The following is a 115,343-nucleotide window of genomic DNA, read 5'->3' as shown; positions in this document are numbered from 1 at the left end:
ATTCGTCACTTTCGCTTCAAACTCGCTACGGAAATGTTTGAGTGCGCCCATAAGCGGCTCCATCGCACCTGGTGCGTGGGCACAGAAAGTTTTACCGATCCATAATTTACGAGTAAGTTCTTGTAAATGATCAATATCTTCTTTCTTACCTTCACCTGTTTCAAGTGCTTTAAGCGCTTTAACAGCCCATGGCAAACCATCACGGCACGGTGTACAGAAACCGCATGATTCACGCGCAAAGAATTCTTCAAGATTACGGGTCAACGACACCATACATTGAGTCTCGTCTACCACCATCAATAAACATGTTCCTAAACGAGAACCTGCTTTCATAATGGTTTCAGCATCCATTGGTAAATCAATGGTATCTGCAGGTAAAAAGTCAGTTGACGCACCACCTGGTAACCATGCTTTAAGCTTTAAGCCTTCACGCATACCACCAGCATGATCTTCGATTACTTCACGTGCAGTCGTACCAAATGGTAGCTCCCAAAGACCAGGGAATTTAACTTTACCTGACGCACCATAAATCTTAGTGCCTGGGTCTTTTGATTTACCAGCTGATAAACCGATATACCACTCTGGACCACGAAGCATGATTGCTGGCAAGTTGTTATAAGTTTCAACGTTGTTCACAATCGTAGGACGACCCCATGCACCAGCAACTTGCGGGAATGGCGGTTTAGTACGTGGGTTAGCACGACGACCTTCAAGTGAGTTAATCAATGCAGTTTCTTCACCGCAGATATAACGACCTGCACCAGTATGCACGTGTAACTCGAAGTTCCAGCCAGAACCTAAAATGTTGTCACCTAAGTAACCTTTAGCGCGAATTTGCTCAAGCGCTTCATTTAGGTATTGAGCAGCTTCGATGTATTCGCCACGGATGAAGATATAGCCTTGAGTTGCTTCTAAGGTATAACCTGCAATTAACATACCTTCGATCAATTGGTGAGGAAGTTTTTCCATCAACAAACGGTCTTTAAAGGTACCTGGTTCCATCTCATCGGCGTTACAGATCAAGTAACGTGGGCCACCATCGTTTGGCGCCATAAGAGACCATTTGATCCCTGCTGGGAAGCCTGCACCACCACGACCTTTTACAGTTGCAGCTTTAATGACTTCAAGCACTTCAGCAGGTTTCATGCCTAATGCTTTTTTAAAGCCAGCATAACCTTCAAGTGCTTCATAGTCGTCAGCGCTATGTACAGCATCTTGTTTGCTTAAACGCCAAGTCAGTGGATGAGTTTCCGGATTACCGTCGCCATAAATTGGTTTTGGTTCAGTATTCATACATACTTCTCCAATAACTGTTTGACTGATGTCACTTCTACTAAACCGTGAGTATCTTCATCAATCATTAACGTTGGGCCTTTGTCACAGTTGCCTAGGCAGCAAATTGGGAGCAGTGTAAAACGACCATCTTGTGTCGTTTGACCAAACTGAATACCTAATTCACGCTGGAATGCTTCAGCTAATGTTTCAGCACCCATTAAGAAGCAAGCAATCGAGTCACAAAGCAAAATTACGTGACGACCTACAGGCTGGCGATAGATACGGTTGTAGAACGTTGCTACACCTTCTAAATCTGCCACACTAATCGTCAATAATTGTGCGATGGCGTTCATTTGAGCATCATCTACCCAACCGTTACGGCGCTGTACGCACTTTAATGCATCTAAAGAAGCTGCACGTGGGTATGGATAGTGACCAATGTGATGTTCAATTTCATGGATTTCTTCAGCAGTCAAAATCCCTTCAACATTCACACGTGGTTTTTTATCAGTCAGAATCATCATTTTGCGTTACCTCTTAGCGATCCACGTCAGCCATAACCACGTCAATGGTCGCCAGATAAATGATTAAGTCAGACACTAAACTGCCGTTAATCACTGAAGGAATTTGCTGTAAGTGAGTAAACGTCGGTGTACGGATACGAGTACGATAACTCATCGTTGCCTTATCCGAAGTCAAGTAATAAGTACTTGCACCTTTCACAACTTCAGTCATGAATGACGCTTCACCAGCAGGCATGACAGGACCCCATGACACGCTCAAGAAGTGCGTAATCAAAGTTTCAATATCTTGTAACGTCTTATCTTTTGGTGGTGGAACAGCCAATGGGTGATCCGCTTTATATGGACCAGAAGGCATGTTATCCAAACACTGTTTGATAATTTTGAGTGACTCAGTAATTTCACGGAAGTGAACAAGAACACGAGCGTAGGCATCGCCTTCATACTCAACTGGCACATCAAAATCAAAGTTTTCATAGCCACTGTATGGACGATATTTACGAACGTCGAAATCAATACCTGTTGCACGTAAACCAGTACCAGTTACACCCCATGCAAGCGCAGATTTTGCATCGTATTGAGCAACATTACGTGTACGACCAATAAACACAGAGTTTTTAAGCGCAGCTGTGTAGTATTCGTTGAGACGTTTTGGCATCCACTCTAGCAATTCTTTAACAAGTTTTTGCCAGTTATTTGGAAGGTCGTGTGCTGTACCACCAATACGGAACCATGCTGGGTGCATACGGTAACCCGTAATTGCTTCAACAATGTCGTATACTTTTTGACGGTCTGCGAACATATAGAATACTGGTGTCATACCACCGGCATCCTGAATTGCCGTACCACAGTAAAGTAAGTGGTTATTAATACGGAACAATTCATTCAACATGACACGAATCACTTGTGCACGCTCAGGAACTTTAATTCCTGCAAGCTGTTCAACAGCCATGACATATGGCATGTTTTGCGCACAACCACCCAAGTAGTCAACACGGTCAGTATAAGGAATGAAAGAGTGCCATGTTTGACGCTCAGCCATCTTTTCCACACCGCGGTGGTGATAACCGATATCAGGAACACAGTCTTTCACTTCTTCACCGTCTAACTGCAATACGATACGGAACGCACCATGTGCAGATGGATGGTTAGGACCCAAGTTCAAGAACATGAAGTCTTCATCAGCGTTACCACGCTTAAGACCCCAGTCTTCAGGTACAAAGCGTAAATGTTCCTGTTCGAAATCTTGCTTCGCTTTGTCTTGCATATACGGCGTATATTCTGTAGCACGTGCTGAATATTCTTTACGAAGCGGGTGACCTTCCCAATAAGTTGGCAACAAAATACGACGGAGCATTGGATGCCCTTCGAAATTGATACCGAACATATCGTAAGCTTCACGTTCATACCAGTTGGCATTTGGCCAGATATTTGTCGCTGTCGGGAGGCTAAGATCATTTTCGTTCAAGGCAACCTTGATACGAATGTCACTATTACGCTCAAGCGATAATAAATGATAGAACACAGTGAAGTCAGATGCTGGTAAACCATCACGATGTTGACGTAAACGCTCATCCATCGCTGATAAGTCAAACAGCATTACATAAGGACGTTCCACTTTACGCAGGAACATGAGGACTTCTTGCACGCGTGCGCGCTCAACCCAGACTGTTGGAAACTCTTCAAAAGTCGCCTGCACATAGAAGTTCTCACCAAACTTGGTTTTGAGCTCTTCTACGATTGCAAATGCTGGGCGTGAATCAACTGGTGTTGATTCTGGCATAGCAATGTCAGTTTCAGCCATTGGCTTGGCTTCCTATTTAATACAAATTCTGTCAATTTTCTCGATGAACATATCGGTCAGATATGTCAAAACACCGTCAAAAAATTATTTAATCTCATCCATAGAGCGTAAGTTTTTAACGGCAATACGCTGCGCATTCTTACGATCACGTTCTGGCATCATCTTTGGCTTATACACTGGCTGAAGATCATCACCAATCACGGCAGAAAGCGGGCGTCGCTCTAATTGAATCTGGTCTTGCAAAAGCATTAACGCTTGAATTAATGCTTCAGGACGAGGCGGACAACCTGGGACGTACACGTCAACAGGAATAATTTTGTCTACACCTTGTACTACTGAATAGATGTCGTACATACCTCCAGAGTTTGCACAAGCACCCATTGAAATAACCCATTTAGGTTCTAACATTTGTTCATACAAACGTTGAATAACCGGAGCCATTTTTACAAAGCAGGTACCTGCAACAATCATCAAGTCAGCCTGACGAGGTGAAGCACGAATAACCTCTGCACCGAAACGGGACAAGTCATGCACGCCTGTTAAAGTCGTTGCATATTCAACGTAACAACATGAGGTACCAAAGTTAAATGGCCACAAAGAGTTTTTACGTCCCCAGTTTACTGCTGTATGCAAGACATCCTCTAAACGAGTCATGAATACGTTTTTATTCACTTCCTCTTCAAGCGGATCAGTCACAATTTGGCGTTCTTGCAATGGGTATTGATCAGCATCCGGATTCGCGCGGGTCAGAGTATATTTCATCCCGACTTACTCCTTTTCAGATGACAATGCAGGTGTAGTTTTTGACTTAACACGACCTGATGATTGGGCTGGAATCTGGCCAGTAGGGTCAGTTACGAGCTCTTCAATAGAGTTAAAGCGTGTAATTTCAGCAATGTCCATTGTTGGTGAACCGACTTTAATCTTCTCACCAGCTAATTTACGGCGATCTGCCGGTGCCCAACTTAAAGCACCTACAGAGAAGGCATAAACAAGCGCAATTAATAGATCAACGACAAAGATTACAACAGTGGTATAGCCCAACCACCCTACTTCACGCACAGAAGTAGACCATGCATAGAGGTAAAGGGCCTCTAAGTCGAAAACCACGAAGAAAATTGCAACTAGATAGAACTTTGCAGACAGGCGAATGCGAGCGCCACCAGCACTCACGACACCTGATTCAAACTGCTCTTGCTTAGCACGTCCCCACGATTTTCCCCCGAGGAGTAAGGGAACTGTGAGCATAAAGACGCAAAGAAATGTAACGCCGATCACGAAGGCGATAATCGCCCAGTCGTATGGAGTAATGGCACTCATGCGGGGATAACTCCTGGCAGGCCTATTATTTAACAAAGAATGTATGTATTGGCCTTTGAATACACCAAACACAAAATTAATCCCGCCAATTGTACCTGATTTCTAATTTCGCATGCTAGTTGAAGCGTCTTAGTCTTTTGGATGATTTTCCAATCAAAAGTGTTGTTCTATGTCTTGTAGAGGGGGTTTCACCGCTTATAATCGGTTTATTTGATAGTTTTCTTAGTTGTAATGATTTTTTTCATTTTTTGATTTTTAATATTATTTGCACAATTGCTCAATCGGTCAAAATAAACACCTTACTTTTTTATAATATTAGACTGTTTTTTATTGTATTCATCTTCCCCTCTGAATTATGATGAATGTTTAATCATGCATTAATATTTTATTACTCTTGGATAAGAGTGTTTATCATTAAGGGCAGCTGATGCCATACTCACTTCGTGAATTTTCATTTTCTTCTTCCCTGAAGTTTTTTTTCCTATTTACTCTCATTATTTCAATATGCTGCTTTATTGGAATTGCATCTCGCCCCCTTAGTTTTCTTGCATTTTTCTGGCCTGCTAACTCCGTATTTTTAGGTCTACTCATTCGATTTCCGCAAACACGACAAGTCGGTAGTTTTGCAGGAGCTTTTATCGGTTACATGATTGCCGATTTAGTTAAGGGCACTCCTCTTTTTCTCACCCTTATTTTAACTGCCTCAAATTACCTATATGTCGTCATGACATTAGCACTTGCAATGTTATTTGGCCGTTATATAAAAGCTGCCTATCGAGGCTATTCTTACTTGGTTTTATTTGCTCTGTGCGGTATTGGTAGCATAACCGGTGCTTTTTTTGCAGCAACTTTTGTACCGATGTTTAATACCAAATTTATGATTGGCAGTTTTTGGGCTGAATTTGGTTATTGGGTCACATCAGAACTTCAAAATGCCTTACTGTTATTGCCAATCATTTTAAATTTCCCTCCTTATCTTAAAATAAAAAACTACATTAAAGGTAATCAAGTATATGTAAAGGCTGTTGATTTTCTGCCTTTATTGGCTGTCCTCATTTCAATAGCTGTCAGTTATTATGACTCAGGTCCAGGTTCCCTACTCTATCCAATTGCCGCATTAATCTGGTGCGCTATACGCTATAAACCCATCATTGTGGCTCTCATTACCTCTTTTACGAGTGCGTATATTATTTATCATGTCTCTGGTCATTATTTATTACTGTATCCACAAGATTATTTAAGCAATACTATTTCTATCCGTATAGGGCTAATCATGATGACCATTGCACCACTTACTGTTTCCAGTATTAGTGCACTTCATTCTGAATTAATTCAAAAATTACAACATGCTATTGCCCATGATGAACTCACATCGAGTTTAACTCGACGTCAGTTTTTACAATCGGTTCGTTTACTCCAAGAAAAAGTACAAAAAGAACATAAAACCTCTGCATTTTTTATGTTGGATGTCGACCATTTTAAAAAGGTGAATGACAGTTATGGTCACTTGATTGGTGATAGAGCCTTACAAACCTGTGTAACCACCATACAAAATATTCTGCACCCTCATGATTTACTGGGTCGTTTTGGAGGTGAGGAATTCGCAATTTTTATTCCTGACACGACTAAAGAAGCTGCTTTTGAACTTGCAGAAAGAATACGCATTAAAATTAGTCAGCAACCAATATATGTTTATGGCAAATTACCTATTTTTGTACAGGTCAGTATTGGCATTAGCTTATATTCTCCAAACTACCACCGATCTATTGAAAGCTTGTTTAAAGAAGCAGATGACGCACTCTATCAAGCAAAGCGCCAAGGACGTAACCGAGTTTTTATTTCTTTGTAATATTTTAAAGTCATCATCTAGTGTAATGAATTTTATACAATAACTTCTGTTTTGCCATGTATGCTAATAACAGATAATAAGGAGAAAAATGTATGAATCTAGAATATACGCATAAACCAGACTATTACTTGTTTGCACAATTACTCGTGCGACATATAGAAAGCTATATTCAAAAACACCCAGATGCAGATAATGCCATTTTTGACTTGCGAGATGTCTATGAAATTTTTAGACAAGATTTCGCGTCAACCACAACAAATCTAGAAGGCATTTTACATATTGCGGATTCATATAGAGTTGAAACTTTGAATGGAGACCAGCCTCTTATTCAAAAATATCAAATCGATGCTAAAAACAATTCGCTGTTAATTGACTTTAATACAGATGCGCTAAACAGTTTAAGAAGCGGGAAACCAATTTTAGAACCTGATGCCACTCAATTATAAATAAACCAATAAAAAAGCACCTTATGCAGGTGCTTTTTTATTTGCCTTTAATGGCGGCTGTTTAAAACGATGTGCTGGCCACGTCATGATAAAACGTGCGCCTCCCAAGCTTGGGCTTTCATCTACTTTAATTTCACCACCAAACCAATAAGCAATACGGCTTACAATCGAAAGTCCTAAACCATACCCACCAGATGCACGTGTACGGCTATCATCTAAACGTGCAAAGGCTTCAAATACACGTTTACGATCTTGTTCAGGAATACCGGGACCATCATCTTCAACACAGACAAAAGCCATGCCATCGCTGTGAATACCGCCAGTAATACGCACTTTGTTATCACAATAACGAACAGCATTACCTACTAGGTTTTGTACAACACGGTGAAGGTAACGACGCTCTGCATCTACTTTCACATATAAAGGTGGTGGAATGAGTTCAATTTCTTTCTGTGTTTTTAACGCTTCGGTTTCAACTGCAACCTGATCCAACACTTCAAAGAGTACAATTTCTGCAAAATCTAGTGAAGGTGTACCCTGCTCTAGTTTTGCGTAAGTCATGATTTCATCAATTAAGGTATTGAGTGCTTCAATATCTTTATCAATCATGTCGACCTGATGCATACGGTGATTGTAGTCATCTTCTTCGGCTAACATTTCTGTACCAAAGCGAATACGTGCCACAGGCGTTCTGAGTTCATGAGATACCGCTCTCATTAACTCACGTTGAGCTTCGATCAAACGCTGAATATGATCAGACATATTGTTATAACTTGAAGCCAAGTTAGCCATTTCGTCACTTCCTTCAATCGGAACACGCAATGACAAATCACCCGATTTCATACGGTTTAATGCATAACGCACTTGTCGAATTTTGCGCTCTAGCGGCAAAATCAAACCGTAAACACCCAAACTTAATAAGAATAAGCTAAATAAGGTAATACCCGCAGAAAGCTGTAAAGGCATCCAGTTAAACATTGGAACAGGACCCAACACTAACACTTGTGCAGGATGATTCGGGATTGGAGAGACAATCGAAATGGTCGTACCACGTACTGTTGCACTATCTTTATACAACATGACACTTTGGTCTTGGCGTAAACGCCCAATCTGTTCAGAGTCCAGATTTACATCTTGAATGTTTTGAATATTGATTGGATATGAAAAGTGTTTTTGAATCTTGGCAAGGTACTCTTGTTCCTGCCCCGGATAAAACATTAAGTAGTCGAGTACAAAAATAGGAAGAGCCTTCATTTGGCGTTCACTAATTTTGTCGACTTTTATAGATAAGTAATGTTGTGGGTCGTCACGCAAACCAATAATGACATACGCAATGCTATTACTGGCATCGTAACGAACAACAGATTTTTGTGCTTCAATCCGCTTTTTCTCGGTTCGAGACAATTCAACCTTACTTGCATCAGTATAGTAAATTGGAAGTTCGAGCAAATCAGATGCATCAGAAATCCAATCTATCTTTTGCTGCTTCCCAGGTTGTCGAGCGACCCCTTCACTAATGACATAAGAAATACCATCAGTTAAAGATTCTCGGTATTCTTGTGCGCGTTGGTAGTTGATAATTTGTACCAGTAAATACCCAAAAACAGCCACCAAAACAACAAGAATTACCAGCCCCGCATATATTCGCAGGAATATACTGTGTTTAAACACTCGACCAACCTTATAGGAAGTTTAATCAGATTTTACAATCCATTGGTTTCTTTAACAAACAAGTAACCTTTACTACGTACAGTTTTAATACGTTTTGGATTTTCAGGATCATCGCCAATTTTTGGACGAATACGTGAAATACGTACATCGATTGAACGGTCTTGACCATCGTATTCGATACCACGTAAACGCTCGAAGATATCTTCACGCGATAAAATACGACCAGCGTTTGATGCAAGCAACCATAACAAGTCATATTCAGCACTTGTAAAGTCAACAAGTTCACCGTTTAACGTTACAGAGCGGCCGCCATTATCGATGACTAGGTCGTCAAACTCGATACGTTGAGCAACTTCATCTTCAACAGTTTTATCTGTGCGACGTAATAGTGCACGAATACGCGCTAATAATACACGTGGTTGAACCGGTTTAGCGACATAATCGTCTGCACCCATTTCTAGACCAAGTACTTGGTCCATGTCTTCAGTACGTGCAGTCAACATCAAAATTGGTTGATGGTAGTGTGGACGAACTTCACGACAAACGGTTAAACCATCTGCACCCGGCAACATGACATCCAAGACCACAAGATCTGGTTGTTCACTAATAATACGACGAATTGCACGGTTACCGTCAGTTTCTACACCAACTTCCAAACCGTTGCGGATTAAATATTCTTGAGTTAATCGCGCTAAACGCTCGTCGTCTTCAACGATCAGAATCTTTGGTAACTTTTCTTCTTGGCTCATATCATTGCCCCTATAAATCTCATTACATGCATCTTAAAAATCTTGCAGATACATTCGTTTATCATTTGCAATATACACACGTTTACATTGTAAACAAGTAGGCGTTCACCAAACTGATACATGACAACCATGTTTTGTTGCATTTTATTAACCTTTGAATTTTCAAGTATTTTTGATATCTGTTTATTATTCTTATATGTCATAATCTATTCATATTTCCTATGTATGAATATTAAACAAATTATTTCTTAGATGAATTTAAATTCACTCAAGTGTTTGTTTTTTGAGTTATCCACAAAGTTATCTATAAGTGTTTTTTCATAGCTTTGGTATGCTATCTCCCGACAAATCATACAGATAAAAAATTACTAAAAAGTCAAGATTGATCTAGCTTAAAAAATCCCGTATCTTGTGTTGAAAATAAACTTTAACTACTAAGTCTTGTGTTTATTCCTCAAATATCGTGGCATGTTTTTTGCTCGGTTCAAACGGTCTATGAACATAACAAAAGTGACAATGGAGCTATGCTGGCATGAGCGTAATTACTTCGACTCCTGGTCAAATTCAGGTGATTAAGCGTACTGGAGATGTTGCTGCATTTGATGCAGAGAAAATTTCTGTTGCGATTGGTAAAGCTTTTCTTGCTGTGGAAGGTCAACAGAGTTCGGATTCAAGCCGTATTCATGACCGTATTACCCAGTTGACGGAAATGGTATTAAATACTTTTAAACGCCGTTTACCATCGGGCGGTACGATCCATATTGAAGAAATTCAAGATCAAGTAGAACTTGCTTTAATGCGTACTGGGGAACAAAAAGTTGCCCGCGCTTATGTAATTTACCGCGAACAACGTGCTAGCGCTCGTCAGCAAACAAATTCACACCACCACCCTACCTTGCAAGTTACTGATGCAAACGGTCAGCTTCAACCACTTGATTTAAGTGCACTGAAAGCAACTGTAAATAGAGCTGCTGAAGGCTTAGAAGGTATTGAGGTTGAAGCAATTATCGATGAAACCGTTAAAAACTTATATAACGGCGTAAAAGAAAGCGATATTGCAACAACCATGATGATGGCAACACGTACACGTATCGAACAAGAACCTAACTATACATACGTAACTGCGCGTTTGCTTCGTGATGAGTTGGTCAGCACTGGTTTAGCATTCTTAGGTTTACCGGCAGATACAGCTGAAAATAATGCACTTGAAGCATTCTTGAATAAAGGTGTAGAGCTTGATTTGCTTTCACCAGACTTGCTTAAGTTCGATTTAGAAAAACTAGCAGCAGCAATTCAGCCTGAACGTTCTAACCAGTTTACCTACTTAGGTTTACAGACTCTATTTGACCGTTACTTCATTCACTCAAACGGCGTTCGCTTCGAATTACCACAATTATTCTTCATGCGTGTGTCAATGGGTCTTGCACTGAATGAGCAAGATAAAGAAGAGCGTGCAATCGAGTTCTATAACTTGTTGTCTAGCTTTGACTACATGGCATCTACGCCTACCCTGTTTAACTCAGGTACATTACGTCCACAGCTTTCAAGTTGTTACTTAACAACGATTGGTGACGACCTTTATGACATTTATGGTGCAATGCGTGACAACGCGATGCTCTCTAAATGGGCAGGTGGTTTAGGTAACGACTGGACACCTGTACGTGCCTTGAACTCTTATATTAAAGGTACAAACGGTAAATCTCAGGGTGTTGTTCCGTTCCTTAAAGTTGCGAACGATACTGCTGTTGCGGTAAACCAAGGTGGTAAGCGTAAAGGTGCGGTATGTGCGTACTTAGAAACTTGGCACTTAGACATCGAAGAATTTTTAGAACTTCGTAAAAACACAGGTGATGACCGTCGTCGTACTCATGACATGAACACTGCAAACTGGGTTCCTGACCTATTTATGCAACGTGTGTTTGAAGATGACGAATGGACACTATTTACTCCATCTGAAACTCCAGACCTCCACGATTTAACTGGTGCTGAGTTTGCTGAACGCTATGCATACTATGAGTCTGTTGCGAAAGAACAGAACATGTTGCACAAGAAAGTACGTGCGAAAGACTTATGGCGCAAAATGCTTTCTATGTTGTTCGAAACTGGGCATCCTTGGATCACGTTTAAAGATGTATGTAACTTACGTTCACCACAACAACACGTTGGCGTAGTTCACTCATCTAACCTATGTACTGAAATTACGTTAAACACTAACCAAGACGAAATTGCAGTATGTAACTTAGGTTCGATCAACCTTGTGCAACACGTTAAAGGCGGCGTATTAGACCGTGAAAAGTTAGCGCGTACGGTTAAAACAGCAGTTCGTATGCTCGATAACGTTATCGACATTAACTACTACGCTGTACCACAAGCGAAGAACTCTAACTTGAAACACCGCCCTGTTGGTATGGGTATCATGGGCTTCCAAGATGCGCTTTACGAAATGGGTATGGCTTACGGTTCTGATGAAGCTGTGAACTTTGCTGACGAGTCAATGGAAGTGATTAGCTACTATGCAATCCAAACTTCAAGTGACTTGGCTGTTGAACGTGGCGCTTACTCAACATTCAAAGGTTCATTGTGGGATCAAGGTATCCTTCCAATCGACTCTTTAGAAATTGTTGCTAAATCTCGTCCAGAACGTATGTTCGAAGTTGACCGTACTCAACGTTTAGACTGGGACACTTTACGTGCCAAAGTTCAAAAAGACGGTATGCGTAACTCAAACGTAATGGCGATTGCTCCAACTGCAACCATTTCAAACATTTGTGGTGTTTCTCAGTCTATTGAGCCAACATTCCAAAACTTATATGTGAAATCTAACTTGTCTGGTGAGTTCACTGTTATTAACCCTTACCTTGTTCGTGCATTAAAAGACCGTGGTCTTTGGGACACAGTAATGGTTAACGACCTTAAACACTTTGAAGGTTCAGTACAAAAAATTGCTCGTATTCCTGAAGAATTAAAAGCAATCTTTGCTACTGCGTTTGAAGTTGAGCCACGCTGGATTGTTGATGCTGCATCACGCCGTCAAAAATGGATTGATCAAGCACAGTCTCTTAACCTTTACATCTCTGGTGCAAACGGTAAGAAACTTGACATCACTTATAAGATGGCATGGTTACGTGGTCTTAAGACGACTTATTACCTCCGAGCTTTAGGTGCAACTTCTGCTGAAAAATCTACAATTAACACAGGTGCGTTAAACGCGGTTAAACCTGCAACTGTAGAAGCGGCAGCACCTGCAGCAGCGCCAGTAGTAGAAGCGAAAAAGCCTGAAGCAGTTGAAGAAGACGGCTTTACTCAAGCAGCTCCGGTTCCTATGGCTTGTTCAATCGACAACCCAGATTGCGAAGCTTGCCAATAATATTCAATAAAGTTGCTCTTTAAACAAAAAGAGCAATTTTAAACGAGGTAAAGATTATGTTTTCTCATCTCAGCCATAACTATATGCTTGGTGTTGGAATCTTAATCTTTGCCTTTATTTTCTTTTATACGCCTATGGTTTACGCCTTTTTTAAAATCCGTAAACAACAGCGTAAGCAAAATAAGTTGTAGGGATGATGGACCAAAGGCCCAAAATTTGGTCATACATCGATAAAACTTAATTTTGTTTACACATTATAAGCGTATAGTAGTGACATCTTCGTTTAGAGATGTCGAACATAGATATATACAACGAAGAGAGAACAACAATGTCTATCCTTAGTTGGGACGATTTTGAAGATGATTCGCAAAAACCGGCTGCACCTGAACACAAGTCTGCGCCCATCCAACCGGAAAAAACGTCTGATTCGCAGAATGTATCTGCTGCGCAGCCATCATCGCAGAGCGTGGCAGCTCCACAATCCGCTGGAACCCATTCCGTGCGATCAACAAATCCAACCGATTCAATGGCTCGAGCATCTGAAGCCTTAGAACATTTGGATGTTGCTCCTGGCCTGGAAGAGTTAGAAATGGGCGCGCAACGCGTTCAAGTTGACGACAAAGCCATGATTAACTGTCGCGCTGACTTGAACCAGCTTGTGCCGTTTAAATATGAATGGGCTTGGCAGAAGTATCTTGACGGGTGTGCAAACCACTGGATGCCGCAAGAAGTGAACATGAACCATGACATCGCACTTTGGAAGTCTGAAAATGGCTTAACCGAAGATGAGCGTACTATTGTTATGCGTTCTTTAGGTTTCTTCTCGACTGCGGACTCTTTGGTTGCGAACAACTTGGTATTGGCGATTTACCGTCACATTACTAACCCTGAATGCCGTCAGTATATTTTGCGTCAAGCGTTTGAAGAAGCAATTCACACTCACGCTTACCAATACTGTATCGAATCTTTAGGTATGGATGAAGGCGAAGTCTTCAACATGTATCGCGAGATTCCATCAGTTGCACGTAAAGCAGCTTGGGGCTTGAAATATACTCAATCATTAAGTGACCCTACTTTCCACACAGGTACGCCTGAAAACGACCAACGTTTACTTCGTAACTTGATCGCGTTCTACTGTGTACTTGAAGGGATCTTCTTCTACTGTGGCTTTACTCAAATTTTGAGTATGGGTCGTCGTAACAAGATGAACGGTGTTGCTGAGCAGTTCCAATACATTTTGCGTGATGAGTCTATGCACTTGAACTTTGGTATCGACATGATTAACCAAATCAAGATTGAGAACCCTCACCTATGGACTGCCGAGTTCCAACAAGAAGTCATTCAAATGATTCTTGAAGGTACGATGCTTGAAATCGAATATGCTCGTGACACAATGCCACGTGGTGTATTGGGTATGAACGCAAGCATGATGGAAGAATATTTGAAATTCATCTGTAACCGTCGTTTATCTCAGTTAGGTTTACCAGAGCAATTTGCTGGTGTAACTAACCCATTTGCGTGGATGTCTGAGATGATGGACTTACGTAAAGAGAAGAACTTCTTTGAAACTCGCGTAACTGACTACCAAACTGGTGGTGCGTTAAGCTGGTAAGTTTAATTTAGCATTTGCAATAAAAAAGCCACTCCTCTTGAGTGGCTTTTTTATCGCGAGTATTTTTAAATTTGATTTTAAATAATATTAAATTATTCACTATATAAATATGTCATTTTCACTTAAATAGAACTTTCTTCACATTAGGAACAAATAAATAAAGGCTTCTTAATTTAAAAACAATAATACTAATACCAAAATATTTTATAGATAAAAACTAATAATATAAATATATAAAAAACTCTTGTTTTTAAAAAACTTTTACAATTAAAACTAGGCGTCGGCTGACCCGCTTTTGCTTTTAAACGAATATAAACTCAGCCGACGAGCTAGATATACCAAATTATTTCAATAAAAACCAACATCAATACTATTATTTTACAAATAAAAATAGAATATTAATTAAAAAATTCAGAAAACAAATATATATAATTTAAATATTTGTTTTATTTAAAGAATAACAAACCATTAAAAATTAAATTAAATAATTAAAATAGAAACAAAGAGCTATCAAATTAAAACCACCATAAAGAAGTAAAATTATTTTTATTTCAATAATATAGATTATGTTTTATTTTATAATTTAAATAAAAATATATTATTTAAAAATTATAAAACCTTATTAGGCTACCTCATATTTTGTGTTTAAAAATGTTATTAAAAATAACTCTATTTTTTATTTTATTGATTTTAAATATATTTAGATATGCTTCACATGACCAGTGACAGATTACACATCTTGACACCAAATAGTAAAAAATTAAATACTCTTTACCAATTATGTGCACAGAAGCACATAATCAACAAATAGTAATAAAAATATCTCAAACAAATCACATGGAAATAGATTATGTTAATTAAAAGTATTTTATCTTCGATTACTAAGATTATCCCACTTCCTGAAAATACTAACACAAGCAGTAGTTTAGGTAACGGCTCTGGTGACGGCCTACTGAACGGAATATCTTCGGGAAATGGTGAACACAACTATGGTATAGGAAATGGTATTGCTCATGACGCCAGTATTACTGTCCCAATTACCATACCTCTTAACCTCTCAGGCAATTCAATTACACTCATAGGTAATTCATCTTCAAGTTCAGTTAACACGTCACCAACGACCACTTCGAATACAGTTCATGACAACGATGTAATAAATAATGGTAATGGTTCCACTTTAGGTGCCGGTACAGGAAACGGTTCTGGCGATGGGCTTTTAAACGGTGCAGCTTCAGGAAATGGTGAACATAATTATGGTATTGGTAATGGCATTGCCAACGGTGCAAGTATTACTGCGCCACTCTCCATTCCTCTTAACCTAGCGGGTAATTCCATTACCTTAATCGGTAATTCATCCTCTAACTCAGTCAACAATTCTTCAACCAATACCTCAAATACTGTTAATAGTAACGACACCACATATAACGGTAATGGCTCGGGTGCAGGTAATGGTTCAGGCGATGGCTTGTTAAATGGAATTGGCTCTGGAAATGGTGAGCAAAATTACGGTATCGGAAATGGTATTGCCCAAGGTTCACATGTTACAGCCCCAATCACTCTTCCCCTGAACCTGTCTGGCAATTCAATTACATTAATTGGTAACTCATCTGCTAGTTCAGTTAACACATCACCAACAACTACTTCTAATACCGTTCACGACAATGACACAACCAATAATGGCAATGGCACGGGTACAAGTGGTGTAGGCACGCTTGGCAGTTCTGGCAATGGCTCAGGTGACGGCTTGTTAAATGGAATTGGTTCTGGAAATGGCGAGCAAAATTACGGTATCGGAAATGGTATTGGTAATGGCGCTAACATTACCTCCCCAATTACCGGAGTTTTAAACCTCTCTGGAAACTCTTTTACTTTAATTGGTAACTCTTCTTCTAGCTCAATCAATACTGCACCAACAACAACTTCAAATACTGTAAACGACAATGACGTGAAGAATAATGGAAATGGTGCAAGTGGTGTAAATGCACTTGGTGGCTCTGGCAATGGTTCAGGTGATGGCATCGGCAACGGCTTAGCTTCTGGCAATGGTGAACATAACTATGGTATTGGCAACGGGAATGGTAACGATGTAAATATTACTGCCCCACTGACAGGTGCGCTAAACTTTTCAGGTAATGCTTTTTCACTGATTGGCAACTCTTCTTCTAGTTCAATCAATACTGCACCAACAACAACTTCAAACACTGTAAACGACAATGACGTGAAGAATAATGGTAATACTGGAAGCACATTAGGTACTGTTGGAAGTTCTGGAAACGGAACTGGTGATGGCTTACTCAACGGTGCAGCATCGGGTAATGGTGAGCACAATTACGGCATTGGTAACGGAAACGGTAACGATACCAACTTTACGTTTCCCTTCACTGGCGTACTTAACTTTTCTGGAAATGCGCTTTCAGGTTTCGGTAGTTCAACAAGCCACTCGTTAAATATTGCTCCAACCACCACAACCAATACAGTCAATGATAATGACACCATTGTTAATAGTAACTCTGGTGGACTGGGTAGTTCTGGTAATGGCTCTGGCGATGGTCTATTAAATGGCGCTGCTTCGGGCAATGGCGAACACAACTACGGCATTGGTAACGGTAATGGCGAAGGTGCAAACTTCACACTTCCATTTACTGGTGGTTTAAATATTTTGGGTAATGCTTGGTCTGGTATAGGTGGGACTTCAGCTCAGTCTATAAATATCTCACCCACCAACGCTTCAAATACAGTCAATGATAACGACATCACCCATAACGGTAATGCATCAGGTGGTGTGATTGGCTCTGGTGGTTCAGGCAACGGCTCTGGTGATGGCCTATTAAATGGCATTTCATCTGGCAACGGTGAACACAATTATGGCATTGGTAACGGTAATGGCGATGGTGCTGATATTACTGCACCTATTACCACACCAATAAATATATTAGGAAATTCCTCTTCATTGGTTGGTGGTGAAGGTACAGGCGATATTTTAAGCCCTATTACCAATGTCATTGGAGGTATTGGCGGCATCGGTGGCGATCTGGGCGATAACCCGCTGACAGGAATTATTCAAAGCGGCATAGATGTTTTACAAGGTGCTGAAAGCCTAAAAACCAGCCTGATCAATGGCGGTATTGATACCATTGCAGGAACGATTATTGGCGCATTCCCTCAGGCAGAACACCCTGTCGGTGATTTTGCAGACCTAGGCAAACTGCTTTTTGAAACTTCTCGTGATAGCGTCAACGGTACACTTGAAGCGATTTCAGACCTTGCTGGAGCCGATCTAAATGGTGCGCATAACTCAATCAGTGGCGTACTTAATACCCTAATTGCCAACGGTTCTTCAGCTTCAAATATTATTCAGCATATTATAAGTGATGATCTTGTGGCTCAGCATGGCGATCTGTTCGGTCCGATTACCAATATTATCGGCGGTATTGATAATGGAAATGACGGTTTCCTAGGTGGCCTTAATGATTTAATTAATATTAGTTATGGTGGTGCAGACAATAGTCAGCAAGTTGATGTAAGCGGTATTTTAGGGAATATCCTCGGCTCGGTCGGTTCAAATCAAGGTATTGCGGTGGGTGAACCTGACCCAACGGGTGGTAGTTTGATTCATACGATTTCACTTACCACACTAAATCAGTTAACTGACCAACTTTTACATGCTTTACCGACTGTTTAATTTATTGGTAAAGATATAAAACCTATAAAGCACCTTTCAAACTTTATGTTTGGAAGGTGTTTTTCATTAAAGAGCTTTTGACAGATACGCTCATGCGTATAGGCCATTAATCCAGATCTAAATAACCAAATACGGCCTTTTCAACTCGCTGCTGTAAATGATTTAAATCACTTTCCCCTGCTATGCCTGCCGCGTTAATCATTCCTTTGCTTAAAGCAATCACATCTTGCGCGACTGTCTGCGCTTGTGAAATACCAGAACGCATAAACAGGTCAGAAATTATAGTTTCAAGTTCGTATTGAAGTTCACTTTCCTCAACATCTTTCCCGATAAGTTCAGAGGCAAATTCAAGGGTTCGTGCCAACTGCAGACGGCTCAATTGATGTTGCACAGCAGCCTGTATGATCAGTTTTAGCTTTTCTTTTAAGTCTGCGGCTTGATGTTGTTTTATGGCTTCAGCGATATGATTTGAAAGTTGGGCGCGTTCACGTCGAATTAACTCAACTATTAAGGACTCTTTAGATGGAAAGTATTGATATAGGCTACCAATGCTTACACCAGCAAGTTCAGCCACGGCATTTGTGTTAAATCCAGCAAAGCCTAACGACTCTAAAATGCGAGCAGCCGCCTCTAAAATAGCTTCAAAGGTGGCCACTGAGCGTGCTTGACGCGGGCGTTTGCGTGGGTCTGGAAGTATTTCTGACATGGCCCGAAATGCGAGTATTTAATGTGAGTAATCACTCATATACTGACTGAGTCATATTGATATGACAAGAAAATCCTGTCTTTTCAATTGAGCTACAACTCGGCCCCGTCATGGAGTGGTTATGTCTAGAACCTATACTTTTTTTATTCATTTAAGAGCTTTGCCTGCTTGGTTGGCTTTAGCTCGTGAAAAGCGGGCTGAGTTTAGTACACAGAAGCTTGAGCCTATTTTTGAGAAGTACCCAACTGTAAAAGTTCGGTGGTATGACGTTGAAGCGTTTAGCACTAAAGCCAGTGATATTGCTGTGTTTGAGACAACATCTCTGCAAGATTATTATTTTATGATTGATGCAATTCGAGACTCTGAGTTTTGTACAGTGCCCTACTTTGAGTTTGTAGAGATTATTCCTGCAATTGAAGATGGGTATGTGGAGTATGAAAGTTCTTTGTAAAATACACATAACTTTTTATCAAACAAATAAAGCATTAAGCCAGTAATTTTATGGCTATGCTTAGTAATAGCCATTGTAAAATCTAGTTTTATTTCATTTTTTATATTTATTTAATATAGCTATTCTTTTTAAAAACTTGTTGAAAACTTAAAGGAATATTTTGCGTATTAGGAATATGCCCAAAGAAATGCTCATCTTTCGTTTGAAAAAAGATATCAAAGCTTTGACTCATATATGGATCGACATCACTTTGTTTTTGATAAATTGGTGAAATTCTATTGATATAATAATTGATCCAATCAACTTGTGTTGAAAATAGAGAATAATCTCTGAGATCAGAATAGAGCCTCTTCAAATTATCTGCAATCAAATCTACATTTGGATGAAACAACCAAATAATAATCTCCATGGGAGAAACTTTTTTCAGTGTATGCTGAGATGTTTTATCAAATCTTTCAATTTTATATAATTGCGCACCTTTTTGATCATAACTAGAGCAAAGTAGTTTTCCATTTTGAACTTGATCAAGGTTTTGACCTAATTCTAAGATACGTATTCTCTTAGAAATATCTAGACATTCAGGTAAAGCCATTAGTTTAGATTTTGCTATATTTTTAAAAATATCAACTGTTTGCTGAACAACGTATGACTCTCCAGTACCCGTAATAATACCTTGTTCCCAAGCATATAATTTAGAATCATTCGTAGTAGAAAATTCTATATTTGAATGTTTATTTAAAGTTACTCTTTTATTGTCAGCTGCAACAATAATGCTATCGTTTAATTGAATAGCTATGATGAAAGTCATACTTTACGTAAAATAACGAGACATTTGATATACGTTTATTTTAGGCTATATCAATGCAAAATTCTGAATATTTTTATAAAAATTGAGGTTATTAATGGCTGGTGGTTCTCAAATCATTATTAATAAAGATGGTATTACCCTGATCACGCCAGGAAAATTTGAGCCGAAAGCTGGACAACACCTTTTTAAAGGCGGTGAAAAAGCTAATTATTCTTTACCCGAGATGCCTAACGTTCAATACCCTTTTAGTAATAAATTAGATGTTTATAATCTATTCCCAGATACATCAAATATTAAATATTCTGTTTTGCATTCAAATGGACAAGTAAAAACTGGCTTTCTTGATCAATATGGTAGGACTGGTCGCATCAAATCCAATGAAAAAGAAAAAGTTAAGGTTCTAATTGGTGGCGATGAATGGCACTACTATATTAGCCGTTTTGGTGGAACTATTGAGGATAATACTTATATTAAATTCCTAGATTTTGTAGGAGATCCTATACCAAACTTAGAATTTAACTTAAGCAATGATAATAATAAAATTCTTATGGAATGTAGAACAAATAATGATGGTGAAGCAGTATTTGTGTGTCCTAAAGATGATTTTCCAATACTATCCGTGAAAAGTTTAATTACTAATGAATTTAAGCCAATACTAAGAATAGAAAATAACTTAGTAAGAGAGATAATTTTAGTAAGCCCTAAAATTTTGAAAGAGATTGATTTATTACAAGAAACAGATGAGAAAGGCGATTATTTAAGAAGTAACTATCATAAATAATTGCATATTTAAAAAGTATTGTGAGTGATAAAGATGGCAAATGAACAGAAAGATTTACAACAGAAAGTAAACCAGAATGGTAGGCCTGTTTCAGTTTTTACTAGAGAACATCTCGAAACTGCTGGTAATGTAGCTGCTAAAACTTCAGATGTATTAGGGTATTTAAAAGATGGAACCTCCCTTGTAGATAATTACAATTTTAGATGGGGTCTTATACATTCAAAAAATACGCCTTTGTTTAGTAAAGAAAGGTTGGAAAAAGCTAAGGAATTTCGATTTTATAAAGAAAATTTTAAAGGTAATCAGTATACAAAAGTATTCGATACTAAAAAATTTGGTACCAAGATTGATAAATTGGGATCAAAAGCAGGTAACTTTGCAGACGGAGTAGAGTTAACGTTAGCTATCGTTGATAGAAATCCTGAGGCCCTTGCAACAAAATCTTCTACATTAGTGTTATCTAAAGCTGGAGAAAAGACAGGTGAAATCGCTGGGCTTGCTGCTGCTGGAAAATGCGCAAAAGTAGCAATAAAACGGTTAGATCCTAGAAAAGCCACAGTTGTTGGCCTCACTTGTGCTGGTGCAGCTATAAGTTTGAAATACTGGTTAAAAGACAAAGGAGATGAGTTAGGAAATACCGTTGGAAAAACAAAGACTGCTATAGAAACAGCTCAAGGCGTTCTCGATGCAGTAGATATCTTAGATCAAGTTGAAACAAAAGCAGCCGAGAAAGCAAAGCAAGAAGCCATCAAAAGAGAACCAATGTTAGAATGGCACATAATTGGAGCAGATTAATCTAAAAGAGATATATTATGAGTTTAAAGTATTTAATAATTTATAGCCTCCTAAGTTTTACTATTCTAGGTACTATAGGCTGCTCAAAACCACTTTCATCACAAAATACTAATCAAAGTGAAACAAACCAATTATATGAACAAGGTGGTAAATATTTCTTAGGCAAAGGTGTTCCTAAAGACTATCAAAAAGCCTTTTCTTACTTCCAAATGGCAGCCGAAAAAGGATCACCTATCGCTCAAAATGATTTAGCCGGGATGTACTTTAAAGGTATTGGAATTCAAAAGAATGAAGAAAAAGCTTACTATTGGTATGAGAAAGCTGCTAAAAACAACTTTCCAGAAGCTCAATATAATTTGGGTTTGATGTACGATAATGGCTATTATGTAAATAAAGATAGATCAAAAGCTTTAGAATTTTATAAATTATCTTCTGATCAAGGATATGCTAAAGCTCAATATAATTTAGCAAATGCTTATCTTTCAGGGAATGGAATAAAAAAAGATATTAATTTAGCACTAGAATTATATAAGAAAGCTGCAGATCAAAATCTTTCTGAAGCTCAATATAATTTAGCAAATATTTATTCTGATGGTACTCTTGTTAAACAAGATAATGAAAAAGCTTTAGAGCTATATATAAAAGTAGCAGAAAAAGGTGTACCTGAGGCCCAGAATAACCTCGCCTATATGTACGCTAATGTCTACTCAGATTATGAAAAAGCTAAATTTTGGTTCCAAAAAGCTGCCGACAATGGATATGAACCAGCAAAAGAAGCTTTACAACAATTTCATTAAATTACAATAAAATTACAAATTATATAAAAATAGGTTTATTAATCAGTACACTCTGAATATCAAACCTATTTTTATTAACAACACTTTTAATAATCAGAAAAAATTTATTTTGAATTACTTTTATTTTCTTAAATATAAACTTTTTTCAATTTTTCCAAATAGAATCCACTTAAAAAATCATCTTCTCAAAAATAAAATATAAAAAGTATAAATAAAAATTACCGCAAGTAAGGTTAATAGAATTCCTTGTATTTCTGAGAAGAAAATACTTAACCAAGATAATCTATAATTAAATTCTTCATTCGAAAGAAATAACTTAGATGTACTGGGGGAATTCTTATTTATAAATAATTTTATTGTCTGATCTTTTACAGCCTTATTAAAAAGCTGTTTATTCTTTTCTTTAAAATAATCACAACGTTCAAAAATATATGTTTTATATATTCTAAAAAAAACTTGGTTTTGTTGAAAATAGCTTTTATTTCCATAATTATATTGATATGAAACTGCTAGATTTGCCATTTTATCCCCGCCTCGTCCCCAAGGACTTGAGCACTTAATTTCATAATTTAAGATCTGAAATTTTTCTAGCCGCACCCAAGTTGGATGAGTTACATTAAAGATTTTTAACTTAGCAGCAGGAATACTTGTGCATAAAAAAATTAAAACAAGTAAAAACAACACAAGATAGAGACTACTATAGAAAAATTTATTCATAATTCAAAACTATAATAGATTAATTTTTAGCAAATGTTAGATAATTATATACTATTAACATACAAAATAGTCCTCTATTACTTTTTAGACGTGACAGTGAGATATATAATTAAACCAATTAAAACTAAAGTTATTAGTTGGATTTCCAACATAAGATTTATCATCCAAGAGTTTCTAAATGATAAACCCTTTTTGGTTATTAATATTTTTGATTTTTTTGTATCTGGTGAAATAAAAACTTTCAATTCATTATTTTTCTTTATCTCATTAAATATAGATAAATTTTGGCCTTTCATCTCATCACAGTTTTCAGAAATAAATAATCTATATACAACCAAAAAATCTTCTTTTTCTGATGTATAAGTGGCATTTCGATACGTATATTGATACTTTATATCTCCACGAGCATTCCTATCCATTCCTCGTCGCCAAGGTTTACTTGAGCAGTAAATCTTGTAATCTAAAATTTTATAATCTTTTAATTCAACCCAATCAGGATGAAGTAATTTAAAAATTTTCAATTGTAGATTAAAAGATGAAGTTACAACCAACAAAATAAGAAAAACAGCTAATAAGGATAAAATAATTTTTATAAATAATTTCATTATTAATATATCCCAACCAAAATAACAATTCTCAAATTAAAATATAAATATATTTCATATATCCTTAGCGGCTAAATATTAGCATAAAAATAAAATTTTATTGAATAACCTTAAGTATAGTCACCGTATACTATTTTATTATTTATCCCCCTCCCCCAAAACTTCTCCAACACCACATCTCTTTCATCCAAACTATTTGAGCTTAAAACCTGTAGCAGTAAACCATCGATCAGGTTTAAAACCATGTCTGCATCAAATTTGAAAGCACGGGTTTCACAACTAAAAATCAGGTCAAAAAGTTCCCGATGTAACCATTTTCGGTATTCAACTGCCATACGGTAGGCTTGCGGGTACAGCCGTTTTATTTCAAAAACTGCCTTAAGCAGCAAATGGTACAGACTGTTTAAATTGGTATGTAACACAATAATTTCTTTGAGTTTATCGTGCTGGGTGTAGTAACGACTTGAGTAAATAATGGAGAGTACTTCTTCTTTGAGTAGACTTTTTTGAAAGGCGATGCACATTTCAATTAGGCGTTCTTTTGAGCCAAAATATTTATAAAAGGTGGTTTTGGTTATTTGGGCCTTTTCAACAATGAGGTCTACCCCTGCATTATGGAACCCATACGTGGTAAAGAGTTGGATGGCAGTTTGAATAACCTGTAATTTTCTGGAAGATATTTCTAAAGTTGGCATAGTTTTACCGTTATAAATTCTTGTTGTTTCTAAATGAGATAAAAAGCCTGTGCCCTTTCTGGGAGAAAAAAAGGCACAGCAAAGCCGTAAGACGGTGCTTGGCACATCTCAAGTTTTATTGTTGATATGATTTTTTAGTCGTAACGAGCTAATGCTTTAAAACTTATATTTAATGAAAAAGTTCTAAAGATGAGCTAAACGATATAGGAATAAAAGGTTTGGCAGTGGTTGCCAACAAAATAGACATGTTGCGCATGAGCGAACTCCTTAGGTAAAAGAAGTCCTACCGCATTACTGTCAAATAATGGTGGTAGAACGAAAAGGGGTTGACAGACTGAACCTAAGAATCAGCACACCCGAAGGTGTCCCCCTTCCGTCCTACCGCAACAAAAAAGGGGGACGAACGAGTCTACATTAAAAAAACAAGTTTTTTCAATGTACTTAGGTTCTGGCCTGTCAAAGCCAGCTGGCAATGTGGCCAGCACGCAAAGCATAATCTGAGAGTTGAGATGTGTCAATGTAGCTTTAATGACAAGTGATTAAATTTCTTATTGTTTTTCATTAGATTAACTTAATTATTATTTATGATATTATATTTAATTGTATTTTTAAAATTAAACAGAAGCGATCCATGCTTATTGATTTCTTAATGAGTCTTTTATTATGGAACAACGAAACACTAAGTGGGATTAGACAGTCTCTGTCTGCCCCACTTGGTGATAAGCACGGTTAAAGTAAACCAAGCTTTGGTCATGTTGGCTTTGTTTAATCGCCACAATCGGACATATAAAAATCGTATGTGTGCCGACTTGTTGAATTTGTTCAATCTCGCAATCGAAACTGACCAAAGCATCCTCTAACACAGGTGAACCCGTTTCTAACTCAATCCATTCGCCATGTTTAAAGCGTTCTTCTGGTGTGAGTTTAGATGAAAATGCTTTTGAAATATGTTCGTGATGCGCACCTAAAACATTTACCGTTAAGATTTTGTTATCTAGGAAATGTGCATGTGAGCTCGCAGCTTGGTTCATACAGACCAATAATGTCGGCGGTGTGTCAGTCACACTACAAACAGCAGAGGCAGTAAATCCAAAACGGCCAGACATGCCTGCCGTGGTCACAACGCTAACCGCACTTGTGAGTAAAGACATTGCATTTCTAAAGTCTGTTGCTTGAACCATGACATTATTCCTAAATTGAACCGTACCTTGTCCTATGTGTTTGCTATACCGCCCAACTCCATCAGGAAGGTACTATCGACATGCGATCTGATTAGAGCGACATGTAGTAAGTAAAATGAGGGTTACTTGTTTGATTATCAACTGCCATCAAAAAAGTAACCCTTTATACCACTTATTGGTAAATATTAAGCAGTAAGATCATAACCAGTCAGTTCTCGGCGAACGATTTCTGCACCTGCACTTAAGGCATTTAGCTTGCCGCGTGCCACTTCACGAGAAAGAGGCGCCATACCGCAGTTTGTGCACGGGTAAAGCTTGTCTGAATCTACAAACTGAAGCGCTTTACGCAGTGTGTTAGCCACTTCTTCCGGTGTTTCAATCTGGTTAGATGCGACATCAATTGCCCCGACCATGACTTTTTTACCACGAATAAGTTCGAGTAAGTCGATTGGCACACGCGAGTTGTGACATTCTAACGAGATGATATCAATGTTAGAAGTTTGAAGTTTCGGGAAAGCTTCTTCGTACTGGCGCCATTCTGAACCGAGTGTCTTTTTCCAGTCAGTATTGGCTTTAATACCGTAACCATAGCAAATGTGCACCGCAGTTTCACATTTTAGACCTTCAATTGCACGCTCTAAAGTCGCAATACCCCAGTCATTTACTTCGTCAAAGAAGACGTTAAATGCAGGTTCGTCAAACTGAATAATATCTACGCCAGCAGCTTCTAACTCTTTCGCTTCTTGGTTTAAGATTTTGGCAAATTCCCAAGCAAGCTTTTCACGGCTCTTGTAGTGACCATCATAAAGTGTATCAATCATAGTCATTGGGCCAGGTAAAGCCCACTTAATAGGTTGATCAGTTTGCTGACGTAAAAACTTTGCATCTTCAACAAACACAGGCTTTTGACGAGACACCGCACCTACCACAGACGGTACACTTGCATCGTAACGGTCACGAATACGAACTGTTTCACGCTTCTCAAAATCTACGCCATTTAAGTGCTCAATAAATGTCGTCACAAAGTGTTGGCGGGTTTGTTCGCCATCGCTGACAATATCAATGCCAGCAAGTTTTTGCTCGTGCAACGCTAAACGTAGCGCGTCTTTTTTACCTTCAATTAAGCCTTCGTTTTCGAGTTTCCACGGAGACCAAAGCTTTTCAGGTTCTGCAAGCCAAGACGGTTTAGGTAAGCTGCCAGCAGTTGAAGTCGGTAATAATTTTTTCATGTTAAATGACCCGTATGTTGATTAATTAGGAGCGTAATTAGCAGACCACTGCTCAAGAATCGCTTGGTATGGTTTGATAAATTGCTCTTCAACAAACTTCCCCTGCTCTATAGCCAGACGGCTACGTTCTTCACGGTCATACACAATTCGAGTAAGTGAATAATCTTGGTGTTTCAAGCTTGGTTGATAAGACTTTCCAGCCACTGAATTTGCATTGTAAATTTCAGGACGATAAATCTTTTGGAATGTTTCCATCGTACTAATGGTACTAATCAACTCAAGGTTGGTGTAATCACTCAACAAATCACCAGTAAAATAGAACGCTAACGGCGCAACGCTATTTGGCGGCATGAAGTAGCGAACTTTTAAGCCCATTTTTTGGAAATATTCATCGGTTAATGAATAGTCTTCTTGCTTGTATTCAACACCCAAAACCGGATGTTCATTTTCAGTACGGTGATACACCTTACTTGTTGAAATGCTTAAGCAAATCACAGGTGCCTTTTTAAACTTGGCTCTGTAAGTTTCAGAGTTAATAAAACTCTTAAACAAGTTACCGTGCAATTCGCCAAACTTTTCTGGCGTGTTAAACGTAGACTTATTTTTGTTGTGATCTAACAACAGCACACTAAAGTCATAGTCACGTACATAAGACGAGAAGTTGTTACCTACAATGCCTTCGATGCGTTCATTGGTCTTTTTATCAACAATATTGGTTTTCAATATTTCAATGAGAGGAAGCCCGCTAGTACGGTTTTCGGCGTCAATATTCATTTCAACAGAAATGATTTCAAGTTCAACCCCATAGCGGTCGCCCTTAGGGTTGTCCCAATGAGCTAAGGCATTGAAACGATTGTCGATCATCCGTAAGGTATTGCGCAAATTTTCTTCGCGGCTCATCCCTCTCGCCAAGTTAGCAAAGTTGGTTGTAATACGCGTATTGTCTGCTGGACGATAGTTCTCATCGAAACAAATACTCTTAATCGTAAATGTAAATTCTTTACTCATTTTGATCAGTACCCTAATTTCTGAGATAAACCTAAAAAATCTTTTTGCTCTTTTTGAACTTTCCAGCCTTGTCAGTTTTGTGCCTTGTGGTCTTATCAAAAGTGAATGACTGGAGCGCTTCAGAGCATGGATAGATTTATACCGCAATCACAACATGAATAAAAATGATTTAGTCTCATTCAAAACTGAGTGAAATTCATGTTTAGGGTTTTATAAATAAGTAGGGAGTTAAATATTTTTCATCTTAGTTTTTTTTAGACAGCACAAACGAGACATAAGGGGCTCTCGTTTTAATACCTATAATTTTATAATTTATTATTATTTTCAATTAATTAAACAATTTATCTTTAAATAAAACTGCTCAACCTAAAGCAATTTATGTTGACTCTCATTCATCTCTGCTTTTAGCCATTCTAAAAATAGGGTTTTGCGTGGATCTTCCTCAAAAGCACTATGAGAAAGTAAAAAATAGGCTGAATTATCTTGTATAACAGGTGAATTTTTATGTGTATTAGGTATGATTCTGCTTTTTACCAAGTTTCAGTAGAGCTCGTTAATTTTTAAGAAACTTTTTTATATATTACTGTTAATATTAAAACGCATGATAGATTTCCCAATCCTTCATATCTCTATAAATCAAGGATGATGAGCGAATACATTTATTATGGAAATCAAGCAAATAAAGTATTTTTTGACGGTCGTTGAATCGGGCAGTATTGGAAAAGCTGCCCAAAAACTCGATGTCGGTGCTTCGGCGATTAGTCAGCAAATTAGTAAGCTCGAGCAAGAGTTAAGCATTCGCTTATTACAGCGTAATGCTTTTGGTGTGACCCCAACCCCAGCAGGTCTTGCCTTTTTAAAACACTCGCAACTGATTTTGCGTCAAGTGAACTTTGCCATAGACGCTGCCCATTCAGCACGGCTATCTGGTCATGTGAGCCTTGGTTTTCCACCGACCATTACCGCTTTGATTGGCATCCCTTTAATGAAACTAATGTCTGAACGTTATCCAGATATTCGTTTAGAGATTGTGGAAACCCTGTCGGGGAACCTGATTCAGTCGATTAATTCACGTCAGCTTGATATCGCCATTATTTTTACCAATGAAATTGATAAACAGTGGTCTATACAGCCTTTAGTACGCGAGCAAATGTATTTAATGGCACGCAAAGAAGTGCTCGAAAAATACGGCCTTAGCGAATGTATTAAAAGCGGAATTATTCAGTCGCAGCAAATTGGCGATATTCCTTTAGTGCTACCACGTCAGCGTCATAGCTTACGAAAACTGCTTGAGCACAAGATTGGACAGCTTAATGTCGTCTATGAAATTGATGGCTTGCATTTGCTTATGGACAGCCTGATTCATCTTGACCTTGCAAGTGTGAGGCCCGGAAGTGCCTGCCTGCAAGAGTATAAACACAAGCTGCAATTGCTTAAGGTTGTCGACCCTGAAGTTGAACGAATTAACTACTTAGTAAGTCTTGCCGAAGAAGAATTATCACCCGCTGCACTTGCTGCCAAGTCAGCCATTAAGGCCTGTGTGAAAGAGTTAATTCAAAATCAAATTTGGCCATGTTCTGAAATTATTGTTTAAAGGGTCATTAATTTTTCTAAATACCTAATTAATTTTCGCCTCTCACTCCTCCCTGCTTTTTAAGATTACATTTTTATACGAATGATAAGTGGTTTTCTGTTTATCGAAATATAGATGTGTAGTTTTAACTGGAAACAAGGCATCACATTTTCTACCAAGGACACCTTTAAATCTCATCTCTAACCCATTTCCTATTTAGGTTTATTGATTGAATCAATTTACGTCCAAACTTTGAAGATCGTGAATGTTTCCATTTTGTCAGGCCAAGGAGGTCTCCAATGGATGTCGTTAATAACCGTAGGGCTACTTTTAAAAAAATATTAAACGTAACGAGTGGCAACTTTTTAGAACAGTACGATTTTTTTCTTTTTGGTTTCTATGCCACCTATATCGCAGCAAAATTTTTCCACTCAGATAATGAATATGTCTCTTTAATGATGACATTTACCGTGTTTGCTGCAGGCTTTCTTATGCGTCCTCTTGGCGCTATTTTCTTGGGTGCCTATGTCGACAGAATTGGTCGTCGTAAAGGGTTGATTGTGACTTTAAGCCTGATGGCTATCGGTACGATTTTAATTACCTTTGTACCGGGTTATGACACCATCGGTATTATGGCCCCTATTTTAGTGGTTATTGGCCGTCTGTTACAGGGCTTCTCGGCAGGTGTTGAATCCGGCGGCGTGTCGATTTACCTTGCAGAAATTGCAACCGATAAAAACCGTGGTTTTATTACTAGCTGGCAGTCTGGTAGCCAACAAATTGCGGTCGTGTTTGCAGCGTTATTTGGTTATTGGCTCAACACCGTTTTAACTCATGCACAAGTGAGTGAATGGGGCTGGCGTATTCCATTCTTAATTGGTTGTTTGATCATTCCTTTAATCTTCTTATTCCGCCGTACCTTAGAGGAAACTGAAGCATTTAAAGCACAAAAAACTCATCCTTCAACCAAAGAAATTTTCAGCACATTGGCGAGCAACTGGCGCATTGTACTTGCCGGCATGATGATGAGTGCGATGACCACAACCACGTTCTATTTCATTACGGTTTACACAACAGTGTATGCAAAACGTACTTTAGAAATGTCGGTCACAGATAGCCTTTTAGCAACCGTGTTTGTAGGTTTATCGAATTTCTTCTGGTTACCAATGGGTGGCTTACTTTCAGACAAAATTGGTCGCCGTCCAGTGTTAGTGGGTATTACGACTCTTGCGATTTTTACCAGCTACCCAGTTTTAAGCTGGTTGGTAAGCGATATTAGTTTTTCAAACTTACTGATCACGCTTGCTTACTTCTCGTTCTTCTTTGGCATGTACAACGGGACTATGGTCGCAACACTTGCCGAAGTAATGCCAAAACGTGTTCGTACCGTTGGCTTCTCTTTAGCGTTTAGTCTTGCAGCCGCTATTTTTGGTGGTATGACTCCAATGGCATGTACTTTCCTTGTGGAAAACACTGGCAATGCAAGTACACCAGCGTTCTGGCTCATGCTTGCTGCGGTATGTAGTCTCATCTCAAGTTTATATCTATGTCGCGGTTCTAAGCAGAACAAATCTGACGCAATTGCTGAACCTGCAAAGGTTAGCGCTTAAAACAACTAACTACTTAACCTGAAATTTTAATGAAACAGTACGGCAGATTTTAAGTCTCCGTACTGTGCTCTCCTGTCATTAAAAGTGAGATACTATGAAAAAGTCCCCTATCTTCATGACCATTTGCCTAGCTGGTGCAGGCTTAGGTTCAACGCTTGCTAACGCAGATACCCTCGAAGTGATTAGCTCTGGCGGTTTCTATTCATCTATGGAAAAACTCATTCCAATATTTGAAAAGCAAACTGGTCACACAGTTCATCTTTCTTCTGGTTCATCTATGGGTGCATCGCCAACTGCAATTCCAAACCGTCTTGATCGTGGTGAACGCTTTGATGTGGTGGTATTGGCTGCTCCTGAATTGAACAAACTTGCAGAAAAAGGTTATGTCGACCCAAACTCACAAAGCGCTTTAGTCAATTCAAGCATTGGTATGGCTGTGCCTAAAGGTGCACCAAAACCAGACATTAGCTCTGCAGCAAAATTTGAAAAAGTTTTATTAAATGCCAAGCACATCGGCTATTCAGCAAGTGCGAGCGGTACACATCTTGAAAAAGATGTTTTCCCAAGCTTCCCACCTGTCGAGTACAAAGTGATTGCTGGTAAAGCAGAAAAAGTAGTCGGCGACCGTGTTGCAAAACGTATTGCCGAAGGTCAGTTTGATATTGGCTTCCAGCAAATTAGTGAAATCAAACCTTTCACTGGCCAATATGGGCAAGTTGAGTTAGTTGGTCCAATCCCTGCGCCTTACCAAAAAGTTACCGTGTTTGCTGCCGGTATTGGTAAAAATTCGGAACATGCAAAAGTCGCAAAAGAACTTATTCAATTTGTGAAATCGCCTCAAGCGACACGAATTATTGAAGAACAGGGTCTTGAGCAGGTTAAACAATAAAAGCTCTAAAAGGCAGCATTTTGAGAGGATGTTGCCTTTACTCTTTGAACGGTTTACGCAGCACAATAGAACAAAATATAGCGTAATAAACCAGTGTAGAATAATTAACAAAGGACAAAGTAGAATTTGCCGTGGAACTTAAACAATTAAAGTACTTTATTGCAGTGATCGAGTCTGGAAGCTTGGGTAAAGCTGCAAAAAATCTCGATATTGGAACGTCTGCATTAAGTCAGCAAATCTCAAAATTAGAAAGTGAGCTTTCTATTCGCCTTTTACAACGTACTGCTTTGGGTACGGTTCCCACCCCTGCGGGTTTAGCTTTTTTTCAACAGGTTCAACTGGCACTTAGACACCTAGACCATGCGGTAGACTCTGCGCACTCCTCACGTTTAAGTGGTCATGTCACCGTGGGTTTTTCACCGAGTGTCGCATCGGTTATTGGCACGCACTTTTTAAAACTCATGAGAAACCGTTATCCGGACATTAAAGTCCGTTTAATCGAAGGCTTATCAGGTGACTTAAAAGCTTTAGTTAATGCAAGGCAGCTCGATGTTGCAATCATCTTTAGTGACGATGTCGACCCACAGTGGGCCATACAGCCTTTAGTCAAAGAACAGATGTTTTTAATCTCGCCTAAAGAAGTGCTGAGTCAGTACCATCTTGAAAGCTGTATCGACACTCAAACCATTAATCATTCGCAGCTTAAAGAACTTCCTCTGATTTTGCCAAGCCAACGACATGGACTACGCTTGTTGCTCGAACAGAAAATTCATCAACTTAAAGTGGCCTATGAAATTGATGGGCTGCATTTGTTAATGGAAAGCATTAGCCAACTCGAAATGGCAACCATCCAGCCTGCGGGTGCATCGCTAAACTCGGGGCAAGACCTATGTTTGCTACGCGTTGTAGAACCTGCCATTGAGCGTATTAACTATTTAATTAGTCTCTCTGAAGAAGAACTCTCACCAGCTACTTTAGCCACCAAAGTGGTGATTCGCGCTTGTGTCACCAACCTCATTAATGAAAAGCGCTGGCCTGGTGCTGAACTTATAAACACTTAAGCCATTAGTGTTTATTTTTACTAAACACCCATTCAAGCTTAGCCTCTCACTTCACCTTCCCTTTTAAAGCTACATTAGCCTTAGCTGAGAAAGGGAGAAATCCATGCATGATGTAATTGTGATTGGTGGTGGGAATGCCGCACTGTGTGCCGCGCTCACGGCAAAAGAAAGCGGCGCTTCTGTGCTTGTAATAGAAGCAGCGCCTAAAGAATGGCGTGGTGGTAACTCACAACACACTCGTAACCTTCGCTGCATGCATGATGCTCCTCAAGATGTATTAGTCGATGCTTATCCCGAAGAAGAATATTGGCAAGATCTACTTAAAGTCACTGCCGGAAAAACCAATGAACACTTAGCTCGTCTGGTGATTCGTAGCACGGCAACCTGCCGCGACTGGATGCGTAAACATGGTGTGAATTTTCAGCCACCGCTATCGGGTGCTTTACATGTTGCACGTACCAATGCCTTTTTTATGGGGGGCGGTAAAGCTCTTATTAATGCGTACTACCGTAGTGCTGAAAAACTTGGTATTGAGATTTTATACAACACAAAAATTAAAGATCTAAAGTTAAACCAAGGACACTTTGAAGCTGCAATTGCTGAAGATGGCCGTGTATTTAAAGCGAAAAGCTGTGTATTGGCTGCAGGTGGTTTTGAGTCAAATTTAGAATGGTTAAGAGAAGCATGGGGACAAAATGAAAACGGCGAATGGCCTGCCGATAATTTTATTATTCGCGGAACCCGCTTTAATCAAGGCAACTTACTCAAATTTATGATAGATCAAGGCGCCGATATTATTGGTGACCCATCGCAATCGCACTGTGTCGCCGTAGATGCACGCGCACCGTTATATGACGGCGGCATCTGCACTCGTATTGACTGCGTTTCACTGGGTATTGTGGTCAATAACAAAGCCGAACGTTTTTACGATGAAGGCGAAGACTTCTGGCCAAAACGTTATGCGATTTGGGGCCGTCTTGTTGCCAAACAGCCACAGCAAATTGCCTATTCGATTATCGATTCAAAAGCCATTGGCCGCTTTATGCCACCTGTGTTTGCGGGTGTAAAAGCAAATAGCATTCAAGAGTTAGCCGAAAAAATCGGGCTAGATGCAAAAACCTTATGCCACACCGTAGAAGAATTTAATCAAGCCTGTGTGCAAGGCACCTTTAACCATACCGTTTTAGATGACTGCACCACCGAAAATATTGTTCCCAACAAAACCCATTGGGCGGTTCCTCTCAATCAGCCACCTTTCTATGCCTATGCCCTTAAACCCGGCATTACCTTTACCTATTTAGGTTTAAAAGTCGAAGACGATGCTGCTGTACGTTTTAACAATAAGCCAAGCCGCAACCTATTTGTCGCAGGTGAAATGATGGCAGGTAATGTACTCGGTCAGGGCTATACCGCAGGTGTCGGCATGTCAATCGGAACGACATTTGGGCGAATTGCCGGAAAAAATGCCGCCCACTATGCACTTTCACAAGGAGTTGAACATGAATGCTAGTACCAAAGCCCTAATTCCAGTTGTTCAGCTCTCTGACCATGAGCAGGAAGTTCAAAGAGTGCTACAGATTTGTAATGCTTGTCGTTACTGCGAGTCATTTTGTGCTGTATTTGCGGCGATGACCAAGCGCCTTGAGTTTAACCAAGCCGATATTCATTACCTCGCAAACCTATGCCATAACTGTGGTGCTTGTTTACATGCTTGCCAATATGCCCCGCCACATGAGTTTGGTGTAAATATTCCAAAAGCGATGGCGCAAGTACGTTTGGAAACTTACCAAGAGTTTGCGACCCCTCAGCCTTTAGGCCGACTTTATAAGTCTGTAGGAATTCCTTTTGTCTCAGCATTATCAGCTATTTTCTTTTTATGCATGTTAGCTGTGGTGTGGTACAAAGGCACTGATCTGTTTGCAGGCTATCAAGGTAATTTCTATGCGATTTTCCCTCATAACTTTTTAGCTCTACTTTTTGGAGCGACCTTTACAGTTGCGATTGTTTTGCTCGGTATCGGAATTAGTAAATTTTGGAGACAGACGTCTAAAGTTATTCACGGCAAAATTGAGAAACCCGACCTTATTCAAGCCTCTCAAAATGTTTTAACGCTTAAATATTTAGACGGTGGACATGGCAAAGGCTGTAATGAGCAAGATGACCGTTACACCCAAATCCGCCGTGTATTCCATCACCTCACCTTTTATGGCTTTATGCTCTGCTTTGCAGCCACAGGTGTAGCGACTTTATATCACTATTTCCTAAACCTACATGCCCCTTACCCAATCTTTAGCTTACCTGTGATTTTAGGTACTTTGGGTGGGCTTGGCTTAGTGATTGGACCATCTGGCTTACTGTATTTAAATCTTAAACGTCATCCATTACATGGTGACCGCGAGCAAAAACCTGTAGATCGAGGCTTTATTTTCCTTTTAATTTTAGTCAGTGCTTCAGGCTTAGCTCTTATGGCATTTCGCAATACACCTTATATGGCACTTTTACTGATTTTCCATTTAGCTACGGTCATGACCTTCTTTATAACCATGCCATTTGGAAAGTTCGCACACGGTTTTTACCGCAGCGCGTCTTTACTCAAATTTGCCATCGAAGAACGCATTTCTAAAAAGTCATAATTTCATTCAAAAGTATTCACTATCTTGGCGTAGTGAATACTTTCATTATTTTAAGATCAAAATACTTCATACCTTGCCTACTTTTTACTATTTAAAATTCCCAAGCCATACATCGGCCACTTGGTACTCGCTTTAATATTATTAATCAGCATTGCCACCAAAACTAAAGAAACTGCGCCGACCAAAACAGGGAAAATCAAAAAGCTCCACTGGTAATGTATGCTGCTCGCAGTAAGCAAAATAACCAAAGGATTGGCGCCAGCAGGTGGATGCACACACTTAAACACTTGCATGAGTGCAATTGCACAGCCCACTGAAAAAGCAATTGTAAAAATGGAAACACCAACAAATTTTAGAAAAAACAAACCTACAAAAGCCGAAATAAGATGCCCAAATATAATATTTCTCGGCTGTGCCAAAGGTGACTGCGACACGGTATAAAGCAATACACAGGTCGCACCAAACGGTGCCATGATAAAGATATTATGTGTGAGCTTACTCAACCAAAGAAGTATAAAAATACTAACTGTACCCCCAATAAGGCTTCGCAAAATGTCAATTTTATTGGGCGATGGAGCCAGTTTTTCTTTGCCATAAAAGATAGAGAACATGGTTTTTATTCCTGAAACAAAAGTTGCTTTTTAAAAAGCATATAGATAAAATCTCAAATAGTACAGATCTGTACTATTTTATTTTTTGGAAAAGTTTTATGTCAAAATCTGCCTTAAAAATATTAGATACAGCCGAGAAGTTATTTAATGAAAATAGTTTTGTCGGGGTGGGCGTTGACCTGATTCGCGATGAATCTGGCTGCTCTAAAACCACCATGTACACTTACTATAAAAATAAAAATCAACTGGTTAAGTCTGTGCTCGTTGCACGTGATGAGCGATTCAAGCAAAGCCTTTTGGGCTATGTTGGAGATACAACCGGGTTGGAAGCCATCAATAAAATTCTGGATTGGCACACCAACTGGTTTAGGCAAGATTTTTTTAAAGGATGTTTATTTGTAAGAGCAGTTGCTGAATCTAACCAAGATGACCAAGACATTATTTCTATTTCTAAAGCCCATAAACAATGGATTAAAGAGCTCATAGCCGCAAACTGTAATATGCCGAATGGTGAAGCTTTATCTGAGCTAATCTATACGGTGATTGAAGGCTTAATTAGCCGCTTTTTAGTCGATGGTTTCGATGAAACACTTGCGATAAATATGAAAAGTTCAATTAATCAATTATTTAATATTAACAAAAATTTATAATTGCAGCCCTAGAGCTGCAATTGAATAGATGAGATTTTGATTAAGCAATCTTCCCATCAATAATGCCCTTCTCTTTTAATGCAGCAAGCTCTTCTGCTGTTTTAAATCTCGATAAGATTTGAGCAGTATGTTCGCCTAGTTCTGGTGGTGCATGATGATATTCAACTGGAGTATCAGATAACTTGATTGGTGAACCAATGGTTTGGAAGTTTTCATTTAAACGATGAGGAATATTTACCACCAAGTTGCGATGTACGATTTGTGGTTCAGCCAAAGCATCTTCAATAGAATTGATAATACCTACGGGTACTTTAAGCGCATGAATCATGTCGACCCACTCTTTGGCAGTTTTCTGCAAAAAGTGCTCCGACAATAAAGGAATCAATTCATCTCGATATTTGACGCGGTCTTGGTTACGCACAAACTTTTCATTTTCGAGTAGTTCTGGATAACCAATTGCAATACATAAATCTTTAAACTGTTTGTCATTACCACAAGCAATAATAAATTCTTTATCTTTAGCCTTAAAAGTTTGATAAGGCACAATACTTGGGTGCTGATTACCCATGCGCTGTGGCGCTTTACCCGAAGCTAAATAATTCATGCCCTGATTTGCGAGTGCCGCGACCTGTACATCAAGGAGTGACATATCAATATATTGACCACGCCCTGTGTGCGAACGTGCAATCAGGGCAGCTTGAATCGCGATGGTTGAATACAATCCCGTTTGAATATCTACCACAGCCACACCAACCTTTTGCGCCCCGCCACCTGCTACATCATCAGGCTCACCGGTAATGCTCATTAAGCCTGACATACCCTGAATAATAAAATCATAACCGGGCTCTTCTGCACGTGGACCATCTTGTCCAAAACCGGTAATCGAGCAATACACAATATTTGAGTTCAACTCACTTAATGACGCGTAGTCCAAACCATATTTAGCCAAAGACCCTGTCTTATAATTTTCAATTACCACGTCAGCAGTCTTGGCAATTTCATAAATTAAGGCCTGACCTTCGGGTGTGGTTATATCTACCGCAACCGAATATTTATTACGGTTAGTACACTGAAAGTAGCCAGATTCACGAGTAATGTTTCCGTCTTGATCAGGCATCCATGGCGGTCCCCACATACGGGTATCATCACCGACTCGAGGACGTTCAATTTTAATCACTTCCGCGCCAAGGTCTGCCAAGATTTGCCCACACCACGGCCCTGCAAGCACACGACTTAAATCTAAAACTCGAATTCCTTGTAATGCACCCATAACGATACCCTTATCTTTTTAGAAGGCGCTAATGCACCTCCCTGTCATTGTTTATGATTGTCTTTGTGGATCGTACTGACGATCTTTAATAAATAAGCCTGGCAATACCCCTGCAACAAAATACGCAGCACCCATCACAATAAAGGCCATGGCAAAAGTTCCACCCGATGCCAAGAAACCAATGGTGGCTGGTGCAATCGCTGCCCCGACACGACCAATGTTATAAGCACCGCCAATGGCTGTACCGCGCACGTCGGTTGAAAAACTTTCAGCCATATAAGTCGCATTTACACCGTATGGAATGCCATATAAGAAGCCAAAGGTGATTAATAAATACAAAATATTGTCAGGGGTATTGAAGAAAATAATGATTGGCAAAAACACGGCGCTCGCAATTGTGCCAAACACAAAAACAGCACGGCGATTAAATTTATCAGCAAGATAACCCGCTAAAATTTTGCCTAGAATCATTGCTGTATATGAACCCACCATATAACTGGTTAAGTTTTTAAAGTTCATATGCACTTCTGTTTCTAAATAACTTGGCATCCAGTTGTTAATGCCGTAATAACCAAACTGTAAGAAGAATGCTGTGGTCATCCATAACAAAAACATTTTACGGTGCTTAAAATTATTAAAGATTTGTTTGTAGATACTGCTACTTTTTGGCTTTTCAGCCACGACTATTTCCTTAGGTTGCCTATTGCCTTGTAAGCTTTCAATTTTGGTGAGCTGCCAAGATTTTGGCTCTGGCACAAATCGTTGCAGGAAAATATTAATAAAAGCAGGTACTACGGTCAGGAAGAATAAAACGCGCCAGCCATGATCTGGAATAATTGCCCCTGCTAAAAGGGTTGCCGCAATATAACCTACAGTCTGACCCGTCTGTAACGTGCCCAATACCGTGGTACGGTACGTGGTTGGCACATATTCAGCCATTAAGGTATTACAGGCCATATAAAGTGCTCCAATACCCAAAGCACCAATAAAACGTAAAGCCATAAATTGCTCGAAGCTTTGCGTAAAGCCCAATAAGCAAGTTGCTACAGAAAAGAAGGTCACCGAGTTGGCAATGGTTCGTACACGACCAAACTTGTCACATGCCCAGCCACCCAAAATACCGCCGATACCCATACCCGCCAAAGAAGCACTGCCTAAGGCACCCGCCTGAAAGGTACTTAACCCAAACTCTGCCTTTAAACTGGTTAAGCTATAAGACAGCAGCATAATATCAATGCCATCGACCACCATCGCAAAATAGGCAAATAACAACGCCCATTTCCATGTATTCGGTCCGATCTTTTCATATGTTCCAAGGTTGCTTGGAAATGTAGTTCTTAATTCTTTCGATATTACTTGAACGTCATTGTTCATCTTTAGTTCCTCATTTTCCCAAATGAGTCATCGGTAGCTTACTTATGTTTTCTGTATGACTTAATCTTTTATATTTTCATCATCTTACATTTGGTTTTAAGTACACAGAGGCACATCTTCACATGAGTATCCTTACGATGAATCTTGTCATTTTCCATAAATTTTTGCGTAAAAATCCCTAAAGGTGCTCCCGAAAGAACACCTCTATTTTTAAAAATGAGTGTATTAGTTACTAAATGCGGCAATGCCTGTTTGTGCACGACCTAAAATCAAGGCATGAACGTCATGTGTGCCTTCATAAGTATTTACGACTTCAAGATTGACCAAATGACGTGCTACGCCAAACTCGTCACTAATGCCGTTTCCACCCATCATGTCACGTGCCATGCGGGCAATATCAAGCGCCTTTCCACAGTTATTACGCTTAATTAGGGACGTGCCTTCAACTGATGCAATGCCTTCATCTTTCATACGGCCGAAACGTAAAGCTGCCTGTAGACCCAAAGCAATTTCCGTTTGCATATCTGCCAGTTTCTTTTGAATCAGCTGATTTGCAGCCAACGGACGACCAAATTGTTTACGGTCCATGGTATATTGATGTGCGGTATGCCAGCAGAACTCGGCAGCACCCATTGCGCCCCATGCAATGCCATAACGGGCGCTATTTAGACAGGTAAATGGGCCTTTTAAACCTCGAATTTCAGGGAATGCATTTTCTTCAGGTACAAAAACGTTATCCATTACAATTTCACCTGTAATCGAGGCACGTAAACCGACCTTGCCATGAATGGCAGGCGCAGATAAACCTTCCCAGCCCTTTTCTAAAATAAAGCCTCGAATATCACCCACATTACCTTCAGCAGAAACCTCTTTTGCCCAAACAACAAATACATCGGCAATTGGACTGTTGGTAATCCACATTTTTGCGCCACTTAAACGGTAACCACCGTCAACTTTTTTAGCACGAGTAATCATACTGCCCGGGTCTGAACCATGGTCAGGTTCAGTTAAACCAAAACAGCCAATGTATTCACCAGTAGCAAGTTTAGGTAAGTACTTCTGCTTTTGCTCTTCGGTTCCAAACTCATGAATCGGAACCATGACCAATGAGCTTTGTACACTCGCCATAGAGCGATAGCCCGAGTCGACATATTCAATTTCACGTGCAACCAAACCATAACTCACATAGTTCAAACCCGCGCCGCCATATTGCTCAGGAATGGTTGGCCCCAGTAAGCCAAGCTCTCCCATTTCACGAAAAATAGATGGATCTGTTGTTTCATGACGAAATTGTTCAAGTACACGTGGTTGCAAACGTTCTTGACAATAGGCATGAGCCGCATCACGAATCATGCGCTCATCTGGGCTAAGCTGTTGCTCAATTAAAAATGGGTCTTGCCAGTTAAATTGAACTTTTGCTTTTTTTGTTGTCACCATGTGATTCATCGCATCCTCTGCTTGATTGGATCTTCTTTATTTAACTCGATGTTATGCGTGAAAAATGCAGTAATCAAACGATAAATGTTCATGCAGATATGCGCTTTACGCATATTTAAAATGAGTCACGTTAAATTTAACGATTTAATTCGTTGTATTTCATTAAAAATGGCTTATTTTTATACTAAACTCGGATATTTGCATGTAGGTCATATGCTGTTTTGAAATATGATGACAAATAAAAGGATTTATTTATGCGAAGAAGCATCCCGTCCATTCAGGGCCTGATTTGCTTTGAAAGTGCAGCAAAACATCTAAGTTATACCTATGCTGCGCAAGAGCTATGTATTACCCAAAGTGCAGTTTCGCGCCAAATTCAGCAGTTAGAAGACTTCTTGGGAGTCGAATTATTTATTCGTACTCGGCATGGTGTTGAACTCACCATTGCTGGTCAGCAGTATTTTAAAAGTATTAAGCCCTATTTATTGGGTTTAGAGAAATGTACAGCCGATGTGATTTCTCATAAAGGTTTAGGTGGAACATTAAAGTTAGGTGTGGTTCCTACCTTTGCAACGCGATGGTTATTACCCAAGCTCCATCTTTTAAATCAAAAACACCCTGAAATTACGGTTCATTTAGAGACTAGTACAAAGCCCTTTTTATTTAATGACAATATTTTTGATGCTGCGATTTTTGCAGGTACTCAGCAACAAATTGACCACTGGCCCGGTATACAAGCACATTATTTAATGGATGAAGAAATTGTACCTGTATGCTCACCAAGACTCATCGAAAAGTATTTTCCAGATGCTGTGATGATCAATGAAAATACCTATGATTTAAGCCCTGAAGATTTGCTGAAAATTCCTCTCCTACAACAAACCACTCGGCCTAGTATTTGGCAAGAATGGTTTCTAACTCATCACATGCAGCACCCGAAACCTTTTGATGGACAACGTCATGAATTATTTTCGATGCTTGCGGTTGCTGCGAGTCATGACATGGGAATAGCTTTAATTCCACAAATGTTGATTGAGGCTGAACTACAAAAAAAAGAACTAGTGATTGTTTCCAATAAAAAACTAAAAGGCAGCCGAAAGTACTACCTCATCCATTCGAGCCAAGACATCTCACCGACTATTCAAAAATTTGTTGAATGGATTTACCAAGAGCTAGAACAACTAAAGAGTAATACGCATTAGCTCAGCAGCTTTGATTTGTGCCACATATTGCGATCTATAAACATAAAAAAGACTGTGATTGATAAGATCACAACCTTTTTAGTTAAGCGTTAATGGCTTTGAAATTAATGTTTCATTAATTGAATATCTGAACCACTACGCTTCGGGTCAATCAAGATTTTGGCGTGCTGTTCAGGGTCACGTAATGCTTCAAATGCACTCGTAACACCTTCTAGGCCAACAACACCCGTAATGAGCGGTGAACAGTTCACTTTACCTTCTGCAATCATGTGTAGCGCATCTCGGAACTCAAGCGGCGTGTATCCCAATACAAACTGAATTTCTAACTCTTTATTAATCGCAAGTGCTGGTTCTATTTTGTCACTTTGCATGCACACGCCCACCCCAACAATTCGGGAAAATAAAGGTGCACCTTCAATAATTTGCTGTAAAACACCCGGTACACCCACACACTCAAAAATAACAGGACGTTTTGGTAGAGCACCCAATTTATCAATCATGCGCCATCCGTGCCACCACGGTAAGCGTGTCGCTTGTAACTTATCAAACAGCCCCATGCCCATGTTAATGGCATCCGATACATTGCCAAGTAAACCAAACTCTTTCCAGTTGGCAAATGGCGATGTCTCTTTAGGGTCTACCACAATATCCGCACCACATTGCTCGGCAAGCTTACGTCGGTTTGGAGAAAAGTCACTGGCAACTACAGTTTTCACCCCAGCTGCTTTAAGCATTAATATGACACCTAGCCCGACAGGACCACAACCGACCACAATCGCAGGTTCACTCGTTTTTACACGGCTACGGCGAACCGCATGCAGTGCAACTGCCATAGGTTCAGTCATGGCAGCACTATCTGCATCTAGACCATTCGGTACTTCAAACATCAAGCTTGATTGAGCCAATACTTGCTCGGCATAGCCACCCGAAGCATTTGGAGAAAGGCCTGTAGACAAATAACCATGCTGATCTACATTTAAAAGCGGCATTGCACAAACGAGTGTGTCGGCTTTAAATTTATGACGTGTTTTTGGACCGTAGTCTAAAACCTTGCCGCAAAACTCATGTCCTAGTACAAACGGGTCTGTGGACTTCGCTAAACCATTAAACCCTACACGTGCAGCCAAATCATGCATGTGGTCGCAGTGGTGCTGCATATGTAAATCTGAACCACAGATCCCGCATCGCACCACTTCCAATAAAACTTGCCCTTTTGCAGGTGTTAAGTTCGGTTGATCCACTACTTGTAATGTTGCTTGATGACAAAGTACCGACTTCATTTGAGTGCTTCCTATTTCTTCTTTTTCATTTACTTGCCAGAAATAGATTTCTACAGATAAATTAATCGCTTTATCGGTTTGGTCTTTAGCAAGCCTTTCTTCATCTTTACAAGTAAAAGCCAAAATACCAATGACCATTCTTCAGCCAATCTACTCTTGAAGAGTCAACAAAAACAGGCTCAGCGAAATTAAAAACAATAAAAATCTTGGTGCTTGTATCTTACACAGACTGCGTTATCTTCTTAGGCCAGAACAATGTCATCAAAATTAAAACTTATACAAATATAGTAAGTTCAAAAAACTCAACTCAACGCTTTTCACAAAAACATAGCAAAACCAAACTTTTATCAGTGGCTCTAAACAGGCATGATGAATTGATGCAAACAGATAAGAAGAAATCTATGATTACAAAAACGCTTCCCCTTACAGATATACACCGTCATCTTGATGGCAACATCCGCATTCAAACTATTTTAGAATTAGGCCAACAATACCATTTAGATTTGCCTGCTTACGACATTGAATCTTTGCGACCACACGTACAAGTGATGGATAACCAACCTGACTTATTAAGTTTTTTATCGAAGCTCGATTGGGGCGTAAAAGTATTAGCCAGTTTAGATGCCTGCAAACGTATTGCTTTTGAAAACATGCAAGATGCAGCACAGCAAGGCCTAGACTATGTAGAACTACGTTTTTCACCGGGTTATATGGGAATGACCCATCAACTTCCACTTGAAGGGGTTGTTGAAGCAGTTATTGCTGGCGTAAAAGAAGGCAGCCAAGCTTACGGGGTAAAAGCGAATTTAATTGGCATTATGAGCCGTACTTTTGGCCAAGAAGCCTGCGAAAAAGAATTAAATGCCCTACTTGCCCATAAAAAAGATATTAAAGCGCTGGATCTCGCTGGAGATGAGCTTGGTTTTCCGGGTAATTTATTTATTGAACACTTTAAAAAAGCGCGTGATGCAGGTTGGCACATTACCGTACATGCAGGTGAAGCTGCTGGCCCAGAGAGTATTTGGCAAGCCATTGAAGAATTAGGTGCCGAACGAATTGGGCATGGTGTTAAAGCGGTTCAAGATTTAAAACTTTTAGATTATTTGGCAAAACACCAGATTGGTATTGAATCTTGTCTCACCTCAAATATTCAAACCAACACAGTGCCTTCTTTAGCAGAACATCCATTAAAGACTTTTTTAGAACATGGTGTGCTTGCCACCATTAATACAGATGACCCTGCTGTTGAAGGTATTGAAATACAACATGAATATTTAACTGCTGCTCCACTGGCAGGTTTAAGTCCTGAGCAAATTTATATAGCTCAACAAAATGGACTTAAAATCGCATTTTTATCAGAACAAGAAAAAGATGAGTTAAGGCAGAAATATCAATAGCAGAGAACAGAACTTATTTAAACAAGTTCAAATATTGGAGTGTGTATGAATTAAAATTTAAATATATAAAAACAAAAAAATTCCTTCTGTCTGTAAGACTAGAAGAAATTATTTTCAATATTTGAGAAAGCTTGAACGCTTTTAAATATGGTCGGAGCAGTAGGATTCGAACCTACGACCCCCTGGTCCCAAACCAGGTGCACTACCAGGCTGTGCTATGCTCCGAAATTGGGGTGAATGACGGGATTCGAACCCGCGACAACTGGAATCACAATCCAGGGCTCTACCAACTGAGCTACATCCACCATCAAATAAGTTCTATGTACCAAGCTACCAAATGGCGCGCCTGACAGGATTCGAACCTGTGACCATCCGCTTAGAAGGCGGATGCTCTATCCAACTGAGCTACAGGCGCTTAACCGATGATGCTTATCATGCGATACTTCGCCGATCTTAAAATATTCTTTTAAGTGGTCGGAGCAGTAGGATTCGAACCTACGACCCCCTGGTCCCAAACCAGGTGCACTACCAGGCTGTGCTATGCTCCGATCTATCTCAGCTTTTGCTGTATCGCACATCGTGCGGTACGGTGTGCATTCTAGGCGCGACGCCCTCAGACGTCAACACCTATTGTCAAAAAAAGTTAAAAATCCTTATCAAATGTATATTTAACAAGCATTTTGAGGCTTTTTAACGTTTTAACGATGCACTAAAGGCTAACATTCGATCTAAAGGCATTTTGGCACGTTCAGCAAGCGCTGGATCAACGTGTATTTCTTGATCGCCTTTTTGTAAAACTTCTAAAATTCCGTCGAGTTCATTCATTGCCATCCACGGACAATGAGCACATGAACGACAAGTTGCTCCCTCACCCGCTGTTGGAGCTTCAACTAAAATCTTATCTGGTACTGCTTGCTGCATTTTGTAGAAAATACCACGGTCAGTTGCCACAATGAGTCTTTCATTTGGCAAAGTCTGTGCAGCTTTAATGAGTTGAGAAGTACTACCTACCGCATCGGCAATTTCTACTACTGACTCTGGCGACTCTGGATGTACCAATACAGCCGCATCTGGATACAGTGCTTTCATGTTGGCAATGCCACGTGCACGGAATTCTTCATGCACAATACATGCGCCATCCCAAAGCAACATATCTGCACCAGTTTTCTTTTGAATATAGCGACCTAAGTGCTGATCTGGTGCCCAAATAATTTTTTCGCCCAAACTGTCTAGGTGCTCAACAATTTCAACTGCACAGCTGGAAGTCACTACCCAATCCGCACGTGCTTTAACAGCAGCCGATGTATTGGCATAAACCACTACGGTGTGGTCAGGGTGTTGGTCACAAAATGCTGTGAACTCATCGACTGGACAACCTAAGTCAAGTGAACAAGTTGCTTCAAGTGTCGGCATCAGGATTGTTTTTTCTGGAGACAGAATTTTAGCTGTTTCTCCCATAAACTTAACACCAGCCACAACCAGTGTAGAGGCTGCATGATCTCGTCCAAAACGGGCCATTTCTAAAGAGTCAGAAACGCATCCACCTGTTTTTTCTGCAAGTTCTTGTACATCGGGATCGCAATAGTAGTGAGCAACAAGGACAGCATCACGTTTTTTGAGCTCTGCTTCGATCTGTGCAAACTTTTGTTGTTTTGCTTCTTCACTTAGGCGGTTGTCTTTTGGTTCACCTAAACGGTCTAAATGCGCTTGTACAATGTTTTTTGCATCGTTGGCAATTAAAGTCGCATCACTCATAAAACGTCTTCTCTATCCTTCATGCTGGCATACCTGCTCGCATATAACGTTACTGCTTAAATGATTTACTAGATTGAATCATTTAATATCAAAAGATGGGGCTAATAAAAAAGCCTCTTTGTCGAGGCTTGATTATAACTGAATATTTACGAACGGTAATCTGCATTAATCTTGACATAGTCGTAAGATAAATCGCATGTGTAGACTGTGTCCTTGGCTTGACCGCGACCTAAATCAACGCGAATGGTAATTTCAGTTTGTGCCATAACGCGCGCACCCGCTTCTTCGGTATAGTCCTCGGCTGCACCACCATCTTTACAGATTTGAACGTCATCTAACCACACCTGAATTTTAGACACGTCTAAGTCTTTAACTCCTGCATAGCCAATTGCCGCTAAAATACGTCCCCAGTTCGGGTCAGATGCAAACAGTGCAGTTTTAACGAGTGGAGAATGTGCAATGCTATAGGCAATGTCACAACACTCTTGAGTGTTACCACCACCCTCTACCGCAACAGTAATGAACTTGGTCGCACCTTCGCCATCACGTATAATTAACTGTGCTAAGCGGTTCATGACACGAGCAAGCACTTCTAATACTTTTGCGTAGCGCGCATCGCTATCTAATGTAATTTCAGTGCCACCAGCCTGACCAGTCGCCACAAAAATACAAGAGTCATTTGTTGAAGTATCACCATCAATAGTAATACGGTTAAATGAATGCTCAACCGTTGTCTTTAATAGCTTTTGGACTAAATCACGGCTAATAGGCGCATCTGTTGCCACAAAGCTCAACATGGTTGCCATGTTTGGACGGATCATGCCTGCACCTTTACTAATACCGGTCATGGTATAAGTAATGCCATCAAGTTCAAATTGTTCAGATGCACCTTTAGGGACTGTATCTGTCGTCATAATGCCAGTTGCTGCATCATTCCAAGCAGCATCTTGTACGCTATTTAATGCAGGTTGAAGACCAGCAAGTAAACGTTCCATTGGAAGCTGTTCACCGATCACCCCTGTAGAAAACGGAAGTACTTCAAAACTGTTCACACCAGCAAGCTCAGCTAACTTCGCGCAAGTAGCTTGAGCATTTTTTAAGCCTGTAGGTCCAGTACCTGCATTGGCATTACCTGTATTAATTACTAAATAACGAGGATTGCCTTGAGCAAGATGAGCTTTAGAGACATGAACAGGTGCTGCACAGAAGGCGTTTTGAGTAAATACACCCGCAACATTTGAACCTTCTGCAAACTCAAAAATGACTAAATCTCGTCGGTTTTGGTAACGTACATATGCTTCTGTTGAGCCAATTTTTACACCTTTTACCACATGCATTTGTGGCATTGTTACGTCGCCGACAGCCATTTTTAGAACATCCAGAGTTTGTTATGAAAAGATCAATATTTCAGAAAATAGCGAGGTCATAAAACCCGCTTTATATGAAATATCAGTATTGACAGCTTATTAGAAAAGCCTGAAAAAATCGAGCGCTAAAAATAGCTTATTTTTGCTCTAATTTTAATAAAATATCTTTCTTATCAAGACCACCAGCAAAACCTACTAAAGCGCCACCCGCGCCAATGACTCGGTGACAAGGTGTAATAATTGAAATCGGATTTTTACCATTTGCAGCACCTACTGCTCGCACTGCTTTTTCATTTCCAATTTGAACAGCAATATCTTTATAACTTCTTGTTTCACCATACGGAATGCTGAGTAATGCGGTCCACACCTGTTTTTGGAATGCTGTACCTTCAAAATCTAATGGCAATGTAAATTCACGGCGTTTGCCTTCAAAGTATTCTTTTAACTGTTGCTCAGTTTTTAATAAAACCGGATGCTCAGCTTGTTCGACCAGCTCTGCCAGTCGAACACGTTTTGGATTTTCATTGTCCCAAAGTACTGCCACCAAAGCATTTTCATTCGCAACTAGTTTTAATTGCCCAACAGGCGAATTGATATACTTATAAGATAGCAACATACTTTATCCTTTTAAGATGGAGACGAAATTTTCATTAGAACCAGTCCCGATACAATCAGTACAGCGGCAATCATTCTCATTGCACCAATAGGCTCATGAAGAAAAAATATACCCACTAAAAATGATCCAATTGCACCTATGCCTGTCCAAACCGTATAAGCAGTACCAAGAGGTAAAGTTTTCATTGATATTGAAAGTAGAACTACACTCAAAATCATAAAAACTACGGTAATAACACTAGGGGTTAAACGTGTAAAACCTTCAGACATTTTCATAGAATATGCCCAAATGATTTCAAATACACCTGCTAAAATTAAAATAGCCCAAGCCATAATATTCACTAATTTTTATAGTGTCAGGTCGTCCCGACATGATTACCCATTATGGGGGAGGTCGTTCCTCCTTATGTGAAGACTCAGTTTACTTTAAAATAAAAAATGAAGGCAAACCCGAACTCAAGCTTGCCTCTATCAGAAAATATTATTCATTTTTGAGTTGTAGAATTTTCCGAGCACCATTTAAAACAAACAAAACAATAATCAATCCAATAATTAAATCAGGATAACGAGAGCCAGTGATTGCAACTAATATTCCCGCAATAATGACACCTAAGTTTACGATGACATCATTGGCAGAGAATATATAACTCGCCTTCATATGTGCCCCACTCTCCTTATGATCTCTCATTAAATAAAGACAACTAACATTGGCTGCAAGCGCTAAACCACCAATTAAAATCATGAGAATTGAAACAGGTTCACTGCCGTATATAAAACGACGTAATACATCAACTAACACAATCATGGCTAAGCCAAACTGAAACCATCCAGAAATATGTGCAGCCTTTAATTGAGCATTGAGGTTTTTACCTACCACAAATAAAGCAATTCCATAAATTGCCGCATCGGCAAACATATCGAGTGAGTCAGCAATTAATCCTGTTGATGACGCAATGATGCCTGCCATAAATTCGATAAAAAACATCACTGCATTAATAAGTAACAACCATTGTAAAACCTGTTTTTGTGCTGCATTGGCTGAAGAGCTAACACGTACCTTTTTAGGCTTTTCAATGGGTTCATAGTGAGGTTGAGTTTGCTGTAACTCTGCCCCTAAACCTAGGCGTTGCAGACTTTGGGTAATTTTTTCAGCTTCTGTACTGTGATATACCGCTAAATGCCGAGTAGGCAAATCAAATTCAAGTTCTTGAATATGTCCAGCATAAGGTGCTAACGCCATTCGCACCATCTGCTCTTCTGCTGCACAATCCATGTGAGGAATATGGTAATAACTCACCCATTGGATTTTATTTGCCATAGGTTCACTCGGCATAGAATATTCCTGAGTTGCTACGCTTGAACACCCACAGCTTGAGCAGCTTTTATTTACATTTATTTGATTCTCTTGTTTTTCTAAAGCCATCTTTGCACCATAACTGACACAAAAAACAATGCCATCAGTATAAACCAATGGCATGTCATTAAGCTTACTTTTTGTTCGGCAATTAGAATTTTAGTGTTAACCCAGCTCCATAATACCAACCATGTTCTGAGTCGGTTCCAGTTTGCCAAGCGGTTTGTTTTAAACCTTTTTCATAACCATAGCCGACATCAACAAATGGCATGACCTTTTTATTGATTTCATAACGGGTTTGAAAACCTGCCTGTAAACTTGATAGCCCCGTTTTACTGGCATAGCGAGATTCATCTTGCAAAACAACGTTTGCTTTTAAATAGGGCTTACCAATCAACTTTTGGGTAAAAAGCAAATCTCTTTCAGACTCTAGGCTTAACTTCCATAACTGATCTTCACCTACATAAAGATAGGCATCGGTTTCAAAAAAGTAAGGCGCCATGCCATGTAAACCCACTACACCAGCCCAACGTTCTTGCTTTTCGTCTTCCCATTGTAAACGTTCATAGTTTACCCCAGCCTGTACATCCCAATAATCAGCTACATTGTGGCTATAAAGTACTGAACCGCCATAATTGGCATCTTCCGACTCGGCCTTTTCAACATGGGCTTTAATGAACAATTTATTTTCATCCGTTCCCACCCAGCTTTCCAATTCAGAAGAAAAACTGCCTTCACCCTCTTCATTTTGAGTCCAGCCAGTATCAATCTTAGTTGCTTGATAAACCTGTCCACCATGTTCGCGTAAATGATCGTGTGTTAAAGGTTCTTGAGCAAAAGCAAATAAAGATATACCCGAGAAAGCACCGCAACATATCATTTGAGAAAATAACTTAGTGATGCGCATGACTAGCTCCTTTCTCATTTTCAGATTGAACAGGTGGCTGTGATTGAGCTGGTTGTTGGCTGTCATTTACTTGAGCAACAATCAACTTATTCATCATTCCCGCACTCATGTGATAGAGCAAATGACAATGAATCGCCCATTCTCCCAAAGCATCGGCTGTCAATAACGCAGTAACGGTTTTTCCGGGTGGAACAATAACGGTATGTTTATTTGGTAAGTTTTCAGCTTGTTGACCATTTTCCAATTGCATAAACATGCCATGTAAATGCATTGGATGAGCCATCATGCTGTCATTTACAAACTTCAAGCGAATACGTTCGCCATATTTAACTTGTAATGGTTCAGCTTCGTTAAATTTCTTACCATTAATAGTCCAGATATAACGCTCCATGTTGCCCCCTAAACGAATGACTAATTCACGCTCGGGCGCACGAGTATCTGGCTGCGGTGTTAAAGACTGCAAATCACTATATTGCAGTGCTTTCATATCTGCTGGTGTTGAAGCATTTGCCCAGCCATAAACGGGTTCATCTTTTTTGGACTTATTCTCAGATTGCGCAGGCATCTCATGATTCATATTCTTCATAGCGTGATCATGTTCGCTAGATGACATAGTCTGCATATCCTGATTCATTTCAGGCATGGCCGATATGTCATGCTTCATGTGCATCATAGAATGGTCATGCCCGTCAGATGACATATCTTTCATGTCATGGTCCATTTTCATCATTGTGTGATCATGATTAGCCTGACTCGTCTCTTTTTTCATCTCAGGCATAGCCGACATGTCATGTTGCATGTTCATTTGATGGCCAGCATGTTGATCGCTTTTACCCCCATGACTCATGCCCATATCGTCCATGGTTAATAAAGCACGTGGGCGCGGCTGTGGCATTTGAATTGGCCCTACAGCTTGGGTATTTTCATTGTGCAAAGTGCCGATAGCAAAACCACTGCGGTCAATAGACTCTGCTTCAATCTGATAATTTGCTTGTTTAGGTTCTACAATGACATCGTAGGTTTCGGCTGTACCAATACGAAACTCATCAATTGCAACAGGTTTAACTGGCTGTCCGTCTGCACTCACGACAGTCATTTTTAAATTTGGAATTCTGACATCAAAAAAAGACATAGCTGAAGCATTAATAAATCGTAATCGAACCTTATCGCCAGTCTTAAAGTTACCTGTCCAGTTTTGCTCTGGTGTCTTGCCGTTAACCAAGAAAGTATAACCCGTCACATCAGACATATCGGTTTTTAACATCCGCATCTGATTCCACATCGAACGATCTTGCCAAGTTGCTTTTAAGCCCTGTGTTTTCACTTGCTTCCAAACATCAGATACGGTTTCACGGCGGTTTTGATAATACTCAGCAGATTTCTTCAAATTTTTTAAAATACTATCGCTAGAAGACTGATGAAAATCTGAAAGCATCACCACATAATCACGGTCAGTTTTTTCATGCGCCGCAACGGGTATTTTTCCTTTTGGATAAATCACGAGTGGTCCATATAAACCATCTTGTTCTTGGCCTTTAGTATGGGCGTGATACCAATATGTGCCATTTTGTTTCACTTTAAAACGGTAAACAAAATCTCCGTTTGGCGCGATTCCTTTAAAACCATTGAAACCGGGCACACCATCCATTAACCCAGGTAGTAATAAGCCATGCCAATGTAAAGAGGTATCTTGATTCTTTAATTGGTTATGAACATGAATAACAGCCTCATCCCCTTCCTCAAACTCAAGAAGTGGGGCTGTAAATTTTCCATTTACGGTAATTCGTTTAAGGGGTTTGCCCGTAACATTGACCTGTTGTTCATTAATATTAAGGTGATATTCCTTAATTGCCGCGAGGGTCCATGGTGAAACCAATAGACCAAATACAGCGACGAGGCTGCTAATTGTTTTATGAGACATTGCTGTAATCCTTTTAACTAAAAAAATAAGTAAGAAAGGATTAAGCTTTTGGTGGGCGTAAGATTTCTTGCCAGTATCCAGCTAAATGCTGTGCCTGATAAATACTACTAAATTGAGATGTACTAGGAATAAATGATGTTTCAATATCTGGTACAGCTTGCTGTAAAGCCAGATTCACTATTTGACAATGGACTGGGTTACAGTCTTGGCAGTGTTCACCATGTTGATGAGAAACTTTAACCATAGATTGATAACACATCGCCTGATCATCAGCTTGAACATGCATAGTGTGATGTGTCATTTGCTTACTATGACATGGCATTGTATGAAGATCATGCTGCATAGGCATCTGAGCAACAGACACGCCACTCCACCCAATGACCAAAGTCATTAGGAACACTAACCAAGCATACTTGCGTAAGTGTTGCAGCGTCATCATTTATTGCCTTGAGCAATCCATTTATCTATGGGGTATAAGCATAACCAAGTTTTAAAACAGATACAATTTTACATCTTAATTGATTGTTTTTATGGTCATTAAGCAAACGGAGGTTGATGCTGAAGAACTAAATCAATCACTTCTAGTGCACCTTCTCGTTCATTACTTAGTGTTGTATAAGGTGCTACTGCTTTTAAAGCTTCAATAGCATTTTCAACCGCAAACCCATAACCTGCTGCTTTGATCATCTGGATATCATTATTGTTATCGCCAATCGCAACCACTTGATTGGCTTCAATCTGCCATTTTTGTAGTAATAGCTTCAAACCATGCGCTTTATGTTGATCTGGAAGGATCAAATCAATAAAACCAAAGCCACTAGAAACAGGCACTAAAACCTTATCTGCTACGAAGTTTTGCTTCTGAAAATGTTCAAAAATTGCAAAACTTTCGTTTTCCTGAGCAGTAAAAGTAATTTTACACACCAGATCATCTAACGTATAAAAGTCATCGATAACTGTCAGCTTCTCAAAATATCGAGCGACTTTAGCGTAGTCCTCTGCATTCATACTCCTATGTACATAAGCACTCTGTTTCCCACAGATCACCATGGTCGAGGTATACGCAGGGTCAATCGCTTTTAGAATCTTACCAAACTGTTCTTTGCTTAAATGAGCAAAAGCGAGTTCTTGCCCTGCATCTACAACATGTGCTCCATTTTCTGCAATGAAAGCAATTTCATGATTAATTTCTGGAAAATAAGTAACAAGCTTTGCAAGTTGGTTACCACTGGCCACCACAAAATGAATATTATTTTGTTTTAGTTGTTCATACTGTTTTAAAAAACGTGCTTTGTTGTACTGCTTCTTAGAATTAAGAAAAGTCCCATCCATATCTACCGCTAAAATTTTTACTGCCATTAATGATCTAGGTCTCTTACTAAAATCTTATTAAATCAAATTTAGCTTTACTTTTCATGACACTTTTACAGTTTTCTATCTATTATTTTTTAAAATTTTTACACAGCTCCATCTCATTTTTTGCACAGGTCATTTTTTAGCAAAGCTTAATAAAAAAACAGACAATAAAATATCCAATACGTATAAAAAAAGAACGCCAAAGCGTTCTTTTTTCATATATTTTGTGTAGAGAGTAAACGGTTGATCTCTTTTTGTTTATTTTACCAACATTTTATCCATACGGTTATCAACACAGTTATCCATAAAGTTATAAACAAAGTTATCCACAAGTTTACTCTCAGCTTAATAAGCTTTTTTAAACGCTCACAGTACCAACTCTAGCAAGCTCTGCACGCATTTGATCAATTACAACTTTATAATCTGGTTGACCAAAAATTGCTGAACCAGCAACAAACATATCTGCACCAGCTTCTGCAATTTCACGGATATTTGCAGGACCAACACCACCATCTACTTCTAAGCGAATATCTCGACCACTTGCATCAATAATTTTACGAGCTTCACGTAATTTTTCTAAAGTCATTGGAATGAACTTTTGTCCGCCAAAACCTGGGTTTACACTCATTAATAAAATTTGGTCAACTTTATCAAGTACGTAGTCCAAATAATGTAATGGGGTTGCTGGATTGAAAACTAGACCTGCTTTAGCACCACCAGACTTAATAAGCTGTAGTGAACGGTCAATATGGTGAGATGCTTCTGGGTGAAACGTAATAATATCTGCGCCAGCTTCTAGGAAATCGCCAATAATACGATCAACTGGAGATACCATTAAATGCACATCAATAGGAGCTTTAACACCATATTTTTTTAGAGCCTTACACACCCCTGCACCAAAAGTTAAGTTTGGAACATAGTGATTATCCATAACGTCAAAATGCACTACATCTGCACCTGCAGCTAACACTTTGTCTACATCTTCGCCTAAACGAGCAAAATCGGCAGATAAAATAGAAGGAGCAATCAAATAAGGCTTGGACATAGGTGGATGACCTGGCTAGAAGTTTAAGGAGAGGCTAAAAATTATAACAAAAAAGAACCTAGTTGGCCCGCTCTTCCTTGCTTAAATGGCAACATTTCAAACTTGCAACGTAACGTTGCTACTATAGAATGCTAAGTGCCAAACGAATTTGTTAAGGTACATTAAACCAATGTGAGGATTGATAATGAAAAGCACAACTCATCTATTAACAAATGATGGTAAACGCATTGCAAAACGTCTAGTTAATCATTGGAAACATAAGTTTGAAGTACAAGAAACTGAGCAAGATTTTAAAATCTTAATGCCTACAGCAACCATTACGCTTGCACCAGAAACAGAGCAATTAAATGTTGCTATTGATAGCCAGTTAGATGACCATGACCACTTGGAAAAAGTTGTCCTTGATCATCTAAACCGTATGGCTCAACAAGAATTTCAGGTGGAATGGCAGCACTAATTATTAGCCAGCGACCTTTTCCAACTGGATTGCATGAAACTGTAAGTGCTCATCCATAAAGGTCTGGATAAAATAATAGCCATGATCATAGCCAGCATGTTGTCTTAAAGTTAAAGGCTGTCCTGCTTTTAAACATGCTTGCTTAAATTTTTCAGGGTGAAGTTGTTCATAAAATTGGTCATCTAATCCCTGATCAACCAAAATTTCACTAAAAACTGCACCATTTTTTAAGACTAAAGCTGTAGCATCATGAGCCAACCAGCTATCGCGGTCTGTACCTAAATAATGGCTAAATGCTTTTTCACCCCATGCACATTCACTTGGCGCGCAAATCGGTGCAAATGCAGATACCGACTTAAACTTGTCAGGATATTTAAAAGCTAAAGTTAAGGCACCATGGCCCCCCATCGAATGTCCGAAGACACCAACTTGTTTAGCATTTACCGGAAAACTTTTTAAAATGAGTGGATATAACTCATCAATTAAATAGCTTTCCATCTGATAATGCTCAGACCAAGGCGCTTGCGTTGCATTAATATAAAAGCCAGCACCTTGCCCTATATCCCAATGGTCACCTACAGCGACTTGTTCACCACGAGGAGAAGTATCAGGTGTAATCAATATAAGACTAAGCTGGGCTGCCATATGCTGTGCATGTGCCTTAATGGCAAAAGTTTCTTCAGTACACGTTAAACCCGCTAAGTAAAACAAAGTTGAGCAAGGTTTACCTTCTAAAGCAGCAGGTGGCAAATAAACACCAAACTTAGTAGAGCCCTTTAATAATTGAGAATCAAACTGATAAATGCGCTGCTCACCCTCAAAGCAGCGGTTTTTTTGCAGGAGTTGCATCGTTTTTAGCCTCTGTTTGTGTCTGAGCAATATTTACACTACCTGTGCTTTGCTGTGGGAAAAGATATTTTTCCAACTGAGGTAGCATAAGCTCCATATTCTTACCAATCATCCATTGCGGCTCTGAAGGTTCTACACCTTGAGCGACTTCCCATTTGGTTACGGTTTGCTTAGCGGCATTAAACGAATCTTTCATTGAAGACTGCTCTCGCATCGCCAAGTCAAAGAAAGCTCGTCCAAAATACGTATAATCAGCTTCGTTATTACAGCCAAAAGAAGTTTTATCCGCCGCAGATGCAGTAATAATTAAAGTATCAGGCGACTGTAATGCAGGAATAAAACTTCCTGAATAACAAGCAGAAATGACAATTACACGCCAACGAATCCCCGCTTTATCGAGCGTTTCACGTAACCATTTCGGATCGACTTGCCCCAAATCTAGCGGTGCATTTTCAATTTCAAAATGGTTTTGTTCACCATGTGATGTCATATATAAAAATAACACATCACTATCACGGTTCATTTGCTGGCCCATACGGCGTAGAGCCAACTCTATACTAGTTTTAGACGCAATCGGAATTTCGGTTCGAGTATCTGGATTATTGACTAGCATCATCGAACGTCCGACAGTACCGAAACGTGTATCGAATTGTTCTTTAATACGAACTACTTCCGATTTAAAAACGTCTTGGTAACTGTCGCCCGCAACACCTAAGAAATACCAGTGGCTTTTCGCTAGCTCACCATACTGGACTTGCTCTAACGCATCATGAAGTAACTTACTTTGTGCATAGAAAGCATCTTCGGCAAAGGTAGGTGGGGAGTCTTCTACTTTCCAAATAGGCTGATCTTTTACGGAAAGTTGCCAAACAACCATAGTTGCAATGGTCGCAACCATGACCAACGCCCGTTCCCACCAAGGCCATTTCAACTCACGCGAGAAAACCCAAATAACTGCCAAACTTTGCCACACAAAAAGTGCCACAAACAGACTCGGTAAAATACCGTTATAAATAGCGTCGGGAACAAAGTTCAAATAACCATTAGAGCCCAGATATTGAATTAAACACTGTATTAATAAAATATTGGTATCTAAAACTAGCCACAGTAAGGCTGGAACTAACATTAAACGCGGCTGATTAATACGCTGTGATAAAAAAATACCAACAATAAGCGCAATAAAAGGCCAGAGTGCGTACCCAATTAGGCCTTGGGAGTTAAAATCACCCATTTGACCAGCTACGAGCCAGCTATAAAGTGAGTTGGTACATCCGCCTAATATTCCCCAAACTATAAGTTGAAGAATAGAGGGATGTACGATCTGTAAGGAACGTCTTGACCCCAAAAATAACCACATTCCGGCAAGCTGGTTACTTTTAAAATCATGCCAAAAGTTAATGGAAGGTTTGAGATCAATCATAAAAAGGTTTCAAAAATTTCGTTTTTGTCAGGCATCATAAGTGTATGCCTGCTAAGAATTTTAGCAATCATGCTTTTGAACTATATCACATATATTTGTGCATTATTCAAGCAATAAAACTTAACCTTACATAAGCTTACTGAAAGTAAGCATCAAAACGACAAGCATCCCCCTGCCACTGATGAGCTGGCTCTTGATTTGCTAAAAAAACAGCATGTCGTGGACGTTTTACAATCACTCGCTTTGCAACTTTTTTAGCTAGCTCAAGCAAATGATCACCCAAATCCATTTCTCCATCTTCGGGTAAAAGTAAATGCAAAAGCTGCATCTGCTTTTTGACCTGGGCTTGTTTTTTAATTGCTTGTTGGTTTTGGTCGCGCTGTGGGAACATCGGGTCAAGGTAGACTACATCAACTGTTTGTGCATCTTGATCTAATTGCTGTAAATAACTTGCAGAGTCAGCAAAGATTAGTTGAATACGATCTATAAATTGACTTAAAAATGGATCACGCTGTGCCTGAGCTTTTGAATCTTCAAGTAAAGTAAATAAAATCGGATGACGCTCAACAAGCTGGATTTGGGCCCCCAGATAAGCCATAAGTAAGCTGTCATGACCTAAGCCCGCTGTAGCATCGACCAGTACTGGCTTTTCCCCTAACTGACAAGCACGAGCAATCATTTCCGATTTAAGACTTGCTCGTTTTAAACGTGGGATTTCAGCTTTCCAGTCAGGCTGCATTTTCATGCCGTTCGCAGATAACCAAAGTCCGTTTTCATCTACACAAAGTGCTAATTCAGGATTTAAACGTAAAAAACGGGCATTGAGCTTTTCAATCGGCTGTAAATCGGCAGTCACGCCTCTAGAAGAAAGCACAGCTTGGTAATGCTGTGCTTGTTCTTGAAAATCCACTTCAAAATATATATGCATGCGCAGTGCCTTTACTTTGCTTTACCCTGATCCGCAATTTTTTTCCATGCATCATCACGCAAGTAAACCGGTAAAGCATGTTCAGCATCAACCCACTGCTTTTGGGCAGCATAGACACGTGCAATCGAAGCAATGTCCTGTGCAGTGGCAGTGATTGTTTGATACTCTGCATCAGCTTGAAGAAGTTTAGCACCTGAACCAATCAAGCAATGCTTTGCATAGGCAGCCGCTTGCTCGTAGTTCATTAATTTTTCTTCATCGATACACTGCATGATGCCTTGCTCATCTAGAACAAAACTTGCAATGTAAACTTCGTTCATACGTGCATCGAGTACCGCAGTTACCTGCTCTAAACCTTCAAGTCGGTAAGCCGCTTGTGCGAGAGCTTGTAAGGTAGAAACGGGAACCACAGGTAAATCTTGTGACCAAGCTAAAGCCTGAGCAACAGCAGCATTAATTCGAACACCACTAAAAGAACCCGGCCCTCGGCTAAAGGCAATTGCATCTAAACCAGCTACGTCAAGTCCGGTTTCTTGTAACCCTTGCTCAATCATTGGCAGAATGGTCTGAGTTTGTGCTTTCGCTCGCGTATCGAGTTGGAAAAAGAGTTCTTGGGTTTCATTGATTAATGAAATGGAACATTGCTCGTTTGCAGTTTCCAACGCCAGCAGTTTCATGCACAACCTTAGTATTCAATCAGATTAAAAACGGAAGTAATGATACCCCACTCGGCCCTGTTAGGCGAGTTGTTCCTATCTAAATAAAAATGCCAAGCGAGTGCTTGGCATAGAAAATATCTTACTAAAATTTTAAAAGTGAAATTCTTTCAAATCGGCATAGCTTTTAAAGTGTTCAGCATAATGTAGTGCGCTCAAACGTATTTTTGCCGCGCCATCTTCATCCAAAGTTTTCACAATTTTTCCTGGTGAACCCATCACTACTGAGTTATCTGGAATCACTTTACCTTCTGGTATTAAAGCATTAGCACCGATAATACAATTTTTACCAATCACAGCCCGATTTAAAATGACGGCGTTCATACCAATCAGGCTATTATCACCAATTGTACAACCATGCAGCATGACTTTATGTCCGACCGTGACATATTCACCAATATTTAGCTCAAGTCCAGCATCAGTATGTAATACCGAATTTTCTTGAATATTAGAAAAATTACCAATGCGCACTATACAATTATCGGCACGTACTACAGCACCAAACCAAATACTGACCTGACGGCCTAATTCTACTTGTCCAATAAGCGTTGCGGTTGGAGCAACCCAGCCATCCCATGGCTCATGTAAGGCTTTTGGATGCTGTCCTTGATAGCTATACATCATAATTTATCAGTCCTGATCTTTATTTTTTATGAGAAAATTTTGGCATTCCAAACGTTGGTGAGTTCAGTAGAAATGGCCACTCTTTTTGGTAGCCTAAACCATATTTAAATAAGGCAATTAACATCCGCGCTGTGAGTCCCCAAATAATTTCATTATCAATCTGCAAGCTTGGGAAGTATAAAGATTGATGAGCATATCGAACTTCATATGGCGTCGGACGCGTCTCTATAAGTTGCTGTAAAGGCACAAAGAAAATTCGATCAATTTCGGTGGGCTGAGGAATTAAAGTTACCTCAGGAGGAATAAGCCCAACAATCGGTTTTACAGACAAGCCACTTCTTGCACGTTGCATAGGCAGATCACCTAGCAACTGTACATCAAACGGATTTAAAGCCGTCTCTTCTTGAGCCTCTCTTAGCGCTACAACAATATTACTTGTATCACTAGGGTCACGTTTGCCACCCGGAAAAGAAACCTCCCCCGCATGGTTGTTCATATGTATTGAACGGCGTGTAAGCAGTACCTTAGGATTATTTTCATTTGTAATCGCAATCAGTACTGCAGCTTGTGCTTCTTGTATGCGGGTGGAAAAGCGCAATCTTTGCTGTAACTTTTGTGTTAGCAAGTGCTCTTCCATACCATTCACCTATTATTCTGTCTCTCTTTGCATCATATCTGAAAATCAAACTTAGGGAATAGAGTTGATGCGTAAGTCTAAAAATTCAGTTATGCTGAGGCATCTCTATACTCGATGATAATTATGAGTTTCTGTGTAGCGTGTGGGCATAAAACCGAACAAAAAATTCCTTTAGGTGATCATAAAGTACGCCGTGTTTGTACTCATTGTGGAAATATTCATTATGAAAACCCCAAAGTAATCTGCGGTGCCTTAGCGTTATGGGAAGATAAAGTACTCCTCTGCCGTCGTGCAATTGAACCTCGTTATGGCTTATGGACTTTGCCCGCTGGTTATATGGAGTTGTTCGAAACCATGGAACAAGGTGCGGCGCGAGAAACTCGTGAAGAGGCAGAAGCCGAAATTGAAATAGAACAACTTTACTGTATGTACAATATTCCTCGTATTGGTCAAATTTATGTACTTTTCAAAGCCCAGCTAAAAGATGGACTTTTTGGTGCGGGTGAAGAAAGCATAGAGAGCCGATTATTCGAAGAGCATGAGATTCCATGGGGTGAACTTGCCTTTCCGAGTGTCGAACACACACTCAGACATTATTTTGAAGATCGTAAAAAACAAGTTTTTCCAACGCACCTAGAAACACTAGGAACTCGTTTAGACCATACAGGGTAATTTAGTTAATAAAAAAGACCGCTTTCGCGGTCTTTTTTTTATGGTTTTTATTTTGTCTTAATTTGATAACAATCAGCCGTTCTAATCGTTATCGTTCCACTCATTCGCTCAGCTAAAGCTTTATCCTCTTCTGTAGGAGCTGGGCTCACATCCTTAATATTATTATAGACTCGTTGATAGAAGGCATATGGATTTAACCATGAAACTGTCTTGTTATCATAAGTTGTAAGGTTAATACCATTTAACTGCCCTTGTAATAAGTTGGCAACGTTAATTTTTGCCCCACTTACAATCAGTGTTTGACTACCAGTTGCAGTAGTACCTTGAACAACATTCGAATTTAAACCAGCCAAAATACCATTGAGATTACCGAGCTTCGGTTCAGCAAAAATCATTTTTACTGTAATTGATTTGTCATTTGAAGAAGACTCTGTACCACCGGTTGTCCCTATACGATACTGTTGAACGCCATTGTTATCAATTAAAGTGTTATCTGAGACCACTCCACACTGTCCAGACATATCTGTTGCTGTTGCATTAGGTTTAATATCAGTACGAATGTCACCATTTTCATCAATCACAATACCTAAATCGATTGGTGAAATTCCAGCAGTATCAAATTTAATATTTAAAGTACCATATAACGGGAAAATATAAGTTTGCCCTGAGCTCACATTTTTTGAAGTTCTAAAGATATCTTTTGCAAGATAACTTGCTGGAGTTACTTTATAGATGTCTAGTGAACCATTATAGTTTTGATTACCTATACTCTGGCGCCATAACGCATATTGTTGAGGATTTGGTGTTTTACTATTTGTTGCACCTAAATAAAGACTTTCGCGACCAGCAATAAATGAATCATTTAATAATTTACCTTGATAAATCAGTAAATCTTCAGCGCTATTAGCTGAAGCTTTTAAATGGAATGGTTGCGTCGATTTAATCTCAGCTTGTAATGGATCGAGCCATGTGGTTTGAGCATTCGCTGTAAGTTGAGCTGGCTTAGATTTAGTCAATACTTCCATTACTGCTGTAACTGTTGAGTTACTTGTAGTAGTACTTGTACCTTTCCACTGTAAGCCGTAACCAAATGTATAACCTTGACGATCTGAGAGTAAAAATAAATTGCCTATTACGTGTTGGGTATTAGCAGCATTTTTTGGACAATCCGCTAAATTAGCTAAATTACATCCATAAAAATTTTCTGAAATTAAGTTTGGTTGAGCTAAGGTCAAGTAATCTGACTGATATAAACCTACCAAACTCAAATGAGCCAATTGAGTTACTAAAGCAAAAGCCTGATTATCATCAATTTGGCTAACATCTAACCAAGGTTTCAAGATACTGGCGTATGCTCCACTTTGCCATTCAGCAGCAGTAATATTTTGAAGTACTACATTTAGCGTATTTTTCTTATCTTCGGTAAATAGTGTAGGTTGTATATCTCCCACTACATTATCACCACGCTCTAAACCAACGCTTTGAAAGAGTTTAACCAAGGCCATTGCTACACGGATGGTTGGATCATTTTGACTTAATGAAGCAGGTGCTACACCTGTTAAAGCCGTAGCCATATCCATAACTTTCAAACGTGGCGGAACGACCACCTTAATCTTTGAAATATTATCTAATTGAACAGAACCTAAATCGATCTTTGTTTTAGTTTGAGTGCCTTGTAAAAAGAAATTTGCTGTATCACCAAGTTTACATGTACCAACCACACTGTTTCCTGAAGCTTTGGTAACAAAACTCTGATTTGCAGCACTACTACAGGTAAAATTAAGACCAGCAATGGGATAATCGAGTGAAAACTGTAAGCAGTCACTATTTGATGCATCACAACTTCCATTTGCATTTGAACTACCAGAACCACTTGTAGGATCTTCATTAATGGTTGAGCTACCACCGCCACAACCATTCAGCATGATTGCTAATGTGGTTAATGCAAAAGGCCATAATAATTTTTTATTCATTAGATACCCTACTTATTTTTAACGTAATACTGAAATTTGAATCTGTCCCTGATTTGATAACTCTTGTTCTGCTACATCTATCGAAGAAGATAAAGGAGTTAACATCATATAACGTGCATGAGGCGGCACTCTTAAAGTACCTTGAATCGATGCATGTTGTAATATCGTAGAAGGATAAGACTTGCTCTTGAAACCACTTGCCCCTTCTAAAATACAGCCCTTCTCATCTAAGAATATAGCTAAAGGCCAATAATATAGAGGTGCGGAATTACTCGCTGCAAATGACATAAGTTGTAAATGTTGTACAGATGGATCTAGTTTTACCAACTCATATTCAAACTTTTCTTTTAATGGCTTTCGAGGCCATAAATTTACTTCTTTTTTAGCTCCAAGCACTTTGATTGACTTTTTATAGCCTTGAACAAAACATTTATCTTGCTCAAAAGTCGTTTCTAATTCTTTTTGAGACAGTCGTATATAAGTTGGAGCTAAAACAATCGCTCCTTGATCTTCCTGAGATTGCTTATTAAACAATTGTTCTAAAGTAGACTTGCTTACACCTTTTTTTCTTTCGATAAACTCTGTTCTTCCAAGTCCATCCGGCATAACATAAAAGCGTTTTTTACCTTCAAGATTAAATTCCTGATCTTCAAGATATTCATTATTTACATACTCTACGCCATCAATACTTGTAAATTTAGATCGATCATTTGAAGGATCTGGTATTGAAACAGTTTGAGAAGTACTTTGTGAAGATGAATAAACTTTTGCTGGAACACTTTCTGTCTTAACGCTACTAGTCTGTTTTTTAACTTCCTCCTTCTGAGCTTTACTCATTCTTAAAGGAAGCTCCGGTGCAGTCGGTGCAGTCGGTGCAGTCGGTGCAGTCGGTGCAGTCGGTGCAGTCGGTGCAGTCGGTGCAGTCGGTGCAGTCGGTGCAGTCGGTGCAGTCGGTGCAGTCGGTGCAGTCGGTGCAGTATTTAATTTTTTTGTAGGAGGTGGTTCAAACTTTTTAAGCTCTTTTGAATTCTGAACATTTTCTTTAGATGCTTCTTGAACAGGTGTAGCATTTACATGCGGTTGTACAACTTGTTTCGGTGCTTCTACTTTACTCTTGGATTGCTTTTGTTCTACTTTTTTACTGGGTACAATCATTGGACGACCATCTGGACCAATGATTGTAAAGAAACCATCTGCATAAGATACAGAAACGCTTGCTACTGCAATACATAAAGTCGAGATAGCAAATTTAGGTCGAAACATCGATTTATATTGTTTTACCATTTTGTTCTATAGCTCAAACCAAGCACTGTGATTTTTGTATTCGTTTTTACATCTAGGCCCGAATAAGGGTTTAATAAAATATTATCGACACCACACTTATTCGACAATGTACTCGTACAAGCTGGAATATTGTCACGACTACGCAAGAAACCCACTGAAAGGTCTAGATCTGTATCTGCGTCAAAACGATAACCTAAGCCAAGACCAAATAATTGTGCATTATTGATCGGGACCATAGTATTACGTTTATCATCAGGTATCGAACTAGCTCGAGGCTCGTAACCAGCCCTTAATTTCAAACGATCGGTTGCTGAATATTCAAGACCAATTCCCCAACTCCACGGCGAGGTAAATTTCAATGGCAATGCCAATGAATTATCGGTAACGTCATTAGATAAAAGCTTAGCCACTTTTAATAGCGTAATTTGACGATCGAACTCAAACTTAAACTTATCCCAAGCCGAATAGTCAGTCCATCCTACGTCAAAATTAACTTGCAAATCGGGTAAGATTTTATACTTAATACCTGCTTGAAAATGTGCAGGGTATTCAAGATCCATAGCGACTAAACCAGACTCAATATTAGGTACATTGCCCGGTAGACCTAGAATTGCAGCTAAAATTTGTCCTGTAGCAGATGAGTTAAGACCCTTAATAAGTTCTTGAGGTGCTCTGGCATTATCAATCATATACTTGCCTTTTAAACGCATTTTGGCAGCACTTTGATAAACCATACCAAAGCCAAAATCATCAGTTGGCTCCCAGAGTAAACCTAGGTTATAACTTGGGCTTAATGATTGTTCTAAAGACACTTGTAATGCGCCCATTTTATTAAATGGATTCATGCCTTCTTGAGCATTACACATACCAAATAATAGTAAGTCCGTAATCATGTCACTATTATTTTTAAAAGGTGCACATACCACTTCATCAACCATACGCAATACACCAATCATCTCATTGGGAAAACGTAGATCGGTTTTCAGTGCGATTGCGTTATAGGACATTCCTACTGAAGCACCAAGTGATAAATGGTCATTTACTTGATAACCAAAAGATGGTGATAAATAGGTAATTCTCTCTACTGCAACTTGCTGCCCCATATAGTTACCAGGGTTACCATTCTCTGCTCCAAACCCTGCTACCAAGGGTGCATATACTGCTGTTGCATAAGTAACTTTTGAACCAGGTGGCTTATAGGCGATTCCGGCTGTAGGAGCAACTAGAGGATATCCTGCTCCAAGATCAACCATTTTTTTTAGGATCGGCACATATAAGCTTGCGTACTCGACGTCACCATGTACTGTCCCTTTGAAATCTGTACAGATATTAGCAGAAACTTCCGGACCATCATTACAAACGAGAGGGTCATCTGAATAACCAAAAATGTTATAACCAGGGGGCGCAGAAAACTCACGCTGAATATCAAAGTTAGCAAGAATTCCCTGTACATCGGTTTGCAACCCATCAATTTTTGCTAAGGCTGCGGGGTTAAAATGAACTGCACTAATACCTGGAGGATCTGCAGTTACAGCATTCCCCATCGATAGTGAGCGAATATCAACAGCTAAGTTTTGTCCTAATTGAGCATTGGCAAAGCTAGAAAAACCGGAGATAACAATTGCCGCCGTTAGAGGACATAATTTAGGATATTTCACCTGCATATCTCCTTATTTTTGTTTTTTGTTAAAACCTAAAATATCTAACGGGAACGACAAACCAAGTGAAATATCTGGTGCATCTTCTGTTAAACCAATGCCAACAGTACCGTTAACAATGGTATCTGGCGAAACACGAACACCTAGAGCAAAAGATAACATTCCGCTACTTTGGTCTGGTGATTTATAAGACTCTCCATTATTAAATTGGAATTCGGCATTCATGTTGAAACTTTGCTGATATGACATCGTTAGAGACACGTCATAGTTAAACGAGTATGCAAAACCAAATGAGAAACCACCGCTAATCCCAGGATCAAAAGATTCTAAAATACGTGAACCGCGTGCTTGGTTAAGACCGCTTTCTTTAAAACCATAGTTAGCGGATGCAGAAGCAAAGAGAACGACTGGATCAATATATTTACGGGTACTCGCTCCTACACCAACAGAATAATAACCTTTACCTGTTGACAACTCATCTAAACCGATCTCATAAGGACTATCACCTGTTTTAGTAGATACACTACCAAAAAGTACGAGTGGCAAACGTCCTTGCTTTAACGGGAAAGGTTCCCAACGTGCACCCAAAGAAATATCCCCTAAACCAGCTGTTGTTTTATCTTTAATAATTTCAGACTTTGCAACGAAAGGAAGAGTTGCTGATAGAGTTAAGTTATCTAATATCCCATACTGAAAGGTGAAACTGTTCGTCAATGTATGGTTAGCATCTTCCTCAACACGTAAACGGTTAAGTTGAGAAGAACTATCCGATAAAGCCAAATCAATACGGGTATCGCGGTAGTAAGTGTAATCAAGGTCATAATAAGAAGAAATTACGCCCTTCTTAATCAAAGAATATTGGCGTTCATTTGAAGTAAATACTTCTTGTAAATTTGTTTCCTGACTAGCATCACCTTCTTTTTTCTGTAACGCACTTGCAGCTTGATGTGCCTCACTATTTGGAGCTGGGGCTGCGGCATTCGTATCTACTGCATTCGATGCTTGCGTAGTATTATCTGTTGTAGCTGAACTAGAGGTTGTAGCTTCTGAAGAGTTAGAGCTTTCTGTTCCATTTGCTACAGCCTGATTCGAACCAGATACTTGAGGTTGTTGTACTTGATCTTCGGCATAGATTGTCCCTGTAATGGCACTCATACTTAAGGCCAACACACTCATCTTCATCCATCGATTATTCATGTTTTTCCCACCCAATTTATTTATTTTACTAACTTTAAATTTGTCTATTTACGTTTGTAATAAAGACGCATATAGGTTTCTATCGGCTTTCCATATGTTGCAGAATGACTATCGCTGTCTAGCACAAGTCTCATGGTTGAAGCTTTATTTGCCGTACGTTCGTAATTAAACGCTGGATATTGCACATCAACAAAAGCATATTTATTGACCGTTGCATCTTCGACATGACGCATATCTGCATCTTTTAATGCCAATAGATCTTTACGCTGTGATTCAGGAACAGAAATAACAAATAAAGTATTATTATCCCAAATTTGTTTAAAACGACTTTCATCAAAGCTGATATTCCCTAAAGCAGGGTCAGCTACATATACTCTTCCATCTTTATAAGCTTTATATACGACAAAATGTTTAAAACCAGCATATGAAATAGGCACAATTGCAGGCTGACCGAGTTTAACTAAATCAGAAAACTCACCTCGGTAACCACCGCTGTCTAAACCAATTGCTGTGACAAAACGCTTCATATCAAGTAATGAGAAACTTCGGCGTTCAATAATGCGCTGATATTCACCATATTGAAGCAAACCACTCATTGTTTGCTGTTCAGTTAAACTCGTTCCCACATAGCCATTTAATAAAGTCGTAAGTGCAGCAGAGCCACAACTATAATCATAGGCTTGTCGAACAATGCCACGAAACTGGTCTTCTACAGCCGGTTTTATTGTGACAGGTTCAATATGGTTTCGATGAAATGATAAATTACGTGAATCGGCAGTCTCTGTATAATAAACAGTTCCCGGCGGCTTTTTTTCTATTTCGAAGGCTTCTGTCGCAAAGTAATACATCAATGCTGAGCCTAAAACTATCTCTAACATAAGCACTTGGTCTAAATGGTGGCCTAACTGGCCTTATTCATTTTATTCTTAGAGCAATAGCTCTACATCCCTGTGTGTTGAAGATACCTTTTTTTTTTGTAAAAAACAGCTTTTTTTTAATCTTTTTGATGAATGCATAGTTTTACATTTATAAACTGTTAATTAATTCTCATTTCAAATGTTTTATATTCTTTCTTATTATATAAGCTAATATTATTTAAATAGAAAAGTATAGATATTAGTTTTATTAAGATAAATAAAAAAGCGCGTATAAACGCGCTTTTTATCAGTCTTTAAATTAGTGACCAGAAATAGTAATTGTAGAAGTCCCTACATTTAAACCTTGAATTTCTAAATCACCAATTGAAGCATTACCCGCTGCACCTAGGTGTACGCCCTGTGCATAAACGTTCATACCTTGCGTACTGTTATTTTGGATACGTAAGCCTGTAGGAACAACAGAAATATTCGCATTTACATCCAAGTCACCCGTTGTATTACCTGAACCACGAACCATTACTTTGTCTAGGACAATTTTACCACCACCAGCAGCATCATTAATACCGAAGTTAGATAGTGTTAAACCACCTTGCAAGCTAGAGTTCACTTTGATCATTGCGCCTTGCGGAGTTGAACCTAACTGAACATTTGCAGAAATTTGACCCAAAGATAAATCTAAACCAGAGATAATTTCAGTTGGAGCAGTTTCAGTAATACCACGTACAGCCGTAGTTGTATTTAATGTACCAGAAGTACCTACACCAATTGAACCAACATGCACGTCAACCGCACCTACTGTTGCTGCAACGTTTAAGAAAGCACCATTTGAACCTGAAGCACCATTTGTATCAATCGCTAAATCTAAAAGGTTACCTGTACCTTTTTGAGTTACCGTAACACCACTAATTGCGATTGAACCCGCTGTACCTGAAGCGCCAGTAATACCTGTTGATGTTGCTAAACCATCATTATCGTGTAGGTATAATTTATCGATAGAAATACCACCAGAACCCAAAGCAATACCGATATTAATACCGTCTTGACCTGTAGCAGCACTAAGCGCTGCATCATCCATTGATTGCATTGCCATAGCATTTGCACTGATAGCTAAAGAAGAAACTAAAGCAAGTTTAGTGAACATTTTCATTGAGCACTCTCCCAAGAGCATTTATTTTTTGACTTAACCACTCTTACTGTCTCAAGTTGCATTTTTCTTTTGTGGCAACCGAAACTTCCAATCCTTGAGTAGTTTTGCTTAGCAATTACTAAATTACAGCTACGTTAATTTTTGTTCAACTACTGTAATGCATTTTTTGCCAATTACCCGACAAACGGTACCGATATTGATCGCCCGTTCGAATTCATAAATTATTAGCAAAACTGAAGAATTGTTCGGTTGTTTTTTCCACGAAATATTAAACTCTTTCGACTCATCCGTTTGATGGACTAGAAGTTGTAGTAAACTATGTCACCTCTTCCAAGTACTTATATGTTTAAAATGTCTCAGTTAAAGAAAAAAATCTCTTTAGAAAGCTCTCAATCTGCTGCCGATATTTTAAAAAAATTAGAAGAGTTAATCGGGCTTGTATATCTTCATGATGACAACAATCCGGTTATTGGGTTTCTTCCAAATAAATATTTAATTATTCAAAATCATAAAAATTTTTTATTTGAAAAATCGGACTTAAATAATTATCAAACTTCATCTGACATACAGAGTCTTATAGATTTTTCTCAATTTCAATCCCCAGATCTAAAAAACAAAAATATTGAAACTATAAGCTTTAATGGAGGATATATTGGTTTTATTAGCTATGACTTCTCTGCGAATCAATTTATAAATAATCAATTACATGAACAACCTTCTTTATTTATAGGTTGCTATCATTCTTTTATTAAAAATATAAATAATGAATGGTATTTTTTTAGCGATGACAATAATGCATTAGAAATTTTTAAATATATTTCAGATTTACTCAAAAAAAATTCTTCTAAATTAAAAAATAATAGTTTTAAATTAGAAGAAAATATTCATCCTCGTTGGACTAAAAATAAATACTTAACTGCCTTTTATAAAATACAAGAATATATTAAAGCAGGAGATTGTTATCAAATTAACCTTACTCAAGAATTCAGTGCAAATTTTACCGGCTCATTATTAAATAAAGCAGAAGAGTTGTGGAATTTAACTAATGCTCCATATGCTGGTTATTTGAAGTTAGAAAATTTTGAGTTATTAAGCTGCTCTCCTGAATTATTTATTGAGTTTGATGTAGATAAGCAAATTAAAACCAGACCGATCAAAGGTACTATGCCTCGTTTTAAAAATGAAGAACAAGATTTACTTTCAAAGCAAACCTTAAAAAACTCTAAAAAAGATCAAGCAGAAAATGTCATGATTGTTGATTTATTACGTAATGATTTGAGCATTTATGCCAATACTGGCTCGGTAAAAACAACGAAGTTATTTGAAATTGAAAGTTTCAATCAAGTTCATCACATGGTAAGTGAAGTTACGGCTACACTTAAAAATGATATTAATCCTATGCAAATGTTACTCACTGCTTTACCAGGAGGTTCAATTACAGGAGCTCCTAAAATTCGGGCAATGCAAATTATTGAAGAGTTAGAAGGTGCGCCAAGAGGAGCATATTGCGGGACTCTGGGGTATTTTAATTTCGATGGCACGGGACGTTGGAATATTTTAATTCGCAGTTTTCAACAATATCAAAACCAACTCTCTATTTGGGCGGGTGGCGGTATTACGATTGCCTCAGAAGCTGAGGCTGAATATCAAGAAAGTCTTGATAAAATCTCTGCTATGCTGAACTTAATGAACAGCACAGCAGAATAAATATTAAAGAATATCTTGCTTCAATGTTTGAACTAAACGCGCATTTTGTTCATCAGTTCCAACCGTAATACGTAAAAACTGATTAATGCGAGGCTTATTGAAATAACGGACAATAACGCCCTGCTCACGCAACTTTTGTGCTAATTGCCCAGCATCATATTGCGAATGAGTAGCGAATATAAAATTCGCTTTCGATGGCAAGACGTTAAAGCCAAGTTCCGTTAAATCACGAACAAGTTTTTCTCGACTTATAATGACCTTTTGACACTGTTCTTCAAAATAGGCTTGATCTTCAAAAGAAGCGACAGCCGCTGCAATAGCAAATCGATCAATTGGATATGAATTAAAACTATTTTTTACCGCTTCAAGTGCTGCAATCAAATGTGACTGAGCAATCGCAAATCCAACGCGTAAACCAGCCAAAGAACGAGACTTTGAAGTTGTTTGGCACACCACAAGATTTTCATAACGGTTTATCAAACTTACAGCTGACTCAGCACCAAAATCAACATAAGCTTCATCAATCACAACCACACGGTCTGGATTAGCTTGTAACACTTGTTCAATCTCTGCCAAGCTTAACGCAATACTGGTTGGTGCATTTGGGTTGGTAATAATAACCCCACCATTAGGCTGAGTATAATCTTTGACATCAATCTCGAAATTCTCATTGAGTGGAATTTCTTTTGTTTTTGTTCCAAAAAACTGGCTATAAACTGGGTAAAAACTATAAGTAATATCCGGATACAGAATCGGTTCTTCTTGAAGGAAAAATGCTTTAAAAATATGAGCCAATACCTCATCAGAACCATTACCTACAAAAACTTGAGATACATCAATATCCTGTTGCTTAGCAATCGCTTGTTTTAAAGCTGTAGCATCCGGATCTGGATATAGACGAAGCGCATCAGCTTGTTCATGTAATACCGCTTGAACTGCTTCTACTACTTTGGGTGATGGCGGATATGGATTTTCGTTAGTATTTAACTTTAATAAATTTTGGATTTTTGGTTGTTCACCTGGCACATAAGGCTCTAGTTCACGAACCTCAGGACTCCAAAAACGCATTTGTGCTGTAGATACAGTCATAGTCTTATCTCAAAAAAGGGCTGAAAGTCAGCCCTGAATAATCATTAAAAATACTAAAAGGCTTAAAGCTTATTGATAACGATAACGAGCCGAACGTGCATGGGCATCAAGATTTTCTTGGACAGCAAGGACATCGGCCATCTTAGCTAATGTTTTAACGCCCTCTTTTGAGCACATGATCAAGCTAGAACGCTTTTGAAAATCATATACACCAAGTGGCGATGAGAAGCGCGCTGTACCAGATGTTGGTAATACGTGGTTTGGACCAGCACAGTAATCACCAATTGCTTCAGGTGTATAGCGTCCCATGAAAATTGCCCCGGCATGACGAATGTCTTCGCTCATTGCTTCAGCATCATCAAGACATAACTCCAAATGCTCTGGTGCAACCTGATTAATCAAATCAACAGCTTCTGTACGGTCTTTTACTAAAACTAAAGCCCCACGATTTTCAATCGATGTACGTGCAATATCAGCTTTTGGCAATTCACTTAAGTGTTTTTCAATTGCACACTCTACAGCTTCTAGCAATGCTTCATCTGGAGTAATGAAAATAGCTTGAGCCACTGTGTCATGTTCAGCTTGAGATAATACATCCATCGCTAACCATTCAGCGTTATTTACACCTTCTGCATATACTAAAATTTCAGAAGGCCCAGCAATCATATCGATACCAACCTGACCAAATACAGCACGTTTTGCTGCTGCTACAAATCGGTTTCCAGGGCCCGTAATTTTATCAACACGTGGAACGGTCTGAGTACCATAAGCTAAAGCAGCAACAGCTTGTGCACCACCAATAGTAAATACTCGGCTAACACCAGCTAAATAAGCAGCAGCTAAAACGAGTGGATTTAGTTCACCATTTGGCGCAGGCACAACCATAATAATTTCAGGTACACCTGCCACATGTGCAGGCACTGCATTCATAAGTACTGATGAAGGATAAGATGCAAGTCCGCCTGGTACGTAAATACCAACACGGTCAAGTGGAGTCACTTTTTGTCCTAAGGTGTTACCTAAATCATCTACATAAGTCCAGCTATCTTGTTTCTGAGCCTCATGAAATGTACGAATACGATCAGCCGCGAGTTGTAAGGCTTCACGAATCTCTTTGTTTAAACCATCAAAAGCAGCTTTAAGTTGTTGTTGAGACAATTCTAGATCGGAAAATTGATGCGCTGGATGTCGATCGAACTGTTGAGTAAGTTTTAAAACATGATCATCACCATGCTGACGAACATCAGCAATAATTTGATCTACTGTTTGAACTAAATTAGGATCATTAACAGTTTCAAAAGCTAAAAGCTCGGCAAAAACTTGTTTGAAGTTCTGATCTTGAGTCGATAAACGTCGCATCAATTTACCCACAAGGCGAAAAAGAAAAACCAAGTTTACTCTTTTTCTAGACTCTTGTGGGCATCATATCTACAACTATCGCAAAAGCATGATAGGAAATTACTTTTAACGTGATTGAACAGCATGTTCAAGTTGGGAAATGATAGGGTTTAATAAGCCTTGTTTACGTTTAAAGCTCGCTTTATTAACAATAAGGCGTGAAGATACTTTACAAATTTCTTCTAATGGTTCAAGACCATTTGCTCGCAAAGTATTTCCGGTATCCACGACGTCAACAATATAATCACCTAAACCAACGAGTGGTGCCAACTCCATAGAACCATAAAGCTTAATAACATCCACCTGCTCACCTAAGCTTGCATAGTATTGACGTGTTAGATTGACGTACTTAGTCGCAATTTTTAGACGACCTTTTGGACGTTCCATTCCTACTTTACCAGCAGTCATTAATTTACATTTCGCAATCTGCAGGTCTAATAACTCATAAACATGCTGAGCCCCATGTTCCATAAGCACGTCTTTACCGGCTACACCTAAGTCAGCTGCACCATTCTCAACATAAGTTGGCACATCAGACGCACGTAAAATCAAAATACGAACTTGCTTATGAGTGGTAGGAAAAATCAACTTACGCGATTTTTCCGGGTCTTCAAGCAGATTAATACCTGCTGTAGCAAGTAAAGGTAAAGTTTCTTTTAAAATACGTCCTTTACTCAGTGCCAAAGTCAAACCATGATCAAAATTACCCATTACGTTAAAATTAGGATCATCGTTTCTTACGTCATTCATTAACTTACTCGCTTAATTTTGGCACCTAAACCTTGAAGTTTTTCTTCGACATGCTCATAACCACGGTCAATATGGTAGATACGGTCAATTAATGTATCACCTTCAGCAACCAAAGCCGCTAAAACCAAAGAGAATGAAGCACGTAAATCTGTTGCCATTACAGGTGCTGCCTGTAATTTTTCAACACCAGTCACAACAGCATCATGACCTTCAACCTGAATATTAGCACCCATACGTGACAATTCAGGAACGTGCATGAAACGATTTTCAAAAATGGTTTCAGAAATCGTTGCAAAGCCACGACCAATTGCATTTACGGCCATAATTTGTGCTTGCATATCAGTCGGGAATTCAGGATGCGGCAATGTTCTAAAGCTTACTGCTTTAGGACGCTTACCCAACATATCCAATTCAATCCAGTCATCGCCACGGGTCACTTCAGCACCCATTTCTTCAAACTTGTCTAAAACAGATTCAAGTAATGAAGGATCTGTATGTGTTGTTTTTACACGACCACCAGTAATAGCCGCTGCAGCCAAGTAAGAACCTGTTTCAATACGGTCTGCAACAACTGCATATTCACAACCATGTAGACTTTCAACACCAGTAACAACGAGTGTATCGGTATCTATACCTTCAATTTTTGCGCCCATTTTAATAAGCATTTGGGCAAGGTCAGTAATTTCAGGTTCACGCGCAGCATTACGAATTGTAGTTATACCATCCGCTAAAGCAGCCGCCATTAAAATATTCTCAGTACCGCCGACAGTGACCATATCGAAGACTACTTCACCGCCTTTAAGTCGACCATCTACAGTCGCATGGACATAACCATTTTCGACTTCGATATGAGCACCTAACGCTTCTAAGGCTTTTAAGTGTTGATCTACTGGTCGAGAGCCAATTGCACATCCGCCAGGTAATGAAACTTTGGCATTTCCGTAACGCGCTAATAATGGTCCTAAAACCAAAATAGATGCACGCATTGTTTTTACAAGTTCATAAGGCGCAAACTGGTTATCTAAAGTCGAGGTATCAGCTTTGACAGTATCGTTTTCATAACTGATCGTGACGCCTAAACCACCAATTAATTTCACCAAAGTATTTACATCTTTAAGATTTGGAACATTGGTTAATGTAATTGGAGAGTCAGCAAGAATCATTGCCGCAAGTAATGGTAAAGCCGCATTTTTAGCACCAGAAATGCGTACTTCCCCTTCGAGCTTAACACCGCCCGTAATTAAAAATTTATCCATTAATATTTAAGCTCCGAAAAGGCTTGCTTTGCGCCATTCATCTTTGGTCATCGCACGAATTGTTACGGCATGAACTTCGCCACTTGCAATATAAGTATTTAATGGTGCATAAACTGCTTGTTGACGGGCAACAGTACGCTTACCTTCAAATTGATCATCCACAATACGGAGGTCAAATTTTCCAGCCTGTCCGCTCACCGCTACTTCCGCTTCAGGAAAAGCTTCTTTTAAAATTTGAGTGAGCTGTTCACTATTCATTGCAAAGACCTCTGGCACAACCTACGGTGTAAAACGAAGTATTTTACTATAACTTTTTCAAAGAATTCAGTACGTGTTTATATTTTATCAATAAAAAAGAGGCTATATTTCAAGCCTCTCTCAATTATTAAAAACTTATTAAATAGAAACAGCAACTTGTGAATACGTACATTGCATTTTCCGATATTTTAACAATTGTTTTTTTAGTTTTTCAGTCAGTTTTTTAATTGAAGTATACATATCATCTGCTGTTGCTTGAGCAAATAGTTCAATTCCCGGTAACCGGACTATTGCTTCGGCCACATGATTAGAACTACCTTTATGCGATCGCTTATCAATCTGATGATCTTTGGTTAATTTAATCTGCATACTATTCACCTGATCAAGATGTTTTGTTAACTGATTAAATTTTGCTTTAATATTTTCTTCTATAGCTGGTGTAATTGCTAAATGATGTCCACGAATCGTTATTTGCATAATTCTATCCCTCACCTTTTTGGGTTATATAAAGAAGAACTAAAACGATTTAATGCAATCTAAAAAAGATGATTTGGGACAATTAAATCATTCTAGCTACTCCTTTTGGTGAAATTGAAATTTCATTATTTCGTCATAATGAATATCTAGAATAGTCATACTTCAAAATCTAGATCAAGACTTTTCTTTCGGATGACGATGGAATATGTAACGATTCTCGATATTTTGCTACAGTCCTTCTAGCCACTTCTATCCCTTCATCTTTTAACAAAGCAGCAATTGCATTATCAGACAATGGTTTACGTGGATTTTCATTGGATACCAACTTTTTAATCATAGCTCGAATGGCGGTAGAGGAAGCCTCCCCGCCTGCTGTTGTTCCCACGTGACTAGAAAAGAAGTATTTCAACTCAAAAAGTCCACGTGGTGTTAGCATATATTTATTTGTTGTAACCCGAGAAACTGTAGACTCATGTAATTCCACTTCCTCAGCAACGTCCCGTAGTACCAACGGTTTCATTGCTTCAGGACCTATTTCAAGAAATGCTTTTTGATGCTCAACAATACAAGTCGCAACTTTTAATAAAGTTTTATGGCGTTCATCAATGCTCTTTATAAAATTCTTAGCTTCAAGCATCTGATTACGTAGATATAAATTATCATCACTCTGATCTGCCCTACGAATCATACTCGAATAAAAAGAATTAATTCTTAGTTTTGGCATCACATCAGGATTTAACTGAACTTGCCAATGTAAATCCTTCTTAGCAACTACTACATCAGGAATTTGATATTCTGATTCTTGCTTTTCAAAATCCATACCTGGGTAAGGCTTTAGTGTTTTTAGCAAATCAACTGCAAACTTTAACTGATCTTTAGAAAGACCTGTTTGTTTTAATAATTTATTGAGATCGTTCGCAATCAATAATTCATAATATTGAAGTAGATTTTTAGCTTCTTTTAGATATTCAGTTTCTTTAGGCAAAAACTCTAACTGAACTTTTAAACATTCGGCAAGATTACGAGCACCAATGCCAATTGGATCAAGCCGTTGTATATGCTTTAGAACAACTAAAACTTCATCTTCCTCAACATCTTCCTCAATATCCATATCATTTAATAGATGTTGTACAGCTAAGATTATCTCTTCTATCTCAGCATCTAAAAATCCCTTATCATCTAAGGCATCCACAATACAATAAGCAATCAACTGATCTATTTTTGAAAAATGCAATAAATTGACTTGTTCTAACATATGCTCTTTAAGTGTCATCTGAACTTGACGATTATCCTCACGCTCTTCAAATTCAGGTGTAGCCAGAGCTGTAGACTGATGGGTATAAATGTCATCCCACTCAGTATCGACAGGTAAATCATCAGGTAAATGGTTTGCATTTAACTCTGTAGTAAGATCATCCGCCTCTTTTTTTTCTAAAGTGGATAAACTTTCTGCTATTGATTCATCTTCCACTTTTTCAAGTAATGGATTACTATCTAATTGAATTTGAATTTCTTGCTCTAATTCTAAGCTTGAGAGCTGCAGTAAACGGATTGCCTGCTGCAATTGAGGTGTTAACGATAAAGAGTTCGCAACTTTCAATCCAACAGATAATTTCATATATTTCTCTTTCCAAAAAACAAGCAAAAATCATGCCTATTCATTATTTATAGCATATAGTAATGGTTTATCCTATATATTGACTCAGCATTTCATGAGAAAAGTAGTAATTTAATCTTCTAAAATAATATTAAGGTTATTTTGAGTTATATCTAATGATCGATTGAGGATAATCAAAAAAGATTATTGCTTCATGAATTAAATTTTCACTTTATACCGCGCAATAAAAAACACCCCCACTCTTTAGAATGGGGGTGTTTGGAATAATGAGCTGGCGATGACTTACTCTCACATGGGTAACCCCACACTACCATCAGCGCTAAGAGGTTTCACTTCTGAGTTCGGGAAGGGATCAGGTGGTTCACTCTTGCTATGGTCGCCAGCACAACTGTTTATGGATACTTGCTTTGGTCTTATTGACTGCCGAAGCGTTTTCCAAATCTTTACAGATTGGGCTGATTGAATCTGGCTGTGTTCATTTTATCTAGTGGAATAACTAAATCAAGTTGCTTTGTAGATTTATGAATCGATTGATGCTTTATATACAACTGCTTGGGTGTTGTATAGTCAAGCCTCACGAGCAATTAGTATTGGTCAGCTTCACATATCACTATGCTTCCACATCCAACCTATCAACGTCCTAGTCTCGAACGGCTCTTTAGAGGAATAAATTCCTAGGGAAATCTTATCTTGAGGTAGGCTTCCCGCTTAGATGCTTTCAGCGGTTATCCCTTCCGAACATAGCTACCCGGCGATGCGACTGGCGTCACAACCGGTACACCAGAGGTTCGTCCACTCTGGTCCTCTCGTACTAGGAGCAGATCCTCTCAAATTTCCAGCGCCCACGGTAGATAGGGACCGAACTGTCTCACGACGTTCTAAACCCAGCTCGCGTACCTCTTTAAATGGCGAACAGCCATACCCTTGGGACCTGCTTCAGCCCCAGGATGAGATGAGCCGACATCGAGGTGCCAAACACCGCCGTCGATATGAACTCTTGGGCGGTATCAGCCTGTTATCCCCAGAGTACCTTTTATCCGTTGAGCGATGGCCCTTCCATACAGAACCACCGGATCACTAAGACCTACTTTCGTACCTGCTCGACTTGTGGGTCTCGCAGTTAAGCGCGCTTTTGCCTTTATACTCTACGCGTGATTTCCGACCACGCTGAGCGCACCTTCGTACTCCTCCGTTACTCTTTAGGAGGAGACCGCCCCAGTCAAACTACCCACCAGACACGGTCCTCGTCCCGGATAACGGGACAGAGTTAGAACCTCAACATTACCAGGGTGGTATTTCAAGGACGGCTCCATTGGAACTAGCGTTCCAACTTCAAAGCCTCCCACCTATCCTACACAAGTAAGGTCAAAGTTCAGTGTCAAGCTGCAGTAAAGGTTCACGGGGTCTTTCCGTCTAGCCGCGGGTACACTGCATCTTCACAGCGATTTCGATTTCACTGAGCCTCTGCTGGAGACAGCGCCGCCATCATTATGCCATTCGTGCAGGTCGGAACTTACCCGACAAGGAATTTCGCTACCTTAGGACCGTTATAGTTACGGCCGCCGTTTACTGGGGCTTCGATCAAGAGCTTCGCTTACGCTAACCCCATCAATTAACCTTCCAGCACCGGGCAGGCATCACACCCTATACGTCCACTTTCGTGTTTGCAGAGTGCTATGTTTTTAATAAACAGTTGCAGCGGCCTGGTTTCTGCGGCTGTCATCAGCTCAGGAAGCAAGTTCCATCACCAACAACAGCGTACCTTCTCCCGAAGTTACGGTACCATTTTGCCTAGTTCCTTCAGCAGAGTTCTCTCAAGCGCCTTGGTCTACTCGACCTGACCACCTGTGTCGGTTTCGGGTACGATTCCTGTGTAACTGAAGCTTAGAGACTTTTCCTGGAAGCATGGTATCAGCCACTTCGCTGTACAAGTACAGCTTGCTATCGGATCTCAGTATAGAGTACCCCGGATTTGCCTAAGATACATACCTACATCCTTCCACCTGGACAACCAACGCCAGGCTGACTTAACCTTCTCCGTCCTCTCATCGCATTACACAGAAGTATTGGAATATTAACCAATTTCCCATCGACTACGCCTTTCGGCCTCGCCTTAGGGGTCGACTCACCCAGCCCCGATTAACGTTGGACTGGAACCCTTGGTCTTTCGGCGAACGGGTTTTTCACCCGTTTTGTCGTTACTCACGTCAGCATTCGCACTTCTGATACCTCCAGCATACTTCTCAATACACCTTCATCGGCTTACAGAACGCTCCCCTACCACTTGACTAATGTCAAATCCGCAGCTTCGGCACATAGTTTTAGCCCCGTTACATCTTCCGCGCAGGCCGACTCGACTAGTGAGCTATTACGCTTTCTTTAAAGGGTGGCTGCTTCTAAGCCAACCTCCTAGCTGTCTATGCCTTCCCACATCGTTTCCCACTTAACTATGATTTTGGGGCCTTAGCTGGCGGTCTGGATTGTTTTCCTCTTGACTACGGACGTTAGCACCCGCAGTCTGTCTCCCGGATAGTACTCATAGGTATTCGGAGTTTGCATCGGTTTGGTAAGTCGGGATGACCCCCTAGCCGAAACAGTGCTCTACCCCCTATGGTATTCGTCCGAGGCGCTACCTAAATAGCTTTCGGGGAGAACCAGCTATCACCAGGCTTGATTAGCCTTTCACCCCTATCCACAAGTCATCCCCTGGCTTTTCAACGACAGTGGGTTCGGTCCTCCAGTTAGTGTTACCCAACCTTCAACCTGCTCATGGATAGATCGCCTGGTTTCGGGTCTATACCCAGCAACTAAACGCCCTATTAAGACTCGATTTCTCTACGGCTCCCCTATACGGTTAACCTCGCTACTGAATATAAGTCGCTGACCCATTATACAAAAGGTACGCAGTCACACCACGAAGGTGCTCCCACTGCTTGTATGCATGCGGTTTCAGGATCTATTTCACTCCCCTCACAGGGGTTCTTTTCGCCTTTCCCTCACGGTACTGGTTCACTATCGGTCAGTCAGGAGTATTTAGCCTTGGAGGATGGTCCCCCCATATTCAGACAAGGTTTCACGTGCCTCGCCCTACTCGTCATCATTATGTGTGCCCTTTCGTGTACGGGAATATCACCCTCTACGTTCGCACTTCCCAGAGCGTTCCACTAAAACACACATAACTTAATGGGCTGATCCCCGTTCGCTCGCCGCTACTGAGGGAATCTCAATTGATTTCTTTTCCTAAGGGTACTGAGATGTTTCACTTCCCCTCGTTCGCCTTGCAACACTATGTATTCATGTTGCAATACCTACCTTAAAGTAGGTGGGTTCCCCCATTCAGACATCTCCGGATCAAAGGATATTTGCCGCCTCCCCGGAGCTTTTCGCAGGCTATCACGTCTTTCATCGCCTCTGACTGCCAAGGCATCCACCACATGCACTTAATTACTTGACTATACAACCCCAAACAGTCGACGTTACCTACAAGTTAGTAACTTCAACATTTCAGTTTAGAGCACTGTGTATTTAAACACTGTACAGCTTCAATCTAAATTCATATACCAAAACGCTTGATTCAGTTAATTTGCTAGTTCTCAATTCATTCAGATTAATTACTTAATCTAAACTCTTGAGTGAACAATTTATTTCAGACTCAATTTTGCCAATCTGTTAATGAATAAACACGCCTTCGTCAGGTCATGCTTAATACCGTGATACTTAAATCACAGAAGTTAATAAACCAAGACCGAAATCTCTATTTACTAATTTCTGTAATCCGAACTTATCTTAAGTTCTGGTGGAGACTAGGAGAGTCGAACTCCTGACCTCCTGCGTGCAAAGCAGGCGCTCTACCAACTAAGCTAAGTCCCCAGCTTACATCATCAGTCATGTATCTTTTATCTATAACTTTAACCAGTCAAAGTCATGGTGGGTCTGACAAGACTTGAACTTGTGACCCCACGCTTATCAAGCGTGTGCTCTAACCAACTGAGCTACAGACCCTCAGATACATCTATGAAGAACAACTTGTTGTGGATTCTTACCAATCGTCAATCTTTCGTTAAGGAGGTGATCCAGCCGCAGGTTCCCCTACGGCTACCTTGTTACGACTTCACCCCAGTCATCGGCCACACCGTGGTAACCGCCCTCTTTGCAGTTAGGCTAGCTACTTCTGGTGCAACAAACTCCCATGGTGTGACGGGCGGTGTGTACAAGGCCCGGGAACGTATTCACCGCGGCATTCTGATCCGCGATTACTAGCGATTCCGACTTCATGGAGTCGAGTTGCAGACTCCAATCCGGACTACGATCGGCTTTTTGAGATTAGCATCACATCGCTGTGTAGCAACCCTTTGTACCGACCATTGTAGCACGTGTGTAGCCCTGGCCGTAAGGGCCATGATGACTTGACGTCGTCCCCGCCTTCCTCCAGTTTGTCACTGGCAGTATCCTTAAAGTTCCCGACATTACTCGCTGGCAAATAAGGAAAAGGGTTGCGCTCGTTGCGGGACTTAACCCAACATCTCACGACACGAGCTGACGACAGCCATGCAGCACCTGTATGTAAGTTCCCGAAGGCACCAATCCATCTCTGGAAAGTTCTTACTATGTCAAGGCCAGGTAAGGTTCTTCGCGTTGCATCGAATTAAACCACATGCTCCACCGCTTGTGCGGGCCCCCGTCAATTCATTTGAGTTTTAGTCTTGCGACCGTACTCCCCAGGCGGTCTACTTATCGCGTTAGCTGCGCCACTAAAGCCTCAAAGGCCCCAACGGCTAGTAGACATCGTTTACGGCATGGACTACCAGGGTATCTAATCCTGTTTGCTCCCCATGCTTTCGCACCTCAGCGTCAGTGTTAGGCCAGATGGCTGCCTTCGCCATCGGTATTCCTCCAGATCTCTACGCATTTCACCGCTACACCTGGAATTCTACCATCCTCTCCCACACTCTAGCTAACCAGTATCGAATGCAATTCCCAAGTTAAGCTCGGGGATTTCACATTTGACTTAATTAGCCGCCTACGCGCGCTTTACGCCCAGTAAATCCGATTAACGCTTGCACCCTCTGTATTACCGCGGCTGCTGGCACAGAGTTAGCCGGTGCTTATTCTGCGAGTAACGTCCACTATCTCTAGGTATTATCTAAAGTAGCCTCCTCCTCGCTTAAAGTGCTTTACAACCATAAGGCCTTCTTCACACACGCGGCATGGCTGGATCAGGCTTGCGCCCATTGTCCAATATTCCCCACTGCTGCCTCCCGTAGGAGTCTGGGCCGTGTCTCAGTCCCAGTGTGGCGGATCATCCTCTCAGACCCGCTACAGATCGTCGCCTTGGTAGGCCTTTACCCCACCAACTAGCTAATCCGACTTAGGCTCATCTATTAGCGCAAGGTCCGAAGATCCCCTGCTTTCTCCCGTAGGACGTATGCGGTATTAGCATCCCTTTCGAGATGTTGTCCCCCACTAATAGGCAGATTCCTAAGCATTACTCACCCGTCCGCCGCTAGGTCCAGTAGCAAGCTACCTTCCCCCGCTCGACTTGCATGTGTTAAGCCTGCCGCCAGCGTTCAATCTGAGCCATGATCAAACTCTTCAGTTAAAATCATTTTGCACCTTATTATAGACAAGGTGCCAATTCTGGCTCATCAATTACTGACTTAAATTTCGCTCAAATAAACTTCGAGTAATTTAAACCAATCAATCAATGAAAATTATTTCGATTAATCAATCAGTAAAAATCCACACAAGTTGTTCTTCAATTCTCTTAATGATCTTCTTCCTGGTTCGTCACCAGCAAGCTAGGTCGGCTATATTACTCTTAATCTCTTAAAAGTCAACAGGTAATTTCGATATTTTTAAAACTTGTCTTTTAAACCAACTTAACATCAAATTCATCACTTAAAGCAATCAACTTAATCTCAAGTAACTGTTTTTCAACAAGTTTCTATCTGCATCACCGCCGATGGATGTGCATTATAGACCATCCAAATCCCTTTGCAATACCTTTTTAACATCCAACGTATCAACAGATCATTTTTTAGGCTTTTTAGTCATTTTTCTATATTATTTGACCAATTTTACATTGATAATAGCTTATCGCTTCTGTATTAAAATATATCTCTATCCAACTGCATATTGAACAGAGCCTGGCTAGCGGTTAAGGAATTATATGAATTATTCTAATTTACTATTATCGAGCTTATTAACTGTGGGTCTTTATACCTCAGCACACGCTCAGGAAAATCTTACTGAAGAATCTGCCGCTAGTCCGGAAGATGCTACTTCGACAGAGGCTCAGCAGGGCCGCCCCCGCTCACAAATTATTAAAGACTTGAAAGCACTAAAAGCTAAAGATTTAAAAATTAATGCAAACGCTGCTCAACCGGATACAGTAAAAGATCCATTACAGTCATTAAACCGTCCGATTTATTCTTTTAATGACATGTTGGATCGCAATATTCTTCGTCCAGTTGCAGTTCAATATAATGAGAAAACTCCAGAAGATGTGCGTGGCTCTTATCGTCAGTTCCGTAAAAATCTTGGAGAGCCATGGAATGCTGTTAACCAGTTAATTCAAGGACGCCCTGGACGTGCAGCAAAAACACTCGGCCGATTTACTGTTAATACATTAACAACTTTAGGTTTAGCTGACCCTGCTAGTCGCTTAGGCCTTCCGCCTGAAGATGAAAGCTTTGGTGTAACTCTTGGTTATTATGGCGTTCCTTCTGGGCCATTTTTGATGTTGCCTTTCTTTGGACCGAGTACATTACGTGATGGGATTGGCTTAGCTGTAGATTCTCAGGCTCGTCCACAAAAGTACATCATGGATAACCAAGATGGTCTTTACTGGTCAACTAATGTCTTACAGGCCATTGATACACGTGCTCAATATCTAGATTTGGATCAAACCATACAAGGTGATCAATATGCGATGATTCGCGATTTGTATCTCCAACGTAAGGCTTTCCAGATTGCTGAGAAAAAAGGTAATTCAGCAGACGTATCTTTTATTGATGATGACGAATCTGAAGATGTACCAGATGATAGTCAAACTAAAACTAAAAAATAATTAAAGAAGAAATCAAGGTATTGTACTCTTCATATAAAAAGGCAATACCTTGATTTTGATCATACATCCTCTATGATGGATAAAGTGATCTTGTAAAAGGACTACCATATCTTCTATGTATTTTATTAAACCGACCCGCTCTATCCCTTTCTTAGAGCAAGCTCTGGAAGCATTACCAGACTTACAAGTCATTCACATAGATGATCTCGATTTATATGATCCAACAATTATCGCAATTGCAGATGTACAAGATTTCCTGACTCATAAATGGCGTTTACCTACCATTGTGATTGCTTTTGAGCATGAAGGTAGTGCTTTAGCTCAAGCATGGGAAGCAGGTGCTCTTGCGGGATGGGTATGGAACCAGTTACCTCAAGATTTAAACAAGGCATTAACAAGGATTGATGCTCAATATAAACGCAATCAAGATAGTCGCGATTTGCCTTCCGCCGCAGAATTGCAAAAACGTTTATTACCAAATCCTATTGATTTATTAAATTATGAAGTTGAAACTTTTTTTCAACCTTCCGCCTATCTATCAGGTGACTGGTATGATTATTGGAAATTAAATGATAAAGAGGTTTTATTCTATCTTGCCGATGTATCGGGACACGGTGTTACAAGCAGTTTATTAACTTCATGGATGGCTGCCTTTCATGGTCGTTCAAAAACACCGCGACAGTTGATTAAAAAATTAAATGGAATGTTAGTTCAAGAGAATATTGAAAAACATATTACGATTGTAGTTGGTATTTTAAATCTGGAAACACATAGCCTTCGTTGGTCTAGTGCAGGTCACTACCCTCCTCCAATTATTTTTGAACCTAATCAACCTCCAAAAATTTTAACAACTAGTAGCTTTCCTTTGGGTTTAACTGACGAACTAGAAGTTGAAGAACACGTTTGCACATTAAATCGTCATGCACGTTTTATAGTTTGTTCAGATGGAGCATTAGAACCATTTGATGGCGGATTGAATGATCAATTTCAACAATTGGTTCAACATTTGCAAAATCAATCATTCCAAGCCCCTGATCATGTTGCTGATGACATTGCCATCTTTAGTCTTTGTCGAATGAATTAATTTAAAAATCAAACAATTAAAAAATATACGACTTAAGGACTCTTGAGTCTGAGATGGCACTATGTGATAATTTTTCTATCCTTCTCTGAAAATGGCATTTATATGTCAACAGGTCATGTTGAATATGCAAGCTTAAATGGAACGCATATTTTCAAACTTATTGGTGAAGTGCGAGCCCATTCTTGTATAAGTCTAGACAAACTTTTAAACAGAATTGAACAGCAAGAGAATGTTGTTGGTGCAATCGTTGATTTAACCCAAACAACATTTATTGATAGTACTGTATTAGGTATCTTAGCTAAGCTAGGTTTAAAACTGAAACAGACTCATCATATTCAAGCTGTGATGCTATCTACCAATCCAGATATCACAACCTTAGCCAACAGCATGGGGCTAGGGCAGGTTTTTGTCATTCTGAATTATTGTGGCGATCCTAACGTTTGTACTTTAACGTTAACGGATGAACACATTACTCATAATGCGATGCTAAGAACTGTTCTGGATGCGCATAAGACATTGATGAAACTCAATGCAAATAATCAGAATATGTTTGAGCCACTTGTTAAGCAATTGCAGAAAGAACAAGATACGCTTGAACAAGTATCTGATAAGCAAAATGCCTAAATTTTATTGCTAATCGGGATTTGTATATGACTCTTGTTTCAGTTGTTCAAATGAATTCTCAAGATGACATTGAAAGCAACTTTCAAATAATTGAGTCATTGATTCAGCAAAGCAAGGCTCAAAATGCTAGCTTAATTGTTTTTCCCGAGAACTTTGTATGTTTCGCTGCTGGTAAACAGCGTGAAACAGCTGAGCAATTTGAATCGATCCAGCAAAGACTTGAGAAACTTGCGCATCAATATCAAATCTGGATTGTTGCAGGTACTCTGCCGTGCCCATTCCGTCCAGATGGATCTATCATTCAAGATGGCCGTGTGCGTACAGTAAGCTTATGTATCAGTCCTGAAGGTACAGAAGCACGATACGACAAAATACATTTATTTGATGTACAAGTTGGCGATGCTGTTGGTGGATATCAAGAATCCCGTTTCTTTGAGCCTGGAACAGACGTTGTAGTCACATCTACTCCTTTTGGCAATATCGGCCTAATGGTATGTTATGACTTGCGTTTTCCCGAGTTAGCTTTAACCCTCAGACAACAAGGCGCTCATCTATTGACTGCTCCAGCAGCATTTACCTATACAACAGGACAAATGCACTGGCAGCTGTTGTTGCAAGCACGTGCAATGGATAGCCAATGCTATGTTTTAGGAGCGGCACAACAAGGTTGGCATGGGGAAAAACGTCAAACCTGGGGACATGCAGGAGCAACTGATAGCCGTGGACAAATTTTAAGTATGATTGAATATGAAGGTAATAGTTTAATTACTGTACCTTTTGATTTAGCTGCTCAAGAACTTGTTCGCACTTCAATGCCTTTAATGACTCATCGTAAATTAATTCACTATTAAAAGCTTAATTATTCATGTGGAAATACTTATTTAGCATTTTTTGCTTAGGGGCAAATATTCACTGTTACGCAGCGGATTTCGGTGCAACAAATCATTTTGTTTCCCCAAATTTAGAGCTTAAACAAAATACTTTTCCACCTACTCCAAAAAATATTCCTCTTCCTGCTTTTGGGCAACGAATTATTGGCTGGGGAACTGGTGCTGAAGGTGCAAGACAACGTTTAGAAAACATTCAACCAGCTGATGTTTCTATGATAAAAAAACAAGGGACAACCTTGGAAATGATTACAGCTTGGCAGGATTTTTACGAACAAGAGCAACAACGCGATGAGAACAATCCAACTGCAAGATACCGTGCTCGTTTAATGAAAAAAATTGCTGACCTCTGGTAATTGTTTCAAATTCATATTTTAAAGTTATAGGGTAATCCTTTGATTACTCTTTTTTTTTGCGTTATCTGATTTTTATCAATAACTCAGAATTATGAGCATTTAAGAAATTAAACATAAAGCGATATACTAGAAAAGCACCCATTAGTTTTCTGAGGAATATATGGACCAAGACTGTCAAAACTTAAAGCTTGAGAATCAATTATGTTTCCTCATTTATTCAACAAATTTAGCTCTTAATCAACTTTATCGTAAACTTTTAACTCCATTAGGTATTACCTATCCTCAATATTTGGTGATGTTGGTTTTATGGGAAAAAGATGAGATTACTGTTTCAGAAATTGGCAGCAAGTTATTTTTAGAGTCCTCCACCTTAACACCAATTTTAAAAAAGCTAGAAGCACTGCAATTTGTTAATCGTACTCGCTCAAAAGAAGATGAACGACAAGTAATTATTACGTTAAGCGAAAACGGAAAAAAACTTAAAGAACGGGCAGTGAATATTCCAGCTCATATATTGGAAGCAAGTTCTTGTGATATGACCACGTTACTCGGCCTAAAAGATCAACTGACACAGCTTCGTACAAATATAGCTAAATAATCACCACTTTTTTTACAAAATTAACTTGTCAAAATATTTAAGTCGTGTACGATATATTTGTATTCAATTTAATTTAGGAATAAAAAGATGTCTTTAGAAAAAGTTGTGTATCGTGCAAAAGCTAAAGCAACTGGTGGCCGTGATGGTCGTGCAACTTCATCAGACGGTGTATTAGACGTACAACTTGGTGTGCCTAAAGAAATGGGTGGCGCTGGTGGTGCTGTAACCAACCCAGAACAATTATTTGCAGCTGGTTATTCAGCGTGTTTTTTAGGCGCTTTAAAATTTGTTGCTAACCGCGATAAATTCAACATTAGCAAAGATGCTTATGTTGAAGGTGAAGTTGGTATTGGTCCAATTCCTACAGGTTTTAGTATTGAAGTTACTTTAAATGTTTATTTAATTGGTATGGACCGCGAAGAAGCTGAAAAATTAGTTGCAGCAGCTCATATTGTTTGTCCATATTCAAATGCGACTCGTAACAATATTGATGTGACGTTTAATATTGTGACTGAATAAGTTTTAATATAAAAAATGCCCGAATCATATCGGGCATTTTTTATATCTTACAAATTATGCTTCACTTGCTTCATTGGTTACACGAAGCACTTCTTCAAGTGTAGTTTTACCTGAGAGCACCTTACGTAAACCATCATCGCGAATAGAACCAGCATACTGACGAGCATGGTTTTCTAATTCAAATTCAGCTGCATTACCATGAATGAGACGGCGCATAGGTTCATCAATAGGTACAATTTCATAAATCGCTGTACGGCCATTAAACCCTAAATGAGAACACTGATCACACCCTTGAGCCTCTGGTAACTTTAAACTTGGTTCATGGGAAATATGCTGAAAAACTTGCTTCTCAAAAGTATCGGCTTCACGCCATGTCATACAATGTGGACATAAAGTACGAACCAAACGCTGTGCAACTACCCCAATTAAAGAACTTGATAATAAGAAGGGTTCAATCCCCATATCTTTAAGTCGAGTCACTGCACCAATAGCAGTATTGGTATGTAGTGTCGACAAAACCAAATGACCTGTTAATGATGCTTGTACTGCAATTTCAGCAGTTTCTAGATCACGAATCTCACCAACCATTACAACATCTGGATCTTGACGTAACATTGCCTTTAAAGCACGAGCGAATGTCATATCCACTTTGGTATTAACTTGTGTTTGCCCTATGCCTTCAAGTTGATATTCGATTGGGTCTTCGGCAGTTAAGATATTGCGCGTATTATCATTTAAATCAGATAAAGCTGCATATAAGGTAGTGGTTTTTCCCGAACCCGTAGGACCTGTAACTAAAATAATTCCGTGTGGACGATGCACCAATTGAGTTAAACGCTCATAGTCATTTGCCATTAAACCCAAGTGAGTCATATTAAGGCGACCCGCTTGTTTATCAAGCAAACGCATAACAACTCGCTCGCCATGAGACGAAGGCAAAGTAGATACACGCACATCCACTTCACGTCCAGCAAGACGTAAAGAAATACGACCATCTTGCGGCACACGCTTTTCGGCAATATCTAGTTTCGCCATAACTTTAATACGTGAAACAAGTAACGGTGCCAACTCACGGCGCGGCTGTACAATTTCACGTAATTGACCATCTACCCGCAAACGAACTGATAATTTTTTTTCAAAAGCTTCAATATGGATATCAGAAGCACCAACACGAATCGCCTCTGAAAGTAGTGCATTAATTAGACGAACAATAGGCGCATCATCTTCTTGGTCCATTAAGTCTTCTGTTTCAGGAACCTGATCAGCCAAACTCAATAAATCTGGATGATCTTCTAGACCTGCTGCAACTTGTTGCGACTCCCCTGTGTCACCAGCGTAACTCGTACTTAATAAGCTATTAAACTCTTGTTCAGTACATAGCTGATAATGTGCAGGCTTCCCCAAAATTCGTCTTGCTTCCTGCAATGCAATTTTTTCTGTATTTTGACGTCTAACAATAAAAACTTGATCACCGTCATAACGAAATAAAACACCATGACGCTTGGCAAAACTATATGGAACTTGTATTTGTTTCAATATTTGCATCACAATTTATAATGATGAGTAAGATGATTTTGAGTGTACTCTAAGCAGATTACAGCGTGAAGTCTGTTTAACAACTCGGTAGAGGAATTTTACGTCTTGTTTGAAAATAATGAATATCAGCCTCGCCCCCAGAATTCTTTAAAATGGTGGGGTGAACAGCACTTTGAAATTAACCAGTCGAAAGCATGGCAATTCGGTTCAATGCTCTTTCGTTTAACGCGGGGCATAAAAGAATGGCGTATCGAATATTATCGTCCCACTCTCCAAGATGATAATGAACAAGATTGGCACATTATCTCGGATGCAAATTTTGGTTTCCCCCATACTGTTCAAGTCGAACGTTACATGTTTAGAAAAACTAATCCGAAGTTTCTACTCATGCCACGTTTAGCAGACCGATCTGTTGTGATTAAACCTGTTGATCCAATTTATATTCCAGCAGGTCAGCGAGGGACTCTTTATATTAGTACTCCTTTATGGATTGCAGGTTTAGTTGAAAGTCAGCATGAACCTTTATTTGAGATTCCTGTAATTCAGCCTAAAGATACATGGTTTGGACCCAATGCACAGCAAGGTGAAATTTGCTATGCCACCTCTGTTGATGGACGTACCGATTTAAATCTATTAACACCACGTGCTTTTAGAGCAGTTACGCCGATTGATTTTCACAATACCAGTAATCATCAATTACGCTTTGATCGTATGAATGTTCCGGTTACCGCCCTACCGCTATTTTATAGTGAAAGTACGGGACGCTTATGGACCTCACAGATTAAAGTTTATTATGAGGGGTCTGACCGTCCAGCTCGTATACGAATTGAAAACCGTACACCGCCTCTTGCAGGTGAAGTGACTTACGTACATCCCCCACGTTCACCTGGCGGTGCACTATTTAATATGTTTGATTCATTTTTTTAAGGGGGTTCTATGGCTGATTCAAATATTCCTAGAGATATCGCTGATAGCCTCAAAAGTATATTCACCAATATTAATACCGAACGTATCAGTGAAATTTTAGTCGGTGTTGTGCTTTGTTTTATTGGTTTTGTCCTTGCCCGTATTATTTCAAATACATTTATTAGAACCGTTGGCTCACGTTTTAATGCTCATCAGCGTCTGGTATGGCGCCGCGGTATTTTCTATTTTATTTTCTTACTCTTCATTATGACGAGTTTAAAAGAAGCCGGGTTCAAACTTAGTGTATTCCTAGGGGCAGCGGGGATCTTAACAGTAGCACTCGGTTTCGCATCACAAACATCTGCCAGTAACTTGATTAGTGGTTTATTTTTGATTGGTGAAGGTTCATTTGAGGTCGGTGATACGATTCAAATTACACTTATTCGCGGGAATACGATCGAAGGCGAAGTTATCTCAATTGATTTGCTTTCGGTAAAATTACTTACACTCGACAACGTCTATATTCGTTTACCAAACGAACAACTTATTCGTGCCCCTGTACACAACTTATCTAAATACCCGATACGCCGTATTCCAATTACACTCGCCATTAATTTTCATGAAGACATTATTAAAGTCCGTGAGGTTCTACTTAACGTCGCAGCAAATTACCCACTCGTGTTAGATGACCCAAAACCTGCGGTTACAGTGACTGCATTTAGGGAATCATCGATTGAGCTTTTATTTGCAATGTGGTGCCGTCAAGAAAATTCTTTAAAAGTTCGAGATGAAATGCAAGAACGTATCCGAAATGGCTTTTTAGATAATCAAATTGAAATTCCTGTTCCTAAAATGGGATTAATTGATCGACCATCTACTATTTTTGCTGAAGACGATATCGATCAATACAGTAATCAAAAAGAGTTAAAAAGAGAGCCTAAAGCTTAGGCTCTTGATTCTTCTTTACAGAGGATGATGGTGGTAATGGTGCAAGATAAGCAATAATCAGCATTACCCCACCTGCTCCAATAAATGAAATAACTCGAGTTAACGTTGCACTTTGCGATAGATCAAGCAAAATCAGCTTTAATACAACAATCCCTAAAAGTGCAGCGCCTACAAACCAGAGTTGACGAATCATTTTTCGACTAGAGTATGTGGTCAATACAAATGCCAAAATAACCCAAAGTAGTGTCAGGCTTAATTGGACTATTCCATTTGTCCAAATTGCCACGCTCCATAGCGGTGTTGCCCAGTAATGGTGCAAGCCCCGAACGACTACACTACTAAATACCAGTAAGCCCACTAAAATTGTTGTAATTTTAAAAGTCCACTCCAGTGACTTATCTTGATCAAAATCATGTTGATAAATAATAAAAAGTAAACCTGCAAATATCACAATTGAAAGAAAGTCCGTTAAGTTAATTAAAGGAATAAAATAAAGGTACTCAGCAGAATGACCATCAAGACTCACCACAAGCAACCACAGTAAGCTTAAACACCACACCGGAATTTGATGCAACAGTGTCGTTTTATGAGCTTTATATGTCCAAAGTGAATAAACCACAGGAACAAAAGCCAAAGCCACAATTGGCATTTTTGGAAAAATAGCCACGCCAACTATTGCTAACGCTAACCAGCTTAAACCAGCCCAGACTTTTAAGTATCCAGACTCACCCGTCTGTGGTTGAGCCATAATAAATAAGCCGCTAAGAATAATTGTAGCGACTAGGAAAGTAGTTTGCTGTAATGAGTCTACCCATTTAAACAAAGTAAATACTTGACTCGCAAAGGCCTCACCCAAAACTAACAACAGTAACAGGCTAATTAAAATTAACTGCAAACTCTGCCATCGCACACGTAATTTATAGTATACGACTGCGCTAAATATTGCGATTAGGGCTACGGCGAAGATCAAATACGGACTTAAACCATGATGATGCCATGCCATTATTTCTATACCAGCTACGGCGCCCGCATACATACCTAAGCATAAGAAAATACCGCTAAACATACTTGCGCTAAAATAGCGTTGCTCTTTACTGTTGTATTGCAATAAATAAAAAGCAGAAATGAATTGAGCAATTGCATAAATGCTAGTGCTTAGCGTTGGAAACTCTTCATTCGCCCAAACCTGATAAAACAGTGCAAGTGAACTGAGTAAAACTAAAACTACGCCAATATATCGGCTTAAACGATAGCGCTCAGTTACTCCCCAAACGATTAAAGCCGTACCTTGTGCAACCCAGCCAATAGCAGTCCAGTGCGCCCCTTTTGCGAGTGGAAAAATTAAGGCAAAAAAAGCAACCGCGAGTATAAAAAAACTTTTTGCAAGAACTGAAAGTTGGGGATGGGATTTTTTAATCCAATAAGTTAATACCGCATAAGTACACGCTAATACAGCAGCACCAATCGTCAAAGCTTGGGTCGACTCATGAACTAAATAGGCATGAAGCGTAAAGCCTAATACAGGAACACTAAAAATAAGGCCAACATCTAAGAGTGGAGGTACACGAATCCCCTCTTGTTTTTCATGTGCTGAAACCCGAGATATATTTTGGCTATAACGAACACTTAACCAAATAAACAAAGCAATATGACACCATAAAATCCAGTCTAATGTGCCAAATTTTGCTGGCTCGGCATAAAATGCGATTGCACTACCACCAATAAACATTGTGGCAAAGAAAGCAATTTGATTTAAAACTTTCCATGGCTGAATAAAGTTAACGGCAGCGACCGCAAGATTAATGACAAAATAGTAACTAAATAGAAAAATCACATCAGGACGATATTGCGGAATCACTAAAGGAGCCGCATAAGCCATACCGAGTGCCAGTATTGCTAAATAAATGGCTTGTTGTTTTAAGCTCAGGAATACCGTAATTGATAATAAAATAGCAAATAAAATACTCGCTGTAGTTAGACTTGCGATTACACCGAAATGATGCGAGAACACAAGCGTTAGAAAGACAATCGCTAACCCGACACCTTGCAACGCCACAGCAAATAACTGGTTTTTCTTTTGCAAGGTATATCCAAATGCTGTTAATACACCTCCTGCAATGGCAATAAAACCAAGTTTCACACCTAAGCTCAACTGCCAATGCTCACTGGCAAAACGCAGTAAAAGCACCACCCCAACCATAAGCACAGCAACAGCAACCCTTAAAATTGGATTACCATGAATCATCCAATCGACTGCTGGTTGCCACCATGCAGTGGTCTGTGTACGAACTATTTGTTCTTCTTGATTTAATGCTATTGTTTCAGGTAAAGCTGGCTCGGTAATATTGTTTGGATCAACTTGCTCTAATACAGGTGTGATCGCTTCTGTATGTATAGATTCATTTACATTTACTGTTTGCTTGGCTGTCTCGAGGAACAATAGACGAGTATGAAATGTACTAATAGTTTGAATCAAACATAACAATAAAACCAGTAATGCCCCACCAGCAATCCACATCCAATGATTGATATAAGCAACTAATGCAACTAAAGCAGCCGCATAAATGGCTGTGCGTTGTATGTGAATAGAATAAAGTGGGGTTCTCTGCCGAGAAAACTGTTGTTCTAAATGAGTTAAACGTTGATGTAGATTTGATAACGACTGAACTAGTATGACAGTTAGAGCAATAGATAAAGCAACAACGGCACTCTGAAATTTAAAACCAATTGAAATGGCTAAAAACAAAGTCAAAGCGATCAAAACAACAATCATTCCCTGTTTGTCTTTTTTATACATGGGCTTAGCAATATGACACCTTCATTACTTATCATCTTACTTCAAGCCAATACAAGCGTATATTTATACATACAAAATACTGCAAAAATCATAAACCTGCATTCATAGCCGTTTTCACGTAAAATACCCCTAATTCAAATTAAGGAATTGTTCAATGCCACCATTTGTCTTGGTTGATGGGTCCTATTTTTTATTTCGTGCATATCATGCATTACCACCATTGACGACCTCTACTGGGTTACATACCAATGCAATACGTGGGGCAATTTCTGCCATTCAAAAATTAATGCGCCGTATGCAACCAACACATATGGCCGTAATTTTCGATACGCCTGAGCCAACTTTCCGTCATAAGCTTTCACCTATTTATAAAGGTGATCGTCCAACCATGCCGGAAGAGTTATCTCAACAGATTCCATATTTACACGCTCTAATTAAAGCGCAAGGAATTCCTTTATATAGCCTTCCGGGTGCTGAAGCTGATGACATTATCGGCACACTTGCTAAACGTGCCGTACTCGAGGGCCATCATGTACTGATCTCAACTGGAGATAAAGACATGGCTCAGCTCGTCAATGACCATGTCAAACTTGAAGATAGCTTTAAAGATCGTGTAATGGACACCGAAGGTGTATTTGAAAAATTTGGTGTTTGGCCAAATCAGATTATCGATTACTTAACCCTTATGGGCGATGCGTCTGACGGTATTATGGGCGTGCCTGGCGTGGGAGCAAAAACAGCAGCCAAGTTACTGACCGAATATGGCACTTTAGATAATATCATTGCTAATGTAGACCAGCTTAAAGGCAAACTGAGCCAAAATATTAAAGACAATTTAGATAACATTAAGCTTGATCATCAGTTGGCAAGTATTGTTTGCGACCTTCCTTTAGAACTCGACTGGCATGAGTTAAAGCTTACTGATCCAAACGTAGAGGCTTTGCGTAATCTATACACTGAGCTCGAGTTTAGAAACCAATTACAGTCGCTTGATCATCCAAACAATCCAAATAGTTCAAGCTACAAACAGCAAGCTTCACAGACCGTGGTTCAAAATGAAGTTAAACCTGCTGAAACGATAGAAACAGAAGATCAAGCTAGCTTAACTAGTCAAGATGATCAGCTTGGGACTGCAAATTATCATACTGTTTTAACTCAAGAAGCTTGGGATCAACTCTGGCAACGCATGCAAAATGCCGATCATTTTGCTATTGATACAGAGACCACAAGTCTTGATTACCGTATTGCCGAAATGGTTGGTTTTTCAATCGCCTTTGATGCAAAAGATGCCTATTATGTGCCTTTAGCGCATAACTATGAAAATGCGCCACAGCAGCTGGATCGTGAACAAATTCTGGCTCAAATTAAGCCAGTATTAGAAAATGAAGCGGTTAAAAAAATCGGTCATCACCTTAAATATGATGCGCACATTTTTGCTAATCACGGTATAGAACTTAAAGGCTGGTATTTCGATAGCATGCTGGCATCTTATGTATTAAATGCAGCAGCAACTCGTCACGGTATGGATGATGTAGCTCGTGTCTATTTAAGTCACTTAACCACAACTTTTGAACAAATTGCTGGTAAAGGTGCTAAACAGAAGACTTTTAATCAAATTGAGATTGAAGTTGCAGCTCATTATGCAGCCGAAGATGCACATGTGACTTATCGTTTATATGAAGTCCTTTCAAATAAACTTAAAGCACATCCTGAGCTAGAAAATATTTTATATAATATCGAAATGCCGGTTGCCCGAATTTTGTCAGGCATGGAAGAAGATGGTATTCGTTTAGATCATGCATTCTTAGATAAATTAAGTGTTGAATTTGCAAAAACCATGGAAGGCCTTGAAAATCAGGCTATGGAAATTGCAGATGAAACTTTTAACATTGCTTCACCTAAACAAGTAGGCGAAATCCTATTTGATAAATTAGGTATTAAAGGTGGTAAAAAAACTGCAACTGGACAATACAGTACCAGTGAAAGTGTTTTAGAAAAAATCGAACACCCATTAGCGGAAATTATTCTAGAACATCGTGGGTTAGCAAAGCTAAAAAGTACCTATACTGACCGTCTAGTTGAACAATCTCATAACGATACCCATCGCGTACATACAAGTTATCACCAAGCTCTCACAGCGACAGGTCGTCTATCTTCTTCGGATCCTAACTTACAAAATATTCCAATTCGTAGACAAATTGGCCGTCAAATTCGTAAAGCATTCATTGCACCAGAAGGACGAGTTTTACTAGCAGCCGATTACTCACAAATTGAACTTCGTTTAATGGCTCATTTTTCTCAAGATGATGCTTTAGTACATGCGTTCCAGCACGGACAAGACGTTCACCGCCGTACTGCTGCAGAAGTATTGGGTATTGCGATCGAAGATGTAACAAACGATCAGCGTCGCCAAGCCAAAGCTGTAAATTTTGGTTTACTTTACGGTATGTCCGAGTTTGGCTTAATTCGTCAGTTAGGCTTCACACGTCAAGAGTCGCAAAACTATATTAAGCAATACTTCCAACGCTATCCGGGTATTTATGAATACATGCAACGTACCCGCCAAGTAGCATCGGAGCAAGGCTTTGTTGAAACTATTTTAGGACGTCGTCTTTATACACCAGATATTGATGCTCGAAATGTGATGGTACGTAAGGCTGCTGAACGTGCTGCGATCAATGCGCCTTTACAAGGTAGTGCAGCTGATATTATTAAACTTGCAATGATTGCAGTTGATAAAATCTTGCCAAAAGATCAAGCAAAACTACTACTTCAGGTACACGATGAATTAGTGTTTGAAGCCGATCAAAACATTGCCGAAGAACTTTCTAAGCAAATCGCAAGTGTTATGGAATCCGTTGTCGAAATTTCTGTGCCTTTAGTAGTTGAAGTTGGGCAAGGGCAAAACTGGGATGATGCACACTAAGTCATCAATAAACCAATAAAAAAGGGCTGTGAAATACAGCCCTTTTTTATCGTCTCAACTTAAAGTCCAGTTAAAAGAACTTTAGCAACTTCATTCATTAAGATCTCAGCAATATAGAGCGCTAAGAATGCCAAAATTGGCGACAAATCAATCATTCCCATATTAGGCAGTAAGCGACGGAACGGCGCTAATAATGGTTCTGCCAAATCTTGAATGACTTCAATATAAGGTGAACGAGATTGAGTGAACATCACCACCCAACTCAAAATGATTGTCGCAAAAATTAAATAACGACAGAAACGAATCAAATCTTGGATCATTGTCACAAATGTCAGAATCACTAAATGAATCGGACTATTTGGCATTGAACCTGAAAGATACATCACACCGAAAATTTTCAGTAAATATAAAATAATTAAAAGAACTAACGCGGCTAAATTGAATCGGCCTTTTGCGACTGTTGGAAAAATTCGGCCAAAAATATCAACAATCTTCGTCGCCTTTACTGTCGATAAAACCACAGGATTATAAGGACTTACTGCCGCCAATTGCATTAAGAACCGGAAAAAGACCAATAAAATCGCAACGTTAATTAAAATTCCAAAAATTAGCGCAGAATTTGCACCCATAGTTGTCTTATCCTATTAAAGCTATTTTGCACTGTCACTCAGTTCTTGAGCCAATTCTTGGCTACGTTTCTGTGCAGCAGCTAATGCAGATTGAATATTTTGAGAGATTTGTGCACGATCAAAAACTTCAAGTGCAGCTTGTGTTGTACCATTCGGTGATGTCACATTTTTACGTAGTTCAGACGGAGTATTTGAACTCGTAATTGCCATTTGAGCCGCACCTAATGCTGTTTGAAGAGTTAAAGCAGTTGCAACTTTTTCATCTAGGCCTAGATTTTTACCTGCACGGATCATACTTTCCATGAGATAGAAGAAGTAAGCTGGGCCTGAACCTGAAACTGCTGTTACCGCATCAATTTGAGCTTCGGAGTTTACCCAAATTGTTAAACCAGTTGCTGCTAAAATTTGACTCGTTAATTCACGGTCTGAAGCACCAACTACATCAGTCGCATAAATACCATGTGCGCCAGTTTGAACTAATGCTGGCGTATTAGGCATAACACGAACAATTCGTTCGCTATCAATAAGATTTGATATTGTCTTAATTTCCGCACCAGCAATGATGGAAATAACCAGTTTATCCGATAATAAGCCTTTCAGCGGACGTAGAACATTCGCTAGAACTTGTGGCTTTACCGCAAGTACAACAACATCCGCATTTTTAATTGCAGCCACATTATCTTGTGTTACATGAACTTCTTTTTCTTGTAATAAATGACGGATTTGTTCAACTGGATCTGAAACGGTAATACGTGTTGGCGGCAAACCTCTTGAAATCAGCCCGCCGATCAACGCTTGGGCCATATTACCACCACCAATAAAACAGATATTACTATTCACTGCACTTGTCATAACCATATTCGCCATTTACCAGATCACAAGAATGAGAAATTAAATCTGGTTGCCATCCTCCTTGCTCACAATACGGAGACTGAGCCAACCAAAATCCTTTCGGTGTAAAAACCCCAAGCATAACATTATCTATGACTAATATTTGAATTGTATGACGAAGCCAAGGCAAAATATGTGCTTCTTGAATCGCTTTTTTTAACGGCCATTGTCCAACACGACCATATAGATGAATCTTTTCCCCACCTTGGCGTCGAATTATTTTCAATTTTTTATTCAATAAAGAATGACTTAAACCAATTTTTTTACTCTCAATATTGAACAGCCCTGCTGCGCCCTGCCATTCTTCTTGTAATTTAAATGAATACTCCAGTTCAGCTTCAACCGGATTTAATTTTTCAGCAAGATAAATCTGTTTACTTAACCTATAAAGAATATTTTGATAACGGACGTAATAAAACTGGTTCCAATGTAAAGCGGCTTGTGCATCAGATTTAGAATCAATGACTTCTTTTTTTAAGCGCTCGACCATTTCAAATGCAGGCCGATATTGCCCATCACCCTTCATCCATGCAGAAAGTAACTGGCGCTGTCGTGCAAAAGATAACTCAAATAATTTCGTTAAATCTAAATAGTCAGCTGAACCCGAATATTGCCAATCATTTTTCAGAACTTCTTCTAAAATTTCGGAAGCATCCTGCATGAGATAACTGGTTCGGCTCAGCGCCTGCTGCATTTTTGGAAATCTTTTTGATAAAAATGGCCAAAGCTCTTCACGACACCACACACGGTCATAATGGGTATCATAATTCATTGGATCATCAATATACTTCACTTCAAGCTGAGCAGCCCAAGAAGCAATTTGCTCACGTGTTAAATCCAAAAAAGGACGCCAAATCGTCATATTTTCACGGTAATCAATGGCTTGCATTGCAGCAAGTCCATCTACACCTGTACCTGACAATAAACGTAAAATAGCTGTTTCGGCCTGATCTTGCTGATGATGAGCAAGCAATAGAATTTCATTTTGTTGTAAATGTTGCTGATAAGCTTGATAACGTGCTTGACGTGCTTGAGCTTCCAGATTCCCATCAGAAATCTGTACTTTTTGAATAATATAAGAAATATTTAAACTTGTTGCCTGACTGGCAACAAGTTTCCCCCATTCTGCACTTTGTTCTTGCAGTTGATGATCAATGTAAATCGCCCGGATCTTTTGAGGGAAAATTTGAGTCATTAAATGTAGTAGTAGCATTGAATCCATGCCACCACTACATCCAATAAGAAAAGAACTATTTTCTGAAAACTCTTGAGCCTGCTTTAAGACGTGATGCCTAAATTTTCGCTGCCAAACTTCATTAAACGTTGATAACGTGCTTCGCATCGTTCATTTGCATCCATCGGTAGCAATTCATCCAAAGCTTGCTTTAAAACTACTTTTAGGTTTTGCATCACACGCTCAGGGTCTAAATGAGCTCCTTCGCCTTCATCTACTACATATTCAACAATACCTAGAGATTGTAGTTTATCTGCTGTTAAACCTAAAGCTTCACTCGCTTGAGCTGCTTTTTCAGCAGTCTTCCATAAAATAGATGCACAACCTTCTGGTGAAATCACAGAATAAATACTATGTGATAGCATAATCACACGGTCAGCAACCCCAATACCCAGAGCACCGCCAGAACCACCTTCACCGAGTACTGTTGCAACAACAGGAACTTTCAAACTTGAAAGTTGAGCAAGACTAGTGGCAATTGCTTCAGCTTGTCCACGTTCCTCAGCACCAACACCTGGATATGCACCCATCGTATCAATAAACGTGAAAACCGGAAGATTAAAACGCTCAGCCATATCTAGTAAACGCTGAGATTTACGGTAACCTTCTGGGTTCGCCATACCAAAGTTGTGCTTTAATTTTTCACGGGTACTACGACCACGGTGTTGTCCAATGACCATCACAGGTTGACCGTCAAAACGAGCAAGACCACCTACCATCGCACCATCGTCACCAAACAAACGATCACCATGCAAGGCATCAAACTCTGTAAAGATTTCACCGACATAATCTAGAAACTGCGGACGATCAGGATGACGTGCAATTTGAACCGTTGTCCACGCTTTGGACTGAGTAGCTTTTTTCATAGGTCGAATATTATCCCTTTAATCGATAAATTTTTCCGACTGAATATTCAATTCAATGTCCCAATGCTTAAACTGCTCTTGCTCATCATGCAAGTCGGCAACTAACAATGGCCATTGTTTGGCATCACCAGAAACACTAAGCTGCCATTGTTGATCATTTATGATGGTCAATTCAATGGCAGGAAGCATCTGATCACTGCGACTATGGTTGAGTAAAACTGCAAGGCGAAGTAATAGACTTAGGTAGAGTAATTTATTACCGCCCGCCTTTAAAACTTCATTTTTTACATCATTACGTAATTTACGACGATGATGAGCAACTAAATGTGAAAGATGGTTTTGATCAATTTGTGAGAAACCAGGAATATCAGAATGCTGTAATAAATAAGCACCATGACGATGATAACCACCATGACTAATTGCTAAACCAATTTCATGCAAATATGCTGCACGGCGCAGTAAGTCACTGTCTTCACTGGTTAAATTCAGAGATTCTGCTACCCCATCAAATAAGTGTTGAGCTGTATTTACAACTCGTTCTGCTTGTTTCGGATCAGCGTTATAACGTCCCATTAGGGCTTGTACACTACGGTCGCGGATATCTTCATGCTTAAAACGACCTAAAAGGTCATACATGACTCCTTCACGTAATGCACCATCAGAATATGCCAAATGTTCAATTTCTAATACTTCAAAAACTGCGTACAAAATTGCCAATCCGGCTGGCAAAACTGCTCGTCGATCCTCTCTAAGTCCTTCAAAATCAATTTCAGAAATATTTTTGAACTTGAGCAACTTATCTTTAAGTTTATAGAGGCCTTCACGAGTAACATTTTCTTGCTCGTCACTTAACCCCATATTTACCATAATTTGGCGGCAGGCTTTAATTGTTCCGCTAGAACCAACAACAGTATCCCAACCTTCCATCTTATAAGTTGTTGCGATCGCTGAAAGTTCTTTGCGCGCAGCAACCACTGCCTTATCAAAAGCTTTTTGGGTAATTTCACCATCAGCAAAGTAGGCTTTAGTATATGCTACACAACCCATCTGTAATGATTCGGTATAAATCGGCTCGAATTCTTCGCCAATAATAAACTCAGTAGACCCACCACCGATGTCAACAACTAAGCGGCGTCCACCATTTGCCATCGTGTGAGATACACCAAGATAAATCAGTCGTGCTTCTTCACGGCCTGCAATAATTTCAATAGGTTTAGGTAAAATTTCAGCAGCTTTTTGAATAAACTCATGGCCATTTTTAGCCTGACGCAAAGCATTCGTTGCCACAATTCTTAAACGATTAGGTTGAACCGACCCCAAACGCCCGACAAAACGAGCCAAACATGCCAAGCCACGTTGCTGTGCAGCTTCTGTTAAGTTTTTATTTTCATCAAGACCAGCTGCAAGCTGTACTTTTTCTGACATTGAAGCCACTTTTTTAACTTCACCGTGATCTACCCGTGCAATGGCAAGGTGAAAACTGTTCGACCCCATATCTATGGCAGCAAGTAATTCTTCATCAATCAGAAAGTCAGACATTATTGAACTAAACCCATAACAATTCACGCCTAGAGTAATTCACAAGAATGCAATTGAAAAGCCATTTTCATCAACAATTAATAGCCATCGATAATTTTCGATTTGTTAAACGATTGTACAAGCCGATGGTGAATATCGTGAGCATCCATTAGACAAATTTAATTAAGCCTTGAATAATAGCATCAAACCCTTACATTGAACTAAGTAGCTATGTAATACTGATAGAGATTATATCCTCCTATAGTGATAGCACTTTTTTCTAAAAATTGGAGCCGTACCATGTCTGCGACTATTGTAAATACAACTGATGATAACTTCCAAGCAGATGTTCTAGATGCAGAAACACCTGTACTTGTTGACTTCTGGGCAGGTTGGTGTGCACCTTGTAAAGCGATTGCACCTGTTCTTGAAGATTTATCAAGTGAATATGCTGGTAAAGTAAAAATCGTTAAAGTTGACGTGACTTCTTGTGAAGATACTGCAGTGAAATACAATATCCGTAATATTCCTGCTTTATTACTTTTCAAAAATGGTGAAGTAGTAGCGCAGCAAATCGGTGCTGTACCTCGTTCTAAACTCGTTAGCTTCATTGACGAAAACGTTTAAGTCCGAACGTTACATATGAAATACGCTATATCTCTATAGCGTATTTTTTTCGGCTATAAATTGACAAATTAGCTGATCTCACTTATATTGCATGCTCAAGAGGCACTGAAGGGAATCGTCTTCTGTCCGGCTTCTTACAAGACACAAACATAAAGATCGCCACTCGGCAACAGAAATTGTTTTTTCACATTTCTCTTCGAAACAGTTAATTAGACTTCTGAATTGTTATTGTGTAAATACAATTGCGATACTCTTTTTTGTATGCGAGCGATTTTTCTTCTTTTAAACCACACTCTATTCTTTCCTAATTCTGACCCCTATGAACTTAACTGAACTCAAGAAAAAACCAATCGGCGAACTAATTAAAATTGCTGAATTTATGGGCCTTGAAGGTATGGCTCGTAACCGAAAGCAAGATATTATCTTTGCCATCTTGAAACGCCATGCAATGAATGGCGAAGAAATTTTTGGTGACGGCGTTCTTGAAATTCTCTCTGATGGTTTTGGTTTTTTGCGCTCTGCCGCAGGTTCGTATTTAGCTGGTCCGGATGATATTTATGTGAGCCCCTCACAAATCCGACGCTTTAACTTGCGTACAGGTGATACCATCACAGGTACTATTCGCCCTCCGAAAGAAGGTGAGCGTTATTTTGCGTTGCTCAAAGTTAATCAGATTAACTATGACACGCCAGAAAATTCTCGAAATAAAATTTTATTTGAAAACTTAACTCCCCTTTTCCCAACCGAACAATTGGTTATGGAACTTGGTAATGGTACAACAGAAGACTTAACTGCTCGTGTTGTCGACTTAGTTGCGCCAATTGGTAAAGGACAACGTTCTATTATTGTTGCACCGCCAAAAGCGGGTAAAACAATGTTACTTCAAAACATTGCGCAATCTATTGTGAGAAACAATCCGGAAGTGTTCCTTATTGTTTTACTTATTGATGAGCGTCCAGAAGAAGTAACTGAAATGGAACGTACCGTACGCGGTGAAGTCGTTGCCTCAACATTTGATGAAGCACCAGCACGTCACGTACAAGTAGCTGAAATGGTCATTGAAAAAGCAAAACGTCTTGTTGAACATAAAAAAGATGTTGTGATTTTACTTGACTCTATCACACGTTTAGCTCGCGCATACAACACTGTAATTCCTTCATCAGGCAAGGTATTGACCGGTGGTGTAGATGCACATGCATTAGAACGTCCAAAACGTTTCTTCGGTGCTGCTCGTAACATCGAAGAAGGCGGTTCTTTAACAATCATCTCTACTGCTCTTATTGAAACTGGCAGTAAAATGGACGATGTAATTTACGAAGAATTCAAAGGTACTGGTAACCAAGAAATTACACTTGATCGCCGTATTGCTGAGAAGCGTGTCTTCCCTGCCATGAATATTAAGAAGTCAGGTACACGTCGTGAAGAACGTTTAATGGATGAAGATAAATTACGTAAAGTCTGGATCCTCCGTAAACTTCTTCATCCTATGGATGAGTTGGCTGCTATGGAATTCTTACTTGACCGTATGAAAGAAACCAAAACAAATGATGATTTCTTTGATCAGATGAAACGTAAAGCTTCAACTTAATCATTATATTGTTTTCCAAAAAGCTACTCTCATGAGTAGCTTTTTTATTTGGTTGACATGCTTTACACAAAAATACATTTTGTTAAACCTTATGTAAGGTTATATTTAAGCTTTTGAAAACAAATATTTTTAATATAAAAAAATTATGTTTTTTAGTAGCTTACTTATACCTTTTCCAATATATCTAATCTAATTGATTGTTTTTTTCTGTTAAAAAACAGGCTGTTTTTTCAATTTTTCTGCGCTTTTTTGACAGGTGACAGTAGTATTTCAACATTTGCAGTGATAGCATAGCGGCAGACCAGTTAGACTGCTCCATGCGTTGTTACCTAGCTACGTTTAGGAATAATAAAAGCAAAACAGCCTAACTTAGGTTTTTTTAATCTCAAATTTTTTTTGTGAGAGTGATGCCATGTTATTCAAAAAATTCGCTGTTGCTGCTGCTGTTGCCGCTACTTTAGCTTTCGTTGGTTGTTCTAAGAAAGAAGAAGCTCCAGCTGCTGCTGCTGCTTCTGAAGCTGTAGCTGCTGCTTCTGAAGCTACTGCTGCTGCTTCTGAAGCTGCTGTTGCTGTTGACGCTGCTGCTTCTGAAACTGCTACTGCTTCTGACGCTGCTGCTGCTGCTTCTGACGCTGCTGCTGCTGCTACTGACGCTGCTGCTTCTGCTGCACACTAATCTAGAATCTAGATTAGATAAAAAGAGGACGTTATGTCCTCTTTTTTTATGCTTTAAACAAATACATATTCGATATATGATTTAAATGAATTTAATCGCTCCATAAAACATGTTAATTCTAAAGCTATAAAAAATTATAAATAAAAAAAGCAGATCAATCGATCTGCTCATTTCCAACGCGTTGTCTAAATTTCTGACCTGCTCTAAAGGTCACTACACGACGGGCAGAAATCGGAATTTCTTCGCCTGTTTTAGGATTACGTCCTGGACGCTCGCGTTTATCTCTAAGCTCGAAATTACCAAAACCAGAAAGCTTAACCTGTTCACCCGCGATAAGCGCTTGGCTAATTTCGTCAAAGAACAACTCGACCATTTGTTTTGCTTCACGGCGATTTAAGCTGGTTAACTCACTTAAATGATCAGCCATGTCTGCTTTAGTTAGTGCTGTCATGAGGCCCTCAATGTCGCTTGATAAGTGTTTTCCAACACTTGGATTATATTGTCCATACCAGATTTAATTTCAGCATCTTCAAGCGTACGTGAAGGATGTTGCCATAATAGTGCAAACGCTAATGAACGTTTACCTTCTTCGACACCCTGCCCCGTATACACATCGAATAACCAAGTAGAGTCTAAAAGCTCTCCACCAGTTTTTTCGATTAACTGCTGAATATCTCTAACATTTATATTATCAGAGATTAAAAGCGCAATATCACGTCTAACCGAAGGAAAACGTGATAATTCTGTAAAATTAGATACATAAGATTGCAAAACTGCTGCCTGATCAAGCTCAGCAACCCAAGTTGTGCTCAAATCGAGCTGATTTTCTAAAGATGGGTGCAAACGACCTAGGTAACCAATTGATTTACCATCAACTAAAATTTCAGCAGACTGTCCTGGATGTAACCATGAACGCTCTGAACGTACATATTCAACTTTGACACGTCCAGCAGCTAAAACTTCCTCTACTTCACCTTTAAAATCGAAGAAGTCCATTGGTTGTGGCTTAGCATGCCATGATTCTGGTTCACGAGAACCTACAGCAATTAAAGCTAATGTCGGGATTTGCTTTAAGTCTTTAATAGAATTGGCATCTTGATAATCAAAACGTAAACCAAGCTCAAAGAAACGTACACGGCTTTGCTGACGATTTAAATTATATTGCACACAAGGAATTAAACTAGAAAGCAAAGTGCTACGCATTGCTGCCAAATCACTTGAAATTGGATTTGCTAGCATAAGTGGATTGATTTGCGGGTTTAACTGCTTTTCAAGTTTTGCATCAGCAAAGCTAAAGCTGATTGCTTCTTGGTAACCTAAAGTAGCTACTGTTTGGCGTAGCTGTGCAATTTCAAAACGATCTTGGTACTTAGCAAGCTGAACATCCATGCTTGGTAAGCTGATCTGAATATTGTCATATCCATCAATACGAGCAACTTCTTCAATCAAATCTTGATAAATTGCCATATCATAACGATGTGAAGGTGGAACTACGCTCCATTCGCCATCAGCTTTAAAAGTTACTTCACAACCTAGTCGAGTTAAAGCATCTGTAATAAATTCAGCAGCAACTTGATATCCCAATAATTGGTCTACCTGAGCTTGCTTAAGTTCGATCGCTTCACGTTTAGGAAGTAAATCAGATTTTTCAGCTATAGTAATTGGACCAAACTCACCACCTGCCAACTCTTGAATAAGCTGGGAAGCACGGTTCATCGCAATCAAAGGTAATTCGAAATCTACACCGCGTTCATAACGTTGCGAAGAGTCTGTGTGTAAACCAAAACGACGAGCACGCCCAGCAATCGCAAGCGGAGCAAAGAATGCACTTTCTAAGAAAATATCTGTTGTATCATCAGTTACACTTGATGCTAGACCACCCATAATACCGGCAATTGCTAAAGCTTTCTGGTCATCAGCAATAACCATCACATCTTCTTGCAATTCAACTTCTTGATCATTCAAAAGTTGCAACTTTTCTTGCGGCTTAGCTTGGCGAACTTGTACAGTACCTTCGATTTTAGCTAAATCAAAAGCATGCATTGGCTGGCCTAATTCCATTAGAACGTAGTTCGTTACATCAACTAAAATACTGTGTGTACGAATACCTGAACGTGCTAAAGCTTGTTCCATCCATTCAGGAGTAGCAGCTTTCACATTTACATTTTTAATGACACGTCCTAAATAGCGTGGAGCACCCTCTGTACTGATAACAACCTTTTTCTCATCAGTGATTGTCGCATCAACCGATTTAATTTCAGGTTCATTCATTTGCAGTTGGTTAATCACTGCAATTTCACGTGCGATACCACGGATACTGAAACAGTCACCACGGTTTGGCGTAATACTAATATCGATGACGTTATCATCAAGTTTTAAGTATTCACGGATGTTTACCCCTACTGGAGCATCATCAGGTAACTCAAGTAAACCATCGATTTTATCTTCAAGATCAATTTCAGAAGCGCCGCACAGCATACCTTGTGACTCGACACCACGAAGCTTACCTTTTTTGATTTTAAAATCGCCTGGTAATACTGCACCAATAGTTGCTACAGGTGCTTTCATTCCAGCACGAACGTTAGGAGCACCACATACAATTTGCAGTGGTTCTCCTGTACCAATATTCACTGTTGTTACACGTAGACGGTCTGCATCTGGATGCTGTTCAACTGTTAGAACTTCACCCACTACAACTCCGGTAAATGGCTTAGCAACAGGCGCTAGTTCATCTACCTCAAGACCAAGCATAGTCAACTGATCAGATAATGTATCACTATCAATTGCAGGGTTAACCCATGTGCGTAACCAATTTTCGCTAATCTTCATCTTTATAAACCTTATTTAATCCTGAAAAAATGTTAGGCAAATTGGCGTAAGAAACGCACGTCATTTTGATAGAACATACGCAAGTCATTAATGCCATAACGCAACATTGCAAAACGTTCTACCCCTAAACCAAAAGCAAAGCCTTTGTATTTATCAGGATCAATACCCGCAGCACGTAATACATTTGGATGCACCATGCCACAGCCTAATACTTCTAACCAACGTCCACGCTCATCCATGATATCTACTTCTGCACTAGGCTCTGTAAATGGGAAATATGATGGGCGGAAACGTACTTTTAAATCTTTCTCAAAAAACTCATTAAGTAGGTTAATTAATAAACCTTTTAATTCAGCAAAGCTGGTGTTCTCAGCAACGTACAAACCTTCGATTTGATGGAACATTGGCGAATGCGTTTGGTCTGAGTCACAGCGGTATACACGGCCCGGACATACAATACGAATTGGCGGCTGACTTGTTTCCATGGTACGAATTTGCACACCAGAGGTATGCGTACGCAACAAATGGTTTGCATCAAAATAGAAAGTATCGTGCATGGCACGTGCAGGGTGATGCCCAGGAATATTTAATGCTTCAAAGTTATGATAGTCATCTTCAACTTCTGGCCCTGTTGCAACCGTAAAACCAGCTTTAGTAAAGAATTGGCAAATACGTTCTTGCACTTGAGTAACAGGATGAACTGTACCAATACGCTGTCCACGACCTGGCAAAGTAATATCAATGGTCTCATTTGCTAGTTTTTGTGCTAGCGCAGCTTGTTGTAATGCCGTTTGACGCTCAGTTAAAGCACTATTAATCGTTTCTCGAACAGCATGAATCGCAGCACCTTGTACTTTACGTTCTTCAGGGTCCATTTTCCCTAATGCTTTCGATTGTTCTGCAAGCTGGCTTTTTTTCCCTGTAAATTGCACACGCACCTGATCAAGTGCAACAAGGTCTTGAGCTGCTGCAATGGCAGCAAGCGCTTCTGTGGTCAGGGCTTCCAGTGACATATTAACTCTCAAAGCAACAAATTTAAAAATATAATAAAACACTGCATTCTAACAGTTTTTCACCGTATTGATGAAGTTTATCCATCATGAAAAATGTATTAGGCAACAAAAAGATAAAACGTATAAAATAATAGCATCGTCAATGAGATCAATTATTATGGCGCTCAATCAGATTTGGAAACAACAACTTACACTTGTGACCTACGGTAATGAATACCTTCGCCAGAATTTAAGCTTCAACCAATGGCGACAACATCATATTTTTGACCAGCATAGTTTTCAATTTCGTGACTTAATTTCACAGCATTTACTTGCTCAACATTTCCAAGTTTGGTTAGAAGCACTCAAAAAACAAGGGACGACTCAAATCTCTCTTCACCTATCTACTATTTTAAATGAAGAACAAAACCCGAATAGTAATGTCGAGCTTTTACCTTATGCTCATTTTATTGTAAGCCACCAAAACAATAAAAAAATCGCATGGATTTTTGGTCATGAGCTTGCAGAGTGGTACAGTAGCGATAACGAATTTGAACCACCTTTAAATCAGCGTAGCGATTTACGCTTAGAAACTTTCTGGCGTTTTGAGTTGAATGAAAAATTATCTAAGAAAGTTGAAGCTGACTTAAAGGCACCCCAATGGGATGAAATTGCTGACTTTATGGAAACCGAGTTATTTCGGAGTAAGTATGCAGCAGGTTTTGAAGAACCCGAATTTCAGAAAAAATATTTTGATGGATCAACTCATCAAATTTCGATAGATCATCAACCAACACTTGCACTTATACCTGAAAACTACCCAGCAGATTGTGCGCATCAACTCCTCTATCGCACCCAAGCTTTATCGGACTATTTAGAGCAGAAAAAACGCAGCGCAAATGATCCTTTAGGGGAAGACCTAGACCAAGAACAAATTATTAACTTAAGAAACTTTACCCACAAAACTGATGATCTATTTGCAAAGCTCATTGTGAAAGCAGCCAATCATTATCAAACTGCACAATTAAAACCAGTTGAAAAACCTTCTCCTTTTGATGCAACGAATGAAGCCGCAACTCATTTAAAAGCACCTCATCATAAAGCTGGAGGAACAGGTGTAATTAAGCTTATTGTACTAACGGTAATTATTTGTGCCTTAGCTTATTATTTTGGTCTTTAATCAAGATTAAAGTTTCCATTGATAAAGTAACTCTGTTATTCCGAGGCCGAACTCTGGTAGTTCGGCTTCATTAATTAACTGTGCTCCCATTTTTTCATAGAAGAAACGGCTCGGATTTTTATTAAAGACTTCTAAACGAATAAAAGCATAACCTTGATTTAAAGCGCATTGATAGAACTTTTGGAATAATTCACGACCTATACCTTGTTTTTGAACTTCTTTTAAAAGATAAAAAGCAAGAATTTCAGCAATATTACTTTCTGGGTTTAAATAGCCATCAAGAAAGCCTTTCACTACCCCATTTTCAGTATAGATAAATAACTTATGATCAGGACTTCTGCTTATCTCTTTCCATAACTGTTCTTTATCTAGTACGTTAAGTTCATCTAATATTTCTTGCTTAACCATACCGGCATAGGTTTCTTTCCAACCTTGCACATGTACTTCTGCAATAGATAATGCATCGTTAAATGATGCTATACGAATATCTGAATTATTTAACGACTTCAATTTACTCCCCTCCACCTTATTACTTTTTTAAAGTGAAGCATTGGTTGATCTCACATCAACCTATTCAGTTAAAAGCCGCTCTCGAACATGCATTAAAGCAAACCCCAACAAATTTAGACCTTGCCATAGAGATGGATCTTGGACATGAGGTTGGTCTTGCGCCATACCAATACCCCAAATTTTATCGACTGGAGATGCTTCAACCAAAATACGGTCTTTCGTTGCTAATAAGAATTTTTTCAATTCAGAATGCTGTGAGAATTTAGCAAAATTCGCCTGCACCACTATGTCAAAACGTTTTTCTCGCCATATCTGTTCATCATAGTTACGCACTTTACGACCGAGTTGCTTCGCTTCATTCGGATGTCTAACCTGCAAAATCCGTGCAAAAATTTCTTCATCATTAAATAATTTTGCTTTTTGCGCCATCATATAGTGTTCAGCAGTAAAGTACTCGACACCTTCTACTTTGAATTGCGCTGGGAACCACTGGCTAAAACAGCTTTTATCAACAAGATCAGCTTGTTTAGGAGTATGTCCCCAAAAATATAAGTATTTATACTGGTGACCTTGCTGTACTTTTTGAATTAAGTCATTTAGAAATTTTTCGTCTTTCATCATTTATCTCTGATTATTTTCTCTTTTAAAAATAGAACCAATAAAAATAAAAAAGACCGCTAAAAAGCGGCCTCTTTTTGAATCTCTAAGCTTATGCAGCTAATGCACCTTTAGCTTTTTCAGCTAAAGCAGCAAATGCTACTGCATCATGCATAGCGATGTCAGCTAATACGCGACGGTCGATGATCACTTGAGCTTTTTTCAAGCCATCGATCATACGGCTGTAAGACAAACCGTTTTGACGAGCACCAGCATTGATACGCGCAATCCATAGAGCACGGAATTGACGTTTCTTTTGACGGCGGTCACGGTAAGCGTATTGACCAGCTTTGATTACCGCTTGGAACGCTACGCGGTAAACGCGTGAACGAGCACCATAGTAACCTTTAGCGCGAGCAAGAATTTTTTTGTGACGACGATGAGCCACTACACCACGTTTTACACGAGCCATTTATAATCTCCTTAGATGTATGGGCACATACGACGAACTGAATTCATGTCAGAAACATGAACCATTACACAGCCGCGTAATTGACGGATACGTTTAGCAGATTTTTTGGTCAAGATGTGGCGCTTGAACGCTTGTTTACGCTTAAAACCGTTTGCAGTCGCTTTGAAGCGTTTAGCTGCACCACGGCGAGTTTTTAACTTAGCCATAGTAACCTCTTTTAGGCACCTGTTCGGCGCGATTGCACCATTGCAAAATCGACCTGCAGGTAAGGAAGCGCGTATTTTATAGTATGCTGACTAAAATTAAAACTACTCGTAGTGCTTTTTTAGATGAATGTCTTAACAAATTAAAAATTTATATCATTTTTTTAGAGATTGGTCACTGTTAATAAATTCAACATTATGGCTTGTTTAGCTCTATAATATGTTCAAATTATCAACATACGATATTTCAAATGCAGAAACATGATGCATTCGCTGCACTGCGCTATAGAGATTTCTCTATTGTTACCATTAATCAATTTTGCTTAACGTTAGCAATTTTGATTCAAGAAATTATTGTTGCTTATTCACTTTATCAAATTACCAAAGATCCTCTAACTTTAGGTTTAATTGGACTAGCAGAAGCCATTCCATTTATTGCCCTATCCCTTTGGGGTGGCTATTTTGCTGATAAATTTAATAAACAGGTTATTATGAAAATCTGTTTATTTTTCTCGGTACCTCTACCTTTAGTTTTGTGGTTGCTGTTCCACTTGCATGGTTTAGGTCATATCAGTGTAAATTTCCTTTCTTGGGGTATTTACGCAGTCATCTTTGGCTTAGGTACGATACGTGGGTTTTATAATCCCTCTGCCACCTCATTGAAACCATTCTTAATTCCACGCGAGCTTTATGCCAATGGTGCCACATGGACAACAATTGGTTGGCAAAGTGGCGTGATTATTGGGCCTATGCTAGGCGGTTTTATGCTTGCTTACTTAGGCAGAGAAACCAGTCTTTTTAGTGTTGCTACCCTACTCAGCATCTGTTTTATTCTTATTAATTTATTACAAAAACGAAGCTTTCCTAAAATTGAAACTGCGAATGTATTAGAAAGCTTAGGTGATGGTTTCCGCTTTATTTGGAAAACAAAAATCGTTCTCTGGGCTATTTCTTTAGACTTAGCCTCCGTTTTATTTGGAGGTGTGATTGCCTTACTGCCTATCTTTGCTGAAGATATTTTAAAAGTAGGGCCAGAAGGCTTAGGTTATTTGCGTGCAGCGCCTTCTATTGGTGCACTCATTACCATGATTGCTTTGACCCGTTTTCCGCCAACTCAGCACGCATGGCGCAACATGCTACTTGCAGTTGCCGGATTTGGTGTATTTACGATCCTTTTCGCTTTCTCAAACAATATGTGGTTATCCCTATTTGCACTGGCCATGACAGGTGCTTGTGACAGTATTTCAGTTGTGGTTCGACAAACCATTTTGCAAATATTCCCACCAGAAAATATGCGTGGTCGGGTAGCGGCTGTAAATGGCATGTTTGTGTCATCTAGTAATGAGCTGGGTGCATTTGAATCAGGCTTGGCTGCTAAATATTTGGGAACTATTGCAGCGACTATTTTTGGTGGTTGTATGACGCTTGCAGTGGTCACGTTCTGTTGGTTAAAAACCAATGACCTATTTAAAGTCGACATTACCAAAAGCTCGGAAGACTAAATAAATAGTTTTAATATAAGCATCTTCGGATGCTTGTATTTTAAATAAAGTCTGTAATTACCCAATAAATGAAAATATAACGCCCAGCCTTAGCAATAAGAACCATAAATAAGAAGCGCCAAAAATTTTCTTTGAATAAGCCAGCAACCAAAGTAATAGGGTCACCAATCACAGGTGTCCAACTTAAAAGTAGCGAATAAAAGCCATACTTATGATAAAAACGTTGAGCTTGTTCTAGACGTTTTTCAGAAACTGGAAACCATTTTTTATGTTTAAACTGTTCTATTTTTAAACCTAACCACCAGTTCACACATGAACCGAGTACGTTTCCAAAAGTAGCAATCGAAATGAGAAGAAAAGCGGACTGTTGATTTTTTAATAATAAAGCAGCGAGTACAGCTTCTGATTGT

The 115,343-nt window shown here is 39.4% G+C and carries 103 protein-coding genes, 6 tRNA genes, 3 rRNA genes and 2 pseudogenes (2 of these 114 running past the window's edge); 37 read left to right on the top strand and 77 right to left on the bottom strand.

Going from position 1 to position 115,343, the window contains the following annotated elements; genetic code table 11:
* The 5 genes from nuoF to ndhC all read right to left on the bottom strand — a co-directional run.
* Positions 1 to 1,293, bottom strand: partial view of an NADH-quinone oxidoreductase subunit NuoF gene (nuoF, locus tag ABLC00_RS03815; protein ID WP_017394179.1) — the 5' portion only. The gene continues 39 nt to the left of window position 1, outside the view; the window shows 1,293 of its 1,332 coding nt (coding positions 1-1,293); it begins with the start codon at positions 1,291 to 1,293; its stop codon lies off the left edge, out of view.
* Positions 1,290 to 1,799: an NADH-quinone oxidoreductase subunit NuoE gene (gene nuoE, locus ABLC00_RS03810; RefSeq protein WP_002050341.1), complete on the bottom strand. Its 510-nt coding sequence runs from the start codon at positions 1,797 to 1,799 to the stop codon at positions 1,290 to 1,292. Before nuoE ends, nuoF begins: the two co-directional genes overlap by 4 nt.
* A 13-nt stretch (positions 1,800 to 1,812) precedes the next feature.
* Positions 1,813 to 3,600, bottom strand: coding sequence for an NADH-quinone oxidoreductase subunit C/D (gene nuoC / locus ABLC00_RS03805; RefSeq protein ID WP_002050296.1), 1,788 nt, complete (start codon positions 3,598 to 3,600; stop codon positions 1,813 to 1,815).
* A gap of 84 nt (positions 3,601 to 3,684) precedes the next feature.
* Positions 3,685 to 4,362 carry an NADH-quinone oxidoreductase subunit B family protein gene (locus tag ABLC00_RS03800; protein WP_002050353.1) on the bottom strand — a complete coding sequence of 226 codons (678 nt, stop codon included), beginning with the start codon at positions 4,360 to 4,362 and terminating at the stop codon, positions 3,685 to 3,687.
* A gap of 6 nt (positions 4,363 to 4,368) precedes the next feature.
* Positions 4,369 to 4,920: an NADH-quinone oxidoreductase subunit A gene (ndhC, locus tag ABLC00_RS03795; RefSeq protein ID WP_002050273.1), complete on the bottom strand. Its 552-nt coding sequence runs from the start codon at positions 4,918 to 4,920 to the stop codon at positions 4,369 to 4,371.
* 427 nt (positions 4,921 to 5,347) lie between these two features.
* Here ndhC and ABLC00_RS03790 point away from each other — a divergent pair, with 427 nt between their 5' ends.
* Both ABLC00_RS03790 and ABLC00_RS03785 read left to right on the top strand, forming a co-directional pair.
* Positions 5,348 to 6,769 carry a sensor domain-containing diguanylate cyclase gene (locus ABLC00_RS03790; protein WP_033846719.1) on the top strand — a complete coding sequence of 474 codons (1,422 nt, stop codon included), beginning with the start codon at positions 5,348 to 5,350 and terminating at the stop codon, positions 6,767 to 6,769.
* Positions 6,770 to 6,861: 92 nt separating this feature from the next.
* Positions 6,862 to 7,215, top strand: coding sequence for a hypothetical protein (locus ABLC00_RS03785; RefSeq protein ID WP_002050462.1), 354 nt, complete (start codon positions 6,862 to 6,864; stop codon positions 7,213 to 7,215).
* Positions 7,216 to 7,236: 21 nt separating this feature from the next.
* Here the strand turns inward: ABLC00_RS03785 and bfmS are convergent, their stop codons facing one another.
* Genes bfmS through ABLC00_RS03770 form a run of 3 tightly spaced genes read right to left on the bottom strand, consistent with a single transcriptional unit; the run spans position 7,237 to position 9,838 of the window.
* Positions 7,237 to 8,886, bottom strand: a complete 1,650-nt coding sequence (bfmS, locus tag ABLC00_RS03780; RefSeq protein WP_004710386.1) for a sensor histidine kinase BfmS — start codon at positions 8,884 to 8,886, stop codon at positions 7,237 to 7,239.
* Between the two features lie 32 nt (positions 8,887 to 8,918).
* Positions 8,919 to 9,635 carry a response regulator transcription factor BfmR gene (bfmR, locus tag ABLC00_RS03775; protein WP_000076440.1) on the bottom strand — a complete coding sequence of 239 codons (717 nt, stop codon included), beginning with the start codon at positions 9,633 to 9,635 and terminating at the stop codon, positions 8,919 to 8,921.
* Entirely contained in the window at positions 9,632 to 9,838 is a 207-nt protein-coding gene (locus ABLC00_RS03770; RefSeq protein ID WP_017393245.1) for a hypothetical protein, read from the bottom strand. Before ABLC00_RS03770 ends, bfmR begins: the two co-directional genes overlap by 4 nt.
* 329 nt (positions 9,839 to 10,167) lie before the next feature.
* Between ABLC00_RS03770 and ABLC00_RS03765 the strand changes: the two genes are divergently transcribed.
* The 4 genes from ABLC00_RS03765 (at position 10,168) to ABLC00_RS03750 (ending at position 18,296) form a co-directional block, all read left to right on the top strand.
* Positions 10,168 to 13,002: a ribonucleoside-diphosphate reductase subunit alpha gene (locus ABLC00_RS03765; RefSeq protein WP_033854323.1), complete on the top strand. Its 2,835-nt coding sequence runs from the start codon at positions 10,168 to 10,170 to the stop codon at positions 13,000 to 13,002.
* 56 nt (positions 13,003 to 13,058) lie between these two features.
* On the top strand, positions 13,059 to 13,193 hold the full coding sequence (locus ABLC00_RS03760; protein ID WP_002050433.1) for a hypothetical protein: 135 nt from the start codon (positions 13,059 to 13,061) through the stop codon (positions 13,191 to 13,193).
* Between the two features lie 137 nt (positions 13,194 to 13,330).
* Positions 13,331 to 14,614: a ribonucleotide-diphosphate reductase subunit beta gene (locus ABLC00_RS03755; protein ID WP_004710391.1), complete on the top strand. Its 1,284-nt coding sequence runs from the start codon at positions 13,331 to 13,333 to the stop codon at positions 14,612 to 14,614.
* An 850-nt stretch (positions 14,615 to 15,464) separates the two neighbouring features.
* Positions 15,465 to 18,296: a membrane protein gene (locus ABLC00_RS03750; protein WP_033854642.1), complete on the top strand. Its 2,832-nt coding sequence runs from the start codon at positions 15,465 to 15,467 to the stop codon at positions 18,294 to 18,296.
* Between the two features lie 106 nt (positions 18,297 to 18,402).
* On the opposite strand, the gene ABLC00_RS03745 is transcribed toward ABLC00_RS03750, so the two are convergent.
* On the bottom strand, positions 18,403 to 19,002 hold the full coding sequence (locus ABLC00_RS03745; protein ID WP_033846716.1) for a TetR/AcrR family transcriptional regulator: 600 nt from the start codon (positions 19,000 to 19,002) through the stop codon (positions 18,403 to 18,405).
* Positions 19,003 to 19,123: 121 nt separating this feature from the next.
* Here ABLC00_RS03745 and ABLC00_RS03740 point away from each other — a divergent pair, with 121 nt between their 5' ends.
* The gene (locus ABLC00_RS03740; protein WP_033846715.1) at positions 19,124 to 19,453 is read left to right on the top strand and encodes a darcynin family protein; all 330 of its coding nucleotides are present in this window, start codon (positions 19,124 to 19,126) and stop codon (positions 19,451 to 19,453) included.
* 106 nt (positions 19,454 to 19,559) lie between these two features.
* Here the strand turns inward: ABLC00_RS03740 and ABLC00_RS03735 are convergent, their stop codons facing one another.
* Positions 19,560 to 20,261, bottom strand: coding sequence for a hypothetical protein (locus tag ABLC00_RS03735; protein WP_033846714.1), 702 nt, complete (start codon positions 20,259 to 20,261; stop codon positions 19,560 to 19,562).
* Positions 20,262 to 20,355: 94 nt separating this feature from the next.
* On the opposite strand from ABLC00_RS03735, the gene ABLC00_RS03730 reads away from it, so the two are divergent.
* The 3 genes from ABLC00_RS03730 to ABLC00_RS03720 are packed head-to-tail and all read left to right on the top strand — an operon-like array spanning position 20,356 to position 22,634.
* Positions 20,356 to 21,042: a type IV secretion protein Rhs gene (locus ABLC00_RS03730; RefSeq protein ID WP_033854640.1), complete on the top strand. Its 687-nt coding sequence runs from the start codon at positions 20,356 to 20,358 to the stop codon at positions 21,040 to 21,042.
* Between the two features lie 33 nt (positions 21,043 to 21,075).
* Entirely contained in the window at positions 21,076 to 21,837 is a 762-nt protein-coding gene (locus ABLC00_RS03725; RefSeq protein WP_033846712.1) for a hypothetical protein, read from the top strand.
* 17 nt (positions 21,838 to 21,854) lie between these two features.
* A complete protein-coding gene (locus tag ABLC00_RS03720) occupies positions 21,855 to 22,634 on the top strand; it encodes a tetratricopeptide repeat protein (protein ID WP_033846711.1) in 780 nt (259 codons plus the stop codon).
* Between the two features lie 177 nt (positions 22,635 to 22,811).
* Here the strand turns inward: ABLC00_RS03720 and ABLC00_RS03715 are convergent, their stop codons facing one another.
* The 7 genes and pseudogenes from ABLC00_RS03715 to ABLC00_RS03685 form a co-directional block, all read right to left on the bottom strand.
* Positions 22,812 to 23,156, bottom strand: a complete 345-nt coding sequence (locus ABLC00_RS03715; protein ID WP_227517038.1) for a hypothetical protein — start codon at positions 23,154 to 23,156, stop codon at positions 22,812 to 22,814.
* A gap of 272 nt (positions 23,157 to 23,428) precedes the next feature.
* The gene (locus tag ABLC00_RS03710; protein ID WP_033846709.1) at positions 23,429 to 23,956 is read right to left on the bottom strand and encodes a hypothetical protein; all 528 of its coding nucleotides are present in this window, start codon (positions 23,954 to 23,956) and stop codon (positions 23,429 to 23,431) included.
* 110 nt (positions 23,957 to 24,066) lie between these two features.
* Entirely contained in the window at positions 24,067 to 24,651 is a 585-nt protein-coding gene (locus ABLC00_RS03705) for a TetR/AcrR family transcriptional regulator (protein ID WP_033846708.1), read from the bottom strand.
* Between the two features lie 689 nt (positions 24,652 to 25,340).
* Entirely contained in the window at positions 25,341 to 25,832 is a 492-nt protein-coding gene (locus ABLC00_RS03700) for a flavin reductase (RefSeq protein WP_002061574.1), read from the bottom strand.
* 185 nt (positions 25,833 to 26,017) lie between these two features.
* Entirely contained in the window at positions 26,018 to 27,061 is a 1,044-nt protein-coding gene (locus ABLC00_RS03695) for a methionine synthase (RefSeq protein ID WP_033846707.1), read from the bottom strand.
* Positions 27,062 to 27,082: 21 nt separating this feature from the next.
* On the bottom strand, positions 27,083 to 28,069 hold the full coding sequence (locus ABLC00_RS03690) for a DUF1852 domain-containing protein (protein ID WP_348941225.1): 987 nt from the start codon (positions 28,067 to 28,069) through the stop codon (positions 27,083 to 27,085).
* A 366-nt stretch (positions 28,070 to 28,435) separates the two neighbouring features.
* Positions 28,436 to 28,573, bottom strand: a pseudogene (locus ABLC00_RS03685) (LysR family transcriptional regulator); the annotation flags it as partial.
* Positions 28,574 to 28,733: 160 nt separating this feature from the next.
* Between ABLC00_RS03685 and ABLC00_RS03680 the strand changes: the two are divergent.
* From ABLC00_RS03680 to tcuB, 6 genes are all read left to right on the top strand, one after another.
* Positions 28,734 to 29,663 carry a LysR family transcriptional regulator gene (locus ABLC00_RS03680; RefSeq protein WP_004710433.1) on the top strand — a complete coding sequence of 310 codons (930 nt, stop codon included), beginning with the start codon at positions 28,734 to 28,736 and terminating at the stop codon, positions 29,661 to 29,663.
* A 278-nt stretch (positions 29,664 to 29,941) separates the two neighbouring features.
* Positions 29,942 to 31,252: an MFS transporter gene (locus tag ABLC00_RS03675; protein ID WP_000383643.1), complete on the top strand. Its 1,311-nt coding sequence runs from the start codon at positions 29,942 to 29,944 to the stop codon at positions 31,250 to 31,252.
* 94 nt (positions 31,253 to 31,346) lie between these two features.
* Positions 31,347 to 32,141 carry a substrate-binding domain-containing protein gene (locus ABLC00_RS03670; protein WP_022575918.1) on the top strand — a complete coding sequence of 265 codons (795 nt, stop codon included), beginning with the start codon at positions 31,347 to 31,349 and terminating at the stop codon, positions 32,139 to 32,141.
* 131 nt (positions 32,142 to 32,272) lie between these two features.
* Positions 32,273 to 33,202, top strand: a complete 930-nt coding sequence (locus ABLC00_RS03665) for a LysR substrate-binding domain-containing protein (RefSeq protein ID WP_033854636.1) — start codon at positions 32,273 to 32,275, stop codon at positions 33,200 to 33,202.
* Positions 33,203 to 33,305: 103 nt separating this feature from the next.
* Positions 33,306 to 34,712: an FAD-dependent tricarballylate dehydrogenase TcuA gene (gene tcuA, locus ABLC00_RS03660; RefSeq protein ID WP_033854635.1), complete on the top strand. Its 1,407-nt coding sequence runs from the start codon at positions 33,306 to 33,308 to the stop codon at positions 34,710 to 34,712.
* On the top strand, positions 34,702 to 35,835 hold the full coding sequence (tcuB, locus tag ABLC00_RS03655; protein ID WP_033846701.1) for a tricarballylate utilization 4Fe-4S protein TcuB: 1,134 nt from the start codon (positions 34,702 to 34,704) through the stop codon (positions 35,833 to 35,835). Before tcuA ends, tcuB begins: the two co-directional genes overlap by 11 nt.
* Before the next feature lie 77 nt (positions 35,836 to 35,912).
* On the opposite strand, the gene ABLC00_RS03650 is transcribed toward tcuB, so the two are convergent.
* Positions 35,913 to 36,446: an HPP family protein gene (locus tag ABLC00_RS03650; protein ID WP_033846700.1), complete on the bottom strand. Its 534-nt coding sequence runs from the start codon at positions 36,444 to 36,446 to the stop codon at positions 35,913 to 35,915.
* 98 nt (positions 36,447 to 36,544) lie between these two features.
* On the opposite strand from ABLC00_RS03650, the gene ABLC00_RS03645 reads away from it, so the two are divergent.
* A complete protein-coding gene (locus tag ABLC00_RS03645; protein ID WP_033846699.1) occupies positions 36,545 to 37,096 on the top strand; it encodes a TetR/AcrR family transcriptional regulator in 552 nt (183 codons plus the stop codon).
* Positions 37,097 to 37,136: 40 nt separating this feature from the next.
* Here the strand turns inward: ABLC00_RS03645 and ABLC00_RS03640 are convergent, their stop codons facing one another.
* The 3 genes from ABLC00_RS03640 to ABLC00_RS03630 form a co-directional block, all read right to left on the bottom strand.
* Positions 37,137 to 38,366, bottom strand: coding sequence for a CaiB/BaiF CoA-transferase family protein (locus ABLC00_RS03640; RefSeq protein ID WP_033846698.1), 1,230 nt, complete (start codon positions 38,364 to 38,366; stop codon positions 37,137 to 37,139).
* 51 nt (positions 38,367 to 38,417) lie between these two features.
* The gene (locus ABLC00_RS03635) at positions 38,418 to 39,740 is read right to left on the bottom strand and encodes an MFS transporter (protein ID WP_033854634.1); all 1,323 of its coding nucleotides are present in this window, start codon (positions 39,738 to 39,740) and stop codon (positions 38,418 to 38,420) included.
* Positions 39,741 to 39,965: 225 nt separating this feature from the next.
* Positions 39,966 to 41,186, bottom strand: coding sequence for an acyl-CoA dehydrogenase (locus tag ABLC00_RS03630; RefSeq protein WP_017393219.1), 1,221 nt, complete (start codon positions 41,184 to 41,186; stop codon positions 39,966 to 39,968).
* Between the two features lie 245 nt (positions 41,187 to 41,431).
* On the opposite strand from ABLC00_RS03630, the gene ABLC00_RS03625 reads away from it, so the two are divergent.
* Positions 41,432 to 42,379: a LysR substrate-binding domain-containing protein gene (locus ABLC00_RS03625; RefSeq protein ID WP_033846696.1), complete on the top strand. Its 948-nt coding sequence runs from the start codon at positions 41,432 to 41,434 to the stop codon at positions 42,377 to 42,379.
* A 104-nt stretch (positions 42,380 to 42,483) separates the two neighbouring features.
* Here the strand turns inward: ABLC00_RS03625 and ABLC00_RS03620 are convergent, their stop codons facing one another.
* The gene (locus ABLC00_RS03620; protein WP_033846788.1) at positions 42,484 to 43,659 is read right to left on the bottom strand and encodes a zinc-binding dehydrogenase; all 1,176 of its coding nucleotides are present in this window, start codon (positions 43,657 to 43,659) and stop codon (positions 42,484 to 42,486) included.
* Between the two features lie 401 nt (positions 43,660 to 44,060).
* On the opposite strand from ABLC00_RS03620, the gene add reads away from it, so the two are divergent.
* Positions 44,061 to 45,056, top strand: a complete 996-nt coding sequence (add, locus tag ABLC00_RS03615) for an adenosine deaminase (protein WP_033846695.1) — start codon at positions 44,061 to 44,063, stop codon at positions 45,054 to 45,056.
* 148 nt (positions 45,057 to 45,204) lie between these two features.
* On the opposite strand, the gene ABLC00_RS03610 is transcribed toward add, so the two are convergent.
* From ABLC00_RS03610 to rpe, 14 genes are all read right to left on the bottom strand, one after another.
* A tRNA-Pro gene (locus tag ABLC00_RS03610) sits at positions 45,205 to 45,281 on the bottom strand.
* Between the two features lie 4 nt (positions 45,282 to 45,285).
* Positions 45,286 to 45,361 (bottom strand) — tRNA-His (locus tag ABLC00_RS03605).
* 33 nt (positions 45,362 to 45,394) lie between these two features.
* Positions 45,395 to 45,471: transfer RNA gene (locus ABLC00_RS03600), tRNA-Arg, on the bottom strand.
* A gap of 56 nt (positions 45,472 to 45,527) precedes the next feature.
* A tRNA-Pro gene (locus ABLC00_RS03595) sits at positions 45,528 to 45,604 on the bottom strand.
* 142 nt (positions 45,605 to 45,746) lie between these two features.
* A complete protein-coding gene (gene nadA, locus ABLC00_RS03590; protein ID WP_001278265.1) occupies positions 45,747 to 46,811 on the bottom strand; it encodes a quinolinate synthase NadA in 1,065 nt (354 codons plus the stop codon).
* A 146-nt stretch (positions 46,812 to 46,957) separates the two neighbouring features.
* On the bottom strand, positions 46,958 to 48,178 hold the full coding sequence (argJ, locus tag ABLC00_RS03585) for a bifunctional glutamate N-acetyltransferase/amino-acid acetyltransferase ArgJ (protein WP_033846694.1): 1,221 nt from the start codon (positions 48,176 to 48,178) through the stop codon (positions 46,958 to 46,960).
* A gap of 136 nt (positions 48,179 to 48,314) precedes the next feature.
* A complete protein-coding gene (locus ABLC00_RS03580) occupies positions 48,315 to 48,794 on the bottom strand; it encodes a methylated-DNA--[protein]-cysteine S-methyltransferase (RefSeq protein ID WP_033846693.1) in 480 nt (159 codons plus the stop codon).
* Between the two features lie 11 nt (positions 48,795 to 48,805).
* On the bottom strand, positions 48,806 to 49,126 hold the full coding sequence (locus tag ABLC00_RS03575) for a multidrug efflux SMR transporter (RefSeq protein WP_002115842.1): 321 nt from the start codon (positions 49,124 to 49,126) through the stop codon (positions 48,806 to 48,808).
* Positions 49,127 to 49,274: 148 nt separating this feature from the next.
* Positions 49,275 to 50,270: a cation transporter gene (locus tag ABLC00_RS03570; protein WP_033846692.1), complete on the bottom strand. Its 996-nt coding sequence runs from the start codon at positions 50,268 to 50,270 to the stop codon at positions 49,275 to 49,277.
* Positions 50,271 to 50,298: 28 nt separating this feature from the next.
* Entirely contained in the window at positions 50,299 to 51,054 is a 756-nt protein-coding gene (locus ABLC00_RS03565; RefSeq protein WP_033846691.1) for a copper resistance protein B, read from the bottom strand.
* A complete protein-coding gene (locus ABLC00_RS03560) occupies positions 51,041 to 52,975 on the bottom strand; it encodes a copper resistance system multicopper oxidase (RefSeq protein WP_033846690.1) in 1,935 nt (644 codons plus the stop codon). The genes ABLC00_RS03565 and ABLC00_RS03560 overlap by 14 nt, the downstream gene beginning before the upstream one ends.
* A gap of 40 nt (positions 52,976 to 53,015) precedes the next feature.
* Positions 53,016 to 53,411: a hypothetical protein gene (locus ABLC00_RS03555; protein WP_033846689.1), complete on the bottom strand. Its 396-nt coding sequence runs from the start codon at positions 53,409 to 53,411 to the stop codon at positions 53,016 to 53,018.
* Between the two features lie 101 nt (positions 53,412 to 53,512).
* Positions 53,513 to 54,334 carry a Cof-type HAD-IIB family hydrolase gene (locus ABLC00_RS03550; RefSeq protein WP_033846688.1) on the bottom strand — a complete coding sequence of 274 codons (822 nt, stop codon included), beginning with the start codon at positions 54,332 to 54,334 and terminating at the stop codon, positions 53,513 to 53,515.
* Positions 54,335 to 54,689: 355 nt separating this feature from the next.
* On the bottom strand, positions 54,690 to 55,376 hold the full coding sequence (gene rpe, locus ABLC00_RS03545; protein ID WP_004710471.1) for a ribulose-phosphate 3-epimerase: 687 nt from the start codon (positions 55,374 to 55,376) through the stop codon (positions 54,690 to 54,692).
* Between the two features lie 184 nt (positions 55,377 to 55,560).
* Here rpe and ABLC00_RS03540 point away from each other — a divergent pair, with 184 nt between their 5' ends.
* Positions 55,561 to 55,833, top strand: coding sequence for a DUF2218 domain-containing protein (locus ABLC00_RS03540; RefSeq protein ID WP_000843452.1), 273 nt, complete (start codon positions 55,561 to 55,563; stop codon positions 55,831 to 55,833).
* A gap of 3 nt (positions 55,834 to 55,836) precedes the next feature.
* Here the strand turns inward: ABLC00_RS03540 and fghA are convergent, their stop codons facing one another.
* The 6 genes from fghA to ABLC00_RS03510 form a co-directional block, all read right to left on the bottom strand.
* Positions 55,837 to 56,682: an S-formylglutathione hydrolase gene (gene fghA / locus ABLC00_RS03535; protein ID WP_017393208.1), complete on the bottom strand. Its 846-nt coding sequence runs from the start codon at positions 56,680 to 56,682 to the stop codon at positions 55,837 to 55,839.
* On the bottom strand, positions 56,651 to 58,102 hold the full coding sequence (locus ABLC00_RS03530) for a C13 family peptidase (RefSeq protein WP_004888682.1): 1,452 nt from the start codon (positions 58,100 to 58,102) through the stop codon (positions 56,651 to 56,653). The genes fghA and ABLC00_RS03530 overlap by 32 nt, the downstream gene beginning before the upstream one ends.
* A 136-nt stretch (positions 58,103 to 58,238) precedes the next feature.
* On the bottom strand, positions 58,239 to 59,030 hold the full coding sequence (locus ABLC00_RS03525; RefSeq protein WP_033854620.1) for a class I SAM-dependent methyltransferase: 792 nt from the start codon (positions 59,028 to 59,030) through the stop codon (positions 58,239 to 58,241).
* Positions 59,031 to 59,041: 11 nt separating this feature from the next.
* Positions 59,042 to 59,707 carry a tRNA (adenosine(37)-N6)-threonylcarbamoyltransferase complex dimerization subunit type 1 TsaB gene (gene tsaB, locus ABLC00_RS03520; protein WP_004888686.1) on the bottom strand — a complete coding sequence of 222 codons (666 nt, stop codon included), beginning with the start codon at positions 59,705 to 59,707 and terminating at the stop codon, positions 59,042 to 59,044.
* A gap of 132 nt (positions 59,708 to 59,839) precedes the next feature.
* Positions 59,840 to 60,367 carry a gamma carbonic anhydrase family protein gene (locus ABLC00_RS03515; RefSeq protein WP_079377068.1) on the bottom strand — a complete coding sequence of 176 codons (528 nt, stop codon included), beginning with the start codon at positions 60,365 to 60,367 and terminating at the stop codon, positions 59,840 to 59,842.
* Positions 60,368 to 60,389: 22 nt separating this feature from the next.
* Positions 60,390 to 61,016 (bottom strand): CoA pyrophosphatase, encoded by a 627-nt coding sequence (locus ABLC00_RS03510; RefSeq protein ID WP_006581515.1) that lies wholly within the window; start codon positions 61,014 to 61,016, stop codon positions 60,390 to 60,392.
* 114 nt (positions 61,017 to 61,130) lie between these two features.
* On the opposite strand from ABLC00_RS03510, the gene ABLC00_RS03505 reads away from it, so the two are divergent.
* The gene (locus ABLC00_RS03505) at positions 61,131 to 61,679 is read left to right on the top strand and encodes an NUDIX hydrolase (RefSeq protein WP_000006666.1); all 549 of its coding nucleotides are present in this window, start codon (positions 61,131 to 61,133) and stop codon (positions 61,677 to 61,679) included.
* Positions 61,680 to 61,726: 47 nt separating this feature from the next.
* Here ABLC00_RS03505 and ABLC00_RS03500 read toward each other — a convergent pair whose 3' ends face one another.
* The 6 genes from ABLC00_RS03500 to ABLC00_RS03475 all read right to left on the bottom strand — a co-directional run bounded on the left by ABLC00_RS03500 (position 61,727) and on the right by ABLC00_RS03475 (position 69,816).
* Complete coding sequence (locus ABLC00_RS03500) at positions 61,727 to 63,652, bottom strand: hypothetical protein (RefSeq protein WP_032048106.1); 1,926 nt, start codon at positions 63,650 to 63,652, stop codon at positions 61,727 to 61,729.
* Between the two features lie 18 nt (positions 63,653 to 63,670).
* Entirely contained in the window at positions 63,671 to 64,936 is a 1,266-nt protein-coding gene (filE, locus tag ABLC00_RS03495) for a putative pilus assembly protein FilE (protein WP_058644641.1), read from the bottom strand.
* The gene (locus tag ABLC00_RS03490) at positions 64,930 to 66,594 is read right to left on the bottom strand and encodes an OmpP1/FadL family transporter (RefSeq protein WP_080660954.1); all 1,665 of its coding nucleotides are present in this window, start codon (positions 66,592 to 66,594) and stop codon (positions 64,930 to 64,932) included. The genes filE and ABLC00_RS03490 overlap by 7 nt, the downstream gene beginning before the upstream one ends.
* A gap of 12 nt (positions 66,595 to 66,606) precedes the next feature.
* The gene (locus tag ABLC00_RS03485; RefSeq protein WP_205200767.1) at positions 66,607 to 67,791 is read right to left on the bottom strand and encodes a hypothetical protein; all 1,185 of its coding nucleotides are present in this window, start codon (positions 67,789 to 67,791) and stop codon (positions 66,607 to 66,609) included.
* Positions 67,792 to 67,835: 44 nt separating this feature from the next.
* Positions 67,836 to 68,669 (bottom strand): C39 family peptidase, encoded by an 834-nt coding sequence (locus ABLC00_RS03480; RefSeq protein ID WP_009499867.1) that lies wholly within the window; start codon positions 68,667 to 68,669, stop codon positions 67,836 to 67,838.
* A 298-nt stretch (positions 68,670 to 68,967) separates the two neighbouring features.
* Positions 68,968 to 69,816 carry a DUF6160 family protein gene (locus tag ABLC00_RS03475; RefSeq protein ID WP_002050459.1) on the bottom strand — a complete coding sequence of 283 codons (849 nt, stop codon included), beginning with the start codon at positions 69,814 to 69,816 and terminating at the stop codon, positions 68,968 to 68,970.
* Positions 69,817 to 70,167: 351 nt separating this feature from the next.
* Between ABLC00_RS03475 and ABLC00_RS03470 the strand changes: the two genes are divergently transcribed.
* The gene (locus ABLC00_RS03470; protein ID WP_080775622.1) at positions 70,168 to 71,523 is read left to right on the top strand and encodes an anthranilate synthase component I family protein; all 1,356 of its coding nucleotides are present in this window, start codon (positions 70,168 to 70,170) and stop codon (positions 71,521 to 71,523) included.
* Between the two features lie 3 nt (positions 71,524 to 71,526).
* Here ABLC00_RS03470 and hisC read toward each other — a convergent pair whose 3' ends face one another.
* The 12 genes from hisC to ABLC00_RS03410 all read right to left on the bottom strand — a co-directional run bounded on the left by hisC (position 71,527) and on the right by ABLC00_RS03410 (position 83,968).
* Positions 71,527 to 72,612, bottom strand: coding sequence for a histidinol-phosphate transaminase (gene hisC / locus ABLC00_RS03465; RefSeq protein ID WP_004710506.1), 1,086 nt, complete (start codon positions 72,610 to 72,612; stop codon positions 71,527 to 71,529).
* Positions 72,613 to 72,681: 69 nt separating this feature from the next.
* Positions 72,682 to 73,971: a histidinol dehydrogenase gene (gene hisD / locus ABLC00_RS03460; protein ID WP_033846787.1), complete on the bottom strand. Its 1,290-nt coding sequence runs from the start codon at positions 73,969 to 73,971 to the stop codon at positions 72,682 to 72,684.
* Positions 73,972 to 74,076: 105 nt separating this feature from the next.
* The gene (hisG, locus tag ABLC00_RS03455; RefSeq protein ID WP_002050281.1) at positions 74,077 to 74,760 is read right to left on the bottom strand and encodes an ATP phosphoribosyltransferase; all 684 of its coding nucleotides are present in this window, start codon (positions 74,758 to 74,760) and stop codon (positions 74,077 to 74,079) included.
* Positions 74,760 to 76,016, bottom strand: coding sequence for a UDP-N-acetylglucosamine 1-carboxyvinyltransferase (gene murA, locus ABLC00_RS03450; RefSeq protein WP_006581686.1), 1,257 nt, complete (start codon positions 76,014 to 76,016; stop codon positions 74,760 to 74,762). Before murA ends, hisG begins: the two co-directional genes overlap by 1 nt.
* A gap of 6 nt (positions 76,017 to 76,022) precedes the next feature.
* Positions 76,023 to 76,274 carry a BolA family iron metabolism protein IbaG gene (gene ibaG, locus ABLC00_RS03445; protein WP_002050455.1) on the bottom strand — a complete coding sequence of 84 codons (252 nt, stop codon included), beginning with the start codon at positions 76,272 to 76,274 and terminating at the stop codon, positions 76,023 to 76,025.
* A gap of 138 nt (positions 76,275 to 76,412) precedes the next feature.
* Positions 76,413 to 76,751: a ribosome hibernation-promoting factor, HPF/YfiA family gene (gene raiA, locus ABLC00_RS03440; RefSeq protein ID WP_001167461.1), complete on the bottom strand. Its 339-nt coding sequence runs from the start codon at positions 76,749 to 76,751 to the stop codon at positions 76,413 to 76,415.
* 169 nt (positions 76,752 to 76,920) lie between these two features.
* Positions 76,921 to 78,369, bottom strand: coding sequence for an RNA polymerase factor sigma-54 (locus ABLC00_RS03435; protein ID WP_002050391.1), 1,449 nt, complete (start codon positions 78,367 to 78,369; stop codon positions 76,921 to 76,923).
* Positions 78,370 to 78,638: 269 nt separating this feature from the next.
* A 5S ribosomal RNA gene (gene rrf / locus ABLC00_RS03430) occupies positions 78,639 to 78,753 on the bottom strand.
* Between the two features lie 179 nt (positions 78,754 to 78,932).
* Positions 78,933 to 81,823: ribosomal RNA gene (locus ABLC00_RS03425) — 23S ribosomal RNA — on the bottom strand.
* A 340-nt stretch (positions 81,824 to 82,163) separates the two neighbouring features.
* Positions 82,164 to 82,239, bottom strand: a tRNA-Ala gene (locus ABLC00_RS03420).
* A 55-nt stretch (positions 82,240 to 82,294) separates the two neighbouring features.
* Positions 82,295 to 82,371 (bottom strand) — tRNA-Ile (locus tag ABLC00_RS03415).
* Positions 82,372 to 82,430: 59 nt separating this feature from the next.
* Positions 82,431 to 83,968: ribosomal RNA gene (locus ABLC00_RS03410) — 16S ribosomal RNA — on the bottom strand.
* Together the 16S, 23S and 5S rRNA genes with 2 tRNA genes alongside form the textbook arrangement of a ribosomal RNA operon.
* A gap of 570 nt (positions 83,969 to 84,538) precedes the next feature.
* On the opposite strand from ABLC00_RS03410, the gene ABLC00_RS03405 reads away from it, so the two are divergent.
* The 7 genes from ABLC00_RS03405 (at position 84,539) to ABLC00_RS03375 (ending at position 89,506) form a co-directional block, all read left to right on the top strand.
* Positions 84,539 to 85,438: a VacJ family lipoprotein gene (locus ABLC00_RS03405; RefSeq protein ID WP_004883104.1), complete on the top strand. Its 900-nt coding sequence runs from the start codon at positions 84,539 to 84,541 to the stop codon at positions 85,436 to 85,438.
* A gap of 115 nt (positions 85,439 to 85,553) precedes the next feature.
* Entirely contained in the window at positions 85,554 to 86,522 is a 969-nt protein-coding gene (gene gigA, locus ABLC00_RS03400; protein WP_002054548.1) for an RsbU family protein phosphatase GigA, read from the top strand.
* A 102-nt stretch (positions 86,523 to 86,624) separates the two neighbouring features.
* Positions 86,625 to 87,146 (top strand): anti-anti-sigma factor GigB, encoded by a 522-nt coding sequence (gene gigB / locus ABLC00_RS03395; protein WP_000103065.1) that lies wholly within the window; start codon positions 86,625 to 86,627, stop codon positions 87,144 to 87,146.
* 26 nt (positions 87,147 to 87,172) lie between these two features.
* Positions 87,173 to 87,997, top strand: a complete 825-nt coding sequence (locus ABLC00_RS03390; RefSeq protein WP_033846503.1) for a carbon-nitrogen hydrolase family protein — start codon at positions 87,173 to 87,175, stop codon at positions 87,995 to 87,997.
* A 14-nt stretch (positions 87,998 to 88,011) separates the two neighbouring features.
* The gene (locus ABLC00_RS03385) at positions 88,012 to 88,389 is read left to right on the top strand and encodes a DUF4951 domain-containing protein (protein ID WP_032048518.1); all 378 of its coding nucleotides are present in this window, start codon (positions 88,012 to 88,014) and stop codon (positions 88,387 to 88,389) included.
* 160 nt (positions 88,390 to 88,549) lie between these two features.
* The gene (locus ABLC00_RS03380; protein WP_004710519.1) at positions 88,550 to 88,987 is read left to right on the top strand and encodes a MarR family winged helix-turn-helix transcriptional regulator; all 438 of its coding nucleotides are present in this window, start codon (positions 88,550 to 88,552) and stop codon (positions 88,985 to 88,987) included.
* 87 nt (positions 88,988 to 89,074) lie between these two features.
* Positions 89,075 to 89,506, top strand: coding sequence for an organic hydroperoxide resistance protein (locus ABLC00_RS03375; RefSeq protein WP_000051124.1), 432 nt, complete (start codon positions 89,075 to 89,077; stop codon positions 89,504 to 89,506).
* Positions 89,507 to 89,560: 54 nt separating this feature from the next.
* On the opposite strand, the gene gspE is transcribed toward ABLC00_RS03375, so the two are convergent.
* Positions 89,561 to 91,051 (bottom strand): type II secretion system ATPase GspE, encoded by a 1,491-nt coding sequence (gspE, locus tag ABLC00_RS03370; protein WP_033846502.1) that lies wholly within the window; start codon positions 91,049 to 91,051, stop codon positions 89,561 to 89,563.
* Positions 91,052 to 91,147: 96 nt separating this feature from the next.
* Here gspE and ABLC00_RS03365 point away from each other — a divergent pair, with 96 nt between their 5' ends.
* Positions 91,148 to 91,969: a hypothetical protein gene (locus tag ABLC00_RS03365; RefSeq protein ID WP_002054549.1), complete on the top strand. Its 822-nt coding sequence runs from the start codon at positions 91,148 to 91,150 to the stop codon at positions 91,967 to 91,969.
* Positions 91,970 to 91,978: 9 nt separating this feature from the next.
* Entirely contained in the window at positions 91,979 to 92,896 is a 918-nt protein-coding gene (locus ABLC00_RS03360; protein WP_004883114.1) for a mechanosensitive ion channel family protein, read from the top strand.
* Here ABLC00_RS03360 and ABLC00_RS03355 read toward each other — a convergent pair.
* The gene (locus ABLC00_RS03355) at positions 92,886 to 95,693 is read right to left on the bottom strand and encodes a DUF2339 domain-containing protein (protein WP_033846501.1); all 2,808 of its coding nucleotides are present in this window, start codon (positions 95,691 to 95,693) and stop codon (positions 92,886 to 92,888) included. The genes ABLC00_RS03360 and ABLC00_RS03355 overlap by 11 nt on opposite strands.
* A 154-nt stretch (positions 95,694 to 95,847) precedes the next feature.
* Between ABLC00_RS03355 and polA the strand changes: the two genes are divergently transcribed.
* The gene (gene polA, locus ABLC00_RS03350; RefSeq protein WP_033854133.1) at positions 95,848 to 98,619 is read left to right on the top strand and encodes a DNA polymerase I; all 2,772 of its coding nucleotides are present in this window, start codon (positions 95,848 to 95,850) and stop codon (positions 98,617 to 98,619) included.
* Positions 98,620 to 98,678: 59 nt separating this feature from the next.
* On the opposite strand, the gene ABLC00_RS03345 is transcribed toward polA, so the two are convergent.
* The 5 genes from ABLC00_RS03345 to ppx are packed head-to-tail and all read right to left on the bottom strand — an operon-like array spanning position 98,679 to position 103,778.
* Positions 98,679 to 99,248, bottom strand: a complete 570-nt coding sequence (locus ABLC00_RS03345) for a YggT family protein (protein ID WP_002054582.1) — start codon at positions 99,246 to 99,248, stop codon at positions 98,679 to 98,681.
* A 21-nt stretch (positions 99,249 to 99,269) separates the two neighbouring features.
* Positions 99,270 to 100,106 (bottom strand): pyrroline-5-carboxylate reductase, encoded by an 837-nt coding sequence (gene proC / locus ABLC00_RS03340; protein ID WP_079377114.1) that lies wholly within the window; start codon positions 100,104 to 100,106, stop codon positions 99,270 to 99,272.
* On the bottom strand, positions 100,081 to 101,361 hold the full coding sequence (gene tilS / locus ABLC00_RS03335) for a tRNA lysidine(34) synthetase TilS (protein WP_033846499.1): 1,281 nt from the start codon (positions 101,359 to 101,361) through the stop codon (positions 100,081 to 100,083). Before tilS ends, proC begins: the two co-directional genes overlap by 26 nt.
* Before the next feature lie 56 nt (positions 101,362 to 101,417).
* The gene (locus tag ABLC00_RS03330; RefSeq protein ID WP_002054564.1) at positions 101,418 to 102,239 is read right to left on the bottom strand and encodes an acetyl-CoA carboxylase carboxyltransferase subunit alpha; all 822 of its coding nucleotides are present in this window, start codon (positions 102,237 to 102,239) and stop codon (positions 101,418 to 101,420) included.
* Positions 102,240 to 102,257: 18 nt separating this feature from the next.
* Entirely contained in the window at positions 102,258 to 103,778 is a 1,521-nt protein-coding gene (gene ppx, locus ABLC00_RS03325; protein ID WP_002054555.1) for an exopolyphosphatase, read from the bottom strand.
* A gap of 279 nt (positions 103,779 to 104,057) precedes the next feature.
* Here ppx and trxA point away from each other — a divergent pair, with 279 nt between their 5' ends.
* Together trxA and rho are read left to right on the top strand one after the other, a co-directional pair.
* Positions 104,058 to 104,384 (top strand): thioredoxin, encoded by a 327-nt coding sequence (gene trxA / locus ABLC00_RS03320; protein ID WP_002054512.1) that lies wholly within the window; start codon positions 104,058 to 104,060, stop codon positions 104,382 to 104,384.
* A 319-nt stretch (positions 104,385 to 104,703) separates the two neighbouring features.
* Complete coding sequence (gene rho / locus ABLC00_RS03315) at positions 104,704 to 105,972, top strand: transcription termination factor Rho (protein WP_001054522.1); 1,269 nt, start codon at positions 104,704 to 104,706, stop codon at positions 105,970 to 105,972.
* A 184-nt stretch (positions 105,973 to 106,156) separates the two neighbouring features.
* On the opposite strand, the gene ABLC00_RS03310 is transcribed toward rho, so the two are convergent.
* Positions 106,157 to 106,291, bottom strand: coding sequence for a hypothetical protein (locus ABLC00_RS03310; RefSeq protein ID WP_017393480.1), 135 nt, complete (start codon positions 106,289 to 106,291; stop codon positions 106,157 to 106,159).
* A 93-nt stretch (positions 106,292 to 106,384) separates the two neighbouring features.
* On the opposite strand from ABLC00_RS03310, the gene ABLC00_RS03305 reads away from it, so the two are divergent.
* On the top strand, positions 106,385 to 106,648 hold the full coding sequence (locus tag ABLC00_RS03305) for a hypothetical protein (RefSeq protein ID WP_033846498.1): 264 nt from the start codon (positions 106,385 to 106,387) through the stop codon (positions 106,646 to 106,648).
* A 154-nt stretch (positions 106,649 to 106,802) separates the two neighbouring features.
* On the opposite strand, the gene ABLC00_RS03300 is transcribed toward ABLC00_RS03305, so the two are convergent.
* The 3 genes from ABLC00_RS03300 to pheS are packed head-to-tail and all read right to left on the bottom strand — an operon-like array spanning position 106,803 to position 110,490.
* Positions 106,803 to 107,099 (bottom strand): integration host factor subunit alpha, encoded by a 297-nt coding sequence (locus ABLC00_RS03300; RefSeq protein ID WP_000126166.1) that lies wholly within the window; start codon positions 107,097 to 107,099, stop codon positions 106,803 to 106,805.
* The gene (gene pheT / locus ABLC00_RS03295) at positions 107,096 to 109,477 is read right to left on the bottom strand and encodes a phenylalanine--tRNA ligase subunit beta (protein ID WP_033846497.1); all 2,382 of its coding nucleotides are present in this window, start codon (positions 109,475 to 109,477) and stop codon (positions 107,096 to 107,098) included. The genes ABLC00_RS03300 and pheT overlap by 4 nt, the downstream gene beginning before the upstream one ends.
* Positions 109,478 to 109,509: 32 nt before the next feature.
* Positions 109,510 to 110,490, bottom strand: a complete 981-nt coding sequence (gene pheS, locus ABLC00_RS03290; RefSeq protein WP_002054514.1) for a phenylalanine--tRNA ligase subunit alpha — start codon at positions 110,488 to 110,490, stop codon at positions 109,510 to 109,512.
* A 157-nt stretch (positions 110,491 to 110,647) separates the two neighbouring features.
* On the opposite strand from pheS, the gene ABLC00_RS03285 reads away from it, so the two are divergent.
* Positions 110,648 to 111,649 carry a hypothetical protein gene (locus ABLC00_RS03285; RefSeq protein ID WP_033846496.1) on the top strand — a complete coding sequence of 334 codons (1,002 nt, stop codon included), beginning with the start codon at positions 110,648 to 110,650 and terminating at the stop codon, positions 111,647 to 111,649.
* A gap of 6 nt (positions 111,650 to 111,655) precedes the next feature.
* Here ABLC00_RS03285 and ABLC00_RS03280 read toward each other — a convergent pair whose 3' ends face one another.
* From ABLC00_RS03280 to ABLC00_RS03260, 5 genes and pseudogenes are all read right to left on the bottom strand, one after another.
* Positions 111,656 to 112,159 (bottom strand): GNAT family N-acetyltransferase, encoded by a 504-nt coding sequence (locus ABLC00_RS03280; protein WP_004710546.1) that lies wholly within the window; start codon positions 112,157 to 112,159, stop codon positions 111,656 to 111,658.
* 60 nt (positions 112,160 to 112,219) lie between these two features.
* Positions 112,220 to 112,777: an NADAR family protein gene (locus ABLC00_RS03275; protein WP_033846495.1), complete on the bottom strand. Its 558-nt coding sequence runs from the start codon at positions 112,775 to 112,777 to the stop codon at positions 112,220 to 112,222.
* A gap of 91 nt (positions 112,778 to 112,868) precedes the next feature.
* Complete coding sequence (gene rplT, locus ABLC00_RS03270) at positions 112,869 to 113,228, bottom strand: 50S ribosomal protein L20 (RefSeq protein WP_000124858.1); 360 nt, start codon at positions 113,226 to 113,228, stop codon at positions 112,869 to 112,871.
* A gap of 11 nt (positions 113,229 to 113,239) precedes the next feature.
* A complete protein-coding gene (rpmI, locus tag ABLC00_RS03265) occupies positions 113,240 to 113,434 on the bottom strand; it encodes a 50S ribosomal protein L35 (protein ID WP_002054552.1) in 195 nt (64 codons plus the stop codon).
* Positions 113,435 to 113,445: 11 nt separating this feature from the next.
* Positions 113,446 to 113,553 (bottom strand): annotated as a pseudogene (locus ABLC00_RS03260) (hypothetical protein); the annotation flags it as partial.
* Positions 113,554 to 113,682: 129 nt separating this feature from the next.
* Here ABLC00_RS03260 and nreB point away from each other — a divergent pair.
* Positions 113,683 to 114,933 (top strand): nickel resistance MFS transporter NreB, encoded by a 1,251-nt coding sequence (gene nreB / locus ABLC00_RS03255; RefSeq protein WP_033854135.1) that lies wholly within the window; start codon positions 113,683 to 113,685, stop codon positions 114,931 to 114,933.
* 40 nt (positions 114,934 to 114,973) lie between these two features.
* Here the strand turns inward: nreB and ABLC00_RS03250 are convergent, their stop codons facing one another.
* On the bottom strand, positions 114,974 to 115,343 hold the 3' portion of the coding sequence (locus ABLC00_RS03250; protein ID WP_033846493.1) for a YqaA family protein. 59 nt of this gene lie beyond the right edge of the window; only the last 370 of its 429 coding nucleotides appear in the window; the start codon falls outside the window, past its right edge — the gene reads right to left on this strand; it ends in the stop codon at positions 114,974 to 114,976.

This window comes from Acinetobacter nosocomialis (assembly GCF_041021905.1).
Taxonomy (GTDB): Bacteria; Pseudomonadota; Gammaproteobacteria; order Pseudomonadales; family Moraxellaceae; genus Acinetobacter; species Acinetobacter nosocomialis.
This window is presented reverse-complemented; position numbering and strand designations above follow the sequence as displayed.

Coding starts and splice junctions, on each gene's coding strand:
- proC (WP_079377114.1), bottom strand. CDS start 100,106: ATGGTTATGACAAGTGCAGTGAATAGTAATATCTGTTTTATTGGTGGT.
- ABLC00_RS03330 (WP_002054564.1), bottom strand. CDS start 102,239: ATGAAAAAAGCTACTCAGTCCAAAGCGTGGACAACGGTTCAAATTGCA.
- murA (WP_006581686.1), bottom strand. CDS start 76,016: ATGGATAAATTTTTAATTACGGGCGGTGTTAAGCTCGAAGGGGAAGTA.
- ABLC00_RS03480 (WP_009499867.1), bottom strand. CDS start 68,669: ATGTTAGAGATAGTTTTAGGCTCAGCATTGATGTATTACTTTGCGACA.
- ABLC00_RS03710 (WP_033846709.1), bottom strand. CDS start 23,956: ATGAAATTATTTATAAAAATTATTTTATCCTTATTAGCTGTTTTTCTT.
- pheT (WP_033846497.1), bottom strand. CDS start 109,477: ATGAAGATTAGCGAAAATTGGTTACGCACATGGGTTAACCCTGCAATT.
- ABLC00_RS03720 (WP_033846711.1), top strand. CDS start 21,855: ATGAGTTTAAAGTATTTAATAATTTATAGCCTCCTAAGTTTTACTATT.
- ABLC00_RS03680 (WP_004710433.1), top strand. CDS start 28,734: ATGGAAATCAAGCAAATAAAGTATTTTTTGACGGTCGTTGAATCGGGC.
- add (WP_033846695.1), top strand. CDS start 44,061: ATGATTACAAAAACGCTTCCCCTTACAGATATACACCGTCATCTTGAT.
- ABLC00_RS03500 (WP_032048106.1), bottom strand. CDS start 63,652: ATGAATAAAAAATTATTATGGCCTTTTGCATTAACCACATTAGCAATC.
- rho (WP_001054522.1), top strand. CDS start 104,704: ATGAACTTAACTGAACTCAAGAAAAAACCAATCGGCGAACTAATTAAA.
- ABLC00_RS03730 (WP_033854640.1), top strand. CDS start 20,356: ATGGCTGGTGGTTCTCAAATCATTATTAATAAAGATGGTATTACCCTG.
- ABLC00_RS03405 (WP_004883104.1), top strand. CDS start 84,539: ATGAATTATTCTAATTTACTATTATCGAGCTTATTAACTGTGGGTCTT.
- ABLC00_RS03565 (WP_033846691.1), bottom strand. CDS start 51,054: ATGCGCATCACTAAGTTATTTTCTCAAATGATATGTTGCGGTGCTTTC.
- ABLC00_RS03390 (WP_033846503.1), top strand. CDS start 87,173: ATGACTCTTGTTTCAGTTGTTCAAATGAATTCTCAAGATGACATTGAA.
- ABLC00_RS03800 (WP_002050353.1), bottom strand. CDS start 4,362: ATGAAATATACTCTGACCCGCGCGAATCCGGATGCTGATCAATACCCA.
- ABLC00_RS03470 (WP_080775622.1), top strand. CDS start 70,168: ATGTCTCAGTTAAAGAAAAAAATCTCTTTAGAAAGCTCTCAATCTGCT.
- ABLC00_RS03525 (WP_033854620.1), bottom strand. CDS start 59,030: ATGCATATATATTTTGAAGTGGATTTTCAAGAACAAGCACAGCATTAC.
- ABLC00_RS03515 (WP_079377068.1), bottom strand. CDS start 60,367: ATGTATAGCTATCAAGGACAGCATCCAAAAGCCTTACATGAGCCATGG.
- gigB (WP_000103065.1), top strand. CDS start 86,625: ATGTCAACAGGTCATGTTGAATATGCAAGCTTAAATGGAACGCATATT.
- ABLC00_RS03275 (WP_033846495.1), bottom strand. CDS start 112,777: ATGAAAGACGAAAAATTTCTAAATGACTTAATTCAAAAAGTACAGCAA.
- nuoE (WP_002050341.1), bottom strand. CDS start 1,799: ATGATGATTCTGACTGATAAAAAACCACGTGTGAATGTTGAAGGGATT.
- ABLC00_RS03650 (WP_033846700.1), bottom strand. CDS start 36,446: ATGTTCTCTATCTTTTATGGCAAAGAAAAACTGGCTCCATCGCCCAAT.
- ABLC00_RS03645 (WP_033846699.1), top strand. CDS start 36,545: ATGTCAAAATCTGCCTTAAAAATATTAGATACAGCCGAGAAGTTATTT.
- ABLC00_RS03635 (WP_033854634.1), bottom strand. CDS start 39,740: ATGAACAATGACGTTCAAGTAATATCGAAAGAATTAAGAACTACATTT.
- gigA (WP_002054548.1), top strand. CDS start 85,554: ATGTATTTTATTAAACCGACCCGCTCTATCCCTTTCTTAGAGCAAGCT.
- ABLC00_RS03755 (WP_004710391.1), top strand. CDS start 13,331: ATGTCTATCCTTAGTTGGGACGATTTTGAAGATGATTCGCAAAAACCG.
- ABLC00_RS03360 (WP_004883114.1), top strand. CDS start 91,979: ATGGCTGATTCAAATATTCCTAGAGATATCGCTGATAGCCTCAAAAGT.
- nuoC (WP_002050296.1), bottom strand. CDS start 3,600: ATGGCTGAAACTGACATTGCTATGCCAGAATCAACACCAGTTGATTCA.
- ABLC00_RS03770 (WP_017393245.1), bottom strand. CDS start 9,838: ATGACATATAAGAATAATAAACAGATATCAAAAATACTTGAAAATTCA.
- ABLC00_RS03765 (WP_033854323.1), top strand. CDS start 10,168: ATGAGCGTAATTACTTCGACTCCTGGTCAAATTCAGGTGATTAAGCGT.
- fghA (WP_017393208.1), bottom strand. CDS start 56,682: ATGCAACTCCTGCAAAAAAACCGCTGCTTTGAGGGTGAGCAGCGCATT.
- ABLC00_RS03745 (WP_033846716.1), bottom strand. CDS start 19,002: ATGTCAGAAATACTTCCAGACCCACGCAAACGCCCGCGTCAAGCACGC.
- ABLC00_RS03715 (WP_227517038.1), bottom strand. CDS start 23,156: ATGGCAAATCTAGCAGTTTCATATCAATATAATTATGGAAATAAAAGC.
- ABLC00_RS03570 (WP_033846692.1), bottom strand. CDS start 50,270: ATGCCATTGGTTTATACTGATGGCATTGTTTTTTGTGTCAGTTATGGT.
- ABLC00_RS03505 (WP_000006666.1), top strand. CDS start 61,131: ATGAGTTTCTGTGTAGCGTGTGGGCATAAAACCGAACAAAAAATTCCT.
- ABLC00_RS03760 (WP_002050433.1), top strand. CDS start 13,059: ATGTTTTCTCATCTCAGCCATAACTATATGCTTGGTGTTGGAATCTTA.
- filE (WP_058644641.1), bottom strand. CDS start 64,936: ATGGTAAAACAATATAAATCGATGTTTCGACCTAAATTTGCTATCTCG.
- ABLC00_RS03575 (WP_002115842.1), bottom strand. CDS start 49,126: ATGGCTTGGGCTATTTTAATTTTAGCAGGTGTATTTGAAATCATTTGG.
- nadA (WP_001278265.1), bottom strand. CDS start 46,811: ATGAGTGATGCGACTTTAATTGCCAACGATGCAAAAAACATTGTACAA.
- ABLC00_RS03285 (WP_033846496.1), top strand. CDS start 110,648: ATGGCGCTCAATCAGATTTGGAAACAACAACTTACACTTGTGACCTAC.
- ABLC00_RS03385 (WP_032048518.1), top strand. CDS start 88,012: ATGTGGAAATACTTATTTAGCATTTTTTGCTTAGGGGCAAATATTCAC.
- tsaB (WP_004888686.1), bottom strand. CDS start 59,707: ATGAAACTGCTGGCGTTGGAAACTGCAAACGAGCAATGTTCCATTTCA.
- ABLC00_RS03735 (WP_033846714.1), bottom strand. CDS start 20,261: ATGACTTTCATCATAGCTATTCAATTAAACGATAGCATTATTGTTGCA.
- polA (WP_033854133.1), top strand. CDS start 95,848: ATGCCACCATTTGTCTTGGTTGATGGGTCCTATTTTTTATTTCGTGCA.
- hisD (WP_033846787.1), bottom strand. CDS start 73,971: ATGCGACGTTTATCGACTCAAGATCAGAACTTCAAACAAGTTTTTGCC.
- ABLC00_RS03695 (WP_033846707.1), bottom strand. CDS start 27,061: ATGAAAAAATTATTACCGACTTCAACTGCTGGCAGCTTACCTAAACCG.
- ABLC00_RS03580 (WP_033846693.1), bottom strand. CDS start 48,794: ATGTTGCTATCTTATAAGTATATCAATTCGCCTGTTGGGCAATTAAAA.
- argJ (WP_033846694.1), bottom strand. CDS start 48,178: ATGGCTGTCGGCGACGTAACAATGCCACAAATGCATGTGGTAAAAGGT.
- ABLC00_RS03435 (WP_002050391.1), bottom strand. CDS start 78,369: ATGAAATTATCTGTTGGATTGAAAGTTGCGAACTCTTTATCGTTAACA.
- nreB (WP_033854135.1), top strand. CDS start 113,683: ATGCAGAAACATGATGCATTCGCTGCACTGCGCTATAGAGATTTCTCT.
- tilS (WP_033846499.1), bottom strand. CDS start 101,361: ATGGATTCAATGCTACTACTACATTTAATGACTCAAATTTTCCCTCAA.
- ABLC00_RS03620 (WP_033846788.1), bottom strand. CDS start 43,659: ATGAAGTCGGTACTTTGTCATCAAGCAACATTACAAGTAGTGGATCAA.
- ABLC00_RS03530 (WP_004888682.1), bottom strand. CDS start 58,102: ATGATTGATCTCAAACCTTCCATTAACTTTTGGCATGATTTTAAAAGT.
- ABLC00_RS03355 (WP_033846501.1), bottom strand. CDS start 95,693: ATGTATAAAAAAGACAAACAGGGAATGATTGTTGTTTTGATCGCTTTG.
- bfmR (WP_000076440.1), bottom strand. CDS start 9,635: ATGAGCCAAGAAGAAAAGTTACCAAAGATTCTGATCGTTGAAGACGAC.
- trxA (WP_002054512.1), top strand. CDS start 104,058: ATGTCTGCGACTATTGTAAATACAACTGATGATAACTTCCAAGCAGAT.
- ABLC00_RS03550 (WP_033846688.1), bottom strand. CDS start 54,334: ATGGCAGTAAAAATTTTAGCGGTAGATATGGATGGGACTTTTCTTAAT.
- ABLC00_RS03560 (WP_033846690.1), bottom strand. CDS start 52,975: ATGTCTCATAAAACAATTAGCAGCCTCGTCGCTGTATTTGGTCTATTG.
- ABLC00_RS03300 (WP_000126166.1), bottom strand. CDS start 107,099: ATGACAGCACTAACTAAAGCAGACATGGCTGATCATTTAAGTGAGTTA.
- rpe (WP_004710471.1), bottom strand. CDS start 55,376: ATGTCCAAGCCTTATTTGATTGCTCCTTCTATTTTATCTGCCGATTTT.
- rplT (WP_000124858.1), bottom strand. CDS start 113,228: ATGGCTCGTGTAAAACGTGGTGTAGTGGCTCATCGTCGTCACAAAAAA.
- ABLC00_RS03625 (WP_033846696.1), top strand. CDS start 41,432: ATGCGAAGAAGCATCCCGTCCATTCAGGGCCTGATTTGCTTTGAAAGT.
- ppx (WP_002054555.1), bottom strand. CDS start 103,778: ATGTCTGACTTTCTGATTGATGAAGAATTACTTGCTGCCATAGATATG.
- ABLC00_RS03380 (WP_004710519.1), top strand. CDS start 88,550: ATGGACCAAGACTGTCAAAACTTAAAGCTTGAGAATCAATTATGTTTC.
- pheS (WP_002054514.1), bottom strand. CDS start 110,490: ATGTCACTGGAAGCCCTGACCACAGAAGCGCTTGCTGCCATTGCAGCA.
- ABLC00_RS03540 (WP_000843452.1), top strand. CDS start 55,561: ATGAAAAGCACAACTCATCTATTAACAAATGATGGTAAACGCATTGCA.
- tcuA (WP_033854635.1), top strand. CDS start 33,306: ATGCATGATGTAATTGTGATTGGTGGTGGGAATGCCGCACTGTGTGCC.
- ABLC00_RS03750 (WP_033854642.1), top strand. CDS start 15,465: ATGTTAATTAAAAGTATTTTATCTTCGATTACTAAGATTATCCCACTT.
- hisG (WP_002050281.1), bottom strand. CDS start 74,760: ATGAATGACGTAAGAAACGATGATCCTAATTTTAACGTAATGGGTAAT.
- ABLC00_RS03630 (WP_017393219.1), bottom strand. CDS start 41,186: ATGAATCACATGGTGACAACAAAAAAAGCAAAAGTTCAATTTAACTGG.
- ABLC00_RS03375 (WP_000051124.1), top strand. CDS start 89,075: ATGTCTTTAGAAAAAGTTGTGTATCGTGCAAAAGCTAAAGCAACTGGT.
- ABLC00_RS03670 (WP_022575918.1), top strand. CDS start 31,347: ATGAAAAAGTCCCCTATCTTCATGACCATTTGCCTAGCTGGTGCAGGC.
- ABLC00_RS03725 (WP_033846712.1), top strand. CDS start 21,076: ATGGCAAATGAACAGAAAGATTTACAACAGAAAGTAAACCAGAATGGT.
- ndhC (WP_002050273.1), bottom strand. CDS start 4,920: ATGAGTGCCATTACTCCATACGACTGGGCGATTATCGCCTTCGTGATC.
- ibaG (WP_002050455.1), bottom strand. CDS start 76,274: ATGAATAGTGAACAGCTCACTCAAATTTTAAAAGAAGCTTTTCCTGAA.
- gspE (WP_033846502.1), bottom strand. CDS start 91,051: ATGCAAATATTGAAACAAATACAAGTTCCATATAGTTTTGCCAAGCGT.
- ABLC00_RS03700 (WP_002061574.1), bottom strand. CDS start 25,832: ATGGTTCAAGCAACAGACTTTAGAAATGCAATGTCTTTACTCACAAGT.
- ABLC00_RS03310 (WP_017393480.1), bottom strand. CDS start 106,291: ATGGAGCAGTCTAACTGGTCTGCCGCTATGCTATCACTGCAAATGTTG.
- ABLC00_RS03305 (WP_033846498.1), top strand. CDS start 106,385: ATGTTATTCAAAAAATTCGCTGTTGCTGCTGCTGTTGCCGCTACTTTA.
- ABLC00_RS03675 (WP_000383643.1), top strand. CDS start 29,942: ATGGATGTCGTTAATAACCGTAGGGCTACTTTTAAAAAAATATTAAAC.
- ABLC00_RS03485 (WP_205200767.1), bottom strand. CDS start 67,791: ATGAATAATCGATGGATGAAGATGAGTGTGTTGGCCTTAAGTATGAGT.
- hisC (WP_004710506.1), bottom strand. CDS start 72,612: ATGACTGTATCTACAGCACAAATGCGTTTTTGGAGTCCTGAGGTTCGT.
- ABLC00_RS03345 (WP_002054582.1), bottom strand. CDS start 99,248: ATGGGTGCAAATTCTGCGCTAATTTTTGGAATTTTAATTAACGTTGCG.
- ABLC00_RS03555 (WP_033846689.1), bottom strand. CDS start 53,411: ATGACGCTGCAACACTTACGCAAGTATGCTTGGTTAGTGTTCCTAATG.
- ABLC00_RS03785 (WP_002050462.1), top strand. CDS start 6,862: ATGAATCTAGAATATACGCATAAACCAGACTATTACTTGTTTGCACAA.
- ABLC00_RS03705 (WP_033846708.1), bottom strand. CDS start 24,651: ATGCCAACTTTAGAAATATCTTCCAGAAAATTACAGGTTATTCAAACT.
- ABLC00_RS03790 (WP_033846719.1), top strand. CDS start 5,348: ATGCCATACTCACTTCGTGAATTTTCATTTTCTTCTTCCCTGAAGTTT.
- ABLC00_RS03475 (WP_002050459.1), bottom strand. CDS start 69,816: ATGAAAATGTTCACTAAACTTGCTTTAGTTTCTTCTTTAGCTATCAGT.
- raiA (WP_001167461.1), bottom strand. CDS start 76,751: ATGCAAATAACGATTCGTGGACATCATTTAGCAATTACACCAGCTATA.
- ABLC00_RS03740 (WP_033846715.1), top strand. CDS start 19,124: ATGTCTAGAACCTATACTTTTTTTATTCATTTAAGAGCTTTGCCTGCT.
- ABLC00_RS03640 (WP_033846698.1), bottom strand. CDS start 38,366: ATGGGTGCATTACAAGGAATTCGAGTTTTAGATTTAAGTCGTGTGCTT.
- rpmI (WP_002054552.1), bottom strand. CDS start 113,434: ATGGCTAAGTTAAAAACTCGCCGTGGTGCAGCTAAACGCTTCAAAGCG.
- tcuB (WP_033846701.1), top strand. CDS start 34,702: ATGAATGCTAGTACCAAAGCCCTAATTCCAGTTGTTCAGCTCTCTGAC.
- ABLC00_RS03690 (WP_348941225.1), bottom strand. CDS start 28,069: ATGAGTAAAGAATTTACATTTACGATTAAGAGTATTTGTTTCGATGAG.